Origin of the sequence: Prevotella aff. ruminicola Tc2-24 (genome assembly GCF_900110895.1) — a bacterium.
GTDB lineage: Bacteria > Bacteroidota > Bacteroidia > Bacteroidales > Bacteroidaceae > Prevotella.
Genome location: NZ_FOIQ01000001.1, coordinates 876,829 through 992,171, shown reverse-complemented (window position 1 = coordinate 992,171; position 115,343 = coordinate 876,829). Strand labels below are relative to the sequence as shown.

General features: G+C 47.5%; 82 protein-coding genes and 3 tRNA genes (2 of these 85 only partly in view). 31 read left to right on the top strand and 54 right to left on the bottom strand.

Features of this window, described 5'->3' with window-relative positions; genetic code table 11:
• Both BMY63_RS04180 and BMY63_RS04175 read right to left on the bottom strand, forming a co-directional pair.
• A protein-coding gene (locus tag BMY63_RS04180) for an ABC transporter ATP-binding protein (RefSeq protein ID WP_091914883.1) crosses the window boundary here: on the bottom strand, positions 1-1,240 show its 5' portion. It extends 554 nt beyond the left edge of the window; the window shows 1,240 of its 1,794 coding nt (coding positions 1-1,240); the start codon lies at positions 1,238-1,240; its stop codon lies beyond the left edge, outside the window.
• Positions 1,240-2,394, bottom strand: a complete 1,155-nt coding sequence (locus BMY63_RS04175; RefSeq protein WP_091899870.1) for a glucuronyl esterase domain-containing protein — start codon at positions 2,392-2,394, stop codon at positions 1,240-1,242. The genes BMY63_RS04180 and BMY63_RS04175 overlap by 1 nt, the downstream gene beginning before the upstream one ends.
• Positions 2,395-2,673: 279 nt before the next feature.
• Between BMY63_RS04175 and BMY63_RS04170 the strand changes: the two genes are divergently transcribed.
• The 5 genes from BMY63_RS04170 to BMY63_RS04150 all read left to right on the top strand — a co-directional run bounded on the left by BMY63_RS04170 (position 2,674) and on the right by BMY63_RS04150 (position 7,882).
• Positions 2,674-3,423 (top strand): exodeoxyribonuclease III, encoded by a 750-nt coding sequence (locus tag BMY63_RS04170; protein ID WP_091899869.1) that lies wholly within the window; start codon positions 2,674-2,676, stop codon positions 3,421-3,423.
• 1 nt (position 3,424) lies between these two features.
• A complete protein-coding gene (locus BMY63_RS04165) occupies positions 3,425-4,222 on the top strand; it encodes a polyphosphate polymerase domain-containing protein (RefSeq protein ID WP_091914881.1) in 798 nt (265 codons plus the stop codon).
• Positions 4,223-4,255: 33 nt separating this feature from the next.
• Complete coding sequence (locus tag BMY63_RS04160; protein WP_091899867.1) at positions 4,256-4,909, top strand: DUF4956 domain-containing protein; 654 nt, start codon at positions 4,256-4,258, stop codon at positions 4,907-4,909.
• A 21-nt stretch (positions 4,910-4,930) separates the two neighbouring features.
• Positions 4,931-5,710, top strand: coding sequence for a DUF2490 domain-containing protein (locus BMY63_RS04155; protein WP_091914879.1), 780 nt, complete (start codon positions 4,931-4,933; stop codon positions 5,708-5,710).
• Between the two features lie 147 nt (positions 5,711-5,857).
• A complete protein-coding gene (locus BMY63_RS04150; RefSeq protein ID WP_091914877.1) occupies positions 5,858-7,882 on the top strand; it encodes a M13 family metallopeptidase in 2,025 nt (674 codons plus the stop codon).
• Positions 7,883-7,936: 54 nt separating this feature from the next.
• On the opposite strand, the gene BMY63_RS04145 is transcribed toward BMY63_RS04150, so the two are convergent.
• From BMY63_RS04145 to BMY63_RS04135, 3 genes are all read right to left on the bottom strand, one after another.
• On the bottom strand, positions 7,937-9,961 hold the full coding sequence (locus BMY63_RS04145) for a protein-disulfide reductase DsbD family protein (RefSeq protein WP_091914875.1): 2,025 nt from the start codon (positions 9,959-9,961) through the stop codon (positions 7,937-7,939).
• Positions 9,962-9,964: 3 nt separating this feature from the next.
• Positions 9,965-10,960, bottom strand: coding sequence for a carbohydrate-binding domain-containing protein (locus BMY63_RS04140; RefSeq protein WP_091899863.1), 996 nt, complete (start codon positions 10,958-10,960; stop codon positions 9,965-9,967).
• Between the two features lie 162 nt (positions 10,961-11,122).
• On the bottom strand, positions 11,123-11,683 hold the full coding sequence (locus tag BMY63_RS04135) for a hypothetical protein (protein ID WP_091914873.1): 561 nt from the start codon (positions 11,681-11,683) through the stop codon (positions 11,123-11,125).
• A gap of 152 nt (positions 11,684-11,835) precedes the next feature.
• Between BMY63_RS04135 and BMY63_RS04130 the strand changes: the two genes are divergently transcribed.
• The gene (locus tag BMY63_RS04130; protein WP_091914871.1) at positions 11,836-13,530 is read left to right on the top strand and encodes a SulP family inorganic anion transporter; all 1,695 of its coding nucleotides are present in this window, start codon (positions 11,836-11,838) and stop codon (positions 13,528-13,530) included.
• 51 nt (positions 13,531-13,581) lie between these two features.
• Here BMY63_RS04130 and glmM read toward each other — a convergent pair whose 3' ends face one another.
• From glmM to BMY63_RS04100, 6 genes are all read right to left on the bottom strand, one after another.
• Positions 13,582-14,967: a phosphoglucosamine mutase gene (gene glmM, locus BMY63_RS04125; RefSeq protein WP_091914869.1), complete on the bottom strand. Its 1,386-nt coding sequence runs from the start codon at positions 14,965-14,967 to the stop codon at positions 13,582-13,584.
• Positions 14,968-14,984: 17 nt separating this feature from the next.
• Entirely contained in the window at positions 14,985-15,632 is a 648-nt protein-coding gene (locus tag BMY63_RS04120; protein ID WP_091914867.1) for a BamK family beta-barrel-assembly machinery protein, read from the bottom strand.
• Positions 15,633-15,748: 116 nt separating this feature from the next.
• Complete coding sequence (locus tag BMY63_RS04115; protein ID WP_091899858.1) at positions 15,749-16,789, bottom strand: DHH family phosphoesterase; 1,041 nt, start codon at positions 16,787-16,789, stop codon at positions 15,749-15,751.
• Positions 16,790-17,731: a glycosyltransferase family protein gene (locus BMY63_RS04110; RefSeq protein ID WP_091899857.1), complete on the bottom strand. Its 942-nt coding sequence runs from the start codon at positions 17,729-17,731 to the stop codon at positions 16,790-16,792.
• 135 nt (positions 17,732-17,866) lie between these two features.
• Entirely contained in the window at positions 17,867-20,248 is a 2,382-nt protein-coding gene (gene tamL, locus BMY63_RS04105; RefSeq protein ID WP_091899856.1) for a translocation and assembly module lipoprotein TamL, read from the bottom strand.
• The gene (locus tag BMY63_RS04100; protein WP_091914865.1) at positions 20,245-25,029 is read right to left on the bottom strand and encodes a translocation/assembly module TamB domain-containing protein; all 4,785 of its coding nucleotides are present in this window, start codon (positions 25,027-25,029) and stop codon (positions 20,245-20,247) included. Before BMY63_RS04100 ends, tamL begins: the two co-directional genes overlap by 4 nt.
• Positions 25,030-26,118: 1,089 nt before the next feature.
• Between BMY63_RS04100 and BMY63_RS04095 the strand changes: the two genes are divergently transcribed.
• Positions 26,119-26,733, top strand: coding sequence for a formate/nitrite transporter family protein (locus tag BMY63_RS04095; protein WP_091899854.1), 615 nt, complete (start codon positions 26,119-26,121; stop codon positions 26,731-26,733).
• Between the two features lie 176 nt (positions 26,734-26,909).
• Positions 26,910-27,353 (top strand): hypothetical protein, encoded by a 444-nt coding sequence (locus BMY63_RS04090; protein ID WP_091914861.1) that lies wholly within the window; start codon positions 26,910-26,912, stop codon positions 27,351-27,353.
• A gap of 116 nt (positions 27,354-27,469) precedes the next feature.
• Here the strand turns inward: BMY63_RS04090 and BMY63_RS04085 are convergent, their stop codons facing one another.
• The 3 genes from BMY63_RS04085 to BMY63_RS04075 all read right to left on the bottom strand — a co-directional run bounded on the left by BMY63_RS04085 (position 27,470) and on the right by BMY63_RS04075 (position 29,562).
• Positions 27,470-28,165 (bottom strand): RluA family pseudouridine synthase, encoded by a 696-nt coding sequence (locus BMY63_RS04085; RefSeq protein WP_091899852.1) that lies wholly within the window; start codon positions 28,163-28,165, stop codon positions 27,470-27,472.
• A 4-nt stretch (positions 28,166-28,169) separates the two neighbouring features.
• Positions 28,170-28,907, bottom strand: a complete 738-nt coding sequence (fabG, locus tag BMY63_RS04080) for a 3-oxoacyl-[acyl-carrier-protein] reductase (RefSeq protein WP_091899851.1) — start codon at positions 28,905-28,907, stop codon at positions 28,170-28,172.
• A 61-nt stretch (positions 28,908-28,968) separates the two neighbouring features.
• Positions 28,969-29,562: a TetR/AcrR family transcriptional regulator gene (locus tag BMY63_RS04075; protein WP_091899949.1), complete on the bottom strand. Its 594-nt coding sequence runs from the start codon at positions 29,560-29,562 to the stop codon at positions 28,969-28,971.
• Positions 29,563-29,755: 193 nt separating this feature from the next.
• Between BMY63_RS04075 and BMY63_RS04070 the strand changes: the two genes are divergently transcribed.
• Positions 29,756-29,828: transfer RNA gene (locus tag BMY63_RS04070), tRNA-Met, on the top strand.
• Positions 29,829-30,090: 262 nt separating this feature from the next.
• On the opposite strand, the gene BMY63_RS04065 is transcribed toward BMY63_RS04070, so the two are convergent.
• Together BMY63_RS04065 and BMY63_RS04060 are read right to left on the bottom strand one after the other, a co-directional pair.
• Positions 30,091-30,543 carry a lytic transglycosylase domain-containing protein gene (locus BMY63_RS04065; protein WP_091914971.1) on the bottom strand — a complete coding sequence of 151 codons (453 nt, stop codon included), beginning with the start codon at positions 30,541-30,543 and terminating at the stop codon, positions 30,091-30,093.
• Positions 30,544-30,798: 255 nt separating this feature from the next.
• Positions 30,799-33,363, bottom strand: a complete 2,565-nt coding sequence (locus tag BMY63_RS04060; RefSeq protein ID WP_091914859.1) for an endonuclease MutS2 — start codon at positions 33,361-33,363, stop codon at positions 30,799-30,801.
• Positions 33,364-33,640: 277 nt separating this feature from the next.
• On the opposite strand from BMY63_RS04060, the gene BMY63_RS04055 reads away from it, so the two are divergent.
• From BMY63_RS04055 to BMY63_RS04025, 7 genes are all read left to right on the top strand, one after another.
• A tRNA-Ser gene (locus BMY63_RS04055) sits at positions 33,641-33,728 on the top strand.
• Between the two features lie 226 nt (positions 33,729-33,954).
• Entirely contained in the window at positions 33,955-35,106 is a 1,152-nt protein-coding gene (locus BMY63_RS04050; RefSeq protein ID WP_091914858.1) for a site-specific integrase, read from the top strand.
• A 209-nt stretch (positions 35,107-35,315) separates the two neighbouring features.
• Positions 35,316-35,576 (top strand): hypothetical protein, encoded by a 261-nt coding sequence (locus BMY63_RS04045; protein ID WP_091914857.1) that lies wholly within the window; start codon positions 35,316-35,318, stop codon positions 35,574-35,576.
• A gap of 42 nt (positions 35,577-35,618) precedes the next feature.
• A complete protein-coding gene (locus tag BMY63_RS04040; protein ID WP_091914855.1) occupies positions 35,619-36,194 on the top strand; it encodes a helix-turn-helix domain-containing protein in 576 nt (191 codons plus the stop codon).
• Positions 36,195-36,426: 232 nt separating this feature from the next.
• A complete protein-coding gene (locus BMY63_RS04035) occupies positions 36,427-36,795 on the top strand; it encodes a plasmid mobilization protein (RefSeq protein ID WP_091914853.1) in 369 nt (122 codons plus the stop codon).
• A gap of 23 nt (positions 36,796-36,818) precedes the next feature.
• Positions 36,819-38,093, top strand: a complete 1,275-nt coding sequence (locus tag BMY63_RS04030) for a relaxase/mobilization nuclease domain-containing protein (protein WP_091914851.1) — start codon at positions 36,819-36,821, stop codon at positions 38,091-38,093.
• 18 nt (positions 38,094-38,111) lie between these two features.
• Complete coding sequence (locus tag BMY63_RS04025) at positions 38,112-38,726, top strand: hypothetical protein (protein ID WP_091914849.1); 615 nt, start codon at positions 38,112-38,114, stop codon at positions 38,724-38,726.
• Positions 38,727-38,826: 100 nt separating this feature from the next.
• Here BMY63_RS04025 and BMY63_RS04020 read toward each other — a convergent pair whose 3' ends face one another.
• The 8 genes from BMY63_RS04020 to BMY63_RS12170 form a co-directional block, all read right to left on the bottom strand.
• Positions 38,827-39,117, bottom strand: a complete 291-nt coding sequence (locus BMY63_RS04020) for a helix-turn-helix domain-containing protein (protein WP_091914847.1) — start codon at positions 39,115-39,117, stop codon at positions 38,827-38,829.
• A gap of 11 nt (positions 39,118-39,128) precedes the next feature.
• On the bottom strand, positions 39,129-40,151 hold the full coding sequence (locus BMY63_RS04015; RefSeq protein WP_091914845.1) for a virulence RhuM family protein: 1,023 nt from the start codon (positions 40,149-40,151) through the stop codon (positions 39,129-39,131).
• A 191-nt stretch (positions 40,152-40,342) separates the two neighbouring features.
• Complete coding sequence (locus tag BMY63_RS04010) at positions 40,343-41,635, bottom strand: hypothetical protein (protein WP_143065711.1); 1,293 nt, start codon at positions 41,633-41,635, stop codon at positions 40,343-40,345.
• A gap of 48 nt (positions 41,636-41,683) precedes the next feature.
• Positions 41,684-42,727, bottom strand: a complete 1,044-nt coding sequence (locus BMY63_RS04005) for a DUF1848 domain-containing protein (RefSeq protein ID WP_091914841.1) — start codon at positions 42,725-42,727, stop codon at positions 41,684-41,686.
• Positions 42,714-45,161 (bottom strand): hypothetical protein, encoded by a 2,448-nt coding sequence (locus BMY63_RS04000; protein WP_091914839.1) that lies wholly within the window; start codon positions 45,159-45,161, stop codon positions 42,714-42,716. The genes BMY63_RS04005 and BMY63_RS04000 overlap by 14 nt, the downstream gene beginning before the upstream one ends.
• A 12-nt stretch (positions 45,162-45,173) precedes the next feature.
• Positions 45,174-46,241, bottom strand: coding sequence for a 3'-5' exonuclease (locus tag BMY63_RS03995; RefSeq protein ID WP_091914837.1), 1,068 nt, complete (start codon positions 46,239-46,241; stop codon positions 45,174-45,176).
• A gap of 4 nt (positions 46,242-46,245) precedes the next feature.
• A complete protein-coding gene (locus BMY63_RS03990) occupies positions 46,246-48,357 on the bottom strand; it encodes an NERD domain-containing protein (protein WP_091914835.1) in 2,112 nt (703 codons plus the stop codon).
• Positions 48,358-48,419: 62 nt separating this feature from the next.
• Positions 48,420-49,025, bottom strand: a complete 606-nt coding sequence (locus BMY63_RS12170; RefSeq protein ID WP_143065709.1) for a hypothetical protein — start codon at positions 49,023-49,025, stop codon at positions 48,420-48,422.
• Between the two features lie 177 nt (positions 49,026-49,202).
• Between BMY63_RS12170 and BMY63_RS03980 the strand changes: the two genes are divergently transcribed.
• Positions 49,203-49,532, top strand: coding sequence for a hypothetical protein (locus BMY63_RS03980; RefSeq protein WP_091914831.1), 330 nt, complete (start codon positions 49,203-49,205; stop codon positions 49,530-49,532).
• Positions 49,533-49,635: 103 nt separating this feature from the next.
• On the opposite strand, the gene BMY63_RS03975 is transcribed toward BMY63_RS03980, so the two are convergent.
• From BMY63_RS03975 to BMY63_RS03935, 9 genes are all read right to left on the bottom strand, one after another.
• The gene (locus BMY63_RS03975; RefSeq protein ID WP_091914829.1) at positions 49,636-50,343 is read right to left on the bottom strand and encodes a hypothetical protein; all 708 of its coding nucleotides are present in this window, start codon (positions 50,341-50,343) and stop codon (positions 49,636-49,638) included.
• 12 nt (positions 50,344-50,355) lie between these two features.
• Positions 50,356-51,900, bottom strand: a complete 1,545-nt coding sequence (locus BMY63_RS03970; protein WP_091914826.1) for an RNA-binding domain-containing protein — start codon at positions 51,898-51,900, stop codon at positions 50,356-50,358.
• A 41-nt stretch (positions 51,901-51,941) separates the two neighbouring features.
• The gene (locus BMY63_RS03965; protein WP_091914824.1) at positions 51,942-53,069 is read right to left on the bottom strand and encodes a Wadjet anti-phage system protein JetD domain-containing protein; all 1,128 of its coding nucleotides are present in this window, start codon (positions 53,067-53,069) and stop codon (positions 51,942-51,944) included.
• A complete protein-coding gene (locus BMY63_RS03960; protein ID WP_256218921.1) occupies positions 53,053-56,478 on the bottom strand; it encodes an ATP-binding protein in 3,426 nt (1,141 codons plus the stop codon). Before BMY63_RS03960 ends, BMY63_RS03965 begins: the two co-directional genes overlap by 17 nt.
• A complete protein-coding gene (locus tag BMY63_RS03955; protein ID WP_091914820.1) occupies positions 56,456-57,025 on the bottom strand; it encodes a DUF4194 domain-containing protein in 570 nt (189 codons plus the stop codon). Before BMY63_RS03955 ends, BMY63_RS03960 begins: the two co-directional genes overlap by 23 nt.
• Positions 57,022-58,479, bottom strand: a complete 1,458-nt coding sequence (locus tag BMY63_RS03950) for a DUF3375 domain-containing protein (RefSeq protein WP_091914818.1) — start codon at positions 58,477-58,479, stop codon at positions 57,022-57,024. Before BMY63_RS03950 ends, BMY63_RS03955 begins: the two co-directional genes overlap by 4 nt.
• Before the next feature lie 31 nt (positions 58,480-58,510).
• Positions 58,511-62,986: an N-6 DNA methylase gene (locus tag BMY63_RS03945; protein ID WP_091914816.1), complete on the bottom strand. Its 4,476-nt coding sequence runs from the start codon at positions 62,984-62,986 to the stop codon at positions 58,511-58,513.
• 15 nt (positions 62,987-63,001) lie between these two features.
• Positions 63,002-63,652, bottom strand: a complete 651-nt coding sequence (locus BMY63_RS03940; RefSeq protein ID WP_091914814.1) for a GIY-YIG nuclease family protein — start codon at positions 63,650-63,652, stop codon at positions 63,002-63,004.
• A 245-nt stretch (positions 63,653-63,897) separates the two neighbouring features.
• Positions 63,898-64,128: a helix-turn-helix transcriptional regulator gene (locus tag BMY63_RS03935; protein WP_073210116.1), complete on the bottom strand. Its 231-nt coding sequence runs from the start codon at positions 64,126-64,128 to the stop codon at positions 63,898-63,900.
• Positions 64,129-64,648: 520 nt separating this feature from the next.
• Here BMY63_RS03935 and BMY63_RS03930 point away from each other — a divergent pair.
• Together BMY63_RS03930 and BMY63_RS03925 are read left to right on the top strand one after the other, a co-directional pair.
• A complete protein-coding gene (locus tag BMY63_RS03930; RefSeq protein WP_091914812.1) occupies positions 64,649-64,909 on the top strand; it encodes a hypothetical protein in 261 nt (86 codons plus the stop codon).
• 11 nt (positions 64,910-64,920) lie between these two features.
• The gene (locus BMY63_RS03925) at positions 64,921-65,580 is read left to right on the top strand and encodes an SGNH/GDSL hydrolase family protein (protein WP_091899849.1); all 660 of its coding nucleotides are present in this window, start codon (positions 64,921-64,923) and stop codon (positions 65,578-65,580) included.
• A gap of 86 nt (positions 65,581-65,666) precedes the next feature.
• Here the strand turns inward: BMY63_RS03925 and BMY63_RS03920 are convergent, their stop codons facing one another.
• The 9 genes from BMY63_RS03920 to BMY63_RS03880 form a co-directional block, all read right to left on the bottom strand.
• Entirely contained in the window at positions 65,667-66,926 is a 1,260-nt protein-coding gene (locus BMY63_RS03920) for a M28 family metallopeptidase (RefSeq protein ID WP_091899848.1), read from the bottom strand.
• A 17-nt stretch (positions 66,927-66,943) separates the two neighbouring features.
• A complete protein-coding gene (locus tag BMY63_RS03915; protein ID WP_177178372.1) occupies positions 66,944-68,899 on the bottom strand; it encodes a S41 family peptidase in 1,956 nt (651 codons plus the stop codon).
• Positions 68,900-69,018: 119 nt separating this feature from the next.
• The gene (locus BMY63_RS03910; protein WP_091899846.1) at positions 69,019-69,393 is read right to left on the bottom strand and encodes an A1S_2505 family phage non-structural protein; all 375 of its coding nucleotides are present in this window, start codon (positions 69,391-69,393) and stop codon (positions 69,019-69,021) included.
• Between the two features lie 5 nt (positions 69,394-69,398).
• Positions 69,399-71,657: a glycoside hydrolase family 2 TIM barrel-domain containing protein gene (locus BMY63_RS03905; RefSeq protein ID WP_091914809.1), complete on the bottom strand. Its 2,259-nt coding sequence runs from the start codon at positions 71,655-71,657 to the stop codon at positions 69,399-69,401.
• A 122-nt stretch (positions 71,658-71,779) separates the two neighbouring features.
• Complete coding sequence (locus BMY63_RS03900; protein ID WP_218141883.1) at positions 71,780-74,731, bottom strand: AGE family epimerase/isomerase; 2,952 nt, start codon at positions 74,729-74,731, stop codon at positions 71,780-71,782.
• A 219-nt stretch (positions 74,732-74,950) separates the two neighbouring features.
• On the bottom strand, positions 74,951-76,720 hold the full coding sequence (locus tag BMY63_RS03895; RefSeq protein ID WP_091899843.1) for a RagB/SusD family nutrient uptake outer membrane protein: 1,770 nt from the start codon (positions 76,718-76,720) through the stop codon (positions 74,951-74,953).
• 21 nt (positions 76,721-76,741) lie between these two features.
• Entirely contained in the window at positions 76,742-79,921 is a 3,180-nt protein-coding gene (locus tag BMY63_RS03890; protein WP_176771027.1) for a SusC/RagA family TonB-linked outer membrane protein, read from the bottom strand.
• A 294-nt stretch (positions 79,922-80,215) separates the two neighbouring features.
• Positions 80,216-81,373 (bottom strand): alpha/beta hydrolase-fold protein, encoded by a 1,158-nt coding sequence (locus BMY63_RS03885; protein WP_091899841.1) that lies wholly within the window; start codon positions 81,371-81,373, stop codon positions 80,216-80,218.
• 25 nt (positions 81,374-81,398) lie between these two features.
• Positions 81,399-82,583 (bottom strand): glycoside hydrolase family 26 protein, encoded by a 1,185-nt coding sequence (locus BMY63_RS03880; protein WP_091914806.1) that lies wholly within the window; start codon positions 82,581-82,583, stop codon positions 81,399-81,401.
• Positions 82,584-82,826: 243 nt separating this feature from the next.
• Here BMY63_RS03880 and BMY63_RS03875 point away from each other — a divergent pair, with 243 nt between their 5' ends.
• The 3 genes from BMY63_RS03875 to BMY63_RS03865 are packed head-to-tail and all read left to right on the top strand — an operon-like array spanning position 82,827 to position 90,485.
• Complete coding sequence (locus tag BMY63_RS03875; protein WP_177178370.1) at positions 82,827-86,786, top strand: two-component regulator propeller domain-containing protein; 3,960 nt, start codon at positions 82,827-82,829, stop codon at positions 86,784-86,786.
• A gap of 27 nt (positions 86,787-86,813) precedes the next feature.
• On the top strand, positions 86,814-89,249 hold the full coding sequence (gene galA, locus BMY63_RS03870) for a beta-galactosidase GalA (protein ID WP_091914802.1): 2,436 nt from the start codon (positions 86,814-86,816) through the stop codon (positions 89,247-89,249).
• A 24-nt stretch (positions 89,250-89,273) separates the two neighbouring features.
• Complete coding sequence (locus BMY63_RS03865) at positions 89,274-90,485, top strand: glycoside hydrolase family 27 protein (protein ID WP_371113572.1); 1,212 nt, start codon at positions 89,274-89,276, stop codon at positions 90,483-90,485.
• Positions 90,486-90,562: 77 nt separating this feature from the next.
• Here BMY63_RS03865 and BMY63_RS03860 read toward each other — a convergent pair whose 3' ends face one another.
• Both BMY63_RS03860 and BMY63_RS03855 read right to left on the bottom strand, forming a co-directional pair.
• Positions 90,563-90,943: a RidA family protein gene (locus BMY63_RS03860; RefSeq protein WP_091914798.1), complete on the bottom strand. Its 381-nt coding sequence runs from the start codon at positions 90,941-90,943 to the stop codon at positions 90,563-90,565.
• 22 nt (positions 90,944-90,965) lie between these two features.
• Complete coding sequence (locus BMY63_RS03855; protein ID WP_143065708.1) at positions 90,966-92,201, bottom strand: PDZ domain-containing protein; 1,236 nt, start codon at positions 92,199-92,201, stop codon at positions 90,966-90,968.
• A gap of 195 nt (positions 92,202-92,396) precedes the next feature.
• Here BMY63_RS03855 and BMY63_RS03850 point away from each other — a divergent pair, with 195 nt between their 5' ends.
• Positions 92,397-93,911, top strand: coding sequence for a Y-family DNA polymerase (locus BMY63_RS03850; RefSeq protein WP_091914794.1), 1,515 nt, complete (start codon positions 92,397-92,399; stop codon positions 93,909-93,911).
• Between the two features lie 9 nt (positions 93,912-93,920).
• Complete coding sequence (locus BMY63_RS03845) at positions 93,921-94,142, top strand: hypothetical protein (RefSeq protein ID WP_091914792.1); 222 nt, start codon at positions 93,921-93,923, stop codon at positions 94,140-94,142.
• A gap of 29 nt (positions 94,143-94,171) precedes the next feature.
• On the opposite strand, the gene BMY63_RS03840 is transcribed toward BMY63_RS03845, so the two are convergent.
• On the bottom strand, positions 94,172-95,512 hold the full coding sequence (locus BMY63_RS03840; protein ID WP_091914790.1) for an MATE family efflux transporter: 1,341 nt from the start codon (positions 95,510-95,512) through the stop codon (positions 94,172-94,174).
• 466 nt (positions 95,513-95,978) lie between these two features.
• Between BMY63_RS03840 and BMY63_RS03835 the strand changes: the two genes are divergently transcribed.
• Together BMY63_RS03835 and BMY63_RS03830 are read left to right on the top strand one after the other, a co-directional pair.
• Positions 95,979-96,605: a nitroreductase family protein gene (locus BMY63_RS03835; RefSeq protein ID WP_177178369.1), complete on the top strand. Its 627-nt coding sequence runs from the start codon at positions 95,979-95,981 to the stop codon at positions 96,603-96,605.
• Between the two features lie 53 nt (positions 96,606-96,658).
• Positions 96,659-97,618 carry a glycoside hydrolase family 43 protein gene (locus BMY63_RS03830; RefSeq protein ID WP_091914787.1) on the top strand — a complete coding sequence of 320 codons (960 nt, stop codon included), beginning with the start codon at positions 96,659-96,661 and terminating at the stop codon, positions 97,616-97,618.
• A gap of 56 nt (positions 97,619-97,674) precedes the next feature.
• Here BMY63_RS03830 and BMY63_RS03825 read toward each other — a convergent pair whose 3' ends face one another.
• The 3 genes from BMY63_RS03825 to BMY63_RS03815 all read right to left on the bottom strand — a co-directional run bounded on the left by BMY63_RS03825 (position 97,675) and on the right by BMY63_RS03815 (position 103,399).
• Entirely contained in the window at positions 97,675-98,226 is a 552-nt protein-coding gene (locus BMY63_RS03825) for a hypothetical protein (protein ID WP_091914785.1), read from the bottom strand.
• Positions 98,227-98,395: 169 nt separating this feature from the next.
• Positions 98,396-101,011, bottom strand: a complete 2,616-nt coding sequence (locus BMY63_RS03820; protein ID WP_091899829.1) for a cellulase N-terminal Ig-like domain-containing protein — start codon at positions 101,009-101,011, stop codon at positions 98,396-98,398.
• Positions 101,012-101,041: 30 nt separating this feature from the next.
• Positions 101,042-103,399: a carboxylesterase family protein gene (locus tag BMY63_RS03815; protein ID WP_091914783.1), complete on the bottom strand. Its 2,358-nt coding sequence runs from the start codon at positions 103,397-103,399 to the stop codon at positions 101,042-101,044.
• A 150-nt stretch (positions 103,400-103,549) separates the two neighbouring features.
• On the opposite strand from BMY63_RS03815, the gene BMY63_RS03810 reads away from it, so the two are divergent.
• Positions 103,550-104,818: an MFS transporter gene (locus BMY63_RS03810; RefSeq protein WP_256218920.1), complete on the top strand. Its 1,269-nt coding sequence runs from the start codon at positions 103,550-103,552 to the stop codon at positions 104,816-104,818.
• Between the two features lie 112 nt (positions 104,819-104,930).
• Here the strand turns inward: BMY63_RS03810 and coaW are convergent, their stop codons facing one another.
• The 6 genes from coaW to sppA all read right to left on the bottom strand — a co-directional run bounded on the left by coaW (position 104,931) and on the right by sppA (position 110,803).
• Positions 104,931-105,761 (bottom strand): type II pantothenate kinase, encoded by an 831-nt coding sequence (coaW, locus tag BMY63_RS03805; protein WP_091899826.1) that lies wholly within the window; start codon positions 105,759-105,761, stop codon positions 104,931-104,933.
• 72 nt (positions 105,762-105,833) lie between these two features.
• A tRNA-Phe gene (locus tag BMY63_RS03800) sits at positions 105,834-105,906 on the bottom strand.
• 123 nt (positions 105,907-106,029) lie between these two features.
• Positions 106,030-107,097 (bottom strand): thiamine-phosphate kinase, encoded by a 1,068-nt coding sequence (gene thiL / locus BMY63_RS03795; RefSeq protein ID WP_091899825.1) that lies wholly within the window; start codon positions 107,095-107,097, stop codon positions 106,030-106,032.
• 1 nt (position 107,098) lies between these two features.
• Entirely contained in the window at positions 107,099-107,908 is an 810-nt protein-coding gene (locus tag BMY63_RS03790; protein ID WP_091899824.1) for a purine-nucleoside phosphorylase, read from the bottom strand.
• Positions 107,793-108,980, bottom strand: coding sequence for a tetraacyldisaccharide 4'-kinase (gene lpxK / locus BMY63_RS03785; RefSeq protein WP_091914780.1), 1,188 nt, complete (start codon positions 108,978-108,980; stop codon positions 107,793-107,795). Before lpxK ends, BMY63_RS03790 begins: the two co-directional genes overlap by 116 nt.
• Positions 108,981-109,006: 26 nt before the next feature.
• A complete protein-coding gene (gene sppA / locus BMY63_RS03780; protein ID WP_091914778.1) occupies positions 109,007-110,803 on the bottom strand; it encodes a signal peptide peptidase SppA in 1,797 nt (598 codons plus the stop codon).
• 285 nt (positions 110,804-111,088) lie between these two features.
• Between sppA and BMY63_RS03775 the strand changes: the two genes are divergently transcribed.
• The 4 genes from BMY63_RS03775 to BMY63_RS03755 form a co-directional block, all read left to right on the top strand.
• Positions 111,089-112,381, top strand: a complete 1,293-nt coding sequence (locus BMY63_RS03775) for a rhamnogalacturonidase (protein ID WP_091914776.1) — start codon at positions 111,089-111,091, stop codon at positions 112,379-112,381.
• 79 nt (positions 112,382-112,460) lie between these two features.
• Positions 112,461-112,733: a co-chaperone GroES gene (locus BMY63_RS03770; RefSeq protein WP_028907353.1), complete on the top strand. Its 273-nt coding sequence runs from the start codon at positions 112,461-112,463 to the stop codon at positions 112,731-112,733.
• A 39-nt stretch (positions 112,734-112,772) separates the two neighbouring features.
• Entirely contained in the window at positions 112,773-114,404 is a 1,632-nt protein-coding gene (gene groL, locus BMY63_RS03765; protein ID WP_091914774.1) for a chaperonin GroEL, read from the top strand.
• A gap of 600 nt (positions 114,405-115,004) precedes the next feature.
• Positions 115,005-115,343: the beginning of a RapZ C-terminal domain-containing protein gene (locus BMY63_RS03755; RefSeq protein WP_091899819.1), read on the top strand. Its footprint extends 1,206 nt past the window's final position; the window shows 339 of its 1,545 coding nt (coding positions 1-339); its start codon is at positions 115,005-115,007; its stop codon lies off the right edge, out of view.

The window sequence follows — 115,343 nt, the reverse complement described above, 5'->3', positions numbered from 1 at the left end:
AGTCTTTCACATTCCGTCCGCCTACCAAAACTTCACCCTGCTGTACATCATAGAGACGGGAAATGAGGTTGACGAGTGTTGATTTTCCGGAGCCTGTGCCACCGATGACACCGATAGTCTCACCGCTCCTGACGGTGAAACAGACGTTATAGAGTGCAGACCGTTTGGGAATATGTGTGGTTTCGGACAACTCGGATTCTTCAGTTTTTTTTGATTGATAATCAAAACGTACTTCTCTGAATTCCACACTACCGTCGGCAATCTCAGTGACAGGCTCACTGGGGTTCACAATATCTGGCTGTTCGTCGATGATCTCTGCCACCCGTCGACCACTGGCAGCACTTTGGGTGAGCATGATGAAGATCATGGAGAGCATCATCAGTGATTGCAAGATTGACATCACATAGGTGAACAGCGATGTCAGTTCACCGGTGGTCAGTGTACCACCTACGATGTAATGGGCACCCCACCATGAGAGCGCTATGATACAGCCGTAGACCACTAGGTTCATCACGGGGTGGTTGAGCGCCATCAGACTCTCTGCACGAACATATAGACGATATAATGCCTCGGCTGCCTTGGAGAACTTTTGGTTCTCATGTGTTTCGCGTACGAAAGCTTTCACCAGACGAATGGCACGGATATTCTCCTGCACCTCCAGATTCAATTCATCGTACTTGACGAAGACTTGTGAGAAGAGTCGGCTTACTCTGGAGATAATCTGATAGAGCGAGGTGCTGAGTATCAGCATTGCGATGATGAAGACCATACTCAGACGTGCATCGATGACCAGACACATGACAATGCTGAGCAGCAGACGGAAAGGGGCACGTACTGTGATGCGTAGGATTTGCTGATAGGCATTCTGCAGATTGTTTACATCGGTGGTCATGCGGGTGATAAGCCCCGATGTGGCATACCTGTCGATATTTGAGAAAGCGAAACGCTGGATATTGCGATACATTGCACTACGGAGGTTTGCAGCAAATCCTGAGGCAGCATAAGCGACACTCCGTCCGGCTTGGATACCAAAGGCTAACGAAAGGAATGCCATGCCGAGCATGATGGCGCCATAGAGATAAACGTTCTCCATGTTACCTGCATTGATACCCTTGTCGATGAGTGACGCCGTGACATAGGGAATGAGCACGTCCATCACAACCTCGAGGGCCGTCCATATAGGGGTGAGAATGGAGGCCGTACGGTATTTACCGATTTGTCGTCCGAGTGTTCTAAACATCAATACTTAATCCAAGGGGTGAGGTCAATTTTTCCTTCAAATGGGGATTTGAGGACGCCAGCTGTCTTAACATCGTTCTTGCCAAGAAGAAAGCGGTCGATAAACGCCTCTACCTCAGGAAATTGACTTTCTGGTAGTTGGCAGTGGGGGTGACCACCGTTGATGGAGTAGCCTATACGGTCGTCGATGCCGAACTGACTCCACACCTTACGTGCAGCGTTCATTGAAACATAGGCACTTTCGTCGGCAAGCCAGCGATAGTCGGTATTACCTAACATGAGTAACGCACGGGGACATACCATCGCGACAAGTTCATGATGATCGTATGGCATTAGATAAACGCTGTCGCCATGGAATCGCTCAAGCATGGACTCGAGGAACCAATGGTAGTCGGTACGGTCGAGATTCTCCACACTGTCAAGACGATGGCTATAGCGCCAAGAGGCAGCTCCTCCTCCTCCGGGTTCCTGAGCAATGGTTAAGGCAACGCGTTCATCGAAAGCACCGCAGAACAGAGCCATCTTTCCTGCATAGGAACAGCCGGAAACACCGATGTGCTTTGTGTCGATCTTCGTCTGTTCTGGACCAAGTTGTTCCAGTCCATCGATAAGACGACTGAAGCCCCATGCCCATTCACTATAGGCTCCGTTATCCTTCAACTCAGGGTAAAGACGGTCGAAATTATGCTCACCGCGCTCATGATGTTTTCCCCATTGACCGTAATCATTAACTTGTTTTTCGTGGAAGTTCATCACAGCGATGGGACGGTTCTCGAATAGTGGCTTGGGCAGAGCCAGCATACTGGTACCGACCATCAGAGCATAGGGAGGCTGACCGACCGTGGGATACTGGATGACGGAACTGAGGGTGAGAGTCTCACCGTTGACTGTAACGTCGACGATAAGCGTGTCGCCCGCCATACGAGCTTTCACTGCTTCTGATTCCACTTCTGGTTTCTGACCGATACCGTAGTGTTGTATCATCTCAGCAATTTGTTGTCGTCTTACGCCCCAGTCTTTTATTTCTGTTACGCGTGTTTTACCGTCGTTCATCAGCAGAGGATCGGGCAAATCAATCTGTGGTGTGACCAACTGCGCCAAACCTATTGTCGTGCAGCCTAGCATGATGATTAATAATAGATGTCTCTTAAGCATGTTGTTATAGTTTTATGTTCCGATGTTTGCAAAGGTACGAAATAAAAGCGAAAAGTTTAGCATTTCTCTCATTTATTCGTATCTTTATAGTCTAACGATAGTGAAGTTGCGATATCATGACATAAAAAAGAAAGAATTCCTTTGTTCTGCGCTCGACTTTTCGTAACTCTGCGTCCTTCGACCGCGAAGTTACTACGTCTCGGCAAAAAAAGAAACAAGTTTCTTTGTTTTGCGCTCGACTTTTCGTAACTTTGCAAAATAAATAAAACAATCCGTTATATGAAACTGATCTCTTGGAATGTGAACGGTCTCCGTGCCTGTGAGGGTAAGGGCTTTCGTGATGTGTTTAAGACTCTTGATGCCGATTTCTTCTGTCTACAGGAGACGAAAATGCAAGCGGGACAACTCGACATGCAGTTTGATGGCTATCGGTCGTTCTGGAACTATGCCGACAAGAAAGGTTATTCGGGTACAGCTGTCTTCACACGTCATCAGCCACTGAATGTGTCTTATGGTATTGGTATTGACGAGCATGATCACGAAGGACGTGTCATCACTCTGGAGATGGAAGATTTCTTCCTCGTCACTTGTTATACGCCGAATTCGCAGGACGGTTTGAAACGATTGGATTATCGTATGGTGTGGGAGCATGATTTCCGCGAATACCTGAAAGGACTTGATGCAAAGAAACCTGTAATCCTCTGCGGTGATCTAAATGTGGCGCATGAGGAGATAGATATCAAAAACCCCAAGACTAACCGACATAATGCCGGCTTTACCGACGAAGAACGTGAACAGTTTTCAATCTTGTTGGATAATGGGTTTACTGACTCGTTTCGTTTTAAGTATCCTGATGAGGTGAAATACTCCTGGTGGTCGTACCGTTTCCAAGCACGTCAGAAGAATGCAGGATGGCGTATCGACTATTTTGTAATCTCTGATCGTCTGCGCGATTGTTTAGCGGATGCCGCTATACATACAGAGATCTATGGTAGTGACCACTGTCCTGTGGAATTGGTTCTTCAATGATATGACAGACATACTGAGCCGATATGAGAGCATCACTCTGGATGAGATGAAAAGCATCCGTCTGATGAACCGCATCGACACCAAGTTCGTAACGACGGTGCCGACACTCTGTCGGTTGCTGGAGATTGCGCGTGATGACTATTTTGTGCAAGAGACTGGTGGACTACGTATCTCTCCATATTATACACTCTATTTTGATACAGACGACTATGTGATGTATAACCGTCATGAGGCTGGTCATTTAGAACGACAGAAGATCCGTATCAGATCGTATGTCGATGCAGGTCTGAGTTTTCTGGAGGTAAAGACAAAGAACAATCATAGGCGGACAAAGAAGAAACGCATGGCGATAGATGGTTTCGATGCCTTGCATCCGGATCATAATCTTCGTTTTGAGCGGCAAGATAAAAAGTTTGAGGCCTATGATGATTTCATCCGCTCTTATCTCAGATATGATCCAACGACGCTCAGTGGGAAGATGGAGAATCGTTTTGACCGTATCACGCTGGTGAATAAGGCGAAGACGGAACGTCTCACGATCGACACCAATCTGCGCTTCCATCATATCATAACTGATAAATATCGCTATATGGATGACATCGTTGTCATCGAGTTGAAACGTGACGGGCTGCAGCCGTCACCAATCCTCGGTATGCTCTGTCAGCTCCGTATCCATCCGCATGGGTTCTCGAAATACTGTATTGGCTCGGCCTTCACTAATGATAATTTACGTCGTAATCGGATCAAACCCCGTTTGAGGAGTGTCGAGAAGATTTTGGGAATAGAACGTACGTGGTAAAAATATAAAGAATAATCAATAAACTCAATAACAATGGAACATTTTATGTTATCTCATGACTTCATGATGATGTTTGTACGTCTGCTGATCAATGTGGTCGTTACATGGCTTCTCATTGACCGCTTGTACTATAAGAAGAGTCGCCGTCGTGATTTTTACTTCACATTCATGCTGATTTCTGTCGCGATTTTCTTTATCGTCTTTTTCATGATTTTCGTGTTGGAGGATATGAAGGGTAAGACCTCCATGGGTGTGGGTATTGGACTCTTTGGTATCTTCTCGATTATGCGCTATCGTACGGATGCCATGCCTGTACGCGAGATGACCTATCTCTTCGTTACAATCGCCCTTGCTTTAGTCAATGCCGTTTCTGTGGCAGTTCCGCTCTTCGAGGTAATTCTTACCAATCTTGTCATCGTACTTGCCGTATGGCTTTGTGAGTTCCACCTGAAGACCTGTCCAACGAAACTTGTACAGTATGACCGTATTGAGTTGATTACGCCAGACCGCCGTGAAGAACTGAAGGCCGACTTGGAGAAACGTCTGGGACTGAAGATAGTGAAAGTAGATGTTGGATCTGTAGATTTCCTTCGTGATATGGCCATGCTCCGTATCAGTTATGAAGGAGAAGCTTCGGCAGTGAGTCAGGAGCTGAAACTGTCGAAGGATCAACTCAAAGAGTTTTAGAGGAATAGAAGGATTGAAGAAATGAAACGATGTGTCTTATTCCTGATGATTTTGTTGCCGATGATGGCAGCAGCTCAGAGAGATGATTTTGGTCTTGACTTCTCTGTGGAGGTAGAAAAGAAGATTAACAAACAGTGGTCTTTGGAACTCGAGGGAGAATTACGGACACGAAACGATGCAAAGACGAATGATCGATGGAGTGCTGGTGTTGGCCTCGATTATAAGATATCGAAATGGCTGAAAGCTTCCGCTGGCTATACTTTTCTCTACGATAACAATGAACGTATCTCCTATTTCCAAGCAAACGATGATGAGGTAATCGACGGTGATGTAGAGATTGGTGATCCAAAGAAATGCGCCCGTTATTGGGCTCCGCGTCATCGTTTTGATTTCTCACTGATTGTCGCAAAGAAGCTCATTGGTGATTTCAAGTTCTCTTTACGAGAACGATGGCAGTACACTTGGCGTCCGGAATACCGTGTTAGTGAGCGCTGGAGTTATTTCACCAACGCATATGACGGGAAACCGAAGACCTATCACGAAAAGGGGAAGAACGTGCTTCGCAGTCGACTACAGGTGGAATATGATAGGAAAGGACTGGTACTCACGCCTTTTGCCAACATAGAATTTTTTAACGCGTGGAGTCTGCAGAAAGTGCGTTATCATGTGGGAGTTGACTGGAAACTGTCGAAACAGCATACGCTTAGTGCTTTCTACCGTTATCAGACTGTACGGAGTGATGATGACGACAACGAACCTAACCGTCATATAATAGGAGTAGGATATCAAGTTAAGTTCTAATAGAACACACCTATTCTTTATGAGTGTTTTTCTTTTTTTTGATTGCAAAAAAAAGTTAAAAGCGTAAATCTCTGTAGTTTTTATGTGCTCTATGGTCGTCTAATAGATAATCAAAATATAATCAATATATAAACGAAAAGATAACGTATGAAACAGAATTTGTTTTTTGCAGCTTGTCTGTTGTTGGCAACATCAGCAACGGCTCAGACAGTATCGTCGGGTATCGACCCCGCGAATCTTGATACCTCGGTCAAACCAGGTGATGATTTCTACCAATATGCTGCTGGCGGGTGGCTGAAGGCTCACCCTCTCGATGGTGAGCATACGGACAATGGTGCATTTACCGATCTATATGAGGAGAATCAGATACGTATTCAGGAGTTGATCCTGCAGTATGCGGATAGTCCACAGGAGAAAGGATCGTTAGGACAGAAGATAGGGTCGCTCTACAAGCTCAGAATGGATAGCGTGCGTCTGAACCGTGAGGGCTGGGCTCCGTTGAAGCCTGTGCTTGATCGTATTGCCGCCATCAAAGACCGTCGTGAATATCAGCTCGTCACAGCCCAGATTGACCGTCGTGGTGAGGCGACGATGATGTATGGCATTGGAATAGATGCTGATATTCGTAATGCCGGCATGAACCTCGTGTCTGTTGGACAGGGCGGTCTGGGACTGCCAACTCGTGACTATTATCTGAACGATGATCCGCAGAGCACCCAGATTCTTGAGGCATATAAGGAATGTATGAAGACTCTGTTTATGATGGTTGGCAACGACTCCGTGACTGCTCAGCAGAAGATGCAGGCTGTGCTCGAAATCGAGACGCGTATTGCCAAGGCCAGCTATAGTAGGGTGGAACTCCGTGATATCGACAAGAACTATCATAAGATGTCCTACAACCAGTTGGTTGTTGACTTCCCTGGCATTGACTGGGGGAATGTGTTTTTCGCTTCTGGCTTCCCTACTTTCGAATGGATTGATGTGTCGCAGCCAGAGCCTATCCATGAGGTGGAGAAAATCTTGGCTGAGGCTTCGCTCGATGACCTGAAGGCATATGCTGAGATTAAGATCATCTCTGGAGCTGCTAGTCAGTTGAGCGATGATTTCCGTGCCGTGGCTTTCAAAATGAGCAGTGTGATGAGTGGTGTTCAGCAGGATCGTCCTCGTTGGAAGCGTGCCGTATCTACCGTCAGCAGTGTCTTGGGTGAGGCCATCGGTCGACTGTATGTGGAGAAGTATTTCCCAGAGTCGAGTAAGCTGCGTATGCTCGATTTGGTTCATAACCTCCAGAAGGCTTTGGCGCAGCGTATTGATGAGGCCACATGGATGAGTAATGAGACGAAGGCGCTGGCGAAGGATAAGCTTGAAAATTTCATCATCAAGATTGGTTATCCCGACAAATGGAGAGACTATAGTGGCTTGCAGGTGAATGACAGTCTTTCGCTCTATGAGAATATGGGTAACATCGCCGAATTCTTCCATAACGATGCTGTGAATCGAAAGGTGAACAAACCTGTTGATAAGACAGAGTGGGGAATGACACCGCAGACCGTCAATGCATATTATAACCCGACAACTAATGAGATATGCTTCCCAGCCGCCATCTTGCAGCCGCCGTTCTTTGATCCGCAGGCTGATGATGCAGTAAACTATGGTGCCATTGGTGGTGTGATTGGTCATGAGATGAGTCATGGCTTCGACGATCAGGGTTCTCAGTTTGATAAGACGGGCAACCAACGTAACTGGTGGACAGATGCCGATAAGACTAACTATGAGGCTCGTACAAAGGTGCTGGTCGATGCTTTTGACAAGTATGAGACTGCGCCTGGCCAGTTTGTCAATGGTCAGCAGACACTGGGCGAGAACATTGGTGATAACGGAGGTCTGAACATCGCATATCGCGCACTTCAGAACGTAATGAAAGAGAAATCCTTGGGTACTATCGACGGCTTTACCCCTGAACAGCGCTTCTTCCTTGCGTGGGGCCGTGTGTGGGCAAGTAACATGCGTCCGGAATATGTGGAACTTCTGCTGAAGGTCGACGTACACTCACCCAATATGGCACGTGTAAATGGTGCTCTACCGCATATCAATGCCTGGTATGATGCATTCGGAGTAAAGAAGGGAGACAAGCTCTTCATCCCGAAGAAGCAACGAGCACAGATTTGGTAAAAACGTAATATGAGGTAAAAGATAGAATGGGCTGCGGTTAGCAGCCCATTCTTCTTATTTCCGATAATTCGTCAGTCCTTGGTTAAGAAAAGTGATATAGGCTTGAATATCTTCGTCATAAGAGCGACTGCCATTGAGGGGACGCCCCTCGTTATCAAGCAGCACATAGAATGGTTGGGCGTTAGCACCGAACTTCACTCGTTGGAGATATGACCATTTTTCGCCGACAGTTCGTAGAGTGCGATCCTGCCCGTTTTCCGTTACCTTGATTGGCTCAGAAAGCGTAGTCTTGTCATCAACATAGAGAGATATCAGCACATAATCCTTGTTCAGAATGTCGGCAACCTGTGTGTCTGTCCATACGGCAGCCTCCATCTTACGACAATTCACGCATCCGAAGCCGGTAAAGTCGATGATGACAGGCTTATGTTCGGCCTTAGCAGCAGCCATACCTGACTCGTAATCAGTGAAACGTGCCTCGGTGACGGATTTCTGCAGATTAAAGTCCTGCGTATTCATCGGCGGTGTGAAGGCACTGATGCCTTTTAGGGGGGCTCCCCAGAGCCCTGGTATCATGTAGACGGTGAAAGCTAGTGATGCCATCGCAAGGAAGAAACGCGGGACGTTCGTGCGGTGGCTTTCGTTGTCGTGTGAGAATTTCAACCATCCAAGCAGATAGGCGCCTAGCAATCCGAAGATGACAATCCAGATAGAGAGGAAAGCCTCTCGATCGAGGATGTGCCAGCCATAGGCGAGATCGGCTACGGACAGGAACTTCAAAGCGAAGGCCAGTTCTATGAAGCCAAGAGTCACTTTGATGACATTCATCCAATCGCCAGATTTCGGAGCCGCTTTCAGCAGTGATGGGAACATCGCAAAGAGTGTGAAAGGTATGGCCAAGGCAATGGCGAAGCCCAGCATACCGATGGTTGGTGCCACGATGCTACCCTGTGTGGATACGGCCACAAGGAGAAATCCGATAATCGGACCTGTGCAGGAGAATGACACCAAGGCTAGTGTGAATGCCATCAGGAAGATGGAAAGCATGCCTGTGGTTTTCTCCGATTTTGCGTCAATCTTATTTGACCATGAAGAGGGAAGGGTTAACTCAAACGCACCAAAGAAAGATGCCGCAAAGAGTACCAATAGCAGACAAAAGAAAATGTTGACGATGGCGTTGGTGGCCAGTGCGTTCAAAGCGCTGGCACCGAATAATAAAGTCACGGCCAAGCCCAGTAATACATAGATGACGACAATCGAAAGACCATAGCTGGCAGCCTCACGAATGGCTTTTGCCTGATCCTTGTTTCGCTTGAGGAAAAATGAGACAGTCATTGGTATGATCGGCCATACACAGGGAGTGAACAGGGCTATAAAACCGCCTAGTAGTCCTTCTAGGAAAATCATCCACCAAGAGAGAGCCTTGTCAGAATCGGTCTCACCATTATACGCCTGTAACTCCTTGATGACGGGTTCCCAAAGAAGACTCTGGCCGTTGGCCGATAATGACTGGTCAATGACTAGGGTGTCTGTTGTGGCAATCTGAGTTGGCTGACTTTCGTCTTTCTGCGGAAGGAGACTTTCCTGTTGCTCTTTGTCGGAAGATGAGGGCTGACCAATTGGCTCTGTAGTCTTTCCCTTTTGTTTCAGGGCTATCTCTGACGGAGGTAGACAGACTTCATCATTACAGGCGCCATATTCTACATAACAGTTAATATCATATTCGGACTTCGTGAAACGGATCCGTTGAACGAAGGTGACCGCCTTCTCAAAATAACGGAGATCCATATCAAAAAGTTTGTCGTACTGCTTAATCTCGTGACCACGTGCCTGGAGTTTTCCAACAGTCTGAGCTCCATCCATCTTTACGATATGGAAGGCTGCAGAGACAGGACCTCCGTCACCGAGATCGGTGGAATACACATGCCATCCCTGGTCGATGGTGGCAGAAAAAATCAGTTCTGCTTCACCACCTTTTAATTCCTTTAGCTGTGTAGTGAAGTGTATGGGGGTGAGCATCTGTGCTTGCATCGCAAGCACCATGAGCATCATGAATAGGATAGATAGTAGTTTCCTCATGTGTTATTTCCCAAGAAATTGGATTTTTTTTGCTTGCTTTCCTTTCCTGAGAATATAGACTCCTTTCTGGGGCTGACTGCCAGCGGGGAGCTGACGGCCGTTGAGATCATATATGCTGTCAGCATGATCGAAGTCAGGTTCCTCTCTGTCCGTGCCGACAACTCTGATGCCTGTGGCATTCTCCATCACATCGATGAGTGGGAAATTCTGTATGCCACCTGTAAAGGTAACACTTCCTGCGGCTTTGATGGCAGATGCACCATAATCGCTGATGGCCAGCGTCCCTTCTGTCATGTAGAAGTTGCCTGTATCCTCATCTTCGGTTTCTGATCCTGCAAAAGGTTCCTCTCCTTTGAGCTCTACCTGTATACCGTCATCCTCTACACCACTGATGTTCACTGTGCCACTAGTCATCTTGAAGTATTGCTGACAGTGTATGCCGTCTTTTTTGGCACCAGTGATGTTGATGGTACAGTTCTTTATCTCCACGTACTCCTTGCTGAAGATTGCGTGACGAATGTTACTCACAATATTCAGTGTGCCTCTTCCAACAAACTCTGTATGTCCCTTGCTATGAAAACACCCTTTCGATTCTGTATCGGTAACTCCATCGGCGAGCGTACTAGTCGTACCACTCATCATACTGACTTTGATACGTTTACCGTCCTTGATGTGGATGGCCGTACTGTCGGGATTGGTCAACGTCAGACCGTTGAGTTGAAGGGTGGCCTTGTACTCACCTGTCATATAAAACTCACCGTCGGCACTGGAGCCACTGAGTTGGTAGATAATCTCACCAGGGTTATCGTCATTGGTGGATGTCTGTACCAGTTTGACGTGTGAAGAACTGCCACTGGTAACTGATACGTAACCAGCCACCTCTTCTGGTATGGTGATAGTGGCCTTGTTGTCCTTGTAGACAACAGTTACTGTATAGTTATCCGCCCAGAGCGAGATGGAGGTCATGATGGCCGTGATGGCCACAAAGAGTCTTTTCATGTTTTATGTTTGTTTAAATCAGTTCTTTGTCAGTAGTGCTGCAAAGATAGATATTTATTATAAACGGGGCAGATCCGTTCTACGAATGCCCCGTTTGTTTAACGAATCAGTGCTTTCAGAGTCTGACGTCTCTTCATCAGCACTATATAGCATTATTCCTGTTTAGAGGCCCAGTGCCTTCTTGGTTTTGTCGGCAGCAGCGTCAACAGCCTTACCGGCCTTTTCCTTGGCAGCATCCTTCACCTCTTCGGCCTTGTCGGCAGCAGCGTCAACAGCGTCGGCGGCAGCGTCGGCAGCAGCATCCTTAACAGCCTCACCTGCATTACCGATACCTTCCACGGCGGAACTCAGACCACTGACGATGGCATCTGCAGGAGCAGCGGTCAGTGCACTGATGGCAGTGTTCACAGCCTCATTCTCACCAGCGAAAGCCTTGATCTTATCGGCATTCTCCTTCAGGAAATCCTGAACCTTGGCTACATACTCCTTAGCCATCTCAGGATTGGTGGTGATGAACTCCTTCACTTTTTCCTGCACGGTGGCAAGTACCTCCTGCAGCTTTCCTGCATCCTGAGCGTTGATTTGCTCCTGAAGGGCAGCGGTGATTTCACTGACAGCAGTCTCTACGTCCTGTGCTCCGTTGGCAGGAGCCTGAGCCTTGTTTCCGCACGATGCGAAACCGATGGCGATCATAGCGATCACAGCGAACAATACTTTCTTCATAATGCTTCTTTTTAATAGATTAATAAAAAAGTGAATTGATATTTGGCAACAAAAGTAGTTTTTTTTTCAATAACATATCACTTTCTTTTGTGCTTTTTAACTTTTTTCATACTTTTGCATCAGTTTTCCTGATAACATAAGGTTTTATAGACATGACAACTTTGGAATTTAAGCCGAAGCTTTTTTCGACATTACGACATTATGACCGTCGACAGTTCACTACCGACCTGTTGGCAGGTATTATCGTTGGTATCGTTGCGCTACCATTGGCCATCGCTTTTGGTATCGCATCAGGTGTGACGCCTGAGAAAGGTATTATCACCGCTATTGTTGCCGGACTGATTATATCATTCTTCGGGGGCTCGAAGGTACAGATTGGCGGTCCTACGGGCGCGTTCATTATTATTATATATGGTATCATCCAGCAATATGGGTTCGAGGGACTGACTATTGCCACTTTGTTGGCAGGTGTGTTCCTTATTCTTTTTGGCGTGCTTCATCTTGGTACGATTATCAAATATATCCCGTACCCTATTGTCGTTGGTTTTACCTCTGGTATAGCCCTGACAATCTTTACGACGCAGATTAAGGATCTCTTCGGCCTGACAATGGCTACTGTTCCTTCCGACTTCATTGAGAAGTGGTGGGCATATATCGGTGCCTTCCCTTCTGTCGACATATGGAGTGCTGCCGTTGGTATCGGCTCTGTCGTTATCATCGCTATCTGGCCGAAGATTGCTAAGCGTGGTATCGTAGCTAAGCTTCCAGGCTCGCTGATTGCCATCATCGTGATGACTTTGGCTGTTGTCTTACTCAAACAATATGCAGGGGTGTCGACCGTCGAGACTATCGGCGATCGCTTCTCAATATCCAGTCAGTTGCCTGGTGCACAAGTACCTTCCCTCACGTGGGATGTCATCAAGGGACTCGTTTCTCCTGCCATTACCATTGCCATCCTTGGTGCCATCGAGTCACTGCTCTCGGCTACCGTGGCTGATGGTGTCATTGGCGACCGTCATAACTCTAATACAGAGCTGATTGCCCAGGGACTGGCAAATCTTGCCTCTCCAATCTTTGGCGGTATCCCTGCTACTGGTGCTATCGCCCGTACGATGACCAACATCAATAACGGTGGTCGTACCCCTGTGGCAGGCATTGTTCATGCTGCCGTTCTGTTACTGATTTTCCTTTTCCTCATGCCGCTGGCACAATATATCCCCATGGCCTGTCTGGCTGGTGTACTTGTCATCGTGAGCTATAACATGAGTGGTTGGCGCTCATTCCTTTCCATCATGAAGAATCCTAAGAGTGATGTCATCGTGCTTTGGGTTACTTTCCTGCTCACCGTTGTCTTCGACCTGACAATTGCTATCGAAGTGGGCCTTATCTGTGCATGTCTGCTGTTCATGAGACGTATGGCAGAGACGACAGACGTCAAGGTCATCAGTGACGAGATCAATCCCGAGGAGGAAGACAGTGACTTCCAGCTTGGAAATCTTGAGCATCTGACCATACCTGAGGGTGTGGAGGTCTATGAGATCAATGGTCCCTATTTCTTTGGGGCAGGAAATAAGTTTGAAGAGATTATGGGAGCATTGGGACGTCAGCGCCCGAAGGTGCGTATCATCCGTATGCGTAAGGTGCCCTTTGTCGATTCTACAGGTATCCATAACCTGACGAACCTCTGTCTGATGTCTCAGCAGGAGGGAATACAAGTGGTACTCTCAGGTGTGAGCCCATCGGTGCAGACGGTGCTTCACAAGGCAGGCTTCGATGCAATGCTTGGTGAAGAGAATATCTGTTCGCATATCAATCTGGCTCTTGAACGCGCCAAACAACTGATATAATAGAAAAAGCCCACCAATCGGTGGGCTTTTTCTATTGTTCTCTTTTTCTTTTTATTGCATGTCGTAGACAACCTGCATGAGCTGTTTGCCGAGGTCATCGGCCTGCTCCATAGTCTGGGCCTCACTATATACACGGATGATAGGCTCAGTGTTTGATTTGCGCAGGTGTACCCATCGATCAGGGAAGTCTATCTTCACACCATCTACATCGTTCACCTGGGCAGAGTTGTCCTTGGCGAACATCTCTTTAACCTTCACGAGGATGGCATCGACGTCAGTCTCAGGTGTGAGGTCTATGCGGTTCTTGGCTATCTGATACTCTGGGAAGGTGGCGCGAAGCTCACTGACTGTGCAGCCTTTCTGTGCCAAAGATGAGAGGAACAGGGCGATACCTACAAGGGCATCACGACCATAGTGACTCTCGGGATAGATGACACCGCCATTACCCTCACCGCCAATCACGGCACCAACTTCTTTCATCTTAGTAGTCACATTCACCTCACCAACGGCAGCAGCGGTGTATTTGCCACCATGCTTCTCTGTCACATCGCGCAGGGCACGAGTCGAGGAGAGGTTGGATACGGTGTTACCTGTCGTATGAGAGAGCACGTAATCAGCCACGCTGACGAGTGTGTACTCCTCGCCAAACATCTTGCCGTCCTCACAGATAAAGGCCAGACGGTCGACATCGGGATCAACCACGATACCCAGGTCGAATCCGCCTTTCTTCATCTTATCCATGATGCCCTGAAGGTTTTTCTCCAGTGGCTCGGGATTATGGGCGAAATCGCCTGTGCACTCGCCATTCAAGATCTCGTAATCCACGCCAAGTGCTTTGAACAGGTCAGGTAGAATGATGCCGCCCACGGAGTTGATGGCATCCACACAAACGCGGAATTGACGTTTCTTGATGGCCTCCAAATCGACCAACTTCAACTGAAGCACGGAGTCGATATGGCGCTGGTTATAAGTATCATCGATGGTGCAGGTACCTAATTGGTCGACCTCAGCATAATTGAAGTCCTCCTCTTCAGCTATGCGGAGCACCTCAGCGCCGTCGGCAGCTGTCAGGAACTCACCCTCGCGATTGAGCAGTTTCAGGGCATTCCACTGGCGGGGATTATGTGAGGCGGTAATGATGATACCACCGTCAGCGCCTGCCATACGGACTGCCAGTTCTGTAGTGGGAGTGGTGGCAAGGCCGATGTCAATGACATCGTAGCCCATACCCATGAGCGTTCCAACTACAACGTTGCGGACCATGGGTCCGGAAATGCGGCCGTCACGGCCCACAACCACCTTCTTGCCCTTGGCCTCACGGCCGATGAATGTGGCATAAGCGGTGGTGAATTTTACGATATCCAGTGGATTAAGGGTGTCGCCAGTTGCTCCACCGATTGTTCCGCGGATACCAGAAATAGATTTGATAAGTGTCATATTACTAAAAATGTGCTTTATGATTCTCGCTGGAATGTGATCTCATAGAAGTACGGTATCACATTGCCGGAGGCATCGGCATGCCCCTGAGAGTGAGGTACAATCAGACGTACCATGCTGTACTCTTCGTCGGCCGACTGTGGGCGCCCTACGTTGACGTATGAAAGGGGCACGAGCCAACCAGAGGGCACCGCGGCACTTTTGTATACAGAGTACATGATACCACTCAAAAAAGAGGCTGTGAAGGAACTGCCAGTACGTGATATCTGCATGATGTCCGGCATCTTCACCACCGACTTGCCATAATAATACAACTCATTGTTGTTGTTGCAGAGGGTGATGGTGTCCTCAAGCAGATTGTATTCTGAGAAACGGCATATAAGTCTCGTCTTTTCGCCATCCTGTAACTTCGTTCCGCAACCCTGACGCACGATCTGCATGTAAACACCATTCTTGTCGAACTTTACATATTCGTTGCGTGCCAGATCCGTGGTCTGCCCCTGCCGATTAAACTGGTCTTCGGAGATGACTACGATAGAAGAGTCGGAAATGAATTTTGCAATAGCATTACGCTCTTTCTCTTTCTTATCACCGTAGGTCTCATAGTCGTTACAACTTGCAAACACTGCGGCAGCGGCAATCAGTATGAACAGGATTCTTTTCATTTTTTTATTTTAACGATGCAAAAATAGTTATTTTATTTAAGAATGTGGCATGAAGGCGGAAGAAATTGCACAGACAGAGGCAATTTTCTTAACTCTTAACGCTTTATTCCAGACTCTTAACTCTTTTTCAACAGGTCTTCGTAGGCTAGGAAGGCTTTCTTGACGATGGCCTCGGCTTCAGCCATCGAACAGTATAGACGGCCACCAGAGGCATTGAGGTGCCCGCCGCCATTGAAGAACTCTGCCGCCATCTTGTTGCAGGGGAAGTCATCGACGGAGCGCAGGCTCACCCAGATGACGTTCTCCTTCTCCGTGTCTTCGCGCAAGGAGACGCTGAGCTTCTGTCCTTTGATCTGCAGGGGCAGGTTGACTATGCCTTCGGCATCGCCCTTGATGAAGTGGAAGTCGCGCATGTCTTTCTTTGTCAGGGTGAAGTAGGAGGCATGACGCGCGGGGTCTGTGACGAGTTTCTGGTACATCACGTACCCCATCAGTCGCAGACGATCCTCGCTGTAGTTATTATAGACGTTACGGTAGATCTTGTCTTTGTTGATGCCTTTTGTGAGAAGTTGTGAGATGATGAAGAATATCTCTGGCCGAGTGGAATTGAACGTGAACCCTCCTGTATCGGTCATCATACCACAGTAGACAGGGGTTGCGAAGTGCTTGTCCTGCTGTTCGAAGCCTCCTAGTTGCCAAACGATACTGAAGATCAGCTCACTGGTACTTGATGCCTCAGGGCATGAGAGGGTCAGCACGGCAGGCACGTCGGGGTTGGGATGGTGGTCGATGAGCACGCGCTGGGCTGGCGATTCCACCAGTGCCGACTGCATCTCTTCCACTCGACTGGGAGTGTTGTAGTCCAGACAGAAGATCAGGTCGGCAATCTTAAAGAGCATGTCGGCCTTCTCTGTGTGCTTGTCGTAGCGGATGATCTTTTCCGTGTTGGGGAGCCATCGGAGGAAGTCGGGATATTGGTCAGGGACGATGACTACAGGCTCCTTGCCTTGGGAGCGCAGGTATTCTGCCCAGCCAAGTGAAGAACCGATGGCATCACCGTCGGGACTGGTGTGACAGGTGATGATGATATTCTGTGCGTCGGAAATCAGCTGGCTCAACTGAGCCAGCTGATCTTCGCTCATGATATTGATGTTCATTTAAAACAGTTTATTGGGATAGACACCCTCGTCGACGAGCTGCTGGATACGGGCCACGGTCGACTCACGGTCGGCAGCATAGGTCACGCCGAACCACTTGCTGGTGGTGTCGAGCACCTCGACGGTGGCGGTGTTCTCATTGATGAGCTTGTTGACCATCAGAGGGATGAAGAACTCGGCTTTCAGGTTCGTCATGTTCTTCGGATCGCTGAGGAACTCCTTGAAATAGGCCTCGCTATACTCGAAATAGTCGGGAGTGAAGCCCCACATGTTCATGGAGACAGGCGTGTTGTCGTCGACGACTACCCATTTGCCGTTCTCATCCTTATAACGGATGGGCTGATCGGCAGCACCTGCTTGTGAGCCGTCCTCGGCACAGCGTACGATCTCTGTACGCTCCACCACCGTCGTCAGGTGGTTCTTCTCGTTCTTTGAGCAGACACCACGTGCCACAGTACCGTTCTCTGACAGCGTATTTCCTACGCGGAAGCCTACCATCGCATACTGGTTTCTTGCCCCCTCAGGCAGACTGCTCAGATACTTGCCGATGACCATGAAGGCATCGCGATTGTAGAAGTCGTCGCAGTTGATGACGCAGAATGGTTCCTTGATCACATCCTTGCCCATCAGCACGGCATGGTTGGTACCCCATGGCTTCTGACGACCTTCTGGTACAGAGAATCCCTCGGGAAGTGCATCGAGTGCCTGGAAGCATAGCTCGCACTTCACTTTCCCTTCGTATTTCGAGAGGATTTGTGTACGGAACTGCTCCTCAAAGTCTTTGCGGATCACCCACACGATTTTGCCGAAGCCGGCCTGAATGGCATCGTAGATGCTGTAGTCCATGATGGTTTCGCCGTTAGGACCCAGTCCGTCGAGCTGTTTCAGTCCGCCATAGCGGCTGCCCATACCTGCTGCAAGCAGGAAAAGAGTTGGTTTCATAAGCGCTATATTACAATTAGTACAATTAGTGTTTGTTTTTAAATTGTCTGCAAAGGTACAAAAAAAGCCTCAGATTCCGCAGGTTTTCTCGTACTTTTTTATATTCATTCCGTGTTAATGGGTGAGATATGTCGTTTAGAAAGGATAGCCGATGGCGAAGTGCAGCGTGTGCGCATCTTTGAAGCGGTTGACGTTGAAGTATCCCGACTTGCCCGTGTCGTACGGACAGTGCAGGGCCAAGCCCCAGTCAAGACGTATGACGAGGAAGCCCAGGTCGTAGCGCAGGCCGATGCCAGTGCCCAGCGCCATCTCGTCGAGCATCCTGGATGGCTTGAATGCCGTATGCTCGACAGGTGCGCCGTCGGTGTCGTTCTCATCCCATAGCTCGTCGAAGCTCCACACGTTGCCTGCATCGAGGAAGACGGCTCCGTTCAGGTCACCGAACAGTCTTGTGCGATATTCCAGGTTGGCTACGAACTTGATGTCGCCATTCTGGAAAAGATAGCTGGCCTGTCGCGAGAGCACGCTGCCGTCAAAGGCTCCTGGTCCGATCCTTCGTACGCCGAAGGCGCGAACGCTGTTGGCTCCACCTACATAGAAACTCTCACTGAAGGGGGTGTAGTCGCTGTTGCCGTAGGCATAGATCACGCCGGCATTCACGTGTCCCACCAGTTGCGATGTGGTGTTCAGGCTCCAGGTCTTCGACAGATCCGTCTCTAGCTTGACAAACTGTGAGTAGGGCGTCTTGAAGAAGCTCTTTCCCTTCTCGTTAAAGCTGTGACCGCCCGCCATATCCCATAGTGAGACGAGGTTGCCCGCCTCTTCGATGGTGGTCTCCCAGCGGATGGGGTGACGCAGGGACGACGGACTGGTATAGGTGTACGAGTATCGCATCTTCGGGATGAAATAGTCCGACATCGAGGCGATGAGGTAGGGGTTGACCTGCATCATGGAGTCGAACTTCTCCGTATGACTGTTCATATACTGGTACTTCACCGTCAGTGGCGACAGCTCGTGCCGACTGCTTGCCGATGGCTGCCAACGGTAGGTCCATTCGCCTGTCACGACGTGCATCTTGTAGTATTTCGGACGGCGCACGATGTCTGTTGATATTTTGGCGTAGGTGACAGGTGTGGTATAGAAACGGTGACGCCGACGCCTGGTACCGTCAGGTGTACGACTGCCACCAGGGCGCTGACTGCGACGTATCCTGTCGCTGTTGTAGAAGGGGGCGATGATACGCGGGAACTCAATCGACGCATCGGCACCGTATTGATAGCTGCTCATGTCTGATCCGCCGCCACGCTCCCATTCGTAGGCACCGTGCAGGTTGATGTCGAGTTTCTCGCCGGCACGGAAGGCATTGCGTTTCGTGAGACCGATCTTTGCCTCAGGACCGTAGCGGCCACTGGTGCGCCCGATGGCGTTGCCCTCGATATAGAAGTCGTAGGGCTTGTCGAAGACACAACTCAGCCGCAGGTCGAGGGTATCGGTTCCTGGGCGCTGGGTGAACTGGAAATCCGTGCTGCTGAAGACACCTGTGGAGTTGATCTTGCCAACGGACTCCTGGTATCTGTCATAGCTGAACTCCTGACGAGGACGGAGGCGCAGGTCGCGTAACACCACACTGGGACGGATAGGAGAGCGCCGCCCGTTGAAATGGATGGTCAGGAACCGCCGACTGATGGAGTCAGTGAGCGTCTCGCGCATCGACTTGCGGAACAGCACGTCGATCTTGCCGACATACCATCTGTGGAGCACCGCCTCATCCAGTCCGTCGGCCAGTTGGAGCCGCAGCTGTGCCTTGTCTGCGGTAGCAAACGTGTCGGCCAGGTACGAGGTGTAGCTGGGGTTGAAGTAATAGTATCCGTTGTTCCTGAGTAGGGTACTGATACGGTTACGCTCTCCGTCAAGGACCGCCACACTCAGTGGTGTGCCCCTGTTGATGAGCCGTTCCTCCCTGGTGGAGTCGATCAGTGCTTGTATCTCGGCGGGGAAATTCGTGTACGCCACCGAGTCGAGCGTAAAGAGGGAGTCGAGTCTGACGGTATAGCCGATCTTGCTTTTCTTCGGGTTCTTCCTTGGTACGGCCTCGTAGCTCACGTGTCCTCTGAAATAGCCGTTGTTGCGGAGAACGGAACTGGCTACCGAGGCTCGCAGGGCGGGGTTCACCTGACTCATCAGGACGGGAGCCTTGCCGAACGATTTCGTCATCCATTTGGCAAAGCCCGACTTCTTGCCTGAGAATTTATTGTAGACCCACAGGTGCCACGACCAGGGCATGGAGATATAGCTGCTGCCGAACAGGGAGCCGTTGGGCTCTGTGGCCAGGGCGGCCTCTACCTCTTCCTTCGTGGTGGTGAGGTGGTCGTCGTAGCTCTTCTCGGCATAGTTTTTCTCATCCTCGTAGACAATCTTTGTCAGGCCTACGAAGAGCTGGTCGTCGTCGGGGATGTTCTTGGTCATCGAACAGGATGCCAGCAGAAGTAGAAGGGGGATATATCTGACTACTTTCATAATTTCTTTTTTTTCTTTGCTTCGGCAGGCTCAGCAACCGCCGCGGTCCCTGAGCTTGTCGAAGGGCCAGCGGACGGGCCTACAGACGGCCCAGCGGAAGAATTTGTCGAAGGCCTTACCCTTACACTGTCGCGCTTGCTGGTTGGTTGCCGCATCAGCGTAGGCAAAGACTCTTTCTTCTTGAAATGGAAGATGTCCTTGAAATGATCCAGTTTCCGTCGCCAGATGAAACCACCACCATATTCACCTGTATAACCCTCGAGCCAGTCGTAGACGTTCTGGTTATAGAACAGCTTGATATACTTTGTGGCATCCTGGTTCAGACGATATTCCATACTCACGTTGTCGAAGAACGACTGGTTCTGTCCCATGGCGTCGCTCGATCCTGTCGATACCTTACCGCCTATCTGTAGCTTCAGACGGTTGTTCATGAATCGCTTGGCGAACTTAAAGGAGTAGTCGGTACGTGTACCACCAGAGGCGTCCGTCGAGTTGTCGATGCCCACGCTGAGGTCCAGCGTCTTCAGTGCCGATCCGGCGATGCTGTTGATCTCGCTCTGCAGGAACGAGCTCAGGGCCGAGTTCATCGAGAAGTTACCCGTATTACCGTCGGCCAGGTACATACCTGTAGTGAGCATCGTCACGGCGATCTTTCCGCGTTCCTCCGTCGACATCGTGGCGAGCTCGCTGCTGATGGTGTTATCCTCTGGTGCGTCGATGATGAACTCCAGTCCCATGTCGTTAAGGGTCTTGGTGATGACGACACCACAGTCGAAGGCCACACTGCGGCTCTGTCCGCCCTCGTTGCCGACGGTCGCCTTGGTGCGTTCGGTGGCGGTGATGTTCAGCCTGGGGTTCATCGGGTCGCCAGTGAACTCCACATAACTGCCGTCCTTGATCGCGAAGGTCTTCAGTGGGATGATGGGCAGTGAGTATTTCATCTCTCCGCTCGCCAGGGTGTAGCGACCTGTGAGGTTGATACCCTCGGCATTGTATCTCATGCGCAGGTCTCCGCCTCCCATCAGGTCGACGTAGTTGGTCTGTTCCGTGTTCAGGTTACAGACGATATGAGCGCCCTGCGACACGTTGATGTTCAGGTCGGCATTCAGGCCCGTGGGCACAGGCCGCGTGACGACAACCTGCGTCGTGTCTGAGAAGTCTGTGAACTTCACCAGCTCGTCCATGCGGTTATCTGTTGAGAGCGGTGAGTCGAGTAGCATATAGGTGAGGTCGGTGGTGCCGAGCACGTCGAGTCGTCCACGCATGCTCAACTCCTCCAATGGTCCCTGCATCCGGGCGTAGAAATTGACGAATGCCTTGCCATAGGCAATCGACTTCGCCTCTTGCCGTGCGTTGATCAGCAGCAGGTTGCGTGCCTGCATCCTCATGTCCATGGCGATGTGCTCGGTATCCGAGAAGTCGATGTCGCCCATCAGGTTCAGCGGCTCGTCATTATAGGCATAGAGACCGAAGTTCTCCAACAGCAGATGGCTGCCCACGATGCGTACAGGGTCGTTGTCGAAGCGCATGCGGATACCGTAGGGGATGCTGACGAGATAGGCCTCGTCGACATACACCTCACCGTTTACGTCGGGATGGGTGGTGGTACCTTTGATGGTCAGCGTGCCCTCGCCGTAGCCCTCAAGACCCACCAGCTGGTCGGGCACGAAACCGTTGGCCAGGGAGAGTGGCATACGGGTCATCGTGAAGGTGGCGTCGATCTTGCCGTCGTCGCCTGTCGTGGGTGCCTGGTAGATACCGCTGAGTAAGCCGAACTCCTCATCGTCGAGCATCAGACGGGCCTCGACGGCATGGGTGTCGTCTTCCTTCATCAGATACACCAGTTCGGTGCTGATGTTTCCGATGGGCGAGCCCTCGTAGGTCATGTCGTAGACGGCCATGTCGGAAACCACGGAGATATGCTCTTGTTGGTCTATCAGGATATGATAGTCGCCATGTAGCTTACCTGTGACCTTCGGCAGATAGGGCACCACCGAGGATATCTCGCCCAGGTCGAGACGGTTCACCGAGAGTGTCAGGTCTTGCAGCATCGATGCGTCCTGGTTTGCCGTGTAGAGCTTCAGACCCGTCTTGTCGTCGGCTATCAGGTCGACCTTCGCCTGTATCTTCTTGTCGCTGCCCAGGAAGATGAAATTGTCCTCGTTCAGGTTGAACTCCTTATAGCCGAGTGTCGGTCGTTCGGGCAGCAGTTTGAAGCGGATACCGCCATCCTCCATCTCTGCCGTAGCACCGATTCGTACGCCCAGCTTGCCGTGGTCGTCGTAGTAGCGTACACCTGCCAGGGCACCGTGCTCATGGACGTGTCCGTCGATAAGGGCATTGAACACGAACTGTGGGTTCCGGCGGTTGTTACTTATCTGTCCCTGATAGGTCAGCTTGTCGCCTTTCTGTGTGAGGTCCAGGCGGATGGTGTCGATGCGGATACTGTCGTAGTTGAGCGAGTAGAGGTGGCTCTTGCCGTTGATGCCCGTCTCGGGCGAGCTGGCCATGTCAACGCACAGCTCCTTGAAGTCGATATTGTTGATGTTCAGCAGATTGACAATAGGATTGTCGCGCTTGCTCTCCACATGGAGTTTCATGGTGGGCAGTAGCCGTTTGATGGCTTGTTGGTCGATGACCTTCTGGTTGTATTGCGCCATGACGGAGTCGGCGAGGGTGGTCATCTGTCTGAGCAGTCGCTCGTAGCCGCCTTTGGCATCGAGCTTCACGATGAGATCGCCGCTCTGTGCCCGTACATAAGTCGTGTCTGTTGTGGTGCTCACCAGCAGTCCCACATCCTCTGGACGGTAGGTCTTCTTGTCGTCTTGGATATAAAGCTCGCTGATGAGGCCGTTCACGTGATGCGTCTCCTTCATGTCCGATGTGATGTCCAGATGCCCGCACATGCCGATGGTGAGTGGCTTGTCCATGAGACGCATGCGGAAGAGATCGGCCTTGGCCAGGTCGGCGCTCACTGTGCCGTCGAACTTCTTGGTGCTGAGCAGGGCGTCGATGCCTACCGTGCCGTCGAAGAGCTCGTTATGACCAGTGACGGTCACCCGTCCTCGGCCGTTCTGCAGATGAGCCTGGGCAGAGAGGTTCTTCAGGTTCCAACTGCCGTATTGTATCTGGCGCACGGTGGTGCTGGCTGTCAGACGACTGCGACTGGACAGGAAGTCGGTGCCGTAGCCCTTCGCCTTGATGTCGGCGGATACTGTATAGATGGAGTCCTTGGGCATGAAATGGTGCACGTTCAGACTGTTGATGCTGATCTGGGCATCGTAGCTCATCAGGTCGACCGCCATCTCGCCTTTCTTGTTGAGCGGGATCTGTGCCGATCCCTTCATGCTCACGCTCCCTTTACCCTCACGCGCCACGAGGTCGGTGGTGTATCGTGTGCCGTCGGCCTTCAGTGTGCCGTCGAGCGTGATGCCATAAGGTATGCGGTAGTTGCCCGACAGCTTGGGGTCAACCAGCGTTGTGACGAAATTGAGGTCCTGTGCTTGGGCGTTCAGACGGAGGTCGGCCTTCAGCCGGCTCATGTCCGTCAGGTTCTCTGCCTTGCCGTTGAGGGTGAGGTGGAGCGCGGTGGGCAGTGAGATGTCCAGTCCTGTGAAGGTCATCTGCTGCATGTTCCCGTCTACCGATCCCTTGACGACGAGTGGGTGGTTGGGATACCGTTCCACGAATTTCTGCGGCATGTCACCCAGGAAACGCATGATGTCCTGTTTCCCCAGCTGACCGTTCAGACGGAGATGCATCTTCCCCGGGTTCTGGATGTCGGCCACGTTGAAGTCGACGTCGGCCTCCGCGAAGATGTCAGAGTCGGGTGTGCGCATCGTCATGCCCTGCAGACGGATGTTGCTGAAGGTGGGATCCAGGCGCACACCACCCGTGGCTGCCGTGATCTCCAGTCCGCTCTTCTCTTTCATGGCGGCATGACGGATCAGCAGTGAGGTGCCCTCTGGTGAGTAACTGATGGAGTCGATGTCGAGTGCGAGATGACTCATGTCGATGTGGTTGTAGTCGAGCCCCTTGACCTCTGGCTGGTAACGGTCGTCGTAGGTGAGACGGCCTTCGTGCCAACTGAGACTGCCCACACGGTAGATGCCGCGTCCCAGGTCGATGTCGGCCTGACGGGCGACGGCCTGGCCGAGGGTGATACCCATATTCAGCGTGTCGCCAGGCATGTGGATCGTCAGGTCGCTGTGTGAGGCACAGATGGAGTCGGCGTTGATAATCCATTTCATGGCCGACTCTGTGGTGTCTACGGCTGCCGTGTCGCTTAGGGCGATGTCGAGGCGTGCACCCGACAGACGGGCACCGTTGATCTCTGCCGTCTCCTTATTGAGGTCGATGCCCTTCGACGACAGTCGCAGTTCGTCGAGCTCGCCCTTGACACGCAGGTCGCTGATAAAGCCGTTGGTGTTGATCTTAGCCTGCTGGAACGCCAGCTCCTTGATGATCACCTGTTTCTTCAGCAACGGCAGGAGACGGATGTCGACCACCAACCTGCGCACGTCGGCAATGGTGTCTCTCACCTGTGGCAGTGAGTCGTTCTGCTTGATGGCACGGAATCCGTCGATACCAAGGTCGAGCGGAAAGGCCAGACGGACATGGTCTATGGTGATCTCCATGCCTGTCTTCTCCGAGGCGATGGCTGCCGCTTTCTTCACCGCCCAGTTCTGTACTGGCGGCAGATAGAGCAATACGGCGAGTATGATGAACAGTAGAAGGGGAGTGATTACCGCTATCCCGAACCACTTAAGAGTCTTCTTCATTCGTTTCTAATGGTCGATGGTGCAAAAGTACAATATTTCTTTGAAATAACACGTCAACTTTAGATATTTTCACTTGTTTTTTCGTATCTTGACCAGATGTGAGTATTTGCGGGGGCGAAAATGTCATCTGATTGATTTCTTGCTGCAAAATTACGAATAATCGCGCCAATCACCAAGCATTTTCCTTGTGCGAATTCAGTTGTTGCACGTTATTGCATGTTATGGCATGTTATGACCCATACTTCTGTGCGTTTTGCCCATCTCTCAGACCTCGCCATATGCCGCCGTAGGGCGTTCCTTCCTACGGAGGTAGGTCGCTTCTTCCAACGAAAGTAGGTCGTTCCTTCCTACGGAAGTAGGCTGCGCCTTCCTATGGAAGTAAATAAAATTTGTCAGGTGCTCGGCCGATCCTGAACGCCCCGTATTCAGGGCGTTTCAGCGCCCTCGGGGTTTCCTCCGTGGAAAGGCCGACTTTCCTCCGATGAAACTCCTGTTTTCCTCCGAGCAGACGGCGACGTTGCTGGGAGCCTGCTGTAGTCTTACCTTCGGATGCGTTGGCTGTGTAAATTTATTCTATCAATATTCGCTTTGCTGAGGCCTTGGACATTTTGGACAATTGGACAATTGGACAATTGGACAAAAAGTTTTTTTCTTTGTCGAAACCAAGACAAAGAAAAGAAATAATTAATATATTATATTATATTAATTATATTATATATTATAATATATAATATAATTAAATTATTGTCATTAGTACCGTCGATTCCAATCAAATTTTAGTTTTGTCCAATTGTCCAATTGTCCAATGTCCAATACGTCAGTTTTGCACTATCATATAAAATGTTAAATATTTTCTCTTGTTTTTGCGTAACTCTGGATCACCTCTGGACCGCCTCTGGATCACCTCTGGACCGTTTGATCTCCTCGTATGCACTCGGAAATGAAAAGAAAACAAGTTTTTCTTTTGCATTTCGCTCGTTTTTTTGCGTGACTCTGCGGTCGTTCGACCGCGAAGTTACTCCGTCTCGGCAAAAAAAAGAAACAAGTTTCTTTGTTTTGCGCTCGACTTTTCGTAACTTTGTAACCATTATGAAGAAAGTGAGTTTATTACAGGAGATTTTTCCTTTGGCAATTCTTGCAGGTATCTGTATTTCAATTGGTTGCGTGGTGAACCTGCGCGTGGGTGGCGTGGCTGGTGCGGTGCTGTTCGCCTTCGGACTGACCACCGTGGTGTACTATGGACTGAAGCTCTATACGGGTACGGCTGGATTCATCCGTCGTCAGGGCGACTGGGCGATGCTGACGGTCGTTTTGTTGGGTAATATCGTGGGATGCCTGCTCTCGGCATGGCTCATCGCTTATGCTCAGCCCGACTGCGTAGAGCCGGCCTCGAAGATCCTTGCTGGCAGGTTGGCAAAGGGACCGTGGGCGTGCTTCTTGCTGGCCATCGGCTGTGGATTTATTATGACAACGGCGGTGGAGTTCGCCCGCAAGGGGAAAATGCTGCCACTCGTGCTCGGTGTGCCTGTGTTCATACTCTGTGGCTTCGCGCACTCCATCGCGGATGCTTTCTATTTCCTGGTGTCTCCTGCCGAACAGGTGGTGCAGGGGTCTGTATTGGTGGTGTATGTGTCTGAGGTGCTCGGCAACTTTGTCGGCTGTAACCTCTATCGCTGGACGCTCTTTTTCTCGCCTAAACCTTAATATAATAGCATCGTCTTCTTTGCTCTGCTGCCTGATGGGGCAGTAGGGGAATCCCTCGTATCTTTAGGGGAAATCCTCCTCCGTTTTAGGAACATTCCTTTTGAAACGGAGCAGGATGTGTGTATCTTTGCATCAACAAAAGCAAATAAAAGTATAACCATTTAAACTCAACGATTATGAAGAAGATGATGATTCTGAGCATGCTGATGACGATAGCCATCACTGCCAATGCTTTAACACATACCGAGGCCAGACATGAGGCAAAGTATATGACGGATAAGATGACACATGAGCTCCATCTGATGCCAGCACAGTATCACGCAGTCTATGACATCAACTTCGACTATCTGCGCAGTGTCAATCATCATAGCAATGCCTATGGAAAGAGCTGGAAACACCGTAACCGCATGCTACGCAGAGTGCTCACGGCCTCACAGTACGACAGGTATATCCGTCTGTCTCACTTCTATCGTCCGATGCCGAAGCCCGCACCGATGCCGAAGCCCGTACCGATGCCGAAGAGGCACGCTCCGCACCATCGCCATCATCCGGCACCCCATCATACGCATGCGTCACTGGTGGTACACGGCTCGAACGGTCATGTGAGCATTCACTTCTGACTTGCAATAATCCATATATGCCCGATGTGCATATCGGGACCGTTAAAGGGAATTCCAGAAATGGAATTCTCTTTCTTTTGTTTATGAATATAATTGACAATATTAATGTCCGCGTGTCAGCGGTTCGCTGGGACGAGGGCCTGCCAGAGCGGGTCTTGGGGGATGGGGGCGTCGACAATGATCGGCGCTTTGGATACGGGATGGATGAACTCCACGCGGCGTGACATCAGGGAGATGCTGCCGTCAGGATTGCTTCGTGGAGCTCCGTACTTGAGGTCGCCCTTGATGGGACAGCCCATGGCTGCCAACTGACAGCGTATCTGATGGTGGCGGCCTGTCATCAGGTTCACCTCCAGGAGTGTGTAATTATCTGACTGTCCGATGGTTCTGTACTTCAGAATGGCTTTCTTGGCGTTGGGCTTCTCGTGGTCGTAGGCGTAGCTCTTGTTCTGCTTCTCGTTACGTACGAGCCAGTGGGTGAGCGTATGCCATTCTCCTGTATCCTGGCTTCTGGTTCCTGTCTCTTTCTTCACAATCGCCCAGTAGGTCTTGTGCACTTCTCCCTCGACGAACATCTTGTTGAGGCGTGTGAGGGCCTTGGAGGTACGGGCAAAAATGACCAGACCGCTGACGGGGCGGTCTAAACGATGCACCACACCGAGGAAAACGGCTCCCGGCTTCTGGTACTTTTCTTTGATATAATCTTTTACAATATCAGAGAGGGGGCGATCGCCAGTCTTATCGCCCTGGACGATCTCCCCACTCTGTTTGTTGACAATGATAATATGGTTGTCTTCGTAAACGACCTCCATAATCCTACATGTTCATACCACCGTCGACCTGAATCACCTGACCGCTGACATAGCTTGAGAGGTCGGATGCCAGGAACGTGGCCACGTTGGCGATATCCTCAACCTGTCCACCACGGCGCAGGGGAATCTTGTTGATCCATTCCTTGCGGATGTCATCTGGCAGAGCCTGAGTCATGGCTGTGTCGATGAAGCCTGGGGCGATGGCGTTGGCACGGATACCCTTCGGACCCATCTCCTGACCAATACTCTTGGCGAGGGCAATCAGACCGGCCTTGGAGGCGGCGTAGTTGGCCTGACCAGCATTTCCGTGAACACCTACGACAGAGGCCATGTTGATGATCGAACCGCCACGCTGACGCATCATCACGGGGATGCAGGCGTGGATGAAGTTAAAAGCAGACTTCAGGTTGACGGCGATGACGGCGTCCCACTGCTGCTCTGTCATGCGGAGCATCAGACCGTCTTTCGTGATACCTGCGTTGTTCACCAGGATATCGATGCTTCCAAACTCTTCCTTTACGGCCTTGACCACCTCTTCTGTCTGTGCGAAATCGGCAGCGTTGGATGCGTAGCTCTTGGCCTTGACGCCCTTGGCGGCAATTTCCTTCTCCGTCTCCTCGTTAACGGCGAGGTCGGTGAATGCGATGTTCGCGCCTTCTTCGGCAAACTTCAGTGCGATAGCTTTTCCGATACCGCGTGCAGCTCCTGTGATCAGGGCTGTCTTACCTTCTAGTAATCCCATAATTATTCTTTAGTTCTTTTAATGGTTATAATGTTTATAATGTTTATTCTTAATATGGTCTTTATTTCTTCTGGAACTTTCCAAGTGCTCCGTAGACGACCTTGGCTACCTGAGGCTTGGTGTCTTCCTCTTTCATGCCATGCGCGATGCGCCCATATATATAAGGTACCTCGAGACCCTTGATACAATAGTGGGTGATGTCGGCCACGAGCTCCACATTGTCGATGTCGAACTCACCGTCTTCCTTGCCTTCGGTGTAAACCTTGCGGAAGAGCTCTATCTCGGCATCGTCGAAATGCTTGCGCACCTTCTCGACCATCCAGATGTTACGGAAGAACTCGGCACGCAGGTTGCCGTTGCGCACCACTGTCTCACGAATCATGCTCAGATGGGTGTAGATCAGCTCGATGATCTTGTCCTGAGGACGGATCTTGCGGGCTGCCACCTCGTCGAGCTTGTCGCTCAGGCGCTCCAGCTCACTCTCGATGACAGCATAGTAGATCTCTTCTTTCGACTTGAAATAGGTATATAATGTACGACGCCCCTTGCCTGATTGCAAGGCAATGTCGTTCATCGTCGTATTCTCCAGTCCGTTCATGGCGAACAACTGGCGTGCTACGTCTACCAGTTTTTGTCTTGTCTTGGATATGGACATATTTTTTTCCTCCTTGCTTTTGTGGAATTGCACACGGCAATTATAATGTGCAAAAGTAAAGGATTTCTTTGAAATGAACAAAGAAAAGGACGTGAAAAGTTATAAAAACAATGTTTTTTCAAAAAAATGGCCTAATTATTTGGTTAGCTCGAAAAATAGTTGTACCTTTGCACCCGCTTAAGAAAAATAACATCGCGGAGTGGAGCAGTTGGTAGCTCGCCAGGCTCATAACCTGGAGGTCGCACGTTCGAATCCTGCCTCCGCAACTACGGAACCCGACAGTAGTCGGGTTCCTTTCGTTTACGGAGGATTCGACCGTGCTCCCGGTCGACGTTCTTTGACCAGGGTCAAAGCGTTTGCAAGCAAACGATTACGAATCCTGCCTCCGCAACAATGAAGTCCGAATGCTCGGACTTCTTTTTTTTGCTCCGTCTGGTTCTCACGTGCTCCCGTATGGGCAAAAATAAAATCCGGTCGCCAAGTTTGTACCTTGGCAACCGGATTTGTATAGTTCTTGAAATAGATAGCTTACTTCATCTTTCTCATAACCTTCTGATAGTAACGTTCGGTCGCGCGGACGCTATAACGCACTCCTCCGTTCCAGGAGCGAATAGCCTTTTCAATGCTATTCTCAGGGTTATAATGCTGTTGAATTAACAGGAACATCTCCTTCGACTTGGCGACGCTGTAACGGTCGGCCATCGTGAAACGCTTACTACTCTTCCTCCTTTTCAGAATATCATTGCAATCTCTCACAAGAATCGGAGTAATCTGCATAGCGCCTACAGAGTTTCCACTCACGGCGTTGGGATTTCCTTCGCTTTCTACTTGAATAATCGCATCCATTACTGGATTCCAGTTGACGCTTGATGTTTTGCTGCTCTTGGCGACACTCTTGACGCTTGTTTTACTTGAATAAGCAGCGTTTGAGGTGGTGCGGTCTGAAGCCGAAGCTGTCGTGGTGACCAATGCCAGAGCCATCAAGCTCACACTAACCTTTTTAAATATTTGAATCATATCTCTATACTTTAGGCGGAAACTCATCGCGAGTACCGCGTTATCCTTTAGATTTCCTTTCAAATATGGTACGACTTCACGTCGTGCCAAGCGCCCTTCGCTACGGGCGTTTTTGATTTTCGCGTGCAAAGTTACGGAAAATCAGTGAGTTAGCCAAACTTTTTTGGTTTTTTTTGCAGTTGGCCTTATGTTCGCTTAATCTATATCAAGGTGCAAAAATCAGTCTAAATCGACCACCGTGATGCCTGAACCACCGAACTGGACGTGCTCGTCGCGGAAGGCTCTGACGTTAGGAATCGTGCCCAGATATTGGCGTATCAGCTGCCTCAGGACACCTGTTCCTGTGCCATGGAGGATGCGTACACGGGGCATCCCTACGAGGATGGCATCGTCGATGAAATAGGTGACGGCATTGATGGCTTCGTCGCCTCGCATACCTCTGACATCGAGATCCTGACGGAAGTTCAGCTTGCGGTTGTCTATGACGTCGCGTGTGTCGCGCGAGACGGTGGCGTACGAGCCTGCGATGTTGCTGTTGCGCTCCTCTGTCTTGGACAGTGCCGACGTGGTGGCCTTGGCATGCTCCAGTCGTTCTGTACGCATCTTGGTCTTCATGCCGCCGAAGATGACGGTCGCCATCTCTCCGTTGATCGACTCAATCTCGCCGACAGAGGTGAGACCCTTGATGCGGACGGTGTCGCCCTTCTGGAGCGGGGCTGTGGCACGGGGAGACTTGGGACTGCTTGCCGAGGCTTCTGCGTTGCTTCCCGTTCCGTCTCCTTTCCTCTCCATCTTTTCTTGCTTGCGCTTCTCGCGACGTTCCTTGCGCTCTTGTATCTGACGGATCTTCTTGGCGATGGCCTCGTCGCTGGCCTTGGCGTCTATCTCGGCCATCTCCTCCCTGAAGGTGTTCAGCTCCTCGCGGATCTTGCGCGTGCGCTCTTTCTCGGCCTGTGCCTCGCGGATCTCGCGGATGGCGTTCTCGATCTTCTTGTTACTCTCACGCAGCAGTTCCTCGGCCTGCTCCTTGGCCTTGCGCAGGATGGCCTTGCGCTCTGCCTCTATCTCCTCAACGGCAGCCTCCAGACGCTCGCCGCTGGCTTGCAGCTTCTTCTCATGCTGATGGATGGTCTGACGCTTGCCCTCCCAGTAGCGCTTGTCGCGCACGATATCCTGCAGGTATTTGTCGCTCTGGATATAGTCGGAGCCCACAATCTCTGAGGCATCGCGGATCACCTCCTCGGGGATACCTGTCTTACGGGCAATCTCGATGGCAAACGAGCTGCCAGGCTGGCCAATGGCCAACTGGAACAGTGCCTGCATCTGATGACGGTCGTAGAGCATGGCTCCGTTTACGACACCAGGATGGTCTTCCGCGAAATGCTTCAGGTTCTGGTAGTGGGTGGTGATGACACCAAAGATCTGCTTCTTCCAGAACTGCCTGAGCATAGCCTCGGCGATGGCACCGCCTATGGTCGGCTCCGTACCACTGCCGAACTCGTCGATCAGCAGAAGCGTCTGCTTGTCGGCCTGTCTCATCATCTGCTTCATGTTCATCAGATGACTCGAATAGGTGGAGAGGTCGTTCTCGATGCTCTGCTCGTCGCCGATGTCTATCATGATGTGGTGGAAGAGGCCTGTGGTGGAACGGTCGCCCACGGGGATGGGAACACCGCACTGGAGCATATACTGCAATAGACCAGTGGTCTTCAGACAGACGGATTTTCCGCCTGCGTTCGGACCAGAGATGATCAGTATGCGTTTGTCGTGGGTGAGCGTGATGTCGAGTGGGACCACACTCTTTCCCTGCTTCTCGAGCGAGAGCTGCAGCAGCGGATGGATGGCGTGGATCCAGTCGATATGGGGTTTGTCTTCGACGACGGGCTCGAAGGCCTTCGTCAGTCGGGCCCATTCGGCCTTGGCATGTATGAGGTCTATCTGTGCCAGGAACTGGTACGAGTCGAGAATCTCCTTCACGTGTGGGCGTACCTCGTCTGTAAATACGGTGAGGATCCTGATGATCTCGCGTCTCTCCTCGGCCTCCAACTGCCGCACCTTGTTGTTGGCCTCGACCACTTCTGTCGGCTCGATGAACACGGTTTTTCCTGTGGCCGACTCATCGTGTACGATACCACTGATACGACGTTTCAGCGATGGGGCGATGGGGATGACCAGTCGGCCGTCACGCATCGTAGGAGCGGCGTCCTTGTCAACCAGTCCGTCTTTCTGAGCCGTGTGCAGTATGGAGTACAGAGTGCGCGAGATGCCGCCTTGTGTCTTGGCCAGTTCATGTCGTATGCTGGCCAGGGTCATGGAGGCGGAGTCCTTGATCTTTCCGAACTTATCTAGGATGGAGTCGATGCGCCTGATGAGGGCAGGGAAGGTCACGACACCCTCTGTCAGACGAAACAGGGCGGGGTAGGGCGATGCCTCTTCGTTGTCATCGTCGTGACGGTTCAGATACCTCACGATATTGGCGATGGTCTCCAGTGAGCGTCGCAGGTCCCACACCTCATCTTCCTCCAGGTGTGTCCCCTCCATGCGGATCCGCGTGATAGCCTCTCGCACATCGAAGAAATACTGCATGGGGAAATCGTCTTTCTCCTCCTGTAACCTGCGGAACTCACGTACCTGCGTGAGCCATTCGTTAACGTCATGACAGTCGGCAGAGAAGGTCATCTCGTCAACCTTCTCTTTCCCCAGTGTACTGAGACATCGCTCCTTCAAAAGTCGGCGAATCTCGTCGAAACCAAGCTTTTGTTCGAAATTCTTAGGATAAATCACGCTGCAAAGGTACGAATAAGTGAGGGATTTTCCAAATGTATTTGGGAAAATCCGAGCGAGAGTACCTTCGGGCTGTTGCCTCAAAGGTACGAATAAGTGAGGGATTTTCCAAATGTATTTGGGAAAATCCGAGCGGGAGTGCCTTCGCCATCACAGATGTCAATGGTACGAATAAGTGAGGGAAATGCAAAAGGAAAACGAAAAAAGTTGGCTGAAAATTTGTTCATTCCGAAAAAACTCATTACCTTTGCACCCGCTTTCAAGACATCGAAGCACTGGAGAGATGGTAGAGTGGTCGATTACAGTAGTCTTGAAAACTACCGTACCGAGAGGTACCGGGGGTTCGAATCCCTCTCTCTCCGCCAAATAGCACAAATGGGAACCTTTACGGGTTCCCATTTTTAGTATCTGATTACCAGCACCTTATTAGTTTAACCCGCTGAAAGCGAGGCTAATAAGGGGATGGACACCGCTGAAAATGCATACGGCATCATGGTTGGTCTTACGACATCATAAAGCCTAAATGTATTACAGGATGTATTACAACCCCGACCGACAAAATAGAATTGTAATACATTTAATGATTTTTATATGAATAAGACACCATTAGTAGAATTTGTGTACAACAGACACAAGACGGCTTCGGCCACAAAAGAAGCAGCAGTTGAGCTGCGAGTTACTTTCGAAAGAAAGCAGAAGTATATGACTACGGGCGTCAGGCTCCTTCCGAAGCAGTGGCACCGTGGTACAGTAACTAACCGCGTTGATGCTATCCAGTTGAACCAGACACTGGAGAAGTTGATGATTGATGTGCGACAGGTCGTTGTCAACATGATGACCGAAGGTAGCATCGACATCTTCACCATTCCAGACAGGCTGAAACGATTGAGGTCTGGCAACATCAACTTTCTTGATTTCTGTGATAAGCGAATGAAGATCCGACAGTATGGCAAAGCCGAAGACAGCCAGGAACGCTACACCCGATTCATGAAGTTCTTCAGAGGCTGGGGAAAGATTGCGGAATTCGAGGACATTACCGACCTGAACATCATCGCTCTTGACGAACATTTGGCTGCGAAAGGTTTGAAACCCTACTCGAAGTGGAACAACTACCATCGTTTCCTCAATTCCTTCATTCTTGATGCTATTGATGAAGGCTACATCAAACGCAATCCCTACAAGTGGGTGCGCATTGAGAAGGAAAAGTCGAAAGGTGGCATTGGCAAATACCTTTCACCTCAGGAGTTTACCAAGGTGAGAGACATGGAACTACCAACAGAAAGTCTTCAACGAGTAAGAGACTTGTTCGTGTTCCAGACCTACACATGCCTCTCCTATGTTGATCTGAGTACATTCGATGCAGAAAAGATAGAGAAAGTCAAGGGAATGAAAGTATATATAGGTACGCGTGCAAAGACAAGCCAGACCTTTACCATTCCACTTTTGAAGCCAGCACTTGCCATTTTGAAGAAGTACAATAACCACCTTCCTATTATAAGTAATGTGAAATATAATGAATATTTGAAGGTGGTGGCTCAGAATGCGAGTATTGACAAACCCGTGAGCTCGCACTGGGCCCGTCATACCGGAGCCACTTTGCTTCTTAATAGTGGTGATGTCCCTATGAATATTGTGCAGCACATCCTTGGACATGCATCTCAACGTATGACGGAACAAGTATATGCCAAACGCCTCGACGAGTCTATTGTAGATGCTATGGCTAAAATAGATGGCAAAATTTAACTACCGTTTCATCTCTGAATTAAGGTTTAAAATTACCATTCCTTTTTAATCCAAGAACGTCTCCATCTGGCGTTCTTGGATTATTTTTTGCTTATTTCTGGTCTTATATTTTTCGTGAAACGTTAATTCACGAATAGAAATTTTCAGAAGTAGATTATGTCTGAGATATTCGCTTATTTTGCAGCAAAAATTAAAAAACATAATATACAATGGATATTTTTAAAATAGATCAGACCTCTATCGATGCTATAGCCTACAAGGCAGCAAAGATAGTTGTGAGTGAGTTAAAAAAGTGTGAGGAGCCTCAATTAGAGATGGTGCCTGTAAGTGTTGCTGCGAAAATACTCGGAATATCCGAAGATCACATGCGGCGTATTAAGGACAAGTTCCCTCATATCAAGAATGGCAACAACAAGCAAGGACGTTTGCTGTTCGTAAGAGATGCATTATTGAAAGAATATGCGAAATAGAAGACGCATAAACATTATTTATGGGAATAAATTATTTAAACAATGAATATTTTTTATGATTTTGTCCTGACCGAGAGTCAGGTTGATTTTCTTGCCGAGAGCAAGAATGGTGTTAATATTATGAAGGTGCTGACTGTGTTGTTAAAACACACATGTACTGATAATGGTTACAATTATGCCAGACCAGGATGGAATTCTTATTTACATTCAGGTCAGACATTAATATCCGATGCAGACCTTGCTGAATTCTGTAATTGTGATGTTGAAACCGTCTCTGACATTATCAGAATGTTGAATAATTCGGGTCTAATATCGACAATGTCTAACAGCTCTGTCAGTATTCATACATTGCTGTTTCTTGATGAGATTCATGACAAGGGGAAGACTGTTTTCAATTCCAGATGTCAAGATCAAAGACTGCGTGAAGAAGAGAGTATTTATCAGACCCAGATGGCATTGAAATATGCGGAAGTCAAAGTTGATAACATACCGCAGAATAATGCAAGCCACGGTCAGGAAAAGGCCTTCGAATGCCTGAGACGAATTAAGGAACTTGATAACAACCTCAGTATTCGTGACGAGGTAAAAGACAACTTGCACGAAATGGGAGACAAATAGACTTAATGGCAGTCCCTTGCGGGCAAAGCGATTTAGCTTTGAGCGTAAACACTACACCGAGCATCTCAGCCTAAGTGTAGATTGTCCGACGGCATTTCAAGCCGTTGTTGCAAGAGGTACCAATGTCGGACGAAAACGGCAATAGCCGCTTTGTCCATCCAATGGATTCTCGAATGCTCGCAAGCTCGCATTGGACTGCCCCACAGCACAAAAACGAAACTTGTTTTACGATATGAGAAAGCGTATAATTCAGAGGAAGCCCCCGAGGCTTCATCATATTGACTACCGTGTCAATGACATCGAAAATGCCCAGATAGCTGAGAAGGCCGCTATGTGTGGACTTACTAAAGGCGACTACAGCCGCAGGTGTGCGCTCTGCCATGAGCCGAAGCTACATCTGACGGACAGTGAGATTGAAGCGTATAACCAACTGGCAGATGCTCGTGGCGATATGGTGCATGTCCGTAATGCCCTAAAAGGCAAAACGCAGGAACAAATCAGATGCTACTTTGATGACGATGACTTCATGCGTCAGTGGGTAAGAGCTATCACCAGAGTCATTGCCCAGTGGGATGAAATCCTTAATAAAATGAGAGATTAGTATGAACTTGAACTATAGAATATATGGTAGCATTAGCTGACGTAATCACACACGGTTGTAATGCGGTACGCTACTCCGTGGATAAGGAGAAGAGTGAGGTTGTGATGGTTCACTGTTTGCCAGAGAACATCACTCCCTCTTCAATGTGGGATAGAATGCTCATCCTTCAACAGAAGTATCGCGAGAAAATCAATCGCTATAACCATCTTTACAAAACAGCCATTCGCATCGAAGTCTCTCCCGCCAAGGAAGAGACGGAGAACTGGACGATGGCCGATTGGCAGAAACTGGCCGATGACTTCATTCGAGAGTTCGATGCAGAGGTGTACTTGAAGAACGATGGCCGTAAGGAGAATGGACATACCAATCTTGCGAATAGCCAGTATGTCGTTTCACTTCATCGTGACAGCAAGGGACAGATTCTTCATCTTCATATCAACGCCAACCGTATCGACATGGAGGGTAATACGAACAACTCTTATATGATACGTAAACGCGCAATGACTGCTGCGAACAAAATCAACGAGCAGCGTGGTTGGATTCAGTCGATGAAAAAGCGCGACTGGAACATAAACGAAGTGACCAATGCCTGTATTGATGCCCTAAAGATGATGGACTCGTTCGACTGGAACACTTACGAGGCTAAGTTAAAGGCAAAGGGCTATGGCATGAATGTAAAACGCAGTAATGACGGCAAAGTTGTCGGCTATGTAGTGAAGAAGGGTAACTCCTTCTACAAATCCACACTGTTAGGCCACAGCCGAAGCCTCACTCCATCTCGCATCAAGAACACATGGGTCAAACTGCATCAGGACAAGAGTGTACACACCCAGACGATTGCTCCGAAAAGTATGCAGACAGTCTCCCGTCCTGTCGTTTCTGTGAAAATGAATACACAACAGTTGAGGTCGCAGTTACCGACAAGAGATGAGCCACTGCCTATAATAGAGCCTGAGCAGAAGTTGCCTGAGATGGTTCATCACGAAATCGAATGGAATGGTAGAATTCATCCCGTTGACATCCCTATTGAAGCAGACAAAGCATTGCTGGATGAACTTGGGACGATGGAAGTGGATCTGTGTGCTACGATAGTGGATGCTCAGAAAACAGCCTTCCTGCTGTTCGCCAACTATCTCGATGCTGCAACAGAGATTGCAGAGTCGTGTGGCGGTGGTGGCTCACCTGAAAGCAATTGGGGTAGAAAAGACGATGAGGACGATATAGAGTGGGCGCGTCACTGCGCTCGACAGGCACGTCAGATGCACCAGCGTCCTATACGTCGTTCACGAGGAATGTAAATTAAAAAATGATTTTTTATGAATAATAATATAAAAAAAGAGAGCCTCGATTTAGAGGCCATGATGAATCACCTCGACCAGAAGGCCGAGAAAAAGAAAGAGTTTAATAGCGAGTTGGAATCTCTCAACGAGATGCTCAACATGCTGGGTGTCGAACTGCTGACGGTGAAGGATGGCTTGCAACAAATAGAGAATGGCAAGCATGAACTGGCGACCATGAATGAAAATATGAATGACTGGGTCGCAAAGTCTGAACTGTTTGTAGAAGCAATGAGGGAGATTGCCTCTGGCATAGTGGACTCGAAGCCAGAAGTGATAATCGGAGAAAGTGCCAAGCATGATTTAAAGGTAATCTTTAACAGTCATGTGAATTTTATGGCGGCCCTGCTTAATGGCTTTACTGATAGCCAGGATAAGGAACACGCTGAATTCAAAGAAGAATTGAAGAAAGTATTCGAGGAATCAGAGGAGACGGAACGGAAGAAACTTTCCAAGTTCCATCGTGATTTGGATGAAACCCTGTCGAACGCAGGAATCTGGTTCTCTGCTCGAATTTTCTATCTGATGCTTGGCATCTTCCTGCCTTGCTTTGCTTTTACGGTATTCATGTTGGCTTGGTTCATCGCAAGATAGAAAAGTATTTGCTTTGACCATATATCGTTTGCCCCAGTTCGTCGTGATGACGCGCTGGGGCTTTATAATCCATGGATATGTCTCTTTATCAGCGAACGACTCACACTTCTGCCTTCATTTCTTTTTGGGCATAGACCAATGCATCGTGACTCACATCCTCTTCGCCCTCTACCGTATCCAGCACCTTGTCTGCCAGCCAGATTGTCAGCAGTTCCTTCTCGTCTATTTCAAACATTTGGGCCATAATAGGTATCTGGCTCCGCTTCGCCTTCCGCTCTCCGCGTTCAATTTTACTATACATGGGCGTGTCAATCTCCAGTGCTGCCGACAGTTGTCGCTGCACCAGCCCACGCTCTTCCCGGAGCTCTTTTATCTTTCTTCCAAATATCATGTGTTAAGTATTTACTTGTTATCAGTGTCTTCTTCATCCAAATTGCTTTCTTCATTTAGATTCTTTAGCCGCTTCACGGCCCTATCGAAGTCACTCTCTAGTAGTCGCATCTCACGTTCACGATAGATTTCAAACTCCCGTTCAGCCTTCTCAATGGCCTCTTGGTGTGATACGGTACCACTCCCTTCCAGAATATTCTTCCTCAGTCGCAATATCTGGTCATCCAATGCAGCAATCCAGTCTGCCATTGTCATGGGGTTCTGCTCCAATGCCTGAAATTCTGCGTAGTCGAGGAATTGTGAAGTCAGCAAGTTCAGTCGCTGCAATTCCAACTCCGTCAGATAGTTCTTAGCAACCTTTACGTCATCGCGTGTCACGTAGTTGCCTTTGAAGTTCGTCATCCCAACAAAGGGTTTCTCGTTATCCACCCGTTCATAGATCAACTCTGCTGCCGTATGTTCATGCACGGCATAGTGCATCTTGTTCTGAACGGTGGCGAAAAACAGCTTGGTCATTTTGGCACGTGGATCATAGTCTGTCGATGTGGCATAGATGTCCGTCACCTGCTGATAGAAGTTCCGCTCGCTGCTTCGGATGTCACGTATACGCTGCAGCAGTTCACGGAAATAGCGGTTTCCTCCCTGCTTCAGTCGTTCATCGTCCATCGTGAATCCCTTCTGAATATACTCATGCAGTCGCAGTGTTGCCCATCTGCGAAATCTCACTGCTATAGGCGATTGTACACGATATCCCAAGGCGATGATTACGTCGAGATTGTAATGGTCGATATTTCGACGCACTTGCCGTTTTCCTTCTTGGCGAACTAATAAGAATTTCTTATAAGTTCCCTCCTTGTCGAGTTCATTGTCTGTGTAGATGTTGGTGATATGCATGGAAACATTCTCCTGAGTCGTCTGGTATATCGTTGCCAGCTGCTCCTGTGTCAGCCACACATCCTCATCAGCAAAGCGCGTATTCACACTCACCTTGCCTTCCTCATCTTTATAGAGTATCAGTTTGTTCTCTTTGTCCATATTGTTAAAACGTTTTTATTCCGTTTGTTATTATCACATCTTACGTCTTACATCATACATCTTCCATCTCTTAGCCAACCTTTAGCCAGCTTCCATGCTCCTTCTATCCTGCTTCTTTCCATACTTTTGGCATACTCATGAGTAAACTTAGAAGCTGACGATAGTATGCCTACACCTTGGGGAGTATTTCTCTATGTATCCACATATTCTTTGTCTTTTATCCAAAAATATTTTAGTGCCTCGGTAAAAACGCATGACTCTTTTTTCTTCCATTGAGAAGAGAGGCATTCTTCTGTAGCATCACATTTTGCTCCTTCCATAAACATCGTTGATGAGCAAATCGGATAACGCTTACATTCTTTCTTGTTATCTGCCCTTAATAGTCTTGCCATAATTAGTTCTATTCCATACAAAATAGCTGTTTCTTTGTATGCTGATTGAGTTCCATTTTCAGTCTTACGAGGAAGCTCACTCTGATTCCTTCCATCGATAAAAGGATATCCATAGTGATTAAGTATTTGTTCCCTAAAGGACTCTCTGTTACAAATGTCATAATCATACAGGAAATCGATAAGCCTGTGATGACATTTACCACAATCTATAATACAATTGTCAATCACAAGAGAGTAGTATTCTAAATCTCTTCCTAATAAAGCCTTAAAGCTTTCTTTAAGATCATTAGAGAATCGTTGCAGCAGTCTATAAAAGGGCATTTCCTGCCCATTATAAGAAACCGCATAATCTTGAACTATTGATTTATATAATTCTTTTCCATCCCAATTGGGGTGTGACTTAATCAATTCTAATACCTGGAAAAATCCTATACCAGGATTATCCCAAAGCAAAGCACACAAACAAATAGACGCTACTTTCTTCTTATCCTGTACAATATCAGGTATGATTTTCCCTATAATGAGTTCAACTGCATGATAGGGTATTATATTGTGTTTTATCTCATTATTAATAATCGACTGGATAGCATGAGCCATTCCCTCAACTACGCAACGATGTCCAAATAGGAACCCATGCTCATCTGCTTTATCATTATCAAAATCATAACAACCAATCCACACAGCAGTTTTCTCTTTCTCTGCAATAGAGATTTCTTTTTTATCAATCTCTATGTCGGAAATATTGAACCCTGTTGTCTTATCGCCTTCAATTTTGTTGAAATGGATAACAAATTGATGAATATCCTCGTCTGTATCCCATAACCTCAATGGAATATCTATTACTTCATTATTACGTATATAATCACGGTATCTTGAAAACACCCTATTATACATGTCACTCATTCTTATGCCATATAGACTTGTGATGTGCTGAATATAATGAATATATTCATGCACGAATGTAGCGTATGATGATAATGACATGTTGGCCAAGTTACCTAAATCTATATCATCATCTACATACATGTGCAAATGATTAGTTTCATACTTACTACATTTGCCATTTAAAATATCATAATCAAAAAGTGACATGCTGCTATTCCCCCGTTAATTGCCTGTTATTAAAGATCAGAAACAATTCTATCCAATGATACTTTCGCTTTCATCGTTATGTTTGTCTTTATTCTTCAGTACCGCCTCTTTACTAGTATTGGCATAGCAATAAACACAGAAATGCCGACAGGTGTTGTACATGCCAATGTCTTTGCTAATCATACAACCACATATTTTCCTCTGTCCTTTATCCTTTAGGTCTTTTGTTTTCTGTGGCAGTGGCGGTATCTCGCCAAACATATCTCGCTCAGGCAACTTGCCTGTGTGAAGGTAATAGACTAGTTCTTCATCGTCAGCAAAGACACGTTTCATTAATTCGCCATCTATACAACGATTATGCTCTATTCCGTATCGTTCCAGGTCTATGTCCTCAGCACATGTTGCCAATTGAATTCGCTTGGGATACATATCTCGCATTGCCACTAATCCTCTGACAATCTCCATCCGCTGTTCGTATGTCATCTCAGCCTGTTCTACATCGTCCTTGGTAAAGAAGGAAGTTTCTTTTACAAGATTAGCCTGTACTTTTCGATAGGCTTTCACGTCAACGAAACTGAATACAAGTTTCTCTGTATAATCTTTCAGGCAGTTGTGTAATCCTCTTATTCTAGACAACATCATCTGTGTAGTTAGTTGCGGTGTTACAATCAATGGGTCGAAGCGCCAAATTACGCGTTCTTTTCCAATTAATTCTGATAACTGAATAAAAGTATTTAGTCGCGACTTTACAGATGGTACATTAGGTTCAAATCCTTCTTGTTCATAGTCATTCAGCGTAACCTGAAAATAGTAGTGTATTCCTCTCTTGTCAAGTTCTGGCAGATAAGGGATGATAGGAGCAGGATTCTTTGTCCAGAACACAATAACTTTGCAATTCTTGAACGACACATACATTGGCTGTTGGTTGAAGGGATTGTACCATACACAATAGCCTTTTGCCAAGCGATTAAAGAACCACTTGGCATAAAAGGCTGGTATATCTGTAGAACGGCTGGCAGATATAATAACAGGTGCTGTAGCTTCTACCTGTCTGCCATTATCAGTTGTAATATACGTTTTATCTGCTGACATAAATGCTCTGTAAATAACTTACGATTTTCTCAATAGGTATATTCCTATAAATATCAGCAAGCCACATTATTTTGTCGTTTGTTGGATGTAACTTGTTTTCCAAGTATTTTCTCAGTCTTTCGATAACTTTCTCGTTTGATTTGTCGTAACCAGCATAAATACCCCTTTGTTTCCCTTTCTTTTGGTCTTCATACCATTCATTGTGATTATCCACAAACCATTCCATATCAACAATGAAACGTTTCTTCGCTTTATCGTCAATTATCATATTTGCGCATACGGGAATCCATCTGTCATCAGTTAGGATAGGTCTCGAAGTCGGTTGTATTGCAGTATCATTTGTTGAAGATGAAGCTACTCCTATCACTGAGGAGTTTGAGTCAACAAGTTTGGCAATTCGTTTATATGCCAAATCTGACGGTTTTAAGAAATTATCCAAAATGTAAAGGAATGCCTTAGGGTCCTGTCGCTTTGCTTCTAACTCTATTGCAGCATCTACTTTTTCCTTTTGCCCTTTAAGTGCTTCTTTCCCTATAATTCTGTAAATTTTTGAACGAAACTCTTCTGGGGTATATTGAGTAGTATCATGCTCAAAATCTGCACTCTCTAAAGCCTTATATGCTTTTGTTCTTTTAATGTTTGGGAAACTATCAAAAATGTACATAAAAGCCTTGGGACTTTGCACAGCATCCTCTAGTTCAAGTGCTTGACTCACAGCACTAATAACCTGAGTTTGTTTCGATGGCTTTGTCTCTATCTTGCTAATATTTCCCATGATAGTTGTCCCAATGCTGCTTTCACGAATTTCGAAAGAATTAGATTGTGTTGGGAATTCCGCATTTGAGATACTAACACCAAACAACTGTTGATAAACATTCAGAACAAAACTCTTATAATAGTCTCTATCTCCGTTTATTAGTGTAGAAGTAAACGTTTTTGGCAAAGAAGCGAAACCACGTGTTGCACCATACAAGCCGAATGCTAGACGGTAGTTGTTAAATCCGCATTGTACGAGATATTCAGACAGTCGATCTATATTGTCACCTTTTTGGCAGAACGCCGCAAAAGAGTTTAATACATCATTGTCTATAGAATACAAGTCAAAAGCGGAACTCTCCTGCAGATGGCTCAACAGGGCATTAATATAATTAGCCCATTTAGATTCATTCCATTTATCTCCTAATATCCGTTGGAGGATTTTACCTCCATTGTAGGCAATTGCCAAGGGCTCGTCAATCCCATTTTCGTTCTTGACAGCTTCATACTCATTTCCTATTTGGGAATTAAGTAAACTATCATAGAATTCGGGCTTAACCGTTTTGTCGAGCACATTAACGCTGCCATCATTGCCAATTCGAACAAGTTCTTTGACTTCGTTCTTCTGGCCTTTGGAAATGCTTCTAAGTTCTATCTTCCTTACAACAGAATTCAAGGTATCTACGGCAGTATTATATGATTCAGGAGAATAAAACTCCACACACTTCCACAAGTCGTTGGCATCGTATACTCTTCTCAAATGCAGTTTTGAGCAGAATTCCGTATAGATGTCAAGTGATTCCAACAATGCAATAACGTCTTGTTTCTCCAATTTCAAGGGGTTTCTACTAAGCCGCATATCTATGATATTGGCATTATATAGTGCATCTTCATCAATGGAAGAATAGATGCGATTAAACTCCTTGATGTCTTTTGTCAGAGATTCATCTTGTAACTCAGAAGGAGTGTGGGTTGGTGAATTCACGATAGCAGAAAGTGTATTACGCATTCTTCTGGCCAGTGACTTCAATTCTGCAACATCTGAACTAACTGTCATATTTGCCCCAATCAGATAGCAATAGACAAATCCTCTAATACGGTCTATCTTCCTGTCTTGTTCTATATTTGATATGTCTGCGTCTATCTCTGTTGGCAAATAAGAAGAATCCCATTCGAACTCATCGCTGTCATTCTTGGAAAAGAGGTCTTTGACGTTGTCAAAGAACCCTTTCTTCGTTTGCGGTTTGACAACAAGGTTAGCGCCATAGAGTTTCTCAAACTTGTTTTCCAAACTTTGAGCCGCTTTTGTTAATACGCCTTGTCGTTCCGCATAACTGTCGAAGTAAATTTTTGTATGAAAAGGATTCAGATATATTGTAGAAGCAGAAACATATACTTCTACTCCAGAATGTGAAACCTGTTTCTTGATAATTCCAGAAGGATAATCATCGCTTTCTATTTCAATAACCATCGGATAGTTCTCCAATTCTGAATCCTCCACATCATATCGAGGATATTTAGAGTAGAGAAGAACTACACCATCGAGGCTGTTGGCTTCGACAGGATAAAATCGTTTATTGCCGAATTCCCTTCTTTGATAGAACGCTTTAGGAGAAATTGATTCGGTTGAAAATATATTGTTGAAATTCAACGTGCATGTTGGAATATATAATTTCATGATGAGAATAATTTAAAGTTTAAGTTTAGGACCGGCTGAAGCAAGAGAGGTATCATACAAGTCTTCTGGCACATCATCGAATAAACTTGATAGATTTCCGGAATATAATATAAATAAGGAGCGATAAGTACGAGTAACGGCTACGTATAGAGGATTTCTGTTTTCCTCATCTTCAACCGAGCAATCTGGTAAAAAGACATTTTCAAACTGGAGTCCTTTCGAACTGTGATATGTCATCAACTTGGGATTGTCCGAATTAAAGTCTAAGTCCATGAATCTTCCATATTTCGCTTCGACATTCATGCCATGCTCTTGAAAATAGCTATATGCCTCCTCAACTTCGTCGTTTTGCCTAAATAGAATACCCACATCTTCCATGTGCTTATTTTTAATGAGATCAATGATGGCATCATATTGTTTTTCCAGTGTGGGATATTCGAGAATTTTCGGTTTATCTGTTCCTTCTTCAGTACAACGACCTTCTAAATCATCATCCTCGGAGTTTAGATACTGCGCAACTCTAGCAATTTTTTTTGGCATTCGATGATTAAAAACCAACTGTTCCATTGGGAAACCTGTGATATCACGTATTTTTTCCATAGAAACTGTTTGTTTGTCCTGAATAAAGCTGTATAACTGCTGTGCAGAGTCCCCATATAGCAATAATGCTTTTTTTGCTTTTGATTTACATAATTCAATATCCTCTTTCGAGAAATCTTGCGCTTCATCTACAATAATATAGTCGTATGTGCCTTTTTTCCATGATCCCCGTTCCCACTTTCCTAAATCATCTTTAAGCCATGAAAAACAGGCATCAAAATTCACCACGTTTCTCTCTGAAAGCCCAATTTGTTGGATTCCATCATTCATGTATTGTCGTAGAGCTTTTGTAAAAACAACATACATATATGTCCCTCTATTTTCGTCTTGAATCTGCTTAGCTTTCCACAAAGCCAGAATTGACTTTCCGCTGCCAGCACATCCCTTGACGATGAAAGACTTATCAGTCCTTCTGTTAATAACTTTTACCTGATAATCATCAAGTTCCGAGTCTTTTACGTAAAAACTTCTTCTTGGCATAATATTATAGTTTTATGTTATATGAATCAATTACTCTATTTCCATTCGCAGTTTTGGGACACAATGATGAATTGTCATTTTGCTTATATTTCTGAGGATGAATTATATGAGAACATCCTTTTAGTAAGGTGTCATCGGGAATAAAAATGTCTTTAAGTGTCTTTTTGCAAATGATACGATAACAAACTCTGCTCTCATCACCACTTCTTCTTGAGTGGCTAACAATGAAAGTTTGTTGCATAAAACATGCATCCCTACAATCTTTCCAATTGTCACATGCCAAGGGTAAGAGAGTCGCATATTTTGTGTGACTTGATACGAAATCATTTAATCCTTGAGTCATAAGTTGTGGATAGAAAAGCATTGAATGTTCATCTTTCGTCGTTACATCTAATATATAAAGTATGCCGACATCATCTAATAGTCTCGATAAACTATCGGCTATTGTATAATAACAGTTTCCTTCGATTTTCTTTCTCGATATAAGTTCGCAAACCATCTTGCTATTTAAAATAAAATGGCAAACTGGCACATCTGCAATTTGCAAATCATTTTTGCTTTGAATAGTCTTCTCTACACATAAGAGTGATATATTGTGACGCACATTCGATGACAACACTCCAACCAATTCTTTCAAAACAATAAGAGCCTCATGATTACCATCGATTGCAATAATATTTATTGTTTTATAATCTGCTAAATGTTTTGAAAGTGTAACCACCAACCCAATTAACTCTCCACCTGTACCACATCCAAAGTCAAGAATGTTAATTTCTGGCATTTTTTTCAGGACTTCCAGATATTGATGAGATTTGAACAAATCATCAAATATGCAAAAAGATTCCGCATAGCTTCGAGGGAAATACGTTCCTAAATAAACTTTAATATCTTCAGAGTCCGTGTCTAAATTATATTCAAATTTTTTGTATTCTGGAGAATAGATGGCTCCGAGATTATTAAATAAAGCAAGATCAAGCCAGTGCGGAATAATTGTTTTAGATTTATGGAACTTAACGGAACCATTATCTGTGGCTGAATGATCCATTTTATCATAAACGATTTTAGACCGTTCGGTATTCTTTTGTAACTCATCTATCGTATCACCATCTTGCCAACAAATAACATCAGGGTTTATTGCTTTTACTTCATGATTAATAAATTTGCTGAGTTTTGAGCAATGAGTTCCTATCCCGGTTGACTCAACCTTAACCAAATACTTATTATGTATAGTGATGCCATATTTTGCAAGTTTCGACTGTAAAGAAATGCCTTCCCACACTGTAACAACAGCATCAGAGAGTTTTAAGACAGAAGATAGTATCTGTTTTACAAAACCTTTAAGGGCGGCGCTCTCTTCAGTTTGTATTTCTTGTTCATTGACTACATCTCCTTCTTGAAGATCTATATGCTCTTGTTTGTCATCTTGCGATATTTCTGTTTGTTTGATGGAATTGTGAGAATGTCCTTCGTATATTTTTATATCTTCAAAAACAGATAGTTGTTCTGGAGATGTTTTTGGTTTATCATAATTGGCATTGCTGAACTCAGCCAGATAGAAAGAGTTGAGGTTTAACAATTCGGCAAGATTCACAATACCCAAAGGATCAAGATCTGTATGGGGACAAGTAATATCGTCCAGTTTCTCTATAAAATGTTCGTTGTCAGTTATATGAAGCCAAGATTTTGTAGTGGCACAAAGCAGGTTTTCCAGCTTAATGGGCTGATTAAATATCACCAAAGTCGGTACATCTTTTATGTTCTTGCTATTCACTCCTAAAGCTTTGAGTTCTTTTTTGACAATTGAGTGATTTATTCTTGCTTGTTGCAATACTGTCTTTCGTGAACCACCTTTTATGATTTGTCCGTCGCATTTCCATTCACCATTTTCTGTGGCAACAATAGTTCCACCATAGTTTTTGAATTCGATAGCAATAATAGCGTCCTTCTTTATAAACAAAGCATCTAATTCACATCCTATGTTATAGTTACCAGCAAACACACAGAAATCATTCGAATTCTCATAGTGAGCCTTTAGCTTCTCACAAAGAAAACGGAACTGTTCTCTTTCTGCAGTATTGTCGAAATTGCCGACTCTAAATGCTAATAATCCTCCCATATAAGACCTTTTTCAATATTATTTGGTCGTTCTATTATATTGTATTGTATACAAATAATACTCTATCCCTTATTTTCTACTATATCACGGATCTCTTTCAATAGATTTCTAAATTGATTCCGTTCCTGCATTAAAAGATGATTAGAAAAAGTAAAATTCTCTATTTCTTTCTCCAATTTCAATATTTTCTCATCTTTACTGAAGAGATCTACAATAAGATTAATTTCTTTTTCTGATTTTACATTCTTAATCCTATTATACAATTCCCAAATTTGAGGGAGATGCAAATCCCAAGGGGCATCACACCAATACAAGTGAGAGCCATTATAATCTAAGCTCATTACTTGGTTTGCAAAGCTACCCCATGCATTAATATCTAGCGAATAGCCATTGTCTAAATTACTACCACACACGCATCCTTCTGTATTGATATACTCGACAAAATACCATGAGTACCAATTAGAAATGGCAATCTGACTTCTGTGATGAATTAAAATACACTGTTCGGCGTTACGCAATATATGTGGCGTTGTCGAACAACGTACTTCATTATTGTCAAAAATAGCGGCATACAGAGTCCCTTCATATCGTTCTCCAGAACCCGTATGAGTCTCTTTGTATCTGTTTACACAGAATGTTGCAAGTTCTACAAAATCTATTTTGTCCATATATTATGGTTTTTAGGTGTCTCTTTTCTGATTTGCCAAATTCTGACCACAAAGATACGAATTATTTCCCAATTATAAGCATAAAAAACTGAAAAAGTTATCATCACAAGCCTTGTGGACTCATTTTCCTTGGTTCTTTGATGAAAATGTGCTACTTTTGCCACCAAAAAGAATGATATGGCTACACAGGAACAGATTGAAGCATTGAAGATTGATGAGAACGTCTTTGAACTGGCAGAGGACACAGAACTGGAGTACTTGGTTCATTTTGCGGCTCCATTTACTGGTGGTGATAGGTGTTTGGTTCCAAAAGGAACGGCCTTCGCACCACATTCACCTATGCGAGGCGATGCACTGTATATGCATCTGGCAGATGAGGACAATGAAGAATTGTTTGCGAAGATGGAGGCACAAGTAAAGATCAACTACGAAAACCTCTTCACTCGTCTGCAAGGCTTCTCATTTTTCATTACAGAAGAGCGAGCGACTCAAAACACTCCCTCTTAAATTTCGTAGCGGCAGTGCAGAGCGACTGCTTGACATCATGCGCCAATTGCGCTCACCCCTTTACCCCATGTTTCCATAAGCCAATAGAGCTTCCTTTGGATATTTATAGGTGTATGCCATATTTCACAAGTTTATCTACTAACTCCTTACAGTTCCTGAAACCCTCCTCTTCCTGCACCTTGGCAGCTCTGCTTTGGTTTTCACCTTTCTCAATTTGCTCTCCTCGCAGCATATCATAGGTGATAAAAGTCTTCATCTCGCTATTACCGTCAGGCAGTTCTCTCCCTAAGGCGACACCACTTGGATAAGCGCAGAAGATGCCATCGGGGTATTTCTCATTGCCTTGCGCATCGGAGTTGAGATGCAGATTCTTCATGATCCAATTCTTCATCACCTCCATCTTTGGCATATCCATCGGCAAGCCAGTCCTCTCCTTATACCTGTCAAAGAAGTGTGGGGTAAAGAATGCTTTCTCCGGCTTTGCCAAAGGATTGGAATCAAGATACATGAAGCCTACAAGGTGAAAGCCGTCCGTCTGGCGGTATACCCCGAAATACATGTAGTCGAGCAACCGCTGCTTCTTTGTTATCTGCCAGTCTCGACTCAGCATGTATATCATATAATCGATGCCCCTGTTGCCGCTCACCATCACAGGTGCGAAAATCTTCAGCCCCTTGGGCTTTGTCTTTATCACAACACGCCAATACTTCGGCTGAAGCGCATCAATCTGATGATGCACGAACGCTTCATCAAGGTCAAGCACCCTGACTATATCGTTGTAGTCGAATGAATCTGTTATAATGGCTGGCATTGTAATAGAAGACTATTTGTTTTTTACAACTACCCAATAACCCTCTTTTCGACCATCTTTGCGGACAACAATCCCCATTGCCTGAAGCTGAGAGATATGTCGCTGGAGAGTTCTGAACTTTATGCCAGTCTTTTGCGCCATTTCACTGGTCGTAATAGACGGGTCGAATAGCATTTCTTTTACAATAATCTCCTGAATATCAGATAGTTCTTTTGCGCCACCTTTTACGCCACCTTTTACGCCACCTTTTACGCCACCTTTTACGCCAATTTGTTCTACCGAGAGCGTTTCTTTCACAAATTCTGGATGGCAAGGAATGTCTATCAGGAAGTACGTCCTCTCCTCGTCAGTCTCGATAGTCGCCCTAGGCGAGCCGTTGGCTTCTAGTTCCTCCTGCACCGTTGGGATTCCTGTCGCCCTTCCTTCTGTCAGATCCAGTTCTTTCAGGAATTCACCTAATCTGCGATTGCGATACCTGCGTGAACGGAGAGACTTACCCTCTCGAATGGCCTCCATCGGAATGGTGTGGTTAGGCCCAGAAAAATTCAGAATCGATATTCTGTCCGGCTCAATGGTTATCTCTACCGGCTCCCTAATCGTCCAGTCTCTGTGATACAGGCTATTAACGACAGTCTCTTCCAATGCCTGATACGGATAGTTGTAGAACTTGTCAGACTCTTCTCGGTCTTTGGGCTTCAGTATCTGTTTCTTGATGACATTGGTGCTCAAATAACTCAATGTCTTCTCTATCATCGTTGGCACACTGCCCCTGATAGGCTCTACTTCAATCATGTTGTTGGGATTCTTCTCTCGTCCTTCGGGAAAAACAACAATGTCTATCTGCGACTGCTTGAAGAAACGGTCTGGACGCTCTGCGAACATCATGGCCGCCACGTTCTTGATGCTATATCCCTCAGGTGTTGGCTCCAGCAATTCCATCTGCTCCAACACCGATTCCATGTTCTCTGTCAACGACTCGTTAGCAAGGCTGCTTTTCACCTTCACCAGATAGTCGTGCAGCAGCAGCGGCGAGATGTCCTTCAGCGTTATCTGGTCGTTCCCTCGGTCGTCAAACGGCGTACGGTTGGCTAGGTTTATCAGTTCGCGCTCATATTCACCCTTGGGCACAATGCTGCTACTGTTGTATCGGATGTAGTAGTTGTATGTCTTCTGTCTGGCGGTAATTTGGTCAGGCACCTTGTAAGGGCGACGTTCGCCAGCCGACACCTTGATGACCAGAATCGTCTTTCCGTCGGCCTCCTCGATATACAGTCGTGGCTGATAATAAGGCTGCATCAAATTGTTGAATCCCACCATATCCTTTTCGATAGGCTCAATCTGATTGGGATCAATACCTATGACGGGACGGACAGGACGACCGTTTACCTCCTTCACACCCACCACGATATAACCACCACCCGTCTCGTCAAAGTCGTTGGCGAAAGCACACACGCTACGGTAGATAGCATCCGGATTCCATCCCGTCTTATACTCTATGCGGTCACCCTCTACAGCCCGTCCACCGAGCAATTCTTCTATATTAATTGGTAGTCTCATATATTCTTATAACGTTTTTATTTCTGTTACTATTGTTCTTTTTATTGTGGAATCTTTGTCCTAGCATATTCATGTGGAATCTTCTCTTGCTCTAACCTCAAATTGTATTCTTTGAGATATTTGAACATTTCATTTTCTTCAGATGTAAGACACAAATCCTTTTCTACGTTTGTTTCTGTACCTTTATCTCCTTCATAAAACAAATCGAATGTATGTTTATCCATCATGAAACTCTCCACCTGCTCAAAATGAGTCCTAATCTCTGAAAGGATCTGAAATCCATGAGCATCTAAATCTCCCCAGTAATAGATCTTTTTCGTCTTGAGCCATTCAACATTCTTCATTATATCAACACCGAATCCTTTCCCAAACACTACTATTCCATTACTTTGAGCAGGAAAAGTTAGCATATTCATTTTGTTTTCCACTATATACACGGTCTGAATGGGAAGAGATAAATGTTGAAACTCACTTATTGGAATACTTATATCATCAATACCCCCAAATAGTTGCTGACTAATGGCCTCGTCTAATATTCGAAAGCGCACTAATGTTTCGTCAAATTTAAGATTGAAGCGGCTCTCAAATTGCTTTTCATCTACATTAATGTGTTCAGCTATAATTATATCAAGCAATTCACGTATTATTCCAGTGTTGCTTTCAATATATTTGGTATGAACCTGTATTGGCAACTCACGAATATAAAGATGTGGTTGGGGTACTGTCTTGAAATATTTGCATACTTTGAGCAAACTCTCCCAATCATTCTCTATCACTTTAATAGGATATTTGCAAATCCAATCTTTCAGTTCAGGAAATGATGAGAGAATGCTAGTTATGTCTTTCTTGAATTTTACTGTATCCTTTTCTTTATTGATATATTTAAGATAGTCGAATTCGCTCTGGAAACTGATAGATATTGGAATATCCTGTATCCCATGTCTTTTCGTTTTTACAGTTTGGTATTCGATAAAATATCCATATCCTTTCTTCTCTTTGGAGCAACTAATTAACTCAGTCAACTCTTCCTCAAATTTGACGGTATCCTCGTTTGGTTTCTTATCACCAATAATGACTATTGGGTTGAAAGTCTCACCTTCAACGATTGACTGTAAATAAGCCTTGTACTTATTTGCCGCTTTCTTTTTAATTTCAATTGGCGTTATCATTGGCTAAGAATTTTTCGCGTTCTTCTTTAAAGACTTCAATAGGCATATCAAACAGACGTGATTCATTGCCATTGCGCTCTACATAATGCACAAAAGAAATGTCATCCTCTACGATATGGATATTATCACTAGGGGTTACCACAAGCAACTGTAAATGCAATTGTTTGCAGAGAGAAATCAAATAGCGTGCTTTGTCTTCATCCTGGGCTTTGAAAGCCTCATCGATGGCAATAAATCGAAGAGAATTAGATTGCAGTCCGTCTTTGGTCAGACCAAACTGATATGCAATGGCTGAACCAAGAATGGTGTATGTAAGTTGAGCTTTCTCACCTCCAGACAATTGACCCATACTTTCGTATACGTTGCGCTTTTGTTCTGTTTCTTTGTAGAATTCTTCTGCTCGGTATGAGTACCAGTTTCTTACATCCATCACCTTCCTACGCCATTGTTCGTCTCGGAGATGTTGGATGAGAGGCTGTATTTTTTGTTCAAAGTGATTGCGTCTGCCATCAATCGAAGAATCAACTTCACGTATATTGGGTATGGCACTTTCCAACTCTTTTCTAAATTCGGCAATATCAGCATTCGCTTTCTTGAAATTCACCAGCTGGATATATGTAGAAGGAGAAGTACAGAAATCTATAGCCTTAAGCGATTTGTTTAACATTTCAATAGTATCCTTGATGGACTTTTCCCAACCAACAAAGAACATCCTGAACGAAGACACCTGATTGGTCAGCGTTTCATGTAGATAGCTATTGAATCTCTGCTCATGTCGAACCAAGTCTTCTTTCTTCAGTTTTTCATAAAACTTTTGATATTCGCTGATAAGATGCAAGTTTTGTGCGTCAGGAAGGGTATGGACATCAGAACGCCAGTCTCTATACTTTTGCAGAATCTCTTCTGATGGATTCTTAAACTGAGTTATCAAGGCTGAAACTTCGCGTTCAATCCTGTTCTTCTCTTCTTTTTTCCCCTCTTCTTGCTGTTTTATATTTGACTGAAAAGATTTTTGTCTTTCTTCACTATTTTCATAATTGATGCCAAGAACTTCAGGATTGCTTTCTTCAAATGAAGACACCCCAACTACTCCTGTCGCATTCAAAATAGATTGAGCTTCTTTTAGACGTTTACTAGCCACAACCAATTCTACTTGTTCTATTTGATAGATTTCCCTATCCTTTGACTTGATTGTGACATCCTCTAACGTCTTCAAAGTTGTTAGTACTTTCTGTAATTGTTCTTGCAGTTCTTTTACCTTACTATTCGCAGCTTCTAACTTCTCTTTCTCTTCCTTCTTCTCTTGAATAGTTCTTGCTGTTTCTTCCCAATTGATTTCTTCAAACCTAGTATATAGTTTGAAAATATCATTGAAAATGTCTTTGCGTTTACCGATTTCGGCAATTTTAGCTTCTATTCCTCGTATTTTCTGTATGGCATCTTTTTGTTCTGCCTGTAGTTGTTTGACAAATTCCCTAATAGCTGCGATTTTCTCTTTATTATCCCAGCCTAAAACATAATTCTCGCGACGGTTAATTTGTGGACGATCATCCTTCTCATGCTTGTTATGGGTAGACTTTATGAGTCCTTCTTTTGTAACAACTTTCTCGCCATAGCGATAGAACTCATCCAAATCATCCACGCAGATATAGTTGTAATTCTCTATAATTACATCTTTAACCCACTCCGAATAGATGCTTTTGGGGTTGAACTCAATCTTCTCAATTAGGCTGTTCTCATTATATTCTCTGAACTGGAAACTGGTTAATGAAGTCGTGTTCTCATAACGTTGATATACAATTCTGCCCTGCAAATCGTGACCATTCACAAACTGACTTACTTGTCGATAGTACTTCTCAGGAACGACTAATCGTAGTGCAAAATTGTGTAGTATCTTCTCTATGGAAGTCTCCCATACCTTCTCGCTATCCTTAACTCTGATAAGTTCTCCAATAAAAGGTATTTCTTCTGGTTTAGCATGAACCTCCAGCAAAATCATCTCTCTTATTTCTGCCACACGACCAGAAATATTGTTTTTGTTTTTTTGTAGGGTATTAAGCGTTTCAATATTTGATGTAATTGCTTCGCCAATTCTTTCTTCTTCGTTTTTTGCCAGACGCCATTCTTCGTTCTTCTCATTCAACGTGGCTCCACAATTATCCCTCTCTGTTCGAGCCTTCTCACGATTCTCTAAGAACAGAACTTCAGCAGGGTTCTCTGAAAATCCGACTTCTCTAACTTTCTTGTTATACTCATCAAGCTTCTTCTGACGACTTTGCTTTGTCCGTTCAAGCCCCTGCATCTCTTTTTCTAAGGTTTTTATCTGTTGGCCAACATTGTCATTCTCAATAGCCAAAGATAAAGCACGCTCTCTACCTTTTAAATCCTCTTTGTCAGCGTTAAGTTTTGTGAGTTCTTCATTTAGTTTCGATAACTTTTCATTCAGTTCCACCAACTTGGCATTTGCCAGTTCCATGTTTTTTTTGGCGAACCAATACACGGCCATTTCTCGTGTCGTCTGCAACTCACTGAGTGCTTTTGCAATATTTTCCAGCTGTCGGGCTTTCTCATCAATCGGTTTAAGCTGCACAATTTGCTCACTTACTTTTTCAATAGTAGTCCTTGCCTCTATCAATCTTGCAAAACTATCATTCAGACGATTATACTCTTCCTCTGTATCACGTTGCTCAAGCATATTGTTGCGAATAAAGTCATCTAGATCATTCAGCACCTTAACGCCAACAATCTGATTAAATAGCGTCAGGGCTTTCTCTGAACGTAGGCCCATTGAGTGTACTATGCGGTCTTTGTAGTCCTTTATGGTGTCATAGAATTCAATCTGCTTCTTGGGCACATTAACGTTGTATTTTCTATCCAATGTCTTCCTCCAATAGCCCTTGGAATCAAATGCAGAAAAGTCGTCTATTATATGCAAAGCTTTTGCAGAAAAGCCAAACGTGCATTTCAATTCTCCATTTACAAACCAGCGCACCTGAAATAGAGTTACTACGTTTTTAAAGTTGTTGGTGAAAGAAGCGAGGATTACAGAATAGGAATTTTTGTCTCGAAGTTGCTGCTTCCTTGTTGATGCTTCACCTTCAGATTGAATGTTGCCATAATTTCCGAGCACGTATGTTTCCTCTGTGCGGTCACCTTTCTTCTCATTACCAGATGATTGGTTGTAGAATCTGTTTTTTTTTGCAGGTACTAGCAGTGTCAGCAATGCATCAATCAATGTGCTCTTTCCAGAAGCATTGGCTCCTGTGAGCAATGAGTTGTTACCTTGTGGCTCAATTCGATATACCTTATTGTGGAATGTTCCCCAATTGAATATTTCCATATAGCTCAACCGATAACCGGTAGTGCCAGGATTGGTTGTAAATAAATCATATTGTGCCAGCATACTCATATAGTTTTTTCTTGAATAAATCCAAATCTTCTATCGTCACCTTTTCTTTGATAATGCGATGTATCTTATACCGCACATCATCACCGTTTCGCTTCACTTCTTTTAGGTACCCAAGTTCGGCAACTCGTTGAATATAGGTGTCCAAATCTTTCTCCAACTTCACCTTATTATAACTTTCTGGTAGAAATAGTCGTACTTCATCTTTTATCTCGTTTGTTGTTATTATCCGGTCTAAAGATTGTGTTTCTGTAGGATTGCTGTCGTAGTCTTCAAGCAATTGTCTAAGTACTATAACCACTATAGAAACTTCAAATCCCAACTGTCTCCGAGTTACAAGATTCATGGTGGTATCATCATCATATACCACTTGCTTAACGAAAGCAAAACCTTCGTCTTTCTTTACTATAAGCTCCAACCCTATCACAGATAGGTATTCCTGTATTTCGCTTTGGTATAGAAGTATGTCGTTCCACACAGGAGAAGATTTCTCTGCCGTCTTTCTTAACAGATAGACAATTGCTTTAGAATATGGTTTTATCTCGTTCATTGTGACACAATAATTTCAGGGATTATTATTCGTTTCTTTTGGCTCTCGTCAAAAATGATAGCCTCTTGTTTGTCTTCATTGATTGTCTTATGTGAGAAATGGTTTAAGACACTGAAGTAGGCAAAAAGTTCAGGAAGTCCTTGATTTAATGGATGCAGGCTAACAACTTCTGCTATGGTAGTCTGTCCCTTATTTTTCAATACTTCTCTTAAGTTATGCTCAATAACCTTTCGATCTATTATTACATTACTAAAGACTTTGCCAATCTCATTTAAACTGTCAAAATCTAACACATAGTTCTCTGGCTGCTGGTTATATTCTGTACTTTCACTTTGTTCAAAAGTGATTTTCCTTTCAAATGGAATATTGATATCCAATCCATCTTCGACGGTTAATGATATGTCTGGCTTACCTTTAGCCTTTGATATCTCTATAAGTGAATTTTTGATTTCCTGAACGATGCGCTTGGCTGCATCAGAACGGACAGCATCATTTTCACGTATGATATGACTGAGTTTGTCTGCCATCTTGTCGTTGGTCTGATACACCTTGCGTCCTGATTCATAGAGGTGAGAAACCATGTTCTGCAGGAAGCGGTCATCGCTCGCTATATCCCTATCCTGAAGTGTACTAAATAGACTGTTAATTAGTTGCTCCAGTTCGTCCTGCATGTCACGCGATAGAAGGAACTCCCAGAAGGCATAGAAACTTTTTCCTTGTGAACTTGATTTCAGTTCATCCAGTGCATCAAAGGTATATTGCAGAATACCACCTTTATTCAATGTCGGATCAATTTGTTTCTGATAGATATCTTTGATGATATTTTTGAAGTTATCATCAACATCCTTAAAATCAGACAACAATTCTTTTGCCAATTTGCTTACTTGCTGGAATCGGGGCACTATCTCATATTCTTCGAATATCTTAACGTCATCGCCCATTTGCAGACGTTGTATCTGTTGCTCTATCTCCAGCTTTTTGTCTTCAAGAATCTGTAGTCGCTTTTCTCTGTCCTCGCTAGTATATTCAACCAGTTCGCGCAGTTGTGTGATGATTGACTTGAATTTTGATTCTGTGCCAATATATTCTTCGCGTTTTAAGCCAGATAGCCAATCAATAACTTTACTTGAATGTGATGATAGCTCATAATAAATCTCACCATCTTCATTCCTGTAATTCGTTAGGAAACCATTTTCAGTCCACCTTTTGACGTATTTAGCCGCTTTCTCCTCGTATGTGTCAGAAAAAAGAATGTCATTTTCTTCATCAACTTCAACACCATGATCATTGAGGAAATCAGCTAACAGGCTATGAATATTTTCATGTGAGATGGCAGTGGTATCTTCAAAGACACCAGTGAAGAACTCAATAATCATATTGCAGCTCCTTGCTCGCAGCAATGCTACACTCGGAGAAGTGTTTAGAACATCTAATATGTTTGTCTGTCTTGCCATCTATCTTTATAACGTTTCGTTGCCACTCCTGTTACAGAACACACTTTAGAATTCCAATAGTTCTATATTCGGTCTCTTCGTCAAGCACAATCACATCAAAGTCTTTGTTCAACGGAATCAGCTCTACCTTGCTATGTTGCCAGCCTTCTTCTGTCACCACTTTCTCGCTATGGTATTTCTTGATGGTATATTTGCCACCATAATCAGAATCAAATTCGCTGCTTTGAGTAAGCACTATCTCACCATTGCGTGAACCTGCTCTATACCACTCAAATACGCAGAGATCGCCATCCTTTATCTTTGGCAACATAGAATTGCCTTTAGCATGAATCACGAAATGACGCTTTGGGTCGGGAGTAAAACCATTGTTAGAAGCATCCACCCAGCCCTCTTCTTCGGGAACTTCTTCATCCTCAAAATAGCCACAGGCTGCACGTAATGTATAAAGGGGAATGCATCCTTCGCGATATTCAGGGAGAATAATCGCCTTGGATTCGTCTTTCTCTGTGTCAATTTCAACAGTCTCGATAGTACTTTCCTGCTTGTCGTCTTCAATTAATTCTCGATGTAAAACTGCCTTTTTGCGATCAGCAGCTTCGTCACAGATGGCTTTGAGGGATGCTATCTGGCTTTCAATTGCTCCAATTTTATCGATAACATTCTTTTGCTCTGATAGTGAGGGAAGCGGTATTTCAAGATTTGATAACAAATCCTGGTTGAGACTTTTTATATTGGCACCATTGCTTCCCGTTGTAAGACGTTGTTTGATATTTGCAGAAGACAGCAGGTAATAAAGAAACTCGCTATCCACTTCGTCAGACACAATACGTACTCTTATTGAGAAACCGGAAAATGTAGTTCGCTCTTCGGGTTCCTTATCAATAAGCATAAAACGACCAACTAACTCTCTTGAACCATTTGACCTCACAGTTACAAGGTCATTCTTGTGCAAGAGGTAAGAGTCGTCAACATTATCACTGATGGTAATGGTTTTGACTTCGTCCCATTTTGGTGACTTGTTATCTTTGAAGTTCGCTACGCCAACAATACTAACAGTATCACCAACAGGAGTTTCTTTATAATTCAGTCCATTCTTAAACTGTGCAATAGTACCAAGTTTTGTTATTTTGCCTTTTATGTCAGTTACTATCACGTTAATATTTTCTTGCAACTCGGAAATTCTTTCTTCTGCCTTATGTGACTCGTCATCAATCTTCTGACATTCTGTTTCAATCTTTTGTTGTTGAGTTATCGATGGAAGAGGTATTTGAATGTTTTTCAAATACTTAAAATGTCTTTCATATTTTTCAGAGTTTTCTATCTTAATAGTGAGCAAAAAATGATATAGGTATTTTGTGAGAATCTCTTCTTCGTTAACCTTTATAAGCTGTGTACCATCTGCACCTCTGACAAACTTAAAATCGGCATATTTGAAAGTACACGAATGATCGCCAAAAACAATCAACGGCAAATCTGTTATCGGTTCATTAATGTTTGTATAGCCCGAAATGAGATTATCCGCTTCCTGAGTGATAACAGGATATTCTCCTTCTGACAATATTTCTTCTTTGCTGATTTTTGTTAATGAACCGTCAATAGGTAATAACAATTGCTCCAACCGTTTTGTTGGACATCTATACTGAACCACTGCCTCCTTTTGTTCAACAAGAGTTCTGATAGCAAGATTAAAAGACGTTTTCCCAAAATCAATCAAGTCGGTAAGTCGAGCAATTTGCAAAAGAGCATTATTCTCCCCTACAAAAGGTTTTTCGATAATAGCCTTTGCTGTCCCAAAAGAGAATTTGTTACAACTGCCCGTTATATGTTTCCTTAGTGCGTATGAGAATTTTGAAACATCATTGTCATCGCCAGGATTATAAAGAGGCGTTTCAATGTATTTGATGGAATTGATGGCTTGAACGATTTCAGTATCTTTATCGTCCTCGTCGTCTGAAGTTGCGGTTTCCTGAACTTTACTTGTCAGGTACTTGATGCCTTCATCACCCTTGCGGTTGCTCCAGTCATAACCCAAGAACTTGACCACCTCGGCTTTATTACTCTTATTATTGACCTTCTCAGGTGGGGACTGCAAAATGGCAACGATATTGTTTTCTGTCTGAATATAGACATTAAGCTTTTTGCATTCTATGTCTTTTGCAAAGGCTACGAATTGTCTTTTATATTCAGCTTCTTCTAGTTGTTTGTAGTCATCACTTGACAAGAAAAGAGCAAACTGCTTCTTGTATTCCTTTGAGCTTTCCTTTAGTCCTTCCAAATAGTAACTGGATTTGGCAAACCATTCTTTTTGGATACTTTTGCTTATGCTGCTCTTCTTAAAGTTTGCGGCATAGTCCTTGAACACATTTGTTTCTTTAAGGTTGTCTCCAAGAACATTGTCTTGCATAAACGCAAAATACTCATCTTTGGAATAACCCTGTTTCTTAATATAGGAATCAATTGCGCTACTGGTTGTATATTGGGTGTAATCCTTTTTGTCTAAAAAAGTGTGGAGCAACCCCTCTGAGTTTTTCTTTACCTTTTGGGCAAAAAGAATAACGGTGTTTGTTCCTGTTGAGCCAAATGTGCGACTGTTCATCACAGCAATTGCCAGAATGTTGAAGTTCGCGAAAATGATCTCACGGGTTTTGGTATAAATATTTTCGTTGCTCAACAGCGAACTTGGAAGAACGATGCCCATTAGACCGTCTTTCTTCAAAAAATAATGTGCACGTTCTACAAAGAAACACTCAATCGACCTATTTGTAGAGAACGTTTTTTCTTCGATAGTCTTTGCTAGTTCAAATTGGTCACGATCTTTTTGCTCCATCGTATTTAAGAACCCTTTCACGCTATAAGGTGGATTAGCAATAATACAGTCAAAAGACTCTTTTTCAAACCCTTGATAGCGTACATCCATCGTGTTTATATGACTTAGCGAGTCCTTAAAGATGATGCGAGAGTCCTGACAGCCATTAATGATAGTAGCGATTTTTGCAACCTGACTCAACGTTTGGCTTTTCTCTATCCCGTATATCTTAGCCTTTGGATAATGCTTTACGAACTCGGTCAGGAAATGGCCGGCGCCACAGGCATAATCCAGTACCTTCACCTTGTCGGTATTAGGGAACTGAGGCAAAGAATTGATGATAAAGTTGACTATTGGAAGTGGTGTAAAGAACTGCCCTTCCGTCTGGTGAACGTTTTTGGAAAGAAGACCCTCAAACAGGTCGCCAAAGAAATGGTTGGTTTCGCTGGAGCTCAGGTTGATGTCCTGTATGAGGGCTGCAATTTTTATCAGAATCTGAAAGTTCATTTCAAATTCTTCCCGATTTTCCACATCTATGAAGTTGAACTTCTTGATGTTGTAGAACTTCATTTCTTCAAACAGCTCCTTGATGCCTGCGAACAGTCCATTGGTTACAAGAGAACGACCGGTATCTTCAAAAATCTGCTTGATATCTTCCTCATCCTTGTTTACAACCTCCACATTAAAGAGCTGCCGCTTTCCCTGCTGGTACAGTTTCAACAATCGATTACAATATTCCTTGGGCGTGTCACGGGCAATTCCTTTATAATAAAACTGTAGGTCATCAGGGTTGTTAAGTTCGTCGGTAATCTTACAGAGGAACAGATCGATAAGGATATAAAACGAATGTTCGAAATCGGTGATTGCATGATTTCTCAATATCGTTGCAAACTCATGGTATATAGGGCGTATCTCTGCATGAGACAACCCCTTCAAATCATTTATCGTATATTTGAGTTTTCCAACAGAATAGGCCTCGATGTCGTCTTCAAAAAGACCTTTAGTCTCGAATGACTTTCCGTATGTCTGATCCCAAACTTCATAATATTTTCCTTGGGCATCTGCAAATGACTTTGCATTATCCAACTCTTTGAGACGTTTTTCATTATCCTTTAGAGTGATAATATGGTTTTTGAGAAGGACTTCCTTTTCGTCAAAGTCGGCAGCAAAAAGAACAAGATTCTGGCATCGCCCCATAACATTAACGAGTGGACCAAGGTAGCTGAAAAGCTGTCCTCCATCTTTCTGCATCAAGTTCCATTCTTTGCTGAATTCCGTTCCAAATGTTTTGTTTTCTATCAAAACAAGCGGATTGTATTCTTTGTCAAAAACAAGTATGTCGCCATATGAAGGCTTATTTACGTGGCCTACTTTAAATGCGGGCTCAAAGACGATATGCTTTGGCTCGTATCCCTTTTTAAGCAAAAGATGGGTACAAACCAAACAGACAAAATTTTCATTTGCGCTAAAATTTAATGTCGTATCCCTATGAATTACAAAACCATTAGCCGGCTTGTCTTTTGTGGGGAATTCGCCTTCTTTGAAAAGAGAATCTACTGGAGAATATGTAATTTTCTGAGTATCGGTGTTTACTTCAATACTTGCGCCTTGAGAATACTCTTTCTTATATATATTACCCCTTTTCGTGAAACCAAAATTCGGATGTAATAAAAGGGCGGCTAAATTATCTTTTGTAATCATAATGTACTATCTTAGCTATTCGATACATTCTTTTTCTTTTCTTATCTCATCCAATACCTTCCCATTGTACGAGAAGTACTTGGCACCTTGATAGGCACCAGAAGTGTTACGATGTTCTTCTGGCATAAAGGTACCAACGAAGGGAGAGAGTTTATAAATGCGTCCTTCATACTCGATGCTGTCATCTGAGGCAACCTTTACAACAAGACCCGTTGGGTCGAATGTGACTTGCTCGCCAATCTTAATGCCACACATAGAGAACTTGAAACGAGGACGTTTTACCTCTCGTTTCTGTGGTTCCTTGCACCCGCTTTCCACTATTGGCTTGTTGTCTTCGTAAAGGGTTACTTCTGCATCATCTATCGTCATTGCTATATCGCGGAAAATGTCGAGAGCCATTTGCGGAGCAACATTAAAGAACTCACGGTTCTGTCGGATACGCAAATCGGTGAGGCGGTCAATGGTTTTATGTACCAGTTTCTCCACCTCGTTATACTTCGCCGTCTTCATTGTGGCGAAAATCTCGAAAGGCAGAGGAACGGCTGTATTATCCAATTCCTTGCTTCTCACATCTACAGGACGACTGCTTTTCCCAATTTTCACCCAATCCTCTCTAAAGCTTGGATTAGTGAGAATATAAACATATCCCGGTTCTTTATTTACCATATTTTTCTTTACTATCTCGTTTTTATTCTTATTTACTTCTTACTATCTTCTATCTCTCTTCTTGGGGTCTTCTTACCCTCTTCTTACCCTAACGAAAGACTCGGCTTGGCTTCTCGAAGGTCTCTCGAACCTCTCCCCAACCTCTCTCGAAGGTTTCGGCTCTGTCTAAGCTACACCTATCCTATGCCCTTGCTACGATATAGTTACACCCTACGAACGACCTTGCCGCGATAGTGCTACATTATTCATTTTAACTCCTGAGAAAGGAGATATTGTTTGTACTCTCTCACAAAGAGTTCTTTTAAGTCAACTTCCAGTAGATCTGCAATCTTTAATATACATGCAAGGTCTGGTTGGGAAGAGTTCGTACACCACTTGCTGACAGTCGAAGGGTTAACACCGAGCTGCTCTGCCAGCCATTTGCTGGTACGTTTTTTCTCTACGAGAACCAATTTAATTCTGTTTACATCTTCCATACGATAAAGTTTTTATGCTACAAAGATAATGAAAATTTTTCATTTTCTGCCAAATATCTTGGTTTTTCTTCTAAAATTATGTTTTTTTACGAGTTCCGGCACTCAAATCAACAGGAGATTTTCTCAAAGTCAACAAAAACCGTAGTCACTTTATCCAGATAAAGATTTTATCCACGAACAAGGTCGTGCCAAAGATGTCGGTCTGACGACACGTTAACATTGGCACGATTGACAGCGGTTCAAAACATCTGTCCCATATAAAATAAGGTGGGACAGCATTTTTGTGATTTCTTTATTTCTCAATGGGGACTGTCTGCCCCCACGGCGAAGCCTTCCCCCGAGTGTAATTCAATGGTATAGATTATTATGGTCTAATTCGCGAGTTGTCTTTATCGCTTTTCCATTTCAATGATCACCATGAGGTAGGGTAGAGGGAACGGACAAAAGAAAATAATGTTATTATTTGCTCCAACTGGTACACATATCGAAAATTATTCGTAACTTTGCATCCGAAAAGGTTATGATGAGCGAAAACAAGCGAAATCTGACCGAAAAAGAAGAGTATTACAAATTAATTACAGATGAGAAATCGAACCACATAGGGACAAATGCTAACGGTGCTGGTTCTCAGTGTGTTAGACGGAAAAATATAGGGATCCTCTCCTTCCGCGAGAGATACCTCTCTCTCCGCCAAAAGTTGAGCAACCCAAAAGGTTGCTCTTTTTTTTTGTTATGTTTTTGGTTTTTTAGAAATGAAATGTATATCTTTGCAGTTGAATAAAAACTTAAAACATGAAAAAGTTAATCATCCTGACGCTGATGGCAGTTGTTTCAGTCGCTGTCTCAGCACAAACTAAGAAAGTGTCTATCCTAGGCGACTCGTATTCCACCTTCCAGGGTGTTATCCCTGCTCATTACTCCTCGTTCTACCCCAACGACAGAAATGACGTCGTCGAGGTGGAGCAGACCTGGTGGAGTCTTTATATCAAGGCGAAAGGCTATCAGTTGGAAAAGAACGATTCCTGGGGTGGCACCACCATCTGTGGCACGGGCTATGGTGGTATGGACTTCTCGCGTAACAATTTCATTGCGCGTGTCGACAGTCTGGGTAATCCTGACATCATTTTCCTGTTTGGTGGCACTAACGACGCATGGGCTAAGTCGCCTGTGGGCGAATATCAGTATGCTGACTGGACGAAGGAGGATTGCATGAGCTTCCGTCCAGCCCTCGCATGCCTGCTCGAGAAACTTCAGAAACGCTATCCCAGTGCAGTGGTCTATGCTCTGTTGAACTCTGAGCTCGCAGAGTCGATTAACGAGTCGTTCCGTGAGATCTGTAAGCATTATAACGTTCAACTCATCGAACTGCATGACATAGATAAACAGAACGGACACCCCTCTATCAGTGGTATGAAAAGCATCTGCGAGCAGTTGATCGAGGCGATTCAATAGTCAACTGGTTTTTGCTTCGCATAAAAAACATAGGTCGCTAGTCCTTGAGAGCTAGCGACCTTATTGTTTTTATGTTTTCCTCTTCCTTAATACTGTTCTATGAAGTCGCGCACCAGACGGAATACTGGCTCGTAGCTGTCGAAGCGGACAGTCTTATATGTGTCGAAGATGGTGTGATAGTATTGGAAGGCGTCACCATTCTCATTTTCCAGGAAGATGCAGGGCACATGTCGCTCGGCAAAGGGATAATGGTCGCTGTTGGCTGCCAGGTCGCCGCGATGCAGGGACTCGAAGTGTTTTTTCTCGGAGTTGATCTGCTCGAAGAGTCTGAAGCCGCGCATACCCTCTTCGCTCACCTCACAATACTGGGTGGGGTTGTTATCACCAATCATGTCGATATTAAAGAGGTATCTGATCTGGCTCAACGGCACCTTAGGATGCTCGGCATACCAAGTGGAACCACGCAGGTTGGCATCCTCGCCTGAGAAGGCAATGAAGTACATGTCGTACAGAGGACGGTTCTTGGCGTAGTATTCTGCCAGGGTCACGATGGTGGCAGTGCCAGAGGCATTGTCATTGGCACCAGCGTAGAAGATCTTCTTTCCCAGATTACCCAGATGGTCGTAGTGGGCTGTGAAGACGTAGCAACTATCGTGCCGCTGTCCTTCGACCTTGGCGATGACATTGAAACACTCATAGTCCTTCAGGAACTGGTTGTCCACATCGGCCTTTATGCGCTCCACACCCTCAATGGCCTCTGGCGTTACCCAAATGATGGGTTTGTCGATCACTCTTTCTCCGTATGCCTTAAAGAACTTGACAGGTGCCTCCAGCGTATAGAGGAGTCCTGCGTTGGGGCATTCTCCTGCCTTCTGGAGCTTGGAGAAAACCTTGCGATGACGGTAGGTGAACCAGAACTCGCAGGCAACCATACAGTTGGCATTCTCAGGTTTGGACAGGTCGGCCAGTAGACGGTCGGCATCGAAGTTCAGTGTATCTACGTGGTAAACGGGGAACTCTCCGTGGACACCAGGGGAGTACTCGCGCATGGAGAAGTCGATGCCAGCACGAAGTTTCTTGCCATCGGCCCATATCTGCATCTGACCGCAGAAGGTGTTGATATCCAACTTGAACGGTTGTAGCGTCACCTCGTCCACTCCTGCCTTCTGGAACTCTTTCTGTAGGAATCTTCCGGCCTTGTTGGCACCATGCTTGGCATAGCCGCGCCCTTGATACTTGGCGGAGCTCAGTTCCTTGACGACCCGTTTGTAATGTGACAGGTTCTGCGCACCAATAGTCATGGTGGCAAGAGTCAGCAACATTGTAAAGACAGTCTTCTTGTCCATGCTTTCCTTGTATCGTTTTATTTCTTCATTTTCTTGGCTACCCAGAGCACCCAGGGGTCGATGTTATCAGTGAGCTGCTCAGGATAGGGCAGGGGGATGATGACATCGGGCTTATGACCTGGTTCCCGCTCCTTGCAGGCTTCCTCAAAGGCGGCGTCTACCGTCATGGGGTAGGTCAGGGAAAGATTGCTGTGGGGCAATCGGATTGTGTTGCAGTTGCCTGACAGCTCACAGCCGTTGGTGCGCTCACGACCATAGACGGTGGCATGTTTCTTGGAGTAGTTACGGACAAAACGGACTGGTGACTCACCGGCGCTGGCACTGTAGTTGTCGATGATGATTGCTCCCTTACGCACCAGCGGTGTGTATTTGTCTGTTCCTTTGAGGGTGGTATGCCAGTTGATGAGGGCTCCTTCCTCTGTCGAGAGCGCCTCTGTCAGGATATGGTTCATGTAGGAATAGACACTGCTGATTTTCTTCAACCGCTCATTGTTCAACGTGCTGCTCCTGTAGAAAGACTGTTCGTCGTTCATTGCACTGCAGTCGCACATCATCTTGGCAAAGATCTCGCCAAAGGCGTCGCTGCCACCATGGTTACCACGCAGGTCGAGGATAAGGTATTGGCAGCCTGACTGCTTGAACTCCTCGGCCTTCTTCTGTGTCCATTCCCAGGTGGGCTTGTCGCCCATACTTGATGGCAGACGCAAGAGGTAGGTCTCGTCGTCTACCTTACAACCTACGGGCTCTGGCGCATATTGCGGAATGAGTTTCTCGTAGTTTACGAAAGCTTCTGAACGCAACTTGTAAAAGCGTTGCGAAGAACAGTTCGTATGACGGTCGAAGTTTTTATAGAACCAGAACACATATTGTCCTACAGCATCGTCAATATTGATCTCACCTCTCATGAGACGTGCCATGAGCGAGTCTTTCAGTGCCTTGTACTCATCTTCAAAACCGCTTCGCATCAAGACTGGGAAGATGGCGTTGTTCCGCTCGTTGGCATCAATGGTATAGTCGAAGGTCTCATAGGCCTGACGGATGGAGTCGGGTTGTTGACCGTATTTCTCGATGAAGCCGTCCGTATAGAAACGGGAGAGGTCTTTCGATGTCTGCGGTGTGTCTGTGCCGAATGCTTGTTGAATATTTTGGGGTAGACCGCAACGATCCCAGATGGTCACGTATGGGTGTCCGTCTTGGAGGGCGGTAATGGAAATCGTTTCCTCATTAAACCAGTGTACGATGGATGCCTTTCCGTCGTATTCAAAGGCGTTGTCGCTGAGAATACTACAAGGGGTGTAGAAACCCTGCAGATTGGCAGATGGGGAGCCTGGGATGGGAATGGCGATGACGGCCTCGTGCTCTCCGAGGATCAAGTAGGTGTCCATCCTGCCTCGTCGTATCCAATACTGTGAACTGGCATCGTTCGTCTGTTGTATACCGCGTTGTTTCCATATGCCTTGTAAACGGTGCTGCTTGGGACCCAATTTCATCTGCAACAGGTTCAAAGCCCGTTGTGCTGCATCTGTAGAGTCTTTTACCAACATGTATGCCTCGTCGATATTCGTCTGATAGGGGAACAGTCGCTCGTCGGACTTGTTTTGGTTGTTATACCAGCGATAGGTGAAGGTACTGTCTGAGGTACCGATAATCTGGGTTCCTTTGTTGTCTGTCTTTGACAGTTCTCCTGTGAGGGTCAGTGGTTTCCCGTCAGGACTTGTAATCTGGAAATCGAATGACTTTTCGATGTTGTCGATAGAGGGGGAGGTCAATACGATCGTAGAGTTATCCAGGCAATACCTGTACTGTCTATAACCTGTCTCCAGATGTTTGCCATCCTGATGAACGATCTCGGTAAGCCTGTACAATCCTCTAGGATTGGAGTTTTGAGCCATTATGGAATGGACGACAAAGACTGACATCGCCATAATGACTGGCAGTCTCTTCTGATTTTTGATGTATGAAAAGAGTTTCATGTTTAGGAATGTTGATATGTTTTTTAAGTTTCTAAAAGATTGGTAGTTGCAAATGTACGACTTTTTTTTCATAATGACCCACCTTTTGCTGAAAAAGTGCAGGTGTTTTCAGACAGGTTCTACCAGTTGGGGGGCAATACGATGTTCTCCACGTCGTGTGCATCCCTGAACAGTGGCGCGATCTCTTCATCAGTGAATCCGGCGATGCCACAGCCGATGCGCGTCACGAGGAAGGTCAGTTCGGGATGTGCCTTGGCGAACAGGATAAACTCGTCCACATACGGGCGGATGGCTTCCACGCCGCCATGCATCGTGGGTATGCCGTAGCTCTGTCCTTGTAATCCAACGCCCTGTCCCATGATGGCGCCAAACTTACGATAGGCGGTATAGGCGGCCCCACCGCCGTGCATTCCTTCCAGGTTGCTGCCGAACACGAAGATCTCGCCCGGCTGGAGTTCTGTGATGAACTCCGATGTTGTTCTTTTCTGTGTCATGGTTGTTATCTGAATGTGATCTGAGTTGATGGCAGTCCTTCTGCCGATACTCTCAGCGTTGATTTCCCGGAGCGACCGTTGTTGCGGATGACGGCCAGAGCACGGCCATGCCATACCTGATGCGTCGTATCATAATAGGGCGCTTCATCCTTGACATTAGCGTTGCCGACAGCAAGGAGCGTGGCGTTGCCGTCCACGGTGAAGGTGAGGGTATGATCGGCTGTAGGAACAACGCACCCCTGAGCGTCAACCACCTCTGCAGTGATGAAGGCAAGAGATTGCCCATCAGCCTTCAGGGTGCTGCGGTCGGCAGTGAGACGGATGGCGGCAGGGGTACCTGCGGTCTGCAGTTCCACGCGTTGTTCGCCAGCCTCAGCACATAGGGTGCCCGTCTGATATGGTAGGGTGAAGGTCGCTTTCATCTCTTTTGTGTCCTGTTCGGCAACCAGTTGACCGTTCAGTAAGAGACGGACCTTCGGCTCACGGCTATATACTTCCACCTCGATGGGTTTGCCTTCCCATCCTGGCCATGTCCAACTGTTCTGTGTCGGCCAGGTGCTCCACATCGAGGTCTTGACCTTGCCTAGATAACCGTCTGGTTCGCGCACAGCAAGGTAGAGTCCCTCTTCCTGCTCCTTCGTACGAGTATTCCACAGCATCGAACGGTAGAAGCTGATAGGCTTGCGGGAGCCAGTGAGGTCGACATCGCCGCAATAGGCGGCATGCCACGGATAGAGCGGTCGCTCCCACGACTCACCAGGTACTTCTCCTTCATAATAGTATCGTCCGATGCCTGATTCTCCGATATAGTCGAGCCCAGTCCATACAAAGTCGCCGATGATATAGTCGTGGGTCTGTACGGTCTGGTAGTTGCGCCAGGCATCACGGGGATAGCTTTCTGTCTGCATCATCACACGCCGTGGCACACGCTGATGGTCGCTCTCAGCCATGAAGATCATGTAGTTGTAGCCCACGATATCATGCTCGGCAGCCAGGGGATCGTAGATATCCCAGTCGCGGTCCCAGGCAGCCAGTGCCGAGGTGACAGGGCGTTGCTGCGGATCGAGGGCGCGGATACGGGATGCCAGCTGATGAGCGGTCTTCACCACCTCGATCTTCTTCCGTTCGATGACCTCGTTGCCAGTACTCCAGCAGAAGATGCTGGGGTGCAGACGGTCGCGCAGTACCATGGCGTCGATGTCGCGCTGCCACCACTGGTCGAAGAGCGTGGAATAGTCGTAGATGTTGTCGTTCTTCTTCTCGCGCCAGCCGTCGAGAGCCTCGTCGATGACCAATAGGCCTAGTTCATCGCAGGCGCGGAGGAAGGCCTCTGAAGGTGGATTGTGTGAGGTGCGAACAGCATTGAAGCCGGCTTCTTTCATCAATCGTGCCTTACGGTATTCGGCATCGTCGTAGGCTGCAGCACCAAGGATACCGTTGTCGTGATGCACACAAGCACCGTTCAACTTCAGAGGCTTGCCGTTGAGCAGGAACCCTTTCTCTGCACTATAGTCGATGGTACGGATGCCATAGGTGACGCTGACGTGGTCGCCCTCGGAAATCGCTAACTCTGTTTGGTAGAGATAAGGGGAGTCGGGCGACCAGAGTTGAGGATCGGCCACCTCGATGGTGCGCTGCAGGGGACGGGTTGTGCCGTCGGGCAAGATAACCGTGGCAGTCAGTTCCACATGATGGATATCGGGGGTGCTCACGGCGATGCTCCAATCGTCAATATAGGTCTTATCAGTGGTCACGAGCCACACGTTACGATAGATACCAGAACCAGTATACCAGCGGCAGTTCTTCTGTTGGGAGTTGTCCACACTCACCACAATCTCATTGCGTCCTGTAGAGACATAGGGGGTGGCATCTACCCAGAAGCCAGAGTAGCCGTAGGGCCATCCGCCAACCTGATGACCATTGATATAGACGTGTGAGTTCATATAGATGCCCTCAAAGTATAGACGTATCTTCTTACCCTCATAACGCTTGTCGAGGGTGAGGATGCGTCGATACCAGCCCTTGCCAGTAGGCAGGTAACCTCCATCATTGCCGGCAGGTGCGTTGGCATCGAAATGATGCAGGATGCTCCAGTCGTGAGGAAGGGTCACGGTGTTGGCCTTGGTGAAATCGCTGTCGTTTTCGACAAACTGCCAATGATCGTTAAGTCGTTGTTTGCGCTGAATAGTTGATGTTTTTGCCATGACGGTATCAGTAACTGTCAGTAGGACCGCCAGCAGCAGGATTTTAGATTGCACTCTCATGTTGATCTGTTCGTTTTTTGGTTATTCGCTGCAAAATTACATTTTTTTTCGCAAACAGACTACACCAGAGGGGAAAAATCATCCCCGCTATGAAATACAAATTCATAACGGGGATGAGATGATCAAACGATGATTGTAATAAAACTCTCGGCAGGCAATCGAACGGTTAGCTGACCATCGTTGACCCTAACGAGACGGGCCTCGGCATGACAGTCTCTGTTGGTCACATAGACAACCACTTCTTTTGTCGTGACAGGCAGTCCTGAAATGGTTGACTCGCACGACGCACCATTGTTAACTAGATGGATGGCCCACTCACCTGTGGCCATCTTCACAAACCCCGCTGTCTGTATGTTTTCCTTGTCACAAGATACAGGTACGGCAAAGGCGTCTTGTGGAGTCATAGCCAATTGCATCAGGTTGAAAAAACGTTGTGTAGGGTGCAGGGGCCCCTTCGAGCCATAGATGCCGTCGCCCCATAGTGGTGAGTAGTCAGAGGTGAGTTGCCATTGCAGAATGCTCAGCGGTTGGCAGATTGCACAGAGCCGCAGGTAGAGGTTGATCTCATAGAGAGCGAATGTCGATTCATTGAAAATGGCGGGATATTGGTGAGCCGCAGCGTCTGTACTACCTTCACCAACAATCAGAGGCACATTGATTTGTCGTGAGGCCTCCGCCCATTTGTTGAGTGTCTCGTCATCACATCCTCTCCAGGAGTGGAATGAGATGGCACCGATGTATTTATGTGCAGACGGGTCGTTGAGTGCTGGTAGGATAAAGTCGAAGGTCGTGGCATCGGAATTGTCACCCAACAGTAGGCGGGTTTTCAAACCGCGGTCAGCCAGATACTGTCCGAAAGCCTTGATGAAGTCACGGTGTTCTTCGGGGGTGAAGACCACGTTGATGCCTAGGTCCGATTCGTTGAATGAGAAATAGTCGGCCTCCACGCCGTAGTCTCTCTTCAGAAACTCCAGATAGTCAGTCAATGAGGCGAATATCCGTTGCTGTTCCGAATCCTTTAGACGGAAAGCGAACGACGTACCGTCGGAGCGGGTGGTCCTCTCACCAGCCCACATGGGTGGGAACCAGCAACTGACAATGACGGGCATACCTGTCTGTTTCAGACGTCGTGCCATCTCTGCACTTTGCTTCACATGTGGGGCAGCCGCTCCTTGCATGTCCCAGATCATCCATGGCATCTCCACACGTCCGAAGGCCACACGCATATTCCTTAGACAATAGTCGATGACCGTGGGGTCCTTGAGGGGATTCTGGATGCGGAAGTTCCCGCCGAAGCCAGTGAAAATCCTACCAGGGTGCATGTGGTCGAAGGTTATCGTCGCAGTCTCATGATGACGTTTGCCATTAACGGACATCGTGGCAGAAAGGGTTGCCTTGGCTCCTTTTCGAAGTGTCGGCATTAGGGTGATATAGAGCACCTTGTCACCATCTTCCTCCCTGACTGTCGCCTCAACCGAACGGTCGAAGGTCAGCGTGATTTGACGTTCAGGAGCAGTGACGGTCACTTTCCTCTTTTGTATGCTGATCTTGGCTGTGGCATAGTACCGTGGCGAGAAACTCATGCAGAACCACGCTTCCTCGTCGAGATCCTCCTTCGCTTCGATATGCCACTGCAAGGCGACGGTCTGACTGGTGGTGTCGGTCACTGTCTGCGTGATCGTTGCTCCGTGCATCGGGGTGACGGTCGTCTGGGTGTTGCCATCACGGTGATAATGGATATGCTCCTGTTTCTCTCTCCCACTTTTCTCAATATCTCTGCCTAGTGTGCCGACACGCAATGACGACTCAAAGTCGATCAGTTCACCCTCTAGTCGGACACCCGTCATGTTGCTCCACGCCATGACCTCGGTATGCGCCTTGATGGGCTTCAGTCGTTCCGCCAGTTCGAAGGCCACCCGACTGTGATGATAGGGACAGTTCCAGTCGCTTACCTTTGGAGCATTTATTGGAAGACCGTCTTCGGTGAGGTATTTATACCAGTCACCCTGTTCGTGGTCGACAAAGTGGGTCTTGACGTATGACCAGTTCCGAAGAGCAGCATTGAGAAATGACTTGTCGCCTGTGAGTTGCCAGGCGTTCACGCAGCCGATGATCATCTCGCATTGAGGCCACCATGACAGTTTCTTATTCAGGCCTTGCGGAGTCTTCTCGTAATACATCGTCCCCTCGGCACTGACTCCCTCCCTGAGAGCTGTACGGACCATCTTTATGGCCTGTTGGTCAACCTGTATCTTCAGAATAGAATCGCCTACGACGGCGGCTGCCTCTGTCAACAGCCATGATGTCTCAATGTCGTGGCCATAGGAGTCATTTTCTCCTATCGCATTCCAGTCGTCGTCGCAGTATAGGATGAGGTGACTACGCTTAGGGGAATAGAGTTTAGTCTGTAGGATGCCGATCAGTTCCTTAAGATTGTTCCGCAATCCTTCATCGGGCCATACTTGATACAACGCGGTGAAGGCTTCCAGCAGATGGATATGCGTGTTCATCGTCTTGGTGGCATTGGCCAGTCCGTCAACCCCTTTGATGGGTGCTTTCGAGTAGTTACGCTGGAAAGACTCTATATAGCCCATTCTTTTTTTGTCGTGCACCTTCTCCTCTAATGTGGCGTATAGCTTCAGTGCCGCGTCCAGACTCGTCCGATTGCCTGTAGCCCTGAAGTGCTCTGCCAGTCCGTAGATACCGAAGGCGCAGGCATAGGTCTGTTTGGTGGCATCTTCGATATGCCCTTCATGGGTAACTGACCAAACGACTCCACCGTATTTCGGGTCGATGAAATGGTGTATGTAGTAGTCAGCAGCACGGTTGGCCATCGTACGGTATATCTCGAGACTGTAATGACGATAGGCCTTCGAGAAGGTCCACAGCAGGCGAGCATTTAGAACAGCACCCTTGGGCGCTTTCCCAATAGCCTGACCATCGTTCAGTACCAGACCATAGAAACCGCCGTTTGGGTCGACGGTATGTGTAATCCAGAATGGTAGGATGTTCTCCATCAGGTCTTGTGTGGTCTCTGTCCGCAGCACCTCTGCCGTATTCCTCACCTGTGCCATAATGGTCGTGATGTGACAAAGACACATTATCGAGCATAGTGTTATTACTTTCTTATACATATCAAGACAAAAATATTTTGTTTGCAAATATAGTTATTTTTTTGAGTCTGGGCGAATAGGTCGTTGAAAATAAAAAGGGAGATTCTGTCATCACGACTGTACCTCCCCTGCCAAAAACTAAATACTAACTAACCTTCCACAATAAATATTCCAATCTATTTAGTAACCTGTGTTTTGTACACATTCTGTGTTGGCAGTTAATTCTGAGGTCGGAATCGGGTATACCAGATGGATCGGGTTCCAGTCCCACTTTCTTGGGGTTACAGGAATCATAGATGCACGTTCTGCCTCTGACGCATTGTTCCACGGCTCATTGTAATCATTGCCCGATGGGATATAGTATTTGCCTGTTGCTGTGTTATAGAACGTGGCCCCGTTGTTCTTGGGATATTCGCAGTTTAACCACTCTTCTACGAAGTTGCAGCGGCATAGGTCGTACCACAAACTGAACTCATAGTAGAGCTCTTTACGACGTTCCTGGAAGAGAGCCACCATCCAGATAGGTGAGGTATATCCCTTTTCCTTCGCATATTTAGCATAGTGTGCCTGTGCGTCGGGCACCGATACCGTCTGCGTGTTCAGCAGTTCCTTGGGGAACGGCAGGTAGCTGCCGCTAGCCTCGTCGGGATCATAGCCAACCTCGAGGTTACCCCAGGCACGATTACGAATCTGAGCGATGGCATTCCATCCTGCCTGCTCGTCACCAGTTCTGAAACAGCACTCTGCATAGTCAAGCAGGGCACCGCCGAAACGGTAGAGGTTGACCGAGTGTGCAGAATAAACATCGTTTGTGCGCCACCATTTTGTACCATGGTTGTTCGGGTTGCCCTCGGCATTGGAGAGAAACCACGACTGAAATGCCTCTGTGGTGCCGATGATGTCACCGGTGTAGGGGTTAGTGTCACCCTTGTCACCATGCCATCCGACGATAGAGTAGGTTTTTCGTTTGTCTCCGGGCTCGAAACTGCGCACAAGTTCATATGATGTAAAGGAGTCGCCCCATCCACCGAACTCACGTGCCTTGGTCTGCATGCCGAAATAACGGCAGTCGCTATTCTTGGCCCATGTCCACACATCCCAACCCATACCTGGGAATTTGGGGAAGGAGATCTCCCACAGTGCCTCCACGTTGCCGGGATTGTCCACCCAACTGGTCATTGCATAACAGGGATTCAGTTGGATTGTCCCATTTTCGATAATCTGTTTGTAATAGTCCTTGGCCTTATTGAAGTCACCGAGATACATGCATGCTTTGCCGGCGTAAGCTAGGGCAGCTCCTTTCGTGAAACGACCAGTCATACCATCGGCAGGCTTCCAATCGAGTACAGAAGCTGCATATTCAAAGTCGGAGAGAATGGTCTGCCATGCTTCGTCATCGCTTTCTGGACGTGGTTTCGTCGGTGATGTCTGATAGGTCTCACCAGTCATGAGCATTGGCACACGGCTGAAGTTGATTGTCAGGTAATAATAGGCACTGCCGCGGATGGCACGTGTTTCTGCCTCATAGACTGCCTTCTCTGAGGCACTCATGACATGTTCGTCGACGCCTTCCAGGTCACGCAGGAAAAGGTTACAGGCCACGACAGTCTTATACGAGTAGATCCAGGCGTTCTCAAAGAAAGCCGATTTCGATTCAACGGTCCAGGAATGGCTAGACATCTCGGCATCCCAACCGTCGGCCTGTACGTCGAGTGTCGGGTAGTTGGCCAGGGCGGGGTGGGGTTTGATATAGTAATCGCTGGCTCCTAGGAGAGAATAGTACACACCCATGAGTCCCTTAAATACATTCTCTTTGTCGGAATATACTCCTTCAGGTGATACGATGCTATAGGCATCGACGTCGAGGAAATCGTCACCACACGATGTCAGAGAGATTGATGTGGCGGTGGCGGCCAGCCCCATGAGGGCTCCTATAATGATTCTTTTCATATTCTTTTCTGTTTTAAACAATTAAAAACCAAGTTGGATACCTAACATAAACGTGCGTGGGAAGGGATAACGACCAGCATCGTAACCCATGGTGGTAACACCGCCATTGACCTCAGGATCACCGTATTTGTTGTATGGTGAGATGGTCAACAGGTTCTGTATACTGGCGTAGATACGGGCATTGTTGATATAGTTCGCAACTTTTTTCGTGTTGAAGGTGTAGCCTATTTGTAAGTTCGAAATCTTCAGGTAGTCGGCCTTCTCCACATAATAATCAGAAACACGATAGTTAGATGACATGTCGTCGCGTGTCAGTCGAGGATAGCTTGCGTTGGGGTTCAAGGTACTCCATGAGTTTTTGGCATAGTCAGCGAGCAAGTTATAGTAACCTTCGTTCTCGCTTCGTATGGAGGTCATGTAGTTCTTGGCCCATGAGAGGATTTCCTGACCGATGACACCGTATATATAAGCTGATGCGTCCCAGTTTCTGTATCTTGCAGTGAGGTTCAGTCCATAGGTTAGGTCGGGGAATCCGTCGCCGAGGTATGCCTTGTCGTCGGTGGTGATATGACCGTCGCCGTTCAAATCCTTGAACAGGAAGTCACCGGGACCTGTTGTCAATCTGTCGTAGTAGCTACCGTCACCGTAGATTTCTACAGCCTTGGCGTTCAGACCGTCAATCTCGCCTTGGTCTTTGATGATATGGTCGACAACATAGCCTTGGAAAGTGCCGAGTGGTAGACCATTGTAGCATACCTGCTTGTTCTCCCAACCAGCGCCTGTGGGACCAGATGTCGTGGTGCCAGTACCGATGTCGACAGCTTTGTTCTTGCTGGCTTCACCATTTAGGGCGATTCCAATGGACCAATCGTGGTTCAGTTGCTTGTTGTAGGAAATGTTGAACTCCAGACCCTGGTTACGGATCTTACCGAAGTTGGTCTTAATTGAAGAGAAACCTGCAGATGGGCGGATGGCCTTGTTGAGGATTAAGTTTCTTGTATCTCGGATATAGTAGTCGAGGGTGATGTTCAGGTCACCGTTCAGAAAACCGAGGTCGAGACCGAAGTTAGTCTGCTCACTGGCCTCCCACATCAGTCCAGTGTCTATCTCTGAGGTCTGTGCAAGGCCGAAGTAGCGTTTGTAGCGCTCACCGTCGATATTATAGAAGTCGTAACTGCCTGATGACGAGAGCTGGGGCAGGGCATCTGTGGCGTTGACATTTGCGTTTCCAACGCGTCCCCAGCCGAGGCGCACTTTCAGGTTGCTGAATATATCGAGATTCTTGATGAAGCTCTCTTCGGAGGCGCGCCATGCCAGTGAGGCAGACGGGAAGGTGCCCCAATGATTGTCAGCACCGAACTTCGACGAACCGTCTCGACGGATGGTGGCTGTCAGCAGGTAACGGTCCTTGTATGCGTAGTTGATACGTCCGAAATAAGAGGCGAAACGCTCTGACATGTTCGGCGCACCATTACCGTTGTTGTATTTGTCGGGATCCTCAGAGAAGAAACCGCGGAGGAAGTTGAACCGCAGATCCTTAGTCGAGGAGTTGTTCCATGACCCATGGCTCTTGCTTGCTGACTGTCCAATCATCATGGTAAAATGATGGCTCTTGAAGGTTGTATCGTAGGTGAAATAATTCTCTATGCCATAATGAGTCTGTGCATATCCATTGGTACCGAATTCGTCGACACCGTATTTGTTGCCGTTCTCGTCGGTATCCCATTGCTCCCATGTGTACTGAGTGTCGGCATAGGGGGCATTGTAGTACCAACTGTTGCTAGCCGAAAAGTCGAGGTTCATGTTACTGCGAAAAGTCAGTCCCTTCAGAATCTTGACCTCAATGAAGGCGGAGTTGCGAATAGCCGCATTATCATTATCCCAGTCGTCCTTGTAGCGGCGCACATACTGATCGGCATAGGGGTTGCTTTGGTATTTGCCTGCCGCATATGAGATGGTTGTCGGATCGTAGTTCCAGTGGCCGAAAGAGCCGTCTTCATACTGAACGGGCACGTGGGTCAGAATACCATTTTCAACATAGTCCATCGTCGGTAGAGTACGGGCGTAGTTGATCAGGTTACCGCCACCTTTTCCTTTGCCTGTGCTGAAGTTCGAGTTGAAGCCGATTTTTACTTTGTTTTTGAGATTTGCATTCATGCCCAAACGTAGGGTGAGGCGTTTGTTCCAGGAGTTCACGATGATACCTTTATTGTCGAGATAACCCACGGATGCGTTAGCCTGGAGTACGTCGGAACCACCGCTGATAGACAGGTTATACTGCTGACGGAAGGACTGCTGTGTCATAACATCCTGCCAGTTGATGGCATGGAGCTGTTTGTCATACTCCCCGTTATAGGCCGTATAAGGTACTTTCCCGTCGGCCTCGATGGCCTGACGGTAGGCAGAGAGCCAATCACCGAGACTGGCCATGTCAAGTCGTCTCGCAAGTGTGCTGATACCGAAGTCTGCTTTCATATCCACGTGCAGTCTGCCGACCTTTCCATGTTTGGTTGTCACCATGATGACGCCGTTGGCACCACGTGAGCCGTAGATGGCAGTTGCAGAGGCATCTTTCAGAATCTCGATGCTCTCCACATCGTTAGGGTCGAGCCAGTCTAGATTGGAGGCGTTGCCGTGTTGGATACCATCAACGACCCAGAGGGGGTCTGTATTGCCATCCATCGTGGCGACGCCACGGATACGGATATTATAACCACCGGTTGGATCACCACCGGCTTGTGTAACGACTACACCAGCTGCGGCACCCTGCAGTCCTTGAGCGAGACTGACAGGTGTACGGCGCATCATCTGTTCCGTGTTCACAGAGGTCACCGAACCGGTGATATCGCTCTTCTTCATCGTACCATAACCCACGACGACCACTTCGTTGAGTGTCTCATTATCCTCACGTAGTACGATCTGGTAGTTGGTTTTGCCTGGAGAGACTGCGACCTCTTGTGTTTTGAAACCGACAAACGATACTTGTAATGTACTATGCCCACTGGGAATCTGTAATTCAAAATTTCCTTCTAGATCGCTGACAACGCCTGCTGAGAGTCCCTTCACACGGATGCTGGCACCGATAATCGGTTCACCGTTGCTGTCTGCCACCTTTCCCTTGATGTTGACATTTTGTTGTACTGTTTGTACACTCGTTGCATTTTCTCTGATGCCGTCGGCTGTAGCGACTGTCGGTGACATGGAGAAAAACAGAATTCCTAAAATGCCTGCTTTCTTTAGATTAATAGTTTTTTGCATAAACATAATTTAAAATTGATTGTTATTGGTGTTTATAAACAATGATATCGGATGACTCTTTTTCTGTTGTGTGATATTAATGCACTGCAAAATTCTCAATAAAATCGCAGTTCATGGGGCTGAAATCGATCATTGGACTTCTTGTTTGTCTTCATGATACAAAAGGGAGGTATAAAAGACACAAAAAAGGATGAGGCTGCAATGAGCCTCATCCCAGAGAATGATGAAAGATAAACACTATCTAAATAATAGTGGTAGGAATGCATTCAGGCACCTTCGCCATGTGAGCCACTCATGGGCTGTGCCCTCTGATGTGTAGTATATTGTGTTGATCCCCGCCTGATGGAGCATCGTGTTGACATGACTGCTGCCGAGGTCCTCTTCTGTACCTGTGCCGATAAAGAGAGTGTGTATTTGTTCGTTGAATCTTGCTGCATCGGCAAAGATACCATTGTATAGTTGGTCAATCTTGGTGTTGGGAGTCATGAACAGGGCACCGCTGAATGAACCGAGGTGGGCGAACATGTCGGTATGCGTCAGCACTATATCAAATGTCTGACGACCACCCCAAGAGAGACCGGCCATAGCCCTATGCTCTCGATCGGCGTAGGTGCGGAATGTCTTGTCTATGAACGGGATGATCTCCTGTATTAGGATGGGCTGGAAGGTCGCACCGAAAGTGTCGAACGACACTTCTGGCTGTTTGCGCATCAGACTCTCGAAGCCGATGCCACAGTTGCCATTGTCCATGACCACGATCATTGGACGGCACTTACCTGACGCTATCTGGTTATCGAGAATGGAACCAGCCCGTCCCTGTTTAACCCAACCCGTCTCATCCTCGCACATGCCATGCTGGAGATACAGCACGGGATAGCGTTTTTCAGAGTTCAAATCGTATTCTGCGGGAGTGTAGACCATGCAACGTCTATAGCGCGACTCTATTGCTGACCAGTATACGACCGAACTGACACGTCCATGAGCAACATCCTGATTCCTATAATAATCGCCTTCCACACCTTCCGGTATTTCTATCATGCTTGAGCGTCCGTAGCTGCCGCAATAGGTGTCGGTGTTGATATCTGTGACGCAGATTCCGTCAACCATAAAATGGTAGAAGTGGGGACCGACCACTAGAGGGTTGATGACGGCATACCACCAACCGTCGTCATCGCGTTCCATGTCGTGGGTTCCCTGCAACTCGAGTGTCACCTTCTTCGCCTGTGGGGCATAGAGTCGGAAGTAGGCCCTATGTTCCCTGTCGATACGTGGGTAGTCGCGCTGGAATAGGACCGTTTCCGACACCATGGTGTTTGCGGGTATTGGCCGTTCTTGTGCCGTTGATGAAAGAATATATGCCATCATGGAGATACATAATAAGATAATCTTTCTCATTATTATTTTTATGTTTGATATTTAGTTATTTAATCTTTTGGATATCTTTCAGAAACAGATAATTCTTATTCTGTTTCATCACTTTCAGATAATCTTCGTGTCTCGGTTGTCTCAGCCACTGGAGGTAATGCTCACGTACATCCGCTGGCAGTTTTCTTATCTCGTCGTCGGTTAGCATGTGTGTGGCAGAATGACTACCACGTGGTGGGGCATGACGCCATGTTAGCAAGTAAACCGACTCATAGTTGACCAAGAGATCTTGAAGACCAGTGCTGATGGGACCGCATTCGCTGAGTGCATGTAACTTGTGCTTCTCGGTGGCCAAGGCGGTTGTGAACTGTAAAGCTTTGTTCACATCACGGTAGAACTCGTCCCCCGATCCATACCAGTCGATAGACAGCATGTCGATATAATCGTCGCCTGGATATCCCTTCAGGTATGCCTCAGGTGAGTAGACTTTATCAGTATTATAGGCATAGAGGATATTGTGGAGTCCCTTGGCGCGCAAGTAGTCGACGGTATAGCGCCAGAGAGTTGCATATTCATCGTCGCGGCAGCGTGTCTGTCCCCACCAGAAGAAATTGCCAGAATGCTCATGCCATGGACGGAAGATAAAAGGGATGAGATGTCCGCTGTCGTCACGCCAACTGAGGAAGAAACGTGCTAGTCGTTCGAGCCAGTTGTTGAACATGGCGTGGTTGCTACCACCAGGAAGAATGCTCCTGACTGCATTGAGTCCGTCGGCAGAAAGCATGCTGACATCCCATGCAGAGCCAGCCCCATTGGGCTCCTTAATGCCTGGCCATTGGGATGAGATGGGGTTGACGACATGCCAGCTAACGGTGATGATACCTCTCTGACGATGCCACCACCGTACTCGTTCGCGAATATCGCGGAAGGCCACAGAGTCGAGACTGCGGTCACCGCCGAGTTCAATCTCTCCTAGTTCGAAGCCTACCACAGCGGGATAGTCACCTACGGTCTCTTTCGTGTCAGAACGCCCCTGCTCGTTCCACCAGGTGTGTCCGCACATCAAGTCATCTTGATGGCCGTACATCGTGCCCTGTTTCTGACTTTTCCATAACCATTCATATAATGCGCGAGCTTCGGGGGTCGCCTCGGGGTCGGCAGGTCGTTTGGTGCCGGCCTGTGCATAGCCGTTTATCAGTCCTGTGATAAACAGGAATACGAACAAAACATTTTTTTTCATACTCGTTATCAATTTAAAATTTTTTTTGTGTGATTGAGTGTTGACTGTTTGACAGCGGCAAAGATACGAAGAATGCGTGAAGGGGGAGTCCGCCAATGTATCAAAATACATTTATGGAGAAGAAAGATACAAACGGAGAGTGTGTAGGCGAAAAATATTCTCAAGAAGAGAAAAAATATTGGAAGAGCGTATGTCAAAACGGTTGAAATGCTTATATTTGCATCGAGAAAAGTTGAAAGTAAGATGAAGAAACGGATATTCTTTTTGGCTGTATTCTCAGTTTTCCTCCAGATAACTGTTCTTGGCAATCCTGTATACTGGAATGTGAATGTCCAGTCTGGTTTGTCCGATAGTTTTGTGAAGGACATTCTTCGTGATCAGTTCGGTTTTATGTGGTTTGCCACCAACAACGGGCTTGATCGCTATGATGGTTATCAGTTTCGTAAGTACACCACCATTCCCTTGGGCAATCTCAATGATGATATTGAAAGTATCTGTGAAGATGCTATGGGCACCATCTGGGTGCTTTCTGTGAATGGGATATATGCCTATGATTGTGTGAAAGATCAGGTCTTTGAGGATGTTGCCGATAGACTTGCAACGTTGGGTATCACCGAGCCGATTACTTGGTTATGCACTGATGATCATTTAAATCTTTGGGCTCTGTCAAGACATCGGATATTCTTCTATGATTTCAGTGGGAAAAAACTATCGGTTATCGATAACCTCTCCGAGACGTCAATCATACGAGTAACCTCGTATGGCGGTGAGGCATATGCATTAGCAGAGAACGGCGACTTCTTTCGTGTTGACATGCGCTCATGTAAACTGATGTATGAGAATTCTATTTACATGCCAGACACTTTTTGGCGTATGATATATTTGGATACCCAAGGGCGACTTTGGTTTTATATTAAGCATTATCCGGACAATTGTCTTCATTGTTATTCGGTCAGGGAGAAGAAATGGAGTGCCTCTACGGTGTTGGAGCCATTGTCAAAAATGATATTGACTTCTCTGACTGACGACGGGAAGGGCAGTATATGGATAGGAACAGAGAACGATGGCGTATATATATATAGTACGAATGTGGGCGGAGAAGATTTTCGTCGGTTAGACTGTCGGGAAGGCACCGGAAGACTGCCTAGTAATCATATCAGCAGTTTATACAAGGATTCGAGAAATACGATGTGGATCGGGACGAGCAAACGAGGTGCTGTCTATATGGATCTGACAGATCCGTTGTTCTCCGTGAAGCGGTTCAGTGGAAAGGAGGATGTCAGTTGCATTGTCGATGATAGAGAAGGGAACCTCTGGGTTGGGTTCGACGGGAGCGGGCTATTAAGGATCGATTCCAACGGGCATGAGACGCTTTTCAACCAGAAAAACGGTAGTCTGCCGACTGATATTGTCACCTGCTCTTTGGTAGATAGGTCTGGTAGGCTCTGGATAGGGACCTTCGGCCATGGTGTCTTTTATAAAGAAGGACAGCGCTTCGTGTCGTTTTCTTGTGGTGATGTAGAGCAGCAGCTCTTCATCACATGCATGACAGAGGATAGTGACGGCAATCTGTGGTTTGGCTCCATTTATCAAGGGTTGTCTTGCTATCAGCGGGATGGTGGTGAACGGTTATTCACAACAGATAATTCCATCCTGAAGACCAATAGTATCAACTGCTTGTATAGCGACAATAGTGGGCATCTGTACATTGGATCAAGTACGGGGTTCTATATTCTCGATGTCAAGACAGGGTCATTCATGAAACGGAAGGGTTGCCTGCTGCCACTAGCCGATACGTTTGTGACTTCTTTATACAAGGATAGAAGAGGACTCGTTTGGATTGGTACGCGGGTGGAATTGATTGTATATGACGAGTATCGCGACACCCTCTATCGGCTTACGCAGAAAGATGGTCTGTCGAACCCGTATGTCAGAACTGTAACAGAAGACAATGCTAAAAATGTTTGGGTTAGTACGGACAATGGTCTGACATGTGTCTCGGTCAAGAAAAGTGGTGTTTCTAGTTGGTCATTTGTCTGCACTCCGTATTTTGAGGAAGATGGTTTGCAAAACTCGATGTTCAGTAGTAATGTGACATGTCATACCCGTAAGGGGGATTGCCTCATTGGCAGTACCAATGGTTATCTATGTATCCTTCAAAACCGGAGTCAACCTTCTTATCCACCAGTGAAAATCATCTTTACGTCACTCTATTTTGGAGAGCGACAGGTCATAGTGGGCGACGATACGGGCGTTCTTGATCGAGGCATCCAGCAGACTGACGGTATCGTGTTAGATTATGACCAGAACAATCTTGTTCTCACAGTGTCGGCCATGAACTATACACGGAAGCACAAGATACATTATCTTTATCGTCTGAAAGAGACACAGAAAAGGTGGGTATTGCTTGACGGGAACCGTATTAATTTCAATGCACTCGCACCAGGCTCATACACTCTTGAGGTGAAAGCTTCCGATCTTGGTGGGTGGACAAGCGACGTCTCTGTACTTAGGATTCGAGTTAGGCCCCCATTCTGGCTGTCGTTACCCGCTTTTGCCTTTTATTTCTTGTTAGTTGTTGCTGCTGTCTTTATGTATGTGAGAAGGATGATGAGAAAGCATCAGGAGACACTTGCCGTACAGAAACTGGAGTTGGAACTAGAACAGCAGCATCGGTTGGAAGAGAATAAGATCCGTTTCTTTACTAATGTGAGTCATGATTTGAAGACTCCGCTCTCGCTGATTATTACGCCATTGGAGAAAATACTGTCGGGTAATTTGGAGACGAAGCTCCGGATGGAGTTGGAGTTGGTGTGGCGCAATGCGTGTTTGTTGATGGATGGGGTAACTCAGCTTTTGGATTTCCGGAAGATAGACGTCGGTACAGAGAAACTGCAACTCTCACATGGGGACTTTGTGGAGTTCCTTCGCAAGACCGTTGATAGTTTCAGGCACTATTCTCAGGGGCGAGGCATACATCTGAGCCTGCGTATTAATGCCCAGAGTTTAGAAATGAACTTCGACCAGAACAAAATGCGGCGTATTGTAACGAATTTGCTTTCCAATGCTTTTAAATATAATAAGGAAAATGGGAGCGTTGTCGTTACGGTTGGACGGACGGTTGCAGGCGATGGCTATCCTCAGATGCGCTTAGAGGTTGCTGATACTGGTATTGGTATTAAGGAGGCGAGTAAGGAACGTGTCTTTGATCGTTTCTATCAGGAAGAGGGTAATACGGAATATGTAGGGAGTGGTATCGGTCTACATATTGTGAAGGAATATGTGGCGATGCATCATGGAGATGTCTTTGTTGAGGATAACCATCCACAAGGTAGTGTGTTTGTGGTAACCATTCCGATGGATTTGCCTGTGATGACAGATGCACAGGCTGAAGCCCCCCTGCAGGAGGAGAACAAAAGTGTAGAATCTCATGACATGGAGGATCGCTGTAACGGAGTGACCATTCTTGTCGTCGAGGATAACCTTGATTTCCGTATGTTCCTCGAGAGATGCTTGAACGAACAGTATCGTGTGCTCTTAGCAGCGAATGGTGTTGAGGCGCTTGGCATTTTGAAAAGACACGATGTGGATATTGTCATCAGTGATGTTATGATGCCAGAAATGAATGGCCTGGAATTGTGTAACCGTATCAAGACCGATGTCTGTTTCTCACATATCCCGGTTATCCTGTTGACAGCTAAGTCGACAGAGTCAAACATCATCTCAGGATTAAAGGACGGTGCCGACGATTATATCACTAAGCCTTTTAATTTGAGTATCCTGAGACTGCGTATACAGAAGATCCTGGATTGGACTCGTAATAATCATCGTCGATTTACTGGAACGATGGATATCTCACCGAGTGAGATCACTGTTAGTTCCCTCGACGAACAACTGATTCAAAAGGCCATAGAGATTGTGGAGAAAAATATGGGCGATTCCGAGTTCTCTGTCGAGGATTTCGGTATGGCTATAGGTATGACGCGTGGCCATCTTTACAAGAAACTTATGACTATAACGGGAAAGTCGCCTCTTGAGTTTATACGTATCCTAAGAATCAAACGTGGACGGTCTTTGTTAGAGCAGGGGCGCACGAACATCTCTGAGGTGGCATATACTGTAGGCTTTTCGCCTAAGCAGTTCAGCAAGTATTTTAAAGAAGAGTATGGATGTCTTCCGTCAGAATTTGTAAGAAAAAAATGACTAATATAACTAAGTATTGTAATTAAAATGAAACGAAGACTATTTTTAGCTTGTCTCCTAGGAACCGTGATATGTGCGTCGGCTCAGACGGGAATGCGTGAGACCGTTCGACTTGACGAAGGGTGGAGGTTCGCTTACGGACATGCAGCAGACCCTGTCAAGGACTTTGGCTGTGGCACGGAGTACTTTAACTATTTAACAAAGGCCAAATCTATTCATAATGAGGGACCGTATGCTGTGAAGTTCAATGATTCGACATGGCAGGAGGTGATGGTACCCCACGACTGGGTGGCCACCCTGCCTTATGCGCCTGAAGCTAGTCACTCTCACGGTTATAAAACGGTGGGTTACAAATATCCCACGACAAGCGTGGGCTGGTATCGAAAAACTATCAGCATTCCGAAAACAGATGAGGGCAAGCGGCTTACCTTGCGCTTTGATGGCATCTTCCGAGATGCTCGGGTGTGGTTCAATGGCTTCTATATGGGTTCGGAGCCCAGTGGCTATGCTACCCAAGAGTATGATGTGACGGAATATGTGAACTATGGTGGAGACAACCTTATCTGTGTGCGGGCCGATGCTTCGTTGGAGGAGGGGTGGTTCTATGAAGGCGCAGGTATCTATCGGGATGTGTGGCTTGAGAAGACGGCTGCTGTGAGTGTGGCTCCCTTTGGAACGTTTGTCTATGCCGAACTGCGGTCGCCCTATACCTCTGCAACCATCTATATTGAGACAGAGGTGAATAATCACTCGTCGAAGGTACAAGACTGTCAGGTGGAACAGCGGATCCTAGATGCCGAAGGGCATGAGGTAGGCAAGACAATCTCTGTGATGATGGATGCCTTGAGACCAAGGGAAACACGTGGATGTAAGCAGCAACTGACATTGTCAGATCCTCATCTTTGGAGTACGACCGACCCTTATTTGTATAAGGTTGAGACCCTTATTCGTGTTAATGGTCAAGTGACTGATTGCTATCAGACGACAATTGGTATTCGTGAAATCGCATTCGATGCAGACAAGGGCTTTCTGTTGAATGGTCAGCAGTTGAAACTGAGGGGAGTCAATCTGCATCAGGATCATGCCGGAGTCGGGACTGCCATGCCCGAGGCTCTGATGGCGTGGCGCATCCGACAACTCAAGGAATTGGGTTGTAATGCCTATCGTTCTTCTCATAATCCGGCATCGCCGGCACTACTCGATATCTGTGACCATGAGGGCATTCTTGTGATTGACGAGAATCGTCTTACGGGCGTCAACGAGGAGCATCTGCGTTTGTTGGAAAGGCTAATTAAGCGTGACCGAAATCACCCTTCTGTCATCCTCTGGAGTTGTGGTAATGAGGAGTGGGGTATCGAGAACAACGTACAGGGTACGAGGTTGGCGGAAGCGATGAAAGAATATGTACGCCTGTTTGATCCTACACGACCATCGACGCTGGCTAATGCTGGAGGCTCGGAGCTGATCAAAGGGGTCGATGTGGTGGGCTACAATTATATCTCACAGAATGATGTGGTGAATCGCCGTCTCCAGCATCCAGAGTGGCGGATTGTGGGTACCGAGGAGTTTACCGGTTGTGGTACCCGTGGCGTTTATTTCAATTCACCCGATGTGCCAGGCCGTATGCGTTCGATGAACTTCGACGAGAAAGGCTATGGCGTGGAGAACGTAATTGAGCGTGGTTGGCGCTTCTATGCTGAACACGACTGGGCGGCTGGCGCTTTCTTTTGGACAGGTTTCGACTATCGTGGTGAGCCAAATCCTTTGACCTATCCTGCTACAGACTCTGAATTTGGTATCCTTGACTATTGCGGTTTTTGGAAAGATGAGGCTTGGTATCTGAAATCATGGTGGACAGACGAGCCGGTACTCCATATCTTCCCTCATTGGAACCTGCAGGGACATGAAGGCGAGGAGATTGAACTTTGGGCCTATAGCAATTGCGAGGAGGTGGAACTGACTGTGAATGGCCGAGACCTCGGACGTCAGACAATGCCTCGCAACGGTCATCTCAAATGGAAGGCTGTTTATCAGCCTGGTAAAGTGGTGGCTGTTGGCTATAAGAATGGTCGACGTATCATGAGTAAGACCATTGAGACTACAAAGCCCGCTGCTAAGATTGTACTGAGATCTGACCGTCAGACTATCGATGCCGATGGAAGAGATCTGGCTGTCGTGACGGTTGAAATACAGGATATTGAGGGACATATAGTCCCAGATGCAAGTCCTCTGCTCACTTTTTGTTTGGATGGGGATGGGCGTATCCTAGGAGTGGGAAATGGTGATCCTTCTTATCTTGGGGCGGATCATCCGCAGGGAAAAGACTGTAAGACGTTCGTGATTCCAGCCTTCAATGGATTGGCGCAGGTGCTTGTCCAGAGTAGCCATTCTCCTGCCGTTCTTACGCTAACGGCTTCGGCCGAACAACTGAATAATGGAAATCTAACTATAAATGTACAATAGAAGAAAATGAAGAGTTTAATCAAAATGATTATCTTGGGCGGTATGATTGCCCTGATGGTGATGCCTGTAAGGGCACAAAAATGGGAGAAATTGGCTGACACTCCGCAGATGGGATGGAGTACGTGGAACAAGTTTCAAGGAAATATCTCTGAAGAGATTATTAAAGGTATCGCTGATGCGATGGTGGAGAGTGGGTTACGTGATGTTGGTTACACCTATATCAATATTGACGACTGCTGGCATGGACAGCGTGATGGCAATGGCTTTATCCAGTCAGACCCCGTTCGTTTTCCCAACGGCATAAAGGCTGTGGCCGACTATGTGCACAGCAAAGGTCTTAAGCTTGGTATATATAGTGATGCAGGCACAGCTACCTGTGCTGGGATGTCTGGCTCACTCGGTCACGAGTATCAGGATGCCATCCAGTATGCCCGTTGGGGAGTTGACTATCTGAAATACGACTGGTGTAACACAACGAATATCAATCCTATAGGAGCCTATCATTTGATCAGCGACGCCCTCCGCGCAGCTGGTCGTCCTATCCTGCTCAGCATGTGTGAGTGGGGTAATAGTCGTCCGTGGAAGTGGGCGAGGGAAGTAGGACACTCTTGGCGTACCACGCCTGATATCTGGTGTGACTTCGACTCTCTGCGTATCTTCCCAGGTTATACGCAGTTCGGAGTGATGCAGTGCATACAATTTAATGACACTTTGCGACAGTATGCCGGCAAAGGGCATTGGAACGACCCCGACATGCTGGAGGTTGGTAACGGCATGACGGAGAATGAGGATCGCGCCCACTTCACTATGTGGTGCATGATGGCCAGTCCTTTGATTCTCGGCAATGATTTGCGCTCAATGAGCGAGGCTACCCGTCGTATCATCATGAACAAGGAGATGATTGCTGTTGATCAGGATACGTTAGGCGTTCAGGGACTACATTATAAGGATCGTGACGGTCTGCAGTTCTGGTTTAAGCCCTTGGCTGGTGGTGACTGGGCCTTTACCATCCTCAATCCCACCCGCCAGGATATCACTTGTGAGATGAACTGGCAGGACTTTAATCTCACCGATGAGCAGGTGAGCAAGCTGAGTACTGCTTTTGATACAACCGTGTATAAAGTGTACAATCTGTGGACGCATAAGACCGAGGGAAAGACTAGCGTGAAGAACAAGACCGATCGCCGCATCATTGTCAGGGCTCGTGACGTGGCCTCCTATCGCCTGATCAGATAATCAATCCTTGGGCTTGCTGAAGGGAAACTACGATAATCAAGAAAAGGGAGTCCTGCGTGGACTCTCTTTTCTTTTTCTTACCTCTCTGCGACGACCTCAATCTCGACCAAAGCACCCTTGGGGAGGGATTTGACGGCCACGGCCGAACGGGCAGGATATGGTTCTGTGAAGAATTCTGCGTACACAGCATTCATATTGGCAAAATCGTTCATGTCAGCCATGAAAACTGTGGTCTTTGCGACATTACCCATCGTCAGTCCTGCTTCTTTAAGAATCGCCTGTACGTTCATGAGTGACTGACGAGTCTGTTCCATAATACCTCCATCAACGAGTGTACCTGTAGCGGGATCTATGGGTATCTGTCCAGAGGTGAATACGAGGTTTCCGACAGTTTGAATGGCCTGACTATATGGCCCGATGGCTGCTGGAGCCTGTGGAGTGCGGATTACTTTTTTCATATTTGTTCGTTTTGTGTTTTATTTAATGTGTTCTTTTCAGTGTAACTTGTTTCTCAGAACCGTCTGGACTCCGAAACTTCAGTCGTGCTTCCTTGCCATCCGTCTCCATCCGTCTATACGAGCAGAGGCCTGTGATAGGTGTGTCGTTGGCTTCTATTAGGTAGTCTCCCGTACGTATGCCTTTCTTGTAAGGTGTCGAACCCTTACGTACAACGGCTTTCAACACACCCAGCGTGTCGTCTGCCTCTGCGGGTAGGAATGACAAAGAACCAACCTCTTCGTTGCTTACGACGATTTGCTGTTGCCCGTTGTGCGGAAGAAACACGAAACGCTTCTTATTCGAATCGATAATCAGTGAGGCGTGTTTTAACAAAGCGGCGCCAACTATCGAAGTCTGATGGGCGGTAGATACATACAGGTCGTTGATTCCCAGTCTGCCTATCTTTACTGATGGGAAATGAAGGATGCGCTCTTCAAGGGTGTCTCTCGACCAGCCATATATGCCCCAGCTAGTGTTGATGGTCGTGTCGATAGCAGTTGTTATCTCGTCCACCATCTTCCTCTTTTGGGGTCGTTTTGTCAACCATCTGTTCAGATCTTTCTGTGGCACCAAAAGCCATGTGTTCTGTGCTCCAGTGTCGAAAACGGTCTCCATATATCCAAAAGATAGGTCGATGGTCACCACGGGGCGCGATTTTCTAATCAGTCTGTATCTTGCAGCTGGTTGATTTTTCTCTTCAGCGGCAAAAAATCCCTTTCTGTCAGTGACAATCAGCAGACTGTCTTTTGTGTCGAGTTTGAACGACAGCCCTTGCCCTACGAGGTTGAAGCCCAATATACCGTCAAACTCGTTGCACAACACATTTCGCATCGTAGCCTCGACCGTCAGAGGGTAATGCTCAATCACAAGACTGCCAAGCTTCATCGACTTGCATTGATACATCACGTGCGTATTCTGTTGATTGTTTACGTCATAAAATGTTATGCTGTCTGTATCTATTGGCTTCATCCATTCTTCCTCCTCACCGAACCACAGGCCAATCGGACTGCCTGTGTCGAACAACAGATACTTTGTGCTTCCTTCAATCTCAACGGGCACAACAACTTGTCCGTGCATCATCTTAATCTTGATGGTGTCGGCAAAGTCCTTCTTTGAGAAGGTAACCAAGTCCGAAACGGATTCAATCTGACTTTTAGCTGTCACGGAAATCGTTGCCATCAATATGGCCGATGTGATAAGAATGCTTCTGGTGTACATATCGGTTGGTTTTTGGTCGTTTTGTCTCTGATATTCCAGAGGTGGCGTAATCTTGCCATTTGCAAGGGACAAAGATAATATAAATACCATAATTATAGCTATGATTTGTGGGAAATCGTGCAAAAAGGGTGCTATTCCATACAGAATACGGAGATTTTTCATAACTTTGCGAGGAATCTTGAGAATGACAAACAGATGTCAGACAAACAGCGCACCTATATTGCTATCGACCTGAAGTCGTTCTACGCTTCAGTGGAGTGTGTGGACAGAGGGCTTAATCCCCTGACCACGAATCTGGTGGTGGCTGATGTGAGCCGTACGGAGAAGACAATCTGTCTGGCTGTCTCTCCATCGCTGAAACAGTATGGTATCAGCGGTAGGGCTCGTCTCTTTGAGGTAGTACAGCGGATACGTGAGGTGAACTATCAGCGACAGTGTCGGACAGCCTCTCATCGTTTGATGGGGAAATCGGTATCGGACACGGAACTGCAGACTCATCCTGATTGGGCCGTGGACTATATTGCAGCTAAGCCGCAGATGGCACACTATATTGAAGTGAGTTCAAAGATATATAGCATTTATTTGAAATATGTTGCGCCAGAAGATATCCATGTATATTCGATTGACGAGGTGATCATGGACGTAACGGCCTATCTGGGCAGTTATAAGATGACGGCTCATCAGTTGACGATGAAGATGATCTGCGATGTACTCTCGCAGACGGGTATCACGGCTACGGCAGGCATCGGCACGAATATGTATCTCTGTAAGGTGGCAATGGACATCGTGGCCAAGACGATGCCTGCCGACAAGGACGGGGTGCGCATCGCCGAGCTCGACGAGATGACGTATCGCCAGAAACTATGGGACTACCGGCCGATTACGAGGTTCTGGCGGGTAGGGCATGGTATTGCAAAGACGCTGGCTTTCTATGGCATTGATACGATGGGTGAGTTGGCGCGTATGTCTGTGCGGAACGAGGATCAGCTCTATCGACTCTTTGGCGTGAATGCGGAACTGCTGATTGATCATGCATGGGGCTGGGAACCATGTACGATGGAGGCTGTGAAGGCCTATCGTCCAGAGACCAACTCCTTCAGTAGTGGGCAGGTGTTAAAGGAACCGTATACCTTCAGAAAAGCCCGTGTAGTCGTGCAGGAGATGGCCGAGGCTATGGCTCTAGAACTGGTATCGAAGCGATTGGTGACGGATCAGTTGGTGCTGACTGTTGGCTATGATGCGGAGTGCCTGACACGCCTGGAGATTCGGGCTCGATATCGCGGTTTGATAACCACGAACTACTATGGTAAGCAGGTACCGAAACATGCTCATGGAACGTTCAGCATCGGTATGCCTACCTCGTCGTCAAGGCTCATCATGGAGGGGGCGGCAGAGCTCTTCGATCGCATCGTCAATCCTGACCTGCTCATTCGACGGCTGAACCTGACGACTAATCATGTGATGACGGAGGACTCTCTTGCCGTCAGGCAGAAAGAACCAGAGCAACTCGACTTGTTTGCGGATTATGAGGCCAGAGACGAACAGCGCCAGAAGGAACAGGCTTGGCTCGAGAAGGAACGTCGTGTGCAGGAGGCGCAGTTGAAGATTAAACAGCGTTTCGGAAAGAACGCCATCCTCAGGGGACTGAACTTCGAGGAGGGGGCTACTGCCAAGGAGCGCAATCAACAGATAGGGGGACATCAAGCATAATAAAGTACAATGGGGAAATATGACGATATTATCAACCTGCCGCATCATGTCTCGAAGCGTCATCCGCAGATGTCGATGTGGAATCGAGCGGCGCAGTTTGCACCGTTCTCAGCCCTGACTGGCTACGGTGATGCCATCAAGGCGTCGGAACGAGAGAACGAGAGAAGCTATGAACAGGCAGACATTGACCAGGAATACCTCAATCAACAGGATTACAACCAAGACGACTAATAGCAGTCAGACTACGACGGAGGCGATTGCTAAGCCTTCACGAAACCCTTGTCAGTCCATTTCTTCGAGCGCCAGCGTCGCATGAGGATCACCCCACGGACATTCTCGTCCAGCGCGAAGGCTACCCACATGCCCAACAGACCATAGCCTAGCGGGATACCCAGCACATACCCCAGTCCCACGGCGATGCTCCACTGATATATGATTCCGATCACCACAGGATATATCGCGTCGCCCGTCGCCCTGAGCGTGCCTACGGCGAAGATGTTCGATGTGCGCCCCACTTCCAGGAACAGGTCGATCACCAGCACCCAGCATCCCATCCGTATGATCTCCTCATTGTCCGTGAACATTGTCAGGATGCCTTTTCCCGTCAGAGCGAGCAGAGCCGATCCTGCTAGTGTGATGATCAGCGACAGTCGGAAGAAATAGTTGCCCAGCACGTAGGCCGCCTGATGCCGTCGCTGACCCACAAGATGGCCCACGAGGATCTCACCTCCCTGCGTCGAACTCACGCAGAACAGATACACGAACATGATCATGTTCACACAGTATGTCCGCGCTGCCAATGCCTCGTTGCTGATCTGGTTGATGAAATATGTGATCACCACCTGCGACAGACTGTACGATATGTTCTCGCTCATCGCTGGTATGCCGATATGCAACAGGTTGCGCAGTTCCTGCCAGGGCATCGGCCTGAAGTATCGTAACGGGAAGCGTCTGATATGTACACGGAAATGGATTGTGCCCAACAGAATCATCGAGATACCTCGGCTCACCACCGTGGCCATGGCCGCCCCCTCGACACCCATGCGCGGGAAACCCCAGTGGCCGAATATCAGGGCATAGTTGCCCAACATGTTCGTCACATTCACGATGCCCGTTACGATCATCGGGTATACCACCTTGTCGGCACTTCTAAGTGAGGCCGAGAAGGTCAGCGATAGGGCTTGGAAGAACGAGAATGCTCCCACTAGTCGCAGGTACACCAAACCGTCGCCCATCAGTTCTGGGCGCAGGCCCATCAGATGAAGCAGACTCTCTGCGAAGAAGAACAGCATGGCACTCACCGATAGTCCTATGAGCAGGTTCACCACCAATGCCATGCCCACCACCTGCACCAGTCGCTGCCGCAGTCCGGCTCCGAAATACTGTGCACAGAGGATGGCCGCACCCATCGAGAAGAACTGATACACGAGGAACACTAGTGAGATGAGCTGGTTGTCCAATCCCACCGCCGCCACGCTGTTGTCGCTGTATCGACTGAGCATCACGGTGTCCACCGCACCTAGCATCATTACCAGTGCGATCTCGATGAACACAGGTACTGTCAGTACCCTCAGTTGTTTTTTCAGTGAGTTGTTTGGCATGCTTTGATTATCCTGCGTTTGTGTTTGAGCGTGCAAAGGTACAAAAAAATCCCTTTTCACGCAAGCGCATGTGCCTCTTTAGTTATGGTATTGTCTAACGTCTTGATTTAGAGCAATAAACGCTCGTGTAGCATGTCGTTACTTCTCGCCGTAAGTCGTTCCTTCCTACGAAAGTAAACAAGATTTGTCAGGTGTTCGGGCAATTCTGAGGGCTCCGTTCTCAGAACGTTCTGTCGCCTTCGAGGTTTTCTCCGAGGAAAGTCCGACTTTCCTCCGATGAAACTCCCATTTTCCTCCGAGCAAACTGAAACATTGCAGGGTGTACCTATAGCCTTGCATCCGGAAATGCCCTGACATGATTCCATGTTTTCTCCCCAGACATTTGTGTTTCTTCGTTTTTTTTGTATCTTTGCAGGGTAAAAGTTGTGTGAAAAATAAAATAAAAAGAAAACCGAAGATTATGAATATGAAGAGATTTCTTATGGCATTGACTGGGGTGCTGTCGATGACAGCCGCCAACAGTCAGGAGGTGAAGACTGTAACCCCAGAGAATTGCAAAGGGGCCTGCATTGTGGAGAACATCATGACGCGTACTAGCGTGCGCAGGTATACTGACCAGACGGTGAGCGCCGAGATCATTGAGACGCTGCTCAGGGCCGGTATGGCTGCTCCTACGGCCGTGAACAGACAGCCGTGGCACTTCATCGTGGTGACAGACAAGGAGAAACTGGCAGGGCTGGCTGAGGCGAACCCGAACGCGGGTATGGTGCGCAGGGCTCCGCTGGCCATCGTCGTGTGCGGTGATATGAGCAAGGCTCTTGAAGGGCCGTTGCAGGCATACTGGATACAGGACTGTTCGGCAGCCACGGAGAATATCCTGTTGGCTGCGCATGCCATGGGACTGGGAGCCGTCTGGACGGGTACGTACCCTAATCAATCACGAGAAGAAGGTGTGCGCCGCGTATTGGGACTCCCAGAGAGCATCGTGCCGCTGAACACACTGGTGATAGGCTATCCTGCCGAGCAGCCGCAGCCGAAGGACAAGTGGCGTCCTGAGAATGTGTCGTACAATGTCTACGGTGGACAAAAGTAAATGGGATGGGATTTATAGCGCGATTTTATAAGACGTTTTCCGTGGTATGCCTCATGGGCTGCGTACAGGGGACTGCAGCTCAGGGATGGATGCCGAAGGTGGAACATGACATCCCGCTCGACTCGATACGACTGAGTGATCCTGCTGTGCTGGCAGACCAGAAGACGGGCCTGTACTATATGACGGGCACGGGCGGCATGATGTGGCGCAGCAGCGACCTGAAACGATGGGAGGGCCCGTTCGTGGTGACGACCTTCGAGGCTGACTCATGGATGGGACCGCATCCGATGATCTGGGCGGCAGAACTGCACCAGACGGGTGATGGGAAATACTATTACTTCGCGACGTTCACTAACCGTGAGGTGAAGATCGACACGGTACGGGGAAACGTGATCGAGCGACGCGCATGTCAGGTGCTGCGGGCTGATGAGCCTATGGGACCGTATCGTGCCTTTGGCGATGCGACATACCTGTCTGCCGGCAGACCAACGCTCGACGGTACTTTCTGGCGCGATACGGACGGAAAACCGTACATGGTGTTCTGTGGCGAGTGGCTGCAGAACTGGAACGGGACAATCGAGAAAATAGAGCTGAAGCCTGATTTGAGTGGGACGGTAGGAGAACCGAAGGTGCTGTTTCGCGCCAGCGACTCACCTTGGAGCAGAGAGAAAGACGAAAATGGACAGGTGACCTGGAACAAGGTGACTGACGGACCGTGGCTGTTCCGTACAGGTTCAGGACGACTGGGTATGCTCTGGACATCGTGGGTGTTCGGCGACTATACGCAGGGGGTGGCCTACTCGCAGAGTGGTACGCTCGACGGCCCGTGGATACAGGAGCCAGAGCCTGTGACACCCCCGAACTATGGGCACAGCATGCTCTTCCAACGGTTCGACGGTCAGTGGATGATGTCTGTGCACAGTCATAGCCAGGATGCCTACGGCCGTACAGTGAGGATCCCGCACTTCTTCGAGGTGGATCTCACGGGTGATAGACTGGTGGTACGGCCGTAGGGCATGCCCTGTACTAACAACAATAATAAATCAACCTAAATCTATACTATGGCTTATTAATTCTTGATGACGAGACGGCCACTTCTGCCGAGGATGTTGAGCATCTGGGTAAAGCCTTTGGACTGCTGCTCGTTGTTCGCATCATCCGTGAGGCTTCCCGTGTAGTGCTGGGGGAGATGCAGTTTATAGACAGATAAACCCTGTGGGCCGTCATAAATCATTTCCTTCATGAGAACTGGGGCTGGCACGAAATGGCTCGAGTGGATGGCAGAAAGATTAGCCTTGAACAGCAGTTGGTTCTGGTTGAAGAAATATATCTCGTGTGGCGGTGTGGGAAAGGCCACCGAATCGAGGTATTCTGTATCGCGGAAATAGAACGTAGAGTCGGTAGGATCGAACGACTCGATGTTGCCGATGGTGATTACGCTGTCGCTCGGAGCAAAATGACCGTCGGGCTGAGGGGCTCCTGTAGTCTGGATGACAGCCCAGAGGTAGGAGGGATCCCAGTCTTTGGTGAACTCCTTGTGGTGTTCATCATTATTACATGAGGTGACCACGAGCACGCCTACTGCGATGACTATAATCGTGTTGATAAGTCTTTTGTGCATTGTTGTATGGTTTTAAAGCTTTGTTTCTGTCAATATAACCTGAAAAAGCGGAAATCTTGCAGACCACGGGGGGAGATTAACTTTTTTTAAAGCAAGAAGGCAGAGCGGTTGGTTGACCGTTCTGCCTCTTTGCCTATCTTTTATGCAGGCTGATTGCGTATGAGTTTTTCTATTTTGTCACGAGGTCCTTGAGTGCTGTGCCGAAGATGATATACTGGGTGTTGCCAGCAATCGTTCCCTCGTTCTGTCCCCAGAGGAAGGGCCAGTCGTCGAAGTTCTCGAAATGGTCGGGCTGACGGAACAACAGACCTGGGGCCACATTGCCTGGGATGGCAGAGAAGTCGGCACGGTTGTTGCCATAGAACACCTGCTTCGGGCGGGCGGCACCCACTACGGCCACGAACGAGTAGTTGTGATAGGGGTGACAGCCGTAAAGCCAGTTGGCCGCGCGATAGATCTCTTCTTTCTTGATGATGTCGGGGAAGTACTGACGGGCATAGTTCACGGTGACACCAAAGTTGAGAATCATGTTCACACCAGCCCAGTTGCCCAGTCCGATGGGTACGCCGTAAGGGTTGTTCTTGTCGAAGCTCTTGATGTAGTCGTTGTATTTCTCCACGTATGGGCGCAACTTCTGCTTGTAGGCCTCGTCCATGTAGGGCATGGCATCTAGGGCTGTCTGCATGTTCATGGACACGTTCAGTTCAAGGGCATCCCATATCTGCGTCTCGAAGTTGTCGAGGTATTGTTTCTCGTGCGTGGCACCATAGAGTTGCAGGTTGGTGGCCATGTCGCCGAGTTGCTCTCTTTTTCTCCGACTGCGTTCCATCAGTTTTTGGCGTTGCTTGTCTGGTTTGATGTTCATGTTTCGTCCCATGAAACCGTCAATCCAGCTGAAGTCCATCTCCATCACGCCTGCTCTGCTCTGCTGACTCATGAGTTCGGTACCCTCTTTCAATAGTCGCTTCGACTGGGTGAGAGCACGCTCGGCCAACTCGTCGTTGTAGCCCTTGAGGGCACGGCTGGCGGCGGCAAACATGGTGGCGGCGAGGACGTCGAGGTGGGCATTACGGGTGGTGAAGGCCCACATGTCGTCGGGGGTACCACTGCGCTTGCCATCGGCCGACACCTCATAGGGTTTCAGGCTGGGGTCGTAGTGCAGGCCATCGGTGATCGAGGCGGCATCGCCCAGGTGGTGGTAGTTGTCGAGCACGGAGTTCGAAAGGGTTGTGGCCATGTGTCCGATCTGTTCGGCCTGTGCCACGAGGTTCAGGGTGCCATGTTCGATGAACTGCAGGATATCAGGCACGCCATCGGGACGGTGCAGGTCGACATAGCGCTGCTTCTGACTGACGAAGGTCTCGTCGCGTTCGGGCTTGAAGAGCTCCCAGGCGCGGATGAAGTTCTGTACCACACTGATATTGGCACCTGTCTCGATGTCGAAATCGCCAGCATCGAAGAAACCGCCGATGTTCAGCCCTGGGATGAGCTCATAGGCCTTGTACTTCGTGTCGATGGGTGATTTCTGGAAATGATTGTCGAAATGATCGGTGGGCGGTGCTTGGAGATAACCCTCCTTGAAAGGCTCACCATGCCAGGTGCGATAGCCTTCGTTCACATACATATGGTTCATGTGGATGGGCACCCACACATCGGTGGTGGCATCGGTGATCTTATCATAGACGTGCTCATCGATGAGGAAGTTGTTCGTCTTCGTGTCGCCATACTGGATATAATAGACACCTGGTTCCTGGACACTGGAGAAGTCGAACTTCACGTAGTTGTATTTGAAGTAGGGTCCCCAAGGAATGATAGCACCCTTGTAGATCTCTTCTGTGGTGCCGTCGTCTTTGATACGGATAAGTGAGGCCGTGGCCTTAGCCTTGTCTTGCTTGTCGAGCTCGATGACGGCTACCTTCGGCTGGTCTGGCACGTATCCCACCTGTGAGAATCCGATGTTCGGCTCACGGATCCAGCCTGGAATGGCATGAGGTTCGACGGTCCAGGTGACGACCTTACCTGTCTTACCCTCTGGAAGGACACTACGAAGCACGAACCAACCGTTCTGTGCCAGCATACGGCCATCGAAGAGCTGCAACTCAGCGTCGTCGCTGCTGATGCGGATCATTCGTTCGGGGGCATCAGAGGCCATGACGATGCTGTGACCAGTCTCCAGCGGACATGGGTCCACAAAGCGGTTAGTACCGCGATCGTCGTAGGTCTTGAAACCCTTGAACTGACGAGGTTTCTCACTGTTTGGATGAGTCACAGTCTGACTGGTGGCGTAGCGCGGAAAACGGTTCAGGCGTCCGTCCATCGTGAAGGTCTTTAGCCAGTATTGTGAGGGCAGAAACTCCATATTGAGACCAGCCTTACCAGCCAGCTCCTCGGGCACGGGCTTGTCGAGCCAGATGGCAATCTCCACGGCCTTGCCTTTGGCGGTGACCACCACGCGACTGTCGAAGTCGTAGTCGTCATAGCACATGCCAACTTCGATGCTCTGGTTGTCCTTGTCCACCTTACGACTCGTCATCTTTGGCACCAGATCCCATTGCTCGGGCGTGTTGTTCAGACGGACGGCTCCGCCTTGGATAGTGCGTACGCCGTGATGGATAATCTCAATGCCTGAGTTCTTCTCGTCATTGAAGGCCCCGTTGAAACTGTTATTGAATACAAGGACGTTCACCCCCTGACGCTCGAAATATTCCAGCTCGTTCAGTTTCAGGTCTTGCGCCCAGCCAACGGTCGTGGCAAATACGGTTAGTGATAGGAAGATTCTCTTCATATAGTATTGTTGGTTTAGTTATTATGCGGTTTATTTCGTGTAGATAATCTCTCTCACCTTCTTGGCAAGTTCTTCGGTGGATGAAGACTGGAAGGGCTGGAGATACCAGCGTACAGTCCAGCAGAGTTGCTCCTGGGGCTTCAGACTGGTATAGGCGCCCTGACTCTCCAACTCGATATAACTCTTGCCACGGTTCACATAGACCTGTATCTCGGCCTCACCAGGGGCTGGCTGTGAGGTGTTCAGATCGTCGAAGCGCTTGATGAGAAGCAGACTACTCTCGTTGTTGTAGTATGCCAGCCAACCCTTTCCGTCGGCATTCACCTTGCGGTTCTCGTTGGTCTCGTCGGGCTGATACCAGGCGATGTTATGTGCATCTTTGAAGTCCATCAGTCCCTTAGGCCAGATGCTGTCGGAGGGCGCCTCGAAAAAGATGAGGCTCCTTTCGTTGGGCACACGGGTAATCTCCCAAGGTGCTACCTGACGGGTCTCGCTACTCTCGTTGGTGAGGGAATAGGTGACGATGATGGCACCGTCTTTCGGATCGGTGCTGAATGTCTTTCGGACGCGGAAGCCTAGTTTATTATTTACCTGACTGGTCATGATCAGTTGACCGTCTTTCTGCTCCACGCTGTAGGACTGCTTATCATACTCGGGCACGGGAGGCCAGTTCCACTCTTTCTGAGGACTGGTCCAGAAGGTGCTACCAAACGACTCTGGCCAGCGCGACTGTGAGATTACTTCTTGACCGCCACATTTCAGTGACATGATCTTACCACCGTTCTCGGCATCGATCTTCATCGTCACATTTCCGATACTTAGCTTTAGGCGCTTCTGATCCTGCCGGAACTCGTCGAGCTGCTGGAAACAGTGCTTGTCGATAATCTGTTGCAGCTTGCGATCGGGGTTGTTGCGGATGGTGCACTGGTGATCGAATACCATCAGCTCACCGTTAGCCTTGGTATAGGGCTGCCATGATGGCAATGAAGCGATATTGGGATCACCTGTCTTGGCAAACTGTGCCCACACGTTGCTCATGGTGTCGGCCAACTTGAGGTCGGCCTCGGAGGGCTCTGGCAGGTCGTGTCCAGCGCGATGGAGGGTGTTGAAACAGAACTTCAGCTCATGGCCGTGGACACTGCCTTTGTTCACTGGTGAACGCCATGTGAACAGATACATCCAAGTCTTGGCATTCCGACTCTCGGCAATTTCGTCGGCCGTGATGATGGTCTTGGCGCGGAACAGCCAGTCGATGCTCAGTAGGTCTTGTGGCGTATAGTCGGGATAGGCCTCGGCAAAAGCCTTGATATAGTTGTTCGTATCGAAGCCGAAGGTTCTCATCAGTTCCTTGCGGGCATCGTCCATTGTAATCGGTTGGTCATAGCGTAGGGGCTGTAGTTCGTTAAAGGTCGTACCAATGAGGATAGGTATGTCTGTGGAGATGTCTGAGAAACCATTCTGGAAAGGTTGCTGCAGAAGGGTTTCACCATCGGGGGTGGGCCCGAATCCCCACATCATGGGAGTGCCAGGCTTGCGTGTGCCGATGCTGGCTGCCATCGCTCTTTGACCAGCTGCATAAAGTTCCTGGTAGGGTACGTCCTTGATGCGGTCAATATGGGTGTTATCGATGTTCAGCTCCTTCAGTACAGCCTTGCCCAGTTCCTCAGTCATGGCCTTCGTGTTGATATTGAGGATGGTACCACTCATGATGATGGCCTTGTGAAACAGTCCCTTGGCCGACGGCATGGAGAGTAGGGTTCCCACCTTTCCACCACCACCAGACTCGCCGAAGATAGTCACGTTGGAAGGGTCGCCACCAAACTGGCGAATGTTCTTCTGAATCCACTGCAGGGCCTGAACGATGTCGAGCATACCCACATTGCCAGAATACTTGTATTGCTCGGAACATGCTGATAGGTCGAGGAAACCGAGGATGTTCAGACGGTGGTTGACACTGACAACCACCACGTCTTTTTTGGCCAACTGCATGCCTGGATCCCAGGCCGAGGTGCCTGAGTCGAAGCCGCCTCCGTGCAACCATACCATCACGGGCTTAGAGCCCTTTTTGTTGGTGGTCCACACATTCAGAACACAGGAGTTCTTCTCTGACATCTCTGTCTCGCTGAGCTCGCGACCTCCAGTATTCTGCATGGCTTGTGGGCCCCAGTGGTCGCAGACGCGGATCGTGTCCCATTTGTCTACTGGCAATGGTGGCATGAAGCGCTCAATCTTTGCATAGGGAATGCCAAGGAATCCCATCGTTCCTTCGTGGTCAAAACCTTTTACCTGTCCGGATTCTGTCTTGACCACCATTGAACCCTTGACCTGCGCCATGCTTGTCATCATGGACAGCATGACCATCATAGATAATAAAACAGCTTTTCTCATAAATAGTTGATAATTATTTTTCTTTTGACGTAATCATACCGCGTAAAGTTAAGTCGTATGTCAGATAATTATAAAACATTAACGAATCTGTCATGAAAAAATTCTCTATTTCTGTTTATTATGCGTACTTTTGCACATCATAAGGAAGTTATGGAGAGATTGTGGAACAGGAACTACTGTAAGGTGATGGCGGCGAATTTCGCGTTGTTCTTTGCCTTTTATGTGCTGACGCCGCTGCTGCCGCTCTATCTGAGTGAGCATTTCGGAGCGACGAAGGACGTGATAGGTCTGGTGCTCTCGGGCTATACCATCACAGCACTGCTGTTCCGACCCTTTAGTGGCTATGTGGTCGATTCGTTCCCAAGGAAAACAGTGCTGATGGTTGCCTTCGGTGGTTTCGCAATCTTCTTCGCAGGCTACTTGGCTGCCTCGACCTTATTGCTGTTCACAATCATTCGCACACTGCATGGTGGACCTTTCGGAGCGCTTACCGTGTCGAACTCGACGGTAGCCATCGACGTACTACCTTCCAGTAGGCGTACGGAGGGTATAGGCTACTATGGACTGAGCAATAATCTGGCGATGGCCTTGGCACCTACCGTTGGTATCTTTATCTACCAACTGACCAACAGCTTCGATTTCCTCTTTTGGTTGGCTCTGATCGTCGCCTGTCTCGGATGGCTAGTCGATGCCACGATCAAGGTCCCTCAATCACATCCCAAGAAATGTGTCCCTGTGTCAGAAACCCCGTCGCAAGAAGTGCAGCGGGGCGCTCGTCCTCTCTGGGGTGGCAGGGTAGGACTGGACCGCTTCTTTCTAGTGCGTGGCTGGCTGTTGGGGGTGAACATGGTGGCTTTTGGCTTCAGTTTCGGCGTACTGAGTAACTATCTCGCAATCTACGGTAAGGATGTCATGGGTATCACGGGGGGCACAGGCACCTATTTCATGCTTTGCTCCATAGGTCTTATTCTCTCGCGATTGCAAGGCGGAAGGGCCTTGAGAGCTGGTAGGGTAACGCATAATGCAGGAGAGGGCATGGTGATCTCGCTCGTGGGATATACCTTGTTTATCCTCATGCCAACTTTCTTCACCGAGAACCATTCAGCCATCATGATGGGCTATTACGGTTCGGCTCTGCTGATAGGACTGGGCAATGGACATATGTGGCCTGCCTTCCAGAATATGACCATCAATGTGGCTCATAACAACCAACGCGGAACGGCCAATTCGACCATTCTCATCTCGTGGGATATCGGTATGGGACTGGGTATATTGGTGGGAGGCATCGTGTCAGAGCTTTTGGGCTATGGTGCTGCCTTCTGGACAGTTGTGTTGGTTAATGCATCAGGAGTCGCCTGTTTCTTCCTCGCTACGAAGACTTTCTTCCTCAGGAGGAACCTTACTCCAACAGTGAGATAAGGCAATACATCTCCAAGGAACAGACGTTCCTTAAGGTTACAGTGATTTCTTATATCTGTGATGATGCCTATATGTTAACAATCATCCCCAACCGTTTGGCTGGGGATGATTGTTATTTCTTTCCATTGATGGTGTAATCGAGTGCGGCTCCGATGGCGGTGCAGTACTGCGAGTATTGAGGAATATGGAATTTAATGTTATAGAGTTTCTCTAAGGCTGGGAACACTTCCTTGCACTGAGGCAGCAGCGATAGGTTGCCAATCAGTACGAAATTGCGGATGTCACTGCCAAGCGAAGCCAGCCATGCAGCGGAGCCGATGCTTTGAAGAACCATATGGATCAGTCCTGCTGCGATGTCCTCCTTAGCAGCGTCGCTTTGGGCTCGGGCAAAGTTGGAAGCAGTGGTGTCCATCGTTAAGCCCGGAACAGGAATGGCGCTGATATCGCCAATCGTCAGGTCAATGTTGCTGACATTTCCCTGCTTAGCCATCTTAGCTACCTGACTGATGTCGCTCGTATTGAGCAGCAGGCGTGACAAGCCCGCCAGGGTTCCACCTCCAACGCCGATACCACCGATATGCTTCATTTCCTTACCATCGCATTTGACGAATGACGTTCCAGTTCCCATGGAGACGACGATTGTGTGGTCGAGTTTGGATTCAAAGCGGGCACCAAGACCATCAGCCACGAACTCTTCCGACTTAGCTGTTGGTAGTCCGTAGATGGGCTGGTCGATATAGGCGGCACCCACACCAGTAAGCATCACCTGCTCCACATCCTTCAGGTCGATATCGTTGTCGTGCAGGTATTTTCCGAAAGCACCATAGAGAGATGTAATAGGATCTGCGGCAGTAATGTGAATAGGTGCCGATACATGACCGTCTGTGATGCCGACGATCTTTGTGGTTGATATGCCCACGTCAATGCCAATGACTATTCCCATAAGTCGACTGTTTAGGGTTATAAAAGAAAACCCGGCCGCCATAACGCGAAACCGGGCTAATGAAAGGAGGAGTGGTACCTCCAGGAATCGAACCGGGGACACACGGATTTTCAGTCCGATGCTCTACCAACTGAGCTAAGGCACCAATTTGTCAATTTGCAATCGCCTTTCATCGTTTTGCGGGTGCAAAGGTACGAACATTTTTTGAACCCACCAAATTTTTAATGAACTTTTTTCGAAAAACTATTCACTAATCTTAATTCTCGATTCACTTCTCCAGCGGGTTCCATCCTTGTGCTTTCAACTCAAACTCCTGATTGTCACGGGTTACAAGTACTTTTCCGAATTTCTCATCCGTGATATGCCCGATTAGCTTGATGTCTTCGATATTCTCGATTTTCTCGTGATCACCGATAGGAACAGTGAATAGCAGTTCGTAATCTTCGCCGCCATTCAGGGCACAGGTGGTGACATTCATGTTCATTTCCTCGGCCATGACGGCAGTCTGGTAGTCGATGGGAATGTTTTTCTCATAGATGCGACAGCCTACTCCCGACTGTTTGCAGATGTGCATGAGCTCGGACGAGAGTCCGTCGCTGATGTCCATCATTGCGGTAGGACGGATGCCAGCCTCACGGAGCTTCTCGATAATGTCGCCGCGTGCCTCTGTCTGCAACTGCCGTTGCAACAGGTACTCTTTTCCAGCAAAGTCGGGCTGGAAGTGCGACAGTTCCTCTAGGGCACGCTTGTCGTTCTTCTTCCTGGCTTCTTCCACTTGCTGATAGTAGACGCTTTTCTCACGCTCCAGTAGTTGCAGTCCCATGTAGGCGGCTCCAAGATCGCCAGAGACACAGATGAGGTCCGTATCCTTCGCTCCGTTACGGTAGACGATGTCCTCTTTACGGGCTTCACCGATACAGGTGATGCTGATGGCCAGTCCAGTATAAGAAGAGGTAGTGTCGCCACCGATGATGTCGACATTCCATTTCTCGCAGGCCAGGCGAAGACCCTGATAGAACTGTTCGATATCTTCCACGCTGAAGCGCTTGCTGATGGCCAATGAAACTGTCATCTGGCGAGGTGTGCCATTCATGGCGAAGATATCGCTGATGTTAACCATCGCTGACTTGTAGCCGAGGTGCTGCAGGTCGATATAGGTAAGGTCGAAGTGTACGCCCTCCATCAGCAGGTCGGTAGTGATGAGCACTTCCTTGTCAGGGTAGCAGAGTACGGCGCAGTCGTCACCCACGCCGTACTTCGTACTCTCGTTCTTGGTCTTGATATCTTTTGTGAGATGGTCTATCAGACCGAATTCTCCTAGTTTCGCTATATCCATGTTAACTCCTCTTTATCATCTCTCTCATAATCTCAGTCATCAGCGGCTGAGCCTTATTGGCAGCCTCCTGTACCTCCTCGTGGCTCACCTCCACAGGGTCGTCGAAGCCACCAAGATCAGTGATGACAGAGATACCGAAGGTGCGGATGCCGCAATGATGAGCCACGATTACCTCTGGCACGGTTGACATGCCGACAGCATCGCCGCCAAGCAGGTGGTACATCTTATATTCTGCAGGTGTCTCGAAGGTGGGACCCTGTACGCCGACATAGACGCCGTGCTGCACCTTGATGTCTTTCTCCTTGGCAATCTTGTCGGCCAGCGCCACCAACGACAGATCGTAGGTCTCGTGCATATCCGGGAAGCGCGGACCTGTAGGGAAGTTCTTTCCACGAAGCGGATGCTCAGGGAAGAAGTTGATGTGGTCGGTGATAATCATCAGGTCGCCGATGCTGAACTGTGGGTTCATACCGCCAGCGGCATTGGAAACGAAGAGGGTCTTGATGCCCAACTCGTACATCACGCGCACAGGGAAGGTCACCTCCTTCATCGAGTAACCCTCGTAGAAGTGGAATCGTCCCTGCATGGCCATGATGTCCTTGCCTCCCAGTTTACCGAAGATCAGTTTGCCTGAGTGGCCTTCTACCGTTGATATGGGGAAATTAGGGATGTCCTGATATGGAAACTCATAGGTGTCAGTTATTTCGGAAGCTAATTGTCCGAGGCCTGTCCCCAGCACGATCGCTGTCTTTGGGCTTGTTTTCATCCTTGCCTTTAACCAGGATGCTGTTTCTTGAATTTTTTCGTACATATCCTATAATGTTTTGATTAAATGCTTCTTCTTGATCGAGCAAAAGACTGACGCGTATCGGTAGTACGATCAGATGTTGCTTCACCTCATCGCTCAGTCCCTCTGCTTGCTTCAGACGTGTTGCGTCTTTCTCCGTCGTGACAATCAACCCCGGCTTAGGGAGTTCGTCAAATGCCTGGTTGATACGTTCGATGTCATTCCGCTTGAAGTTGTGATGGTCGCCGAAAACTAGCGGCTGAATGCTTTCTGCATACGGCTCCAGATCCAGTCTCATCTGCTCTGGCGAGGCGATGCCTGTCAGCAATAGGATATTCCTCCCTTGTAAGGACTCGATGCCAGATGGAACCTCCGTTGGCTCCTGACAGTCAGGGAATACGAGGCGTGGTGTGTCATATTCGTAGGTGGAGAAATATAGCTGCTGGTAAGGGTAGAGGCTCATCGCCTTCGTGATTACACGAAATTCCATTGGCTTCAGATCCTTGGGGCACTTCGTGATGATAACGATATCGGCCCTGTTCTTGCTCTTGACAGGCTCACGGAGCCGTCCTGCAGGGAGCAGTTGATCGTAGATAATCAAACGATGATAGTCGACGAGTAGAATATTAATGCCAGGCTTCACGTATCGGTGCTGGAAGGCATCATCGAGGAGAATGACATCGATGTTTGGCGTATCCTGATCATCCGTCAGATGATGTATGCCTCTGGTTCTCTTCTTGTCTACTGCAACGGTCACCTCAGGGAACTTCTGTTTTATCTGATAGGGCTCGTCGCCTATGGCCTCCATCGGCGTCTGCTTGTCTGCTAGAACGAAGCCGTGACTCTTGCGCTTATAACCGCGACTGAGCACTGCCACCTTCATCTTGTCCTTGAGCAATCGGACTAGGTATTCCACATGAGGAGTCTTTCCTGTGCCGCCCACAGTGATGTTGCCCACGGAGATCACAGGGATGCTATACGACTGACTTTTCAGGAAGCCTGTTTCAAACAGCATGTTCCTGAAGCCTACTCCCATTCCGTAGAGCCAGCTCAGTGGTCGTAGTTGACTGTTGATCTTAATGAAGTCTCCTTCCATTTCCTTGTTTTATGCTGTTATTGCTTTTATTTGACTCTGACATCGTCGAGCAGGCGGGCCTGCATATGACTGCTGCTTTTGAGTGTGTATCGTACTTCCATCAGCGGCTGATACAAGTCGCCCAGGAGTTCACGCAACTCAGCGTCGAGGTACGAACCCGGAGTCTCCTTAGACAATAGTTTGTCTAACCAGTTAGACTCGACAGGGTAGGAGACAGAGTGATAGTCGTCGAGCTTGGCCAATTCGGCAGCCTTCTTCACAGCATCGTCCAGACTTCCCAGCTTGTCGACCAGCTTAATCTTGAGGGCATCGGTGGCCAGCCATACGCGCCCCTGTCCGATCTCATCCACCTCTTCGGGTTTCATGCCTCGTCCTTCCGATACGATGTTCAGGAAACTCTGATAGCCGTGTTCAATGTATGTCTGCATATGCTTCATCACCTCGTCACTATTCTTGCCGAACACAAGGTCCGTCTCATAGTCTGAGTATTTGTTTGTGGTCACACCGTCGAAGGTAACACCCAATTTGTCCGTCACCAGACCGCTTACGTTGGGGAATAGTCCGAAGACGCCAATGCTGCCCGTGATGGTGGTAGGCTCTGCGAAGATGTAGTTAGCTGCGGAACTGATCCAATAGCCGCCTGAGGCAGCCATACCACCCATCGACACCACCACCGGCTTCTTGCTCTTCAGCAGTTTGATAGCATGGCGTATCTGTTCAGAGGCGACGGCACTACCACCGCCAGAGTTCACACGGAACACCACCGCCTTGACGTCGTCATCGTCAGCGAGTTTGCGCAAGTCTTCTGCAGTGGTCTTACCCACGATGCAATGTCCGCCACCTTGAATCATGTTCATGGCTTCATTGTCGACGATACTTCCATAGGCGTAATAGATGGCAACCTCGTCGCCTCTGCTCTTCTTCTTTGACTTCACGTTGAGCATATCAGACACGAACAGCTGAGCGATATCGTCATCCTTGTCAATCTGCAGTCGTTTCTTGATCTCTGCCTTGACTTCTTCAGGGAACATGATCTTGTCGATCAGTCTACCTTTCACATAGTCATCGGAATTAGCCAGCGCAATGATGCTGTCGCTAGCCATTTTGTCCAGCTGCTCAGGTCGTACCTTTCGACCCTCGCCCATTTCCTTCAGCCAGTAGTTCCAGATGCCAGTTAGGTAGGCGGTGCGTTGTTCACGGTCGTACTCGCTCATACCCGTCTGTGTTTCCGTTTCTACATAGCTCTTGTATTTGCCGACCTTGGCCATCAGGTATTTGATACCTAGCTTGTCGTACAGTCCTTTCCAATACTCTCTCTTGCCGCCAAGACCCTTGAAGTCAATCATGCCTTCTGCATTCAGGTAGATATTGTCAGCCACTGAGGCAACGTAGTAAGAGCCTTGCGTATATTGGTCGGCGTATGCCACAATCCATTTGCCGCTTTTCTTGAAATCCTTCAGGGCATCGCGTAACTGCTGTGCTGTGGCAGGTGCATCGAATCCGGCAGTACCCCCTTCCAGGTAGATGCCTTTGATGTTCTCCTCGTCTTTGGCCTTACGGATGCTGTTCACCAGATCGTCAAGACCCATCGTACTCATGTCCCCTAAACCAAGCAGATCGTCGAGCACCGTTCCTTCTTGCGCACGTTCTTCAACTGTGCCGTTGAGCTTGATTACAAACACAGAGTTGTCCTTGACCTTGGTTGGCGTGGACTCACTGGCCAGCATGCCCACAAGTGAGACGATGAAGAAGATACCTGCGATGAACAGGAAGATTACAATACCACAGATGGTGGCAAGCGTCATTTTGAAGAACTGTTTCATAACTCTTTTAAGTAATAATTGTTTCAGAGGGCAAAGATAGTATTTTTTTTTGAATCTTGCATAAAAATCCTCTAATTTCTGAATAAAAAGGTATGATTTTGTATAGCTATTTCGAAAAAATAACATATCTTTGCATCCGGAAAAAGAGACTAATCTAAAAAAACAGACAAGAACATGAGAGTAAGGTTAATGATGGCTTTCGCGTTGCTGGTGACTTGTACGACAGCAACGGGGAATACGGGGGACTCCCCATTGAAGGATAAGACGACGCCTGTCGGAAAGGCCATGAAAAAGAATATCTTGAAGCAAGAACTTTGGCCCGACGGAACGGAGATCCCTGCTTGGTTCCGAGATACGACACGGGTCGATCTCACGGGACTGAGACGCTATGTGGTAACAGATTATGGGGTCGATCGTTATGGCGATGGTGTACAGACGAAGGCTCTTCAGGCCGTTATCGACCGTTGTGCGGCAGAGGGAGGTGGTGTGGTCGTGATTCCCAGAGGTACCTTCCTGAGCGGATCGCTGTTCTTCAAGCCGAAGACACATCTCTTGATCGAGGAGGGAGGCGAATTGAAAGGATCTGACAGAATTCGTGATTTTCAAATTGTGAAGACGCGGATGGAAGGACAGACTCTCGACTACTTCGCAGCCCTTGTGAATGCCGATGGTGTGGATGGCTTTACGATTACAGGACCAGGCACAATCAATGGTAACGGACAGAAATACTGGGAGGAGTTTTGGATCCGTCGTAAATATAATCCGCAGTGCACGAACCTTGAGGCGATGCGCCCGAGAAATGTTTACATTTCAAATTGCAAGAACGTGACAGTGCAGGATGTGAGGATTATCAATTCTCCTTTCTGGACGAACCACCTCTACCGTTGTGAGAATGTGCGCTACCTGGGATGTTATATCTTTGCTCCTACGGAGAATGTTACACCTGTGGATCCTAGTCGTGGTGCACCTTCGTCTGATGCCATAGACTTAGATGTGTGCAAGAATGTGCTTATACATGGCTGTTATATGCATGTGAGCGATGATGCTGTCGTGCTGAAAGGGGGTAAGGGCACTTGGGCTGATCAGAACCCTGATAATGGTCCGTGTTCGAACATCATTGTTGAGGACTGCACCTATGGGAAAGTACATGCCTGTCTGACCCTCGGCTCCGAGTCGCTTCATGACCGTAATGTGATCTTGCGCCGTATCCATGTGAAGCGGGCCTCTCGCGTCCTTTGGCTGAAGATGCGTCCTGATACCCCTCAGCATTATGAGTATGTGACGGTCAGTGATGTCGAAGGATGGTGCCGCTCATTCCTTGTCGTACGTCCTTGGACCCAGTTTTTCAAGCCTGAAGATCGTGAGGATATGCCTCTCTCGCAGTGCCATCATATCACAGTCAGAAACATACGTATGACCTGTGGCAATTTCTTTGATGTCGGCACGTCTGATAAATATCATCTGGCGGACTTCTCCTTTGAGAATATCTCAGTTACCGACGAGACAGATGCTTTCGACAAGTCCTTGATTGAGGGCGCTGTGGTCAGAAACGTTGTCATAAACGGAGTGGAACGCTGACAAGTTGGCATAAGCGGGTCGTTTGGCACGCTTTTGGCAGATGGGTTGGCGGAAATTATTTAAAAAATAATATAGAATTATGAACATCAAACCATTAGCAGACCGTGTGTTGGTATTGCCAGCACCTGCAGAAGAGAAGATTGGCGGTATTATCATTCCTGACACCGCTAAGGAGAAACCGCTCCACGGAACCATCAAAGCCGTAGGTCAGGGTACAAAGGACGAGGCCATGATCCTGAAAGAGGGCGATGAGGTGCTCTATGGCAAGTATAGCGGCACTGAACTCGAGTTCGAAGGAACCAAGTATCTGATGATGCGTCAGAGCGACGTTCTCGCAGTGATTGAGAAGTAATGTTCGATTATCAATTTTCAATGTTTAATTAGAGAAACTATGGCAAAAGATATTAAATTCAATATTGACGCCCGCGATGCAATGAAGCAGGGCGTCGATCAGTTGGCTAACGCTGTCAAGGTGACACTTGGCCCGAAGGGACGTAACGTTGTTATTGAGAAGAAGTTCGGTGCTCCACAGATCACTAAGGACGGTGTGACCGTCGCTAAGGAGATAGAACTCGAGGATAAGTTCGAGAACACAGGTGCACAGCTTGTGAAGAGCGTGGCTTCGAAGACTGGTGATGATGCAGGTGATGGTACGACTACCGCTACCATTCTTGCCCAGGCCATCGTGTCTGAGGGCTTGAAGAATGTCACTGCAGGTGCCAACCCCATGGACCTGAAGCGTGGTATCGACAAGGCAGTGAAGGCTGTCACTGAGCACATCGCCAAGAGCGCTGAGCAGGTGGGCGACAACTACGACAAGATCGAGCAGGTGGCTACCGTATCTGCTAACAATGATAAGGAGATCGGTGAACTGCTCGCCGAGGCTATGCGTAAGGTGTCTAAGGATGGTGTGATCACCATCGAGGAGAGCAAGAGCCGCGATACCCACATCGGGGTGGTTGAGGGAATGCAGTTCGATCGTGGTTATCTGTCTGCATACTTCATCACTGATAGCGAGAAGATGGAGTGTGTGATGGAGAATCCATACATCCTGATTTATGATAAGAAGATCTCAAATATTAAGGATTTCCTGCCCATCCTGCAGCCTGCAGCAGAGAGCGGTCGCCCCTTGCTCGTGATTGCCGAGGATGTTGACTCTGAGGCTCTGACGACACTCGTCGTGAACCGTCTGCGTGGTGGTCTGAAGATCTGTGCTGTCAAGGCTCCTGGCTTCGGCGACCGTCGTAAGGCCATGCTCGAGGATATCGCAGTTCTGACTGGTGGCGTTGTAATCAGTGAGGAGAAAGGTCTGAAGCTTGAGCAGGCTACACTCGAGATGCTGGGCACCTGCGACAAGGTGACCGTCTCTAAGGACAACACGACTATCGTAAATGGTGCTGGCGACAAGCAGGCCATCCAGGATCGTATCGCCCAGATCAAGAAGGAGATCGAGAATACGACAAGCTCTTACGATAAGGAGAAGCTGCAGGAGCGCCTGGCTAAGTTGGCTGGTGGCGTGGCTGTGCTCTACGTAGGTGCTAACTCAGAGGTAGAGATGAAGGAGAAGAAAGATCGTGTTGACGATGCTCTTTGCGCTACTCGTGCTGCCATCGAGGAAGGTGTTGTAGCAGGTGGTGGTACAACCTACATCCGCGCTCAGGAGGCTTTGGCGAACATCAAGGGCGACAATGCCGACGAGCAGACGGGTGTTAACATCATTCGTCGCGCCATCGAGGAGCCTCTGCGTCAGATCGTTACCAACGCTGGTGGCGAGGGTGCTGTGGTTGTTCAGAAGGTTCGCGAGGGTAAGGGCGACTTTGGTTACAATGCCCGTCTCGACAAATATGAGGATCTGCGTGAGGCTGGTGTCATCGATCCCGCAAAGGTGGCTCGTGTCGCTCTGGAGAATGCTGCCAGCATTGCTGGAATGTTCCTCACCACCGAGTGCCTTATCTGTGACAAGCCTGAGAAGGAGCCTGCTATGCCGATGGGTGGAGCCCCAGGCATGGGTGGAATGATGTAAAAGTGTTAGAGCGTGATGTTCGATTGATACATTTTTGCAAACCTAACATAACAAATCAGGGGATGGACATGATTGTCTGTCCCCTTTTTGTAGTATTTTTATTTGCTTTTTTCTTTTTTCTTGCATAAAAATTTGTGCGTAATCTTAAATCGCTGTACCTTTGCAGCGTGGGATCTTATGTTTGGGTTCTGCAAGATAGTATTAGAGACATTTGAGTAAAAGATATTTTTTTGATTTGTTTTAGTAGATTAGTTTTTAAGTAGTTTGTTTTTTGGAACCGGGTGTCGTGAGATACCTGGTTTTTTAATGCTCTGATGTGAAGACCATCCGAGCAAACTCCGACTTTCCTCCGAGCAAACTCCGACTTTCCTCCGGGGAAACCCCGACTTTCCTCCGGGGAAACTCCAAGACATAACAACATAACATTTGCATTTTCATTTTTCGTGCAAAGATAGAGAATACTAATTGGGTGGTTGTCGATGTGTCGCGGCATCATAGTTGCAAAGATGCAGGTCGGGAGAAATAAATTGACGGGTTGATGGCGATTACTTTGCAATAAGTTTGGAGGTCTCGTGTAAAAATCCTAATTTTGCACTTGATATGGAGAAACTGATAGAACTATATAAACAGTGGAAAGGGACAGAACCAGCCGATGTCCGTCAGTTGCCAGGTGCAGGAAGCAATCGCTCGTATTTCCGTATGACAGATGAGGAAGGACAGACTGTCATCGGTGTTATTGGCACCAGTCGTGACGAGAATCATGCTTTTGTATACCTGACGGAGCATTTCAATAAGCGGAAACTCCCAGTACCAAAGATCCTTGCTACCAGCGACGATTGCTTGCGCTATCTGCAGACCGATCTTGGCTCTGTATCTCTCTTCGATGCTGTCAAAGGCGGTCGTGAGGCTGGTGGGCGGTATACGCTCAGGGAACAGGAA

Coding starts and splice junctions, on each gene's coding strand:
- BMY63_RS03840 (WP_091914790.1), bottom strand. CDS start 95,512: ATGCCAAACAACTCACTGAAAAAACAACTGAGGGTACTGACAGTACCT.
- BMY63_RS03790 (WP_091899824.1), bottom strand. CDS start 107,908: ATGTACGAAAAAATTCAAGAAACAGCATCCTGGTTAAAGGCAAGGATG.
- BMY63_RS04005 (WP_091914841.1), bottom strand. CDS start 42,727: ATGTCAGCAGATAAAACGTATATTACAACTGATAATGGCAGACAGGTA.
- BMY63_RS04160 (WP_091899867.1), top strand. CDS start 4,256: ATGGAACATTTTATGTTATCTCATGACTTCATGATGATGTTTGTACGT.
- BMY63_RS03925 (WP_091899849.1), top strand. CDS start 64,921: ATGAAAAAGTTAATCATCCTGACGCTGATGGCAGTTGTTTCAGTCGCT.
- BMY63_RS03885 (WP_091899841.1), bottom strand. CDS start 81,373: ATGAGAAAGATTATCTTATTATGTATCTCCATGATGGCATATATTCTT.
- sppA (WP_091914778.1), bottom strand. CDS start 110,803: ATGAAACAGTTCTTCAAAATGACGCTTGCCACCATCTGTGGTATTGTA.
- BMY63_RS04020 (WP_091914847.1), bottom strand. CDS start 39,117: ATGATATTTGGAAGAAAGATAAAAGAGCTCCGGGAAGAGCGTGGGCTG.
- coaW (WP_091899826.1), bottom strand. CDS start 105,761: ATGGGAATAGTCATTGGCATTGACGTGGGCATATCAACCACAAAGATC.
- fabG (WP_091899851.1), bottom strand. CDS start 28,907: ATGGGATTACTAGAAGGTAAGACAGCCCTGATCACAGGAGCTGCACGC.
- BMY63_RS04120 (WP_091914867.1), bottom strand. CDS start 15,632: ATGAAAAGAATCCTGTTCATACTGATTGCCGCTGCCGCAGTGTTTGCA.
- BMY63_RS03930 (WP_091914812.1), top strand. CDS start 64,649: ATGATGAGCGAAAACAAGCGAAATCTGACCGAAAAAGAAGAGTATTAC.
- BMY63_RS04115 (WP_091899858.1), bottom strand. CDS start 16,789: ATGAACATCAATATCATGAGCGAAGATCAGCTGGCTCAGTTGAGCCAG.
- BMY63_RS04035 (WP_091914853.1), top strand. CDS start 36,427: ATGAGAAAGCGTATAATTCAGAGGAAGCCCCCGAGGCTTCATCATATT.
- BMY63_RS04140 (WP_091899863.1), bottom strand. CDS start 10,960: ATGAAAAGACTCTTTGTGGCCATCACGGCCATCATGACCTCCATCTCG.
- BMY63_RS03825 (WP_091914785.1), bottom strand. CDS start 98,226: ATGCACAAAAGACTTATCAACACGATTATAGTCATCGCAGTAGGCGTG.
- BMY63_RS03920 (WP_091899848.1), bottom strand. CDS start 66,926: ATGGACAAGAAGACTGTCTTTACAATGTTGCTGACTCTTGCCACCATG.
- BMY63_RS04095 (WP_091899854.1), top strand. CDS start 26,119: ATGAAGAAAGTGAGTTTATTACAGGAGATTTTTCCTTTGGCAATTCTT.
- BMY63_RS04065 (WP_091914971.1), bottom strand. CDS start 30,543: ATGGCTCTGGCATTGGTCACCACGACAGCTTCGGCTTCAGACCGCACC.
- BMY63_RS03855 (WP_143065708.1), bottom strand. CDS start 92,201: ATGTACACCAGAAGCATTCTTATCACATCGGCCATATTGATGGCAACG.
- BMY63_RS04145 (WP_091914875.1), bottom strand. CDS start 9,961: ATGAGGAAACTACTATCTATCCTATTCATGATGCTCATGGTGCTTGCG.
- tamL (WP_091899856.1), bottom strand. CDS start 20,248: ATGAAAGTAGTCAGATATATCCCCCTTCTACTTCTGCTGGCATCCTGT.
- BMY63_RS04165 (WP_091914881.1), top strand. CDS start 3,425: ATGACAGACATACTGAGCCGATATGAGAGCATCACTCTGGATGAGATG.
- BMY63_RS03945 (WP_091914816.1), bottom strand. CDS start 62,986: ATGATTACAAAAGATAATTTAGCCGCCCTTTTATTACATCCGAATTTT.
- BMY63_RS03900 (WP_218141883.1), bottom strand. CDS start 74,731: ATGGCACAGGTGAGGAATACGGCAGAGGTGCTGCGGACAGAGACCACA.
- BMY63_RS04085 (WP_091899852.1), bottom strand. CDS start 28,165: ATGGAGGTCGTTTACGAAGACAACCATATTATCATTGTCAACAAACAG.
- BMY63_RS03810 (WP_256218920.1), top strand. CDS start 103,550: ATGGAGAGATTGTGGAACAGGAACTACTGTAAGGTGATGGCGGCGAAT.
- BMY63_RS03990 (WP_091914835.1), bottom strand. CDS start 48,357: ATGGGAGGATTATTAGCATTTAGAGTCGGCAATTTCGACAATACTGCA.
- BMY63_RS04040 (WP_091914855.1), top strand. CDS start 35,619: ATGAATATTTTTTATGATTTTGTCCTGACCGAGAGTCAGGTTGATTTT.
- BMY63_RS04110 (WP_091899857.1), bottom strand. CDS start 17,731: ATGAAACCAACTCTTTTCCTGCTTGCAGCAGGTATGGGCAGCCGCTAT.
- BMY63_RS04170 (WP_091899869.1), top strand. CDS start 2,674: ATGAAACTGATCTCTTGGAATGTGAACGGTCTCCGTGCCTGTGAGGGT.
- BMY63_RS03820 (WP_091899829.1), bottom strand. CDS start 101,011: ATGAAGAGAATCTTCCTATCACTAACCGTATTTGCCACGACCGTTGGC.
- BMY63_RS03860 (WP_091914798.1), bottom strand. CDS start 90,943: ATGAAAAAAGTAATCCGCACTCCACAGGCTCCAGCAGCCATCGGGCCA.
- BMY63_RS04150 (WP_091914877.1), top strand. CDS start 5,858: ATGAAACAGAATTTGTTTTTTGCAGCTTGTCTGTTGTTGGCAACATCA.
- BMY63_RS03915 (WP_177178372.1), bottom strand. CDS start 68,899: ATGAAACTCTTTTCATACATCAAAAATCAGAAGAGACTGCCAGTCATT.
- BMY63_RS03995 (WP_091914837.1), bottom strand. CDS start 46,241: ATGCCAAGAAGAAGTTTTTACGTAAAAGACTCGGAACTTGATGATTAT.
- BMY63_RS04010 (WP_143065711.1), bottom strand. CDS start 41,635: ATGTCACTTTTTGATTATGATATTTTAAATGGCAAATGTAGTAAGTAT.
- galA (WP_091914802.1), top strand. CDS start 86,814: ATGAAACGAAGACTATTTTTAGCTTGTCTCCTAGGAACCGTGATATGT.
- BMY63_RS04100 (WP_091914865.1), bottom strand. CDS start 25,029: ATGAAGAAGACTCTTAAGTGGTTCGGGATAGCGGTAATCACTCCCCTT.
- BMY63_RS03905 (WP_091914809.1), bottom strand. CDS start 71,657: ATGAGAGTGCAATCTAAAATCCTGCTGCTGGCGGTCCTACTGACAGTT.
- BMY63_RS04175 (WP_091899870.1), bottom strand. CDS start 2,394: ATGCTTAAGAGACATCTATTATTAATCATCATGCTAGGCTGCACGACA.
- BMY63_RS04045 (WP_091914857.1), top strand. CDS start 35,316: ATGGATATTTTTAAAATAGATCAGACCTCTATCGATGCTATAGCCTAC.
- BMY63_RS04000 (WP_091914839.1), bottom strand. CDS start 45,161: ATGAAATTATATATTCCAACATGCACGTTGAATTTCAACAATATATTT.
- BMY63_RS03850 (WP_091914794.1), top strand. CDS start 92,397: ATGTCAGACAAACAGCGCACCTATATTGCTATCGACCTGAAGTCGTTC.
- BMY63_RS03950 (WP_091914818.1), bottom strand. CDS start 58,479: ATGGCAAGACAGACAAACATATTAGATGTTCTAAACACTTCTCCGAGT.
- lpxK (WP_091914780.1), bottom strand. CDS start 108,980: ATGGAAGGAGACTTCATTAAGATCAACAGTCAACTACGACCACTGAGC.
- BMY63_RS03880 (WP_091914806.1), bottom strand. CDS start 82,583: ATGAAAAAAAATGTTTTGTTCGTATTCCTGTTTATCACAGGACTGATA.
- BMY63_RS03940 (WP_091914814.1), bottom strand. CDS start 63,652: ATGGTAAATAAAGAACCGGGATATGTTTATATTCTCACTAATCCAAGC.
- BMY63_RS03865 (WP_371113572.1), top strand. CDS start 89,274: ATGATTATCTTGGGCGGTATGATTGCCCTGATGGTGATGCCTGTAAGG.
- BMY63_RS03975 (WP_091914829.1), bottom strand. CDS start 50,343: ATGCCAGCCATTATAACAGATTCATTCGACTACAACGATATAGTCAGG.
- BMY63_RS12170 (WP_143065709.1), bottom strand. CDS start 49,025: ATGGACAAAATAGATTTTGTAGAACTTGCAACATTCTGTGTAAACAGA.
- BMY63_RS03970 (WP_091914826.1), bottom strand. CDS start 51,900: ATGAGACTACCAATTAATATAGAAGAATTGCTCGGTGGACGGGCTGTA.
- BMY63_RS04075 (WP_091899949.1), bottom strand. CDS start 29,562: ATGTCCATATCCAAGACAAGACAAAAACTGGTAGACGTAGCACGCCAG.
- BMY63_RS03890 (WP_176771027.1), bottom strand. CDS start 79,921: ATGTCACCGACAGTCGCTACAGCCGACGGCATCAGAGAAAATGCAACG.
- BMY63_RS04090 (WP_091914861.1), top strand. CDS start 26,910: ATGAAGAAGATGATGATTCTGAGCATGCTGATGACGATAGCCATCACT.
- BMY63_RS03955 (WP_091914820.1), bottom strand. CDS start 57,025: ATGAACGAGATAAAACCATATTCTAAAGCAATTGTCTATCTGTTAAGA.
- BMY63_RS04030 (WP_091914851.1), top strand. CDS start 36,819: ATGGTAGCATTAGCTGACGTAATCACACACGGTTGTAATGCGGTACGC.
- BMY63_RS03935 (WP_073210116.1), bottom strand. CDS start 64,128: ATGGAAGATGTAAACAGAATTAAATTGGTTCTCGTAGAGAAAAAACGT.
- BMY63_RS03980 (WP_091914831.1), top strand. CDS start 49,203: ATGGCTACACAGGAACAGATTGAAGCATTGAAGATTGATGAGAACGTC.
- BMY63_RS03960 (WP_256218921.1), bottom strand. CDS start 56,478: ATGAGTATGCTGGCACAATATGATTTATTTACAACCAATCCTGGCACT.
- BMY63_RS03965 (WP_091914824.1), bottom strand. CDS start 53,069: ATGATAACGCCAATTGAAATTAAAAAGAAAGCGGCAAATAAGTACAAG.
- glmM (WP_091914869.1), bottom strand. CDS start 14,967: ATGACACTTATCAAATCTATTTCTGGTATCCGCGGAACAATCGGTGGA.
- BMY63_RS03815 (WP_091914783.1), bottom strand. CDS start 103,399: ATGAGAAAAGCTGTTTTATTATCTATGATGGTCATGCTGTCCATGATG.
- BMY63_RS04050 (WP_091914858.1), top strand. CDS start 33,955: ATGAATAAGACACCATTAGTAGAATTTGTGTACAACAGACACAAGACG.
- thiL (WP_091899825.1), bottom strand. CDS start 107,097: ATGGATATAGCGAAACTAGGAGAATTCGGTCTGATAGACCATCTCACA.
- BMY63_RS04015 (WP_091914845.1), bottom strand. CDS start 40,151: ATGGACAAAGAGAACAAACTGATACTCTATAAAGATGAGGAAGGCAAG.
- BMY63_RS03770 (WP_028907353.1), top strand. CDS start 112,461: ATGAACATCAAACCATTAGCAGACCGTGTGTTGGTATTGCCAGCACCT.
- BMY63_RS04155 (WP_091914879.1), top strand. CDS start 4,931: ATGAAACGATGTGTCTTATTCCTGATGATTTTGTTGCCGATGATGGCA.
- BMY63_RS04130 (WP_091914871.1), top strand. CDS start 11,836: ATGACAACTTTGGAATTTAAGCCGAAGCTTTTTTCGACATTACGACAT.
- groL (WP_091914774.1), top strand. CDS start 112,773: ATGGCAAAAGATATTAAATTCAATATTGACGCCCGCGATGCAATGAAG.
- BMY63_RS03910 (WP_091899846.1), bottom strand. CDS start 69,393: ATGACACAGAAAAGAACAACATCGGAGTTCATCACAGAACTCCAGCCG.
- BMY63_RS03830 (WP_091914787.1), top strand. CDS start 96,659: ATGGGCTGCGTACAGGGGACTGCAGCTCAGGGATGGATGCCGAAGGTG.
- BMY63_RS03835 (WP_177178369.1), top strand. CDS start 95,979: ATGAAGAGATTTCTTATGGCATTGACTGGGGTGCTGTCGATGACAGCC.
- BMY63_RS03895 (WP_091899843.1), bottom strand. CDS start 76,720: ATGAAAAGAATCATTATAGGAGCCCTCATGGGGCTGGCCGCCACCGCC.
- BMY63_RS04135 (WP_091914873.1), bottom strand. CDS start 11,683: ATGAAGAAAGTATTGTTCGCTGTGATCGCTATGATCGCCATCGGTTTC.
- BMY63_RS03845 (WP_091914792.1), top strand. CDS start 93,921: ATGGGGAAATATGACGATATTATCAACCTGCCGCATCATGTCTCGAAG.
- BMY63_RS04025 (WP_091914849.1), top strand. CDS start 38,112: ATGAATAATAATATAAAAAAAGAGAGCCTCGATTTAGAGGCCATGATG.
- BMY63_RS03775 (WP_091914776.1), top strand. CDS start 111,089: ATGAAAAAGAATATCTTGAAGCAAGAACTTTGGCCCGACGGAACGGAG.
- BMY63_RS03875 (WP_177178370.1), top strand. CDS start 82,827: ATGAAGAAACGGATATTCTTTTTGGCTGTATTCTCAGTTTTCCTCCAG.